The organism is Olleya sp. HaHaR_3_96 (assembly GCF_019278545.1).
GTDB lineage: Bacteria > Bacteroidota > Bacteroidia > Flavobacteriales > Flavobacteriaceae > Olleya.
Genome location: NZ_CP058987.1, coordinates 473,870 through 589,212 on the forward strand (window position 1 = coordinate 473,870; position 115,343 = coordinate 589,212).

The window sequence follows — 115,343 nt, forward strand, 5'->3', positions numbered from 1 at the left end:
GCTATCCCATTTGCTGGTGGTGTTGCATCTGAAACATTTGGACTAATTCTTTCACAACCTATCACTAAAAGAAGAGAAGAATGGATGCAAGCTGTCGTTGATAAACTTAATTATCTCGAAGAAACATCTGAATCATTTAAGATTGAGAATTTAAAAGAAAATGATGAGTTTGTCACCTTTTTAATAGAGGCTAGTCAAATAGCATTTAAAACTCATCAGAACGAAAAGCTTAACTATCTACAAAATTCAATTGGAAATTATTTTGGTAATCAACTTGAATTTGACAAAAAACATTCTTTTTTAAGAATAATTGACGAACTCACTCCTACTCATTTTATTATATTAAAATATATTTCTGTGAATGAAAATTTTATCGCTGGAAGTATAAAAGCCTATGAATTCCTATTAGAACATTATTTAAAAAATAATCCTGAAATAGACAAATACTATTTTCGTAAATGTGTAAGAGATTTGGAAAATGCTTCTCTGATAAAAATTAGTAAAGATTTTCAAGATTACATAGGAGGTGGTGGATTCGCAACTGATGAAAGATCTCCTTCTATAAAATTGTTGGACTTTGGTTCTGAACTAATTAATTATATCATAAAACAAAAATAACTACTGCCAACACCGTATAAAAATAATTCCGGTTTAGTGCTTAAACAAAGGCAATTACGTGTTTGCCTGCATCTGATTTTCCTTCGGAAAATCCTCGCATACAAACCCGCAACTATCCTTATACATCAACGTTAGCTGTTATTAAAAAAAATATGAACTTATTAAAAATCTCAATCATTTTACTGTTATTTATAAGTTGTTCTTCTAAGAAAAAAGAAAATGAAGCACAATCTGAAAAATTGAAAAATGAACAATTATCTATTAAGAATACGACCATTACTAAAAAAGATAGTATTGTCATACAGAACCTTATAAGAAAAGTTTATAAATGGAATAAAAGTAATAAACGTAATTATTTTAACATTGGAATTGAGGACAATGATTTTTCAGTTGTTAGCTGGAGCCCTGAAGGAGAAAAAGCAATTAAGTACATAGGAATTGACTGGAATGAATTTGATTCTATTAAAAATGATTTAGAGAAAACCGATTACTTCTCAAAGGGCTTCATTGATAATTACAGAGAAATTTTAAAGAACATAGACAATAAGGTTAAGAATGGAAAGTATGAATGGTACAAAGGTTATCTTCCTCCATTTGGAACGGGGGCTAATGAATGGTGTCATTGCCAAGACTATCCTGATGAATATTGGAATACTATGATAATTAACACTATTGAATTAAAAAATGATTCTGTTAATTTAACTTGGGATTTTGGGAAAGACATTAAATGGAATTGGATAAATGATTATAAAACAGGTTATCCTTTAACTGTGATTAAGGAATCTGAAAATTGGAAAATATCATATATGGATGGATTTGACAAAAAACATTATTAAACTCAAAAACAACAGCTAACAAGGTATAAAAAACATAGGACGTTTTTGCTAAACCGAAAGGTCTGTATTTATTTACAAAGTCCGCTAAATATAAAAATTGGCATTTATAGTAGAAAAAGATAAAAGCAAAATATTTATATTTAGCTAAGTAATAAACCGAAACGATAGTGCTTATCACCTGCCCTACGTTTCTTATATTAAACGTTAGCACAAATTAAACACAGAATTCTAAAAATTTACATTATGACAAAATTAAAACATTATCTTTTTTTAACAATTTTTATTTCAACAATCACTCTTTTATCTTCATGTGGCGCTATCGTTAAATCTAAGGCTAACAAAAATATTACAGAAGAAAAAGGAGCAATTCCACCTGATTTTGGGGAAGATAATTCAACCATTGTTTTTATCACTCACCATAGAAGTTACAATAAATATCTAAAAAAGAATGTAAAAAAAATATATAAAGGAAAATACGAATTCGCAACTGAAGAGGAATTTGAAACGCAAGATAAATATAATGATGTTCATAAATATAGATATATTTTTGACTATAGTTATCGCCCTGCTGGTTCCGTTTGGAAGTCCAATACAATAAATAGTGGAGATTTTAGTACAACGACTATTAGAAATAGACCAGCATTATATAATGTTAAAAAATTCTCTGTTGTAGATAGAAAAAAGGAAAAAATCTATAAAAGTAATATGACCTCAAGTTTTTGGAGTAAACTACAAAAAGTATATCTTAAAAAACTGAATGAAAAACGAATGGAAAATTAAAAAACTTGTGCTAATCGAGTAGACGGCTCCGACTAAAATAGCCGGAGTGCGCCTCTCACACCACCGTACGTAAGCAACTACGTTGATCCTTTCGTCTCTATTGCCACCAGCAATAGCGCTCAGGAACGTATACGGCGGTTCACCAAATTGAAGTTTGCGTATTATTAATATAATCCAACAAAGGCTTATACCCTTTTCGTTTAAGCCTAGAAGTTGTGATAGTAGTCTTTAAAATAGGACTTTGAGCTACTGCCCAGCCTCCCATTCTGGTTCTACTCCAATTATAAGCTTGTCCAATCTCTACTCCTAATTGAATCCTGTTTTGCGCTTGCGTTCTAGTGTCTTCAAATTTTGATTCCAGCATACCAAACAGACTTCCTTCCAGTGTTTGAGTCTAATTAATTAAAACCAATCGTCACTTAAAGCATTAATTTCATTTTTAGATTGCTCTAATAAACTATCGACCTTATCCGCATATTGTTGCAAACCAAACGCAGTAATATTTTTAGATGGAATACCCATTAATCCAAAGCAAGCGTTTAATAAAGGTGTTGCAAAATTCATGCTTTTTAATGGCTCGATATTAAAATCACTTCCGCTAGTCATTAACACTAAAGCTTGTTTATTTTCGCATAGTCCTTTTGGTCCCATTTCGGTTTGTGTAAAAGTAACGCCTGCCTGGATCACAACATCTACCCATCCTTTAACTGTAGCAGGAACAGACATATTAAATATTGGGCTGGCGATAACAATAAAATCAGCCTCTAAAACCTGAGCCACCATTGTATCATTGTTTGCTAATAATAACTGCTCTTGATCCGTTAATGTAACACCACCAAAATTACGTTTAACATACAAGTTTAATCTGTCTTCCAGTAGTAAATCCGGTGTGTTTTTGGCTAAATTTAGTTCCGTAATTTCTGTTTTACTTTTGTTATTTTCAATAAAATAATCTACAAGTTTTTTTGTGTTAGAGTTTTCTCTAGGCGTATAACTTACAACTAATGTCTTTGTCATCTATTTTGTTTTTAAAATTGAATGAATACTACACTTCAATTTTTATTATTTTCAAAAGTAGGCTATATTTGGTATACTTTATATACCACTATACTAAAGTATACCGCTATACTTTAGTATAGTAACACCGTTACAAGCACATAACATGAAAACAATAAAAAACGACACAACCAGTTATACGCCCACAGAATGTAAAACATTTATCCTACCTGTACGTGATGTGATTGATATTATTGGCGGAAAATGGAGACTACCTATTATTATTGCGCTGTCTTTTAAAAACCATAGATTTAAAGAATTAGAACGCCAAATAGAAGGCATTACTCCTAGAATGTTGTCTAAAGAACTAAAAGATTTAGAAATTAACGGTTTAGTAAACAGAACTGTTTTTAACACCACTCCCGTTGCTGTGGAATACAGCCTAACAGAATACGGTAAATCGTTAGATAAAGTTATCGAAACCATTCGAGACTGGGGTATTACACATCGTGAAAAAATTAAAAATAGCTAATAGTACTGGTTCTACTTTAAACAAAAAAAAACGCCAACCTCACAGTTGGCGTTTTTTTTTGTATATAAAAGTATACTCTAGTCTAAAGCAGGAATACGCAATACTTGTCCAACATAAATTTTGTCTGGATCTGTAAGCATTGGCTTATTAGCTTCAAAAATTTCTGGATACTTCATAGCATTACCATAATATTTTTTAGCAATCTTACCCAAAGTGTCTCCGTTTATCACGGCATGAAACTGCGCTTCTGGTATAACTACTGCTGCTACTGCCACCGTCATTTTATCGTCCACTGTTGCAATACCATCGCTATTACCTACTAAAAGCACCACTTTTTCTTTAGTTGCTTGATCTGCCGCTTCACCAGAAATGGTTGCCGCATCAGCATCTATAAATATAGTTAATCCCTCTACCACTAAATCTAAATCTCTTGCTGTTTCTTCTAGTTTCCTGGCAGCTAATGCTTCTATTTTAACTTCAGCTGCAGCTGCTTCTGCGACTTCTTCTTTATCTGTTTGTCCTATCCCAAAAACTTTTGCTCCTGCGTTTTTAATAAATGAAAATAATCCCATAATTGTGTTTATTAGTTTAATTGTTACTTAATAATTATAAAGTTAAAACATTAGTTACCCAACGCCAACTTATAGCAACAGCTCTTATGCTAAGTCTTTGTTAAAACACCTGTAGCAACCTTGTTTTAACTAAAAATAAAAAACCGTTTAAAGCATATGCCTTAAACGGTTTTTACAAACTAATTAACTAACTTTTTATGTTCTAGAACTGTCTCTAGCATTATCCTTTTTCTCTGTATGCTGTACACGCTTTTTAAGCCCAGATGCTTTAGATCTATTGGTTTCTGTACCAACCCTTAAATATTCGATATAACCTCTTCCTGTAAACTCGTATACTGTTCCAGAACTTGGGTGATATAACTTTATACGTTGATCGTTAAGTATACTTAACTCAAATTGTTCGTTATCAAAATAATCGTAATCTAAAACCAATGTTTTTAAATACATGTTTCCACTTACGTTTCCTACACCATACAATCCTGTATAATCCCAATATAAATTGTTTGGATTAATACCATTTGCATCTTGACTGCTTCGGAACGTATTATCATTTCCTCCAGATAAAAATTGCAAGTAGTTTTCGTTATCAAACTCATTTAAAGCTCCAAAATTACTAGTGTATGTTTTTTCCCAAGCTTCATATTCTTGTAAAAAATATTGGATGTTATCGTAAAACACAAAGTCATAATCAAAATTACTACGTTGGTAACCATGTAAAAAATACGAGGTATCTGTAAATGGGTTGTATAATTCTATAGTATTATTGTCTATTTGATAAACATCAAAACTATCATTTCCATCAATATCATGATCCACATCTAAGATATTGTCATAGGCGTTATAATACCCAATTGCGATTCCATAACCGTTACCCTGACTACCAATCCCTACTAAGTTATTATTCGCGTAAAGCGTCCCATTTCTAAAAGAGACTGTAAATGCGATTTGTAAAAAAGGAGACTCGCCATAACCGATAGTTTCCTCAACCGCAACATACCACAACTCGTTAGAGTTTAATACTTGGTTAATGTTTATCGGAATTGGGTCATTATAGCCATTATAGTCATCAACTACAACTTCTGTATAACAAGACGTAAATAATGTTGCTATTAAAGCAAAACCTGTAAGTAGTTTTATAGTCTTCATAATCTGTCGTTTTAAGGATTGATATTTAAGTCTATTTCAAAAGCTGTGCCAAAAACGATATAACATTGATAAATCATTAACATATAACACTAAAATTTTCCGTATTTTTGATATTGATATAACCCCATTTTATGAGTCAACAATTAAAATACGCTGTTTTTGGATCCGGAAGTTGGGCCACTGCAATTGTAAAAATGCTTTGCGAAAACTTGGACGAAGTCGGATGGTACATGCGTAGCGTTTACACCAAAGAGCATTTATTAAAAGAGCAACATAATCCTAGTTATTTAAGTTCTGTCGAGTTTCATTTAGAGCAATTAAAACTAAGTAACGATATTAACGAAATGGCTGAATATGCCGATGTGCTAATTTTTGTAGTCCCATCCGCATTTATACATTCTGAATTACAAAAACTAACCGTAGATATTACCAATAAAACAGTGGTCTCTGCAGTAAAAGGTATTCTTCCAGAAACAGGAATGCTTTTAGGAGAATATTTTCACGACAGCTATAAAATACCTTTCGAGAACATTGCGGTTATCGCAGGACCATGTCACGCAGAAGAGGTGGCGTTAGAGCGTTTATCGTACTTAACCATATCTTGTGCCGATCAGAAAAAAGCACAAGCTATTGCAGATGTATTGTCAAGCGATTATATAAAAACTAAAACTAGCGATGATGTTATTGGTACAGAATATGCCGTAATGCTTAAAAACATTTATGCTATTGCTGCCGGAATTGCACACGGTTTGGGCTACGGAGATAACTTCCAAAGTGTATTAATGAGTAACGCGATCCGAGAAATGAAGCGTTTTATTAAAAAAATGCACAAAATGAAACGTAACATAAATAACTCCGCTTACTTAGGCGATTTATTAGTTACCGGATACTCTACCTTTTCTAGAAACCGTTTATTTGGAAACATGATTGGTAAAGGGTACACTGTAAAATCTGCACAAATGGAAATGAGTATGGTAGCAGAAGGCTATTACGCCACTAAAAGTGCTCATTTATTAAACGAGAAAAACAAAAAGAAAACACGTTTACCAATAGTCGATGCTGTTTATGCTGTACTATACGAAGGTAAAGACGCCAAAAAGGTGTTTCAGAAATTAACAGATAAATTAGATTAAAAAAAGTCCCTTTATATAAATTATATAAAGGGACTTTTTAATTTTCACATCTATTTGGGCGTTACCTAAAGGTCGCGCTTTACGTTGCAATCTTTTTAATCGTGCCTCATAAAAAGGATTTACACTACAATCGCTAACGCAACTACCAGCCAAAGGTTTTTAACACAATAGTGTAACAAACCTACTATTAAGTTATCCTTATTAAAAGCCATAATTTAACTTTTATTATAACCGTAAATAGTATGAAATTTAAAGCCATCCTTTTAATCATTTTTATAAGTATACTAAGCTGTAAATCCAATAAAGAAGAAAAACTAGACCCTTTTAAAAAAATCACAAAACTAGTAGACACCTACGCTAACCAAACTTTAGAGAAAAACAACATTAACTCTTTAGCGTTTGCTATTTATAAAGACGGAAAACTATATAAAAACTATTATGGCGAAATTGATAAAGGTGCAAACAACAGACCAGACGACAATACATTATATGAAATAGCATCTATAACCAAAGTATTTGCAGGCTCTTTAGCAGCAAAAGCGGTTTTAGAAAAAAAGATTAACCTTAATGATGATATTAGAAAACACCTAAAAGGAGATTATGCTAATTTAGAATTTGAAGGCACACCAATAACCATCAAAAATCTGCTTACACACACCATAGGTTTAAAAAACAAAACACCAAAAAGACTAAAAGAAGTAACAGACAGTGTAAATAATGGTTATTTTAAAAACAAACCATTTTCTTATAACATTAATCACCTTTTAGAAGAACTTAAAACTGTAACAGTAAATAAAAAACCAGGCACCGTTTACGCTTACAGCTCTGTTGGACCAGAACTTGTTGCTTATATTTTAGAACAAGTGTACCAAAAACCATATCCTGTTTTATTGCAAGATTTTTTAGACCAATTAGGCATGAAAAACACCTATTTACTAGGTTCTAATTTTGATGAAAACCGAATAGTAAACAGCTATAAAAATGGCAAATTGGCTCCATTAGACAAAAACCCCTTACTTGGTGGAGCAGCTGGACTTATTTCAACACTACCAGATTTAATTACGTTTATGAAGTTTCAACTAGAAAGCGATAACCCTATTGTTAAAGAGTCTGTTAAACAGCTTTTTGAAGACAATGACGATAATCTAGTTGGATACCTATGGGAGGGTTTAGGTGTTGGAGAAGAAGAAGGTTTTTACTATTCTAAAACAGGAACATCAAATGGTACACAAAGCGGACTTTTATTATGTCCAGATAGCGATTATGGTATAATTTTAATTATGAATAGCAACTCTGATGCTGCTTTAAATAATTGGGAAAATTTATTTTTTAGTACAGAAAACGAACTCATTAAATACCCCAAATTAAACAGCGTTGCCTTTTTTGAAAACACTTTATTGTATGATACCAATAATGGCATTAAGCAATTAAGACAACAACTTAGAGATACGACTAATTACTATACAAATAATGATAATTTAAATGCCATAGCATACCAACTTCTTAATAATAAAAAGACCGAAGATGCTCTAAAAATATTTAACCTTCAACTAGAAATGTTTCCAGAGCATTTTAATTCTTACGATAGTTTGGGTGAATTCTATTTTACAACCAAAGATTACACTAAAGCATTAGGTAATTACAAAAAATCTTTAGAGTTTAATCCAGACAATGAAAACGCTAAAATCTTTATTCAAAAAATAGAAGCAATAACTGGCAAGTAAAGGAGCTACTTGACCAAAACACCTTTTGCTTCCATTAAAGGTACAGCCTGCAAAGCGTTTAAGTTAATCGTGTTTTTTCTGAAGGTATAGGTTTTATCAAACATAGCATTACCTTCAAAAAAGGTCACTTTAAACTGATTATTTAATGCAAACAAATCTTCCTGCATCAATTCGATCTTAGCATAACTCTTTTTAGGTAGTTTGTCTAGTTTTTTTCTAAAAATAGAAGTCATTTTATCATCAGAATACCCGCTAGTTACAATTAAAACCATTTCTAAATCAACCTCTTTATCGTTAATAATATAAGCGTTCCAATCTTGTGTTTTATAAAGGTCATTATACTCGTTAACAACAGCAATATAAACGTTTTCTACTTTAGGGATGTCAATGTCTTTTTTCATAAAAATATAATAAACTTGAACGAACAAGTCCTGCAAAAATATAGATTAGTACTAAGGATTATGTAACATTCGGTAAGTTTTTATTACATATATTAGCACTAAATTAATAACCAATGACCTTTTTTAGACCTTTTTTACTTTTATCCTTTTTATCAATAGCCCTTTTTTCTTGTGTAGATGATGCTTCAAAAGCCCACACAGCAGCAGCTGAGGAAGATATTCCTGACTGTAAAATAATGATTATTCTTGGTGATGACAGAAGTGGCTCATCACAAAGTATTCAAAAATTAGACAAAGCAGATTACGAAGCTGTAATAAATATTATTACCGAAAATGGTAATGGGTATTTTGCATCAACCATTATTGGGAATCCAGCGCCAAACTCTAAAGAGATTTTTAGATTAAAAGTAAGCGCCTTAAAACCTTATGAAAACATCTTAACGTCAGACAACCCAACACTGACGGAGCAAGCAAAACAAAAAAAGCATAACGAAAAGATTAAAGCTAAAAACGAAAAGATTAAAAAGAAAAATCAATCCCGTGTAAACACTTTTTTATCTAAAACGTTAACATCTTCCATTTTAACTTACGAACCTTATAAAGGGAATGACATTACTAATATCGATTTAGCCTTTAACCACATTAATAAGCTTTTAAAAGAACCTAACATGGATGACTACGACAAGATAATCGTCGTATTATTTACAGATGGTGTTAATGAGCCTGTTAGATCTGGTAAAATTGAAGCGATTGAAAACACTTTAGAACTTACTGATAATGCAGAATTGTATTTAGTAGGTTGGAAAGACACTTCCGTATTTGGAGGTGCCGAGATTAATGAATTTGAGGGTAAAGAAGGCTTTTTTAGCTACCTTGAAGATTTTGAATGTTTATAATAAACCACACATAACCAATTATGATTGTTAACTGGAATCAACCATCTACAGACGAGTCTGAGAATTTATACACCATCTCTGACGAAGTCGCATCAAGAGCAAACTCTGCCTCAAAACGCGCAAGAGATACTTTTGAAATTTTAAAACCTGAAGAGAAAAAACTAAGCCAATGGGACAAAATAATGTCCAATGCTTATGTTGTGCCTTTCACTATTTCGTTTATTGTAATTTGTATTTTAGAATACTACTTTAGTCGCGAAATTTATCGTGACATCTTACCTCAAGCGCCTTGGGTTATTGGGATTGGAATTATATTTATATCGATAGTTATTGCCGAGCTTTTAGTAGGGATGCTAAGTTCTCATACTAGAAACAGACGTTTTTTTGAGGATAAAAAGATAAGCGCAAATGCCTCTACACCAGATTCTGATATTGTTAGAGGCGTATACAAACATGCTAGAGGTCAATTTATCTTTGGTGTTGTTTTATTTATTGCTATTGGAGGTGCCATTTTCTATTTTTCTAAAGAGCGTGTTGCCAGAGAAATTGCTGCCGGAATTAGAGAATCTGCTTTTGGAATTCAAGATATCTTACCAGTCTTATTTTATGTTTTAGAAGTATTAGCTGGACTGTTTGTCTTTTACTTATTCAAACGTTCTGTAGTGGCTTACAAAAACTATAGCAACAGAAAAAAATACAGTAAAGAGGTTGAAATTGCTAGATTACACACCAGCGAATCTTGTAAATATTTTGACAATGCTGAGAAAAAAGGATACAATACCTTTTTAGACGATGTGAGTAGCAACTTACACTTAGGCTTTTACAGAAACAAACATCAAAACACAAATCAGCAACATTTAAATTATGTTAATGAGCCTGAGATTGAAGAACAGTTTTTTAAAGCTAAGTTTTTAAATGTCAATGGACATCCGGCTCAAGTGACTATTGATGTCTTAACAGAATACAAGTTTAAAGAAAGTAAAACTAGCGATTCTAGTGGTTTAATAGAGTTGAGCATTCATGCTTACCCTCAGGACCAAATTAAGCAGTTTAGAATTACTTATTTTAATACCAACGACGAGAAAGTTATAGAAGATATTTCTGGAAATTACTCTCTAAACAATGAGGTGCCTTACGAGATTATTTTAAAGTAAATCACAACAAAATAAATCCAATAAAAAGCCCATTTGACTAGTCAAATGGGTTTTTACTATTTTAAGAATTTAGACTAATTAATAATTAAAGTGTAATCAATATCATCTACAGAAAGTATTGTATTAAACACATCCTTATCTTTTCCGCTAACTAATGCCTTCAGCTCTTTAATTTCCTGCCGATTAAACATTAGCACTAAATTATCTTGTAAGGTTGGAATTGGTATTTTACGTTTAACATTAGCACAAGCATATTTATGCTCCCAATAATCCGCTTCCACAAATAAGATATACGTTTTAAATTGCTCATATTCCTTAGGCGTAAATTCGAAATAAATATTATTAAATTCAAGATGAAATTGCTGACACCCTTTACAGAAATTTAATTCGCCTTTAGAGGTTTTAGATATTGATTTTATATTGTTGCACATAATGATATATTTAGAATCAATAACAGTCTTTTTTTATTTGATTATTGGCCTCAAAAAAGGACAATGGTTGCTGCAGTTTAGATGCTGTGATGTGCTGTAACACTTCTAGAACCTTATTTTGCATAGCTATAGAGCCACAAATAAATATAACACCGTTGTCTTTTAAAACCTGAGCTATTACATCTTGGTTACTAGCAACGACATCCTGAACATAAATTTTATCTTGTTGCTCTTGCGACAATGCAAGATGAAAACTAGATAGCGTTTTGTGTTTTAAACTGTTATCAATATGGTTTTTATATAGTTGTAAAGACTGTTTTGTACGCCCGCCCCAAAACAAATGTTTAGTTATTGGATTAGACTGACTTATCATACCCAGAAAAGGACCGATTCCCGTTCCATTAGCAATTAAAACAGCACTTTTATTTGTTTTAGATTCAGGTAAATTAAAAGACGGATTACTTTTAATCACCGCTTTTACCTGATCTCCTTTTTGCAAAGCACTAAAATAATTAGAGCAAATGCCGTGTTCGTGTTTTTTTACACTAATTATTATCTGATTGTTTATTTCTGCAATAGAATATAAGCGTTCGACACCATCTACTTTTGGAACCATTGACAATAAATCTCCGGAAGTAAATCTTACTTTTTTACTAGGTTTTAGTGTTACTAAAAAAGTGTTATCTATATTTAATACTGAGACATCCAACACTTTAAATGGTTGTTCTTTTCTTGGTTTACTAATCGTTTTAATAGTTGAAATATCTAAATTTAAACCAATTACAGATTGCCATTGCAACACCCAATCTTTAAAACGGTCTTCCGATTGATTATGGATTTTAAACAACTCTAAATTGGGTTGAAATTTTGAATCTAACTGTAAACTCGCATCTACGATTTGTGCGTACTTGCAATACTCCTTATATTGTAAAGATCCAAATCCAACCACCGCGTAATTAAGTATTTGTTCTTGCTGCACACTTTTTAAAAGTGACACAAACTGTTTTGCATTTATTGGCGCTTCTCCTTCTCCATAAGTAGAAGTAAACACCACTAATTGTTTGGCTTGCTTGTATGTTGAATAACTGTTTAAGTCTGCAATAAAAACCGTTTGCCCATTAGCTAATAATGCTTTAAAAAAAGATGTTGCCAAACCATATGTACTGCCCGTTTCCGATCCCACAAGAATGATATACTCGGCTTTATCCTTAGTAAACTTGTTTTTTGGTAAGACCGTTTTTTTTCTTCTATCTATAGTCATTTTAAAACCTGAATAGATAAAAAATAGAATATTTAAACACGCCATTAACAATACTATCGACCACCAAATACTCCCTTTACCAGTATGTAATAGCAAACTTAAATCTGATAAAAAAGTAACCATTGGATAATCAATCTGACTTAACACTACACCAGAATACTGATGTACAATAAGTTCTTTCTCTTTCAATTTTAAAGTAAAATAATCTTCTTCATCTTCCGAGAAAGGAAATTCTAAAGCAACAACCTCATCTAACATTACCGTACTAAACAGATGGCTACCAGGCTGCTTTTCAGCGAAAGCGGTCGTATTAAAATCAACCGAATGCGAAGGTTTGTTTTCTGTAATAACATCAAACTTTAACAGTGATAAATACACCCCTGTCAACGTAATAATTATAATAGGAATTAAGGATAACCGACCTAAAACAACATGCCAATATTGCGAGAAATCTTCTTTAATAATCTTAGCAAAAAAACGAGTAATACCGCTTTGACGTTTAATGATTAAAATAAAACCCGAAAAAGCAATTAGAAACAATAAAAAAGACCCTAAACCAACAAAAAAACGCCCCATCCCCTTTAAAAATAAGGAACGATGCAAATTTGTTGTGAATTTAAAAAAGTTTGAAATCTCTGGTTTCTCTCCTAAAAAAGCGGCTGTTTTCGGATTAAAATAACCATTTAAAGACTGACCTGCTTTAGTAATAACAGAAGCAGACACAAATTGATTTGCGTCTACTTCTATAGTTATAATCTCCGGGTATTGTGTTTTAAATGTCGCAACAGTTTGTTTTAAATCAAGTTGCTCTAACCCTTCTATTTTATAGGATTGTATCTGCTCTGATATAGGCTGAAATGCTAGTACAATACCTGTTATTGTTGCTAGAAATACAAAGACAAAAGAAGCTATAGCTAATGTTAGGTGACTATACCTCCAAATAGAAATGGTCATAAATAAATTTTAATTTGGCATTAAACGCACGTAACGTATAAATCCGGTCCCTTCTGTTTTACTTTTTACGCTTTCTGATGTTAGTACAAACTCTACATCTTTAGTGTAATATTCTTGATCCTCTACTGCAGATTCAAAGCGAATACTATAGCCTGCATCAATTTTAGAATCTTCAATTTGAATGACACTTATAGCGCGTTCTCCTCCAGAAATAGTAGCGCCAGTTAAAGCGTCAATATCGGCTCTTACTTTACCTTGAAATTTCCACCATTCTGTGATGTCATGATACCACTCTTCATCATCACCTTGGACGTATAACGTTTTTTCGTAGTCGCCATCAGGATTAATTAATGAAATAGCGACATAAGCGCCTTCTCCGCTGTAATTAGTCATCTGCATCATACATTTATACTTGGATGACGTTCTAAGGCTTGTAAAAGAAAACAAACTGATACAAAGGACTGCTAGGCTAAAAATTAGTTTACTGTTTTTCATTTAAGGTTTTATTTTAAAAAATCTAAAGCGACTTGATTACTCATTAAAATTTCGTTTTCTGATGCTAAATCAAAAACACTCTCATCAAAGCTAGTTTTTATTGTTTTATCTGCTCCGATTGACAATAAATATCTAATAATTGTAGTATTAGTCCCTTTCATTGCTGCTAAATGTAAAGCTGTGTAACCTTCTTTGTTAACCGTATTTACATCAACATCAAATTGATTGATTTGTTTTAAAAAGTCAATATCGTTTTTATCTAAAGCGACATGAAGTAACGTATTTCCATTGTTTTGAGGTGTTGCAAAATCAAACCCATTACTTTCTAAAAGTTGTAATTTAGTTTTGAAATTTACTTCTTTTTTAGGGTTGTATGATTCTACTAGATAATACGCTAAATTATTACCATTACTATCAACATTAGCTGTCTTTGCGCCTTTCTCTAATAATAATTTTACAACCTCATGACTATTATTTTGAATCGCTAACATTAATGCAGACTGTCCTTTTTTATTGGTATAGTCAATAGCTTTTACTTTTTCTAAAAGTGCTGTAACAATTTTAACATCATTACCTCGTGCTGCATTTAAAAATGGTGTGTTTCCATTTTTATCTGCGTCGTTTACAGCATTACCTTTTTCAATAAAATAATTAATAACCTCTAAGTCTTTATTTCTAGAAGCGACATTATGTAATGGTGTAATACCCTCTGCTGTTTTAGTTTTTGGGTTTAAACCAACACTTTCTAAGTAGTTGTAAACCTCTAATCCATTCGTTTTACCTCTAGTCCCCTGACTCGCGAATATAAACGCTTGATCGGTTCCTTTTTTACCTTCTTTGATTAGTCCTTTAAGCAATTCTAAATTACCAGTTTTAGCCACATAATTAAAAATTCCGTTGCCGTTATTATCAACGCTTTTATCACTTAGACCTTTATAAATAAAATAGCCCGTTAACCTAATATCATTAGGTGCTGCCAATAATAAAGCATTAGCACCATCATGATTAACATCGTTTTTTAAGTCAGCGCCATTTGCAATACAAATGTCATACACTTTAGTATTGGTTTGTCCTGCATTTGCAGCAAAATTTAAAGCGGTTAAACCGTGATCATCCAAAATATCTGTCTTAGCACCTTTGCTAATTAAGTATTCCATTATTTTATCATTACCAGCATACGCTGCCCAAAAAATATACGTACGCCCATCATGCGTTAATTTGTTAACATCATTCCCTTTTAAAGACACTAGATACTCTAACACCTCATTTGGTGCCGACTGCAAAATAGCATACACAACAGGATCAAAATTATTATCATTTAACTCGGATGGATTATTGCCGGCATCAATTTGTGCTTTAACCGCATCGATAGTTATTGTCGGATTCCAAAACCCTCTACTTAAAAACACATTATCTTGTGCACTGACTGATATACTTAATAGAAGTATACAAACTGTAATTATTTTTTTCATTTATTCTCTCTTTTACTTTTTAATAAAACGTTCAATTATAGGATCTATTTGCTCTGATGTCGAGTAATTTTCGTCATCAAATAAATATTTAAATAATACTTTATTATCCACTTTTGCTTCTAAAGTTAAATCTTGATGTCTTGCAAAAACAGACGCCCATTTAGTACGGACTTTAGCCCATTTTTCTTGTCCTTCTTTCCACCAGTCTTGCGCCGCTTGACACTTATTGTCATCAACCTTAACATACGTATTATATCCTTTCTCTTTGGCTAAAATAACATCTTCTTCTCCATTTTCTCTAATAATTTTCTCATTGTCTTGATCATGTACCCAACCGTAGTCTGTTGTTTGGTGTCTATTACCTCTTAAGGTGATGTTATAATCACTTCTTTTAGTATATTCTCGTCTTGGTAAAGGTGCTGTTGTTGTATTTTCCCAAAAGCTTTTACCATCGACATGTACCCAAGTTGCAGACCCTTCGTAACGCGGACTATCATCCACCTGATATACTTTTTGCGTCCATTGGTTTTTTACCTCTTTTTTTGGTTTTGACACATACGTCCATTGGTTGTCGCCATTAAACATATAAAAATCTGTGTTTTCAAACAACCAATCTTGTCGCCAATGCTTTACAATATAAGGTGATTCAGGAGTTCCCACTTGTAATAAATGCTGAATTACAATTTTATCATCACTATCCTCTACCAATTGCGCCCATTCCAAACCTGAAGCAATCTTAGTTTCTGATGGCTTATACAAGGAATCTTTGCTATAGTTAAACGTCTCTGTAAAATTGAACGTCACCTCGTAACAACCACACATGTTTTTTATGGCGTTTTGGTCTTGTTTCTTCTTGTTTTGTGCATGTAACGATACAGCAAATGTTAAAAGTAATACTGGTAAAACTACTAATTGTTTCATTTGTAATGATTTGGTTTTTTATTAAAAATAATACTGTTCTTATTTAGACTGAGTTAAAATAACATCTATATTTGCAACAAATTTAATCAAGAATGATTCTAAATAAAAACTATTTAACGGTTTATTTTATATTTTTTTGTGTGGTAATACTTTCGGCACAAGAAAAGACTAAAGACTCCACTAATATTGAAGTTTTAGAAGAAGTTATTATTACTGGAGAAAGTAATGTTATGTCTTTGAGTAAAAAACTATTTACAGTTAATACCATAAAGAGAAAAGACATTGAAAATGTAGCAGGAAACACATTAGCAGATGTACTATTTAATAACTTAAATATTTCCATTAACCCTGATGCATCAAGCGGCAAATCTACAGTTAGTTTATTTGGGTTAGATGGTCAATATGTAAAAATATTGATTGACGGAATACCAATTGTAAGTGATAATGGTGTTGGTAACAACATAGATATTACACAAATAAATTTAGATGATGTGGAACGCGTTGAGATTGTTGAAGGCTCAATGGGTGTTTTATATGGTGATAATGCAGTTGCTGGAGTTATCAATATTATTACAAAAAGAGGGTTAAAAGATAATGGTTGGGAGCTTCAACTAGCATTACAAGAAGAATCTGTAGGTAACGAATTTGATTTTTTTAATAAAGGAAGACATATTCAAAATTTTAAAATAACTAATCAAGTTAACGACAAATTATCCTATTCAATTGGTACCTCTAGAAACGATTTTTCAGGTTTTTACAATGATTATAAAGGCCAAAATTATGTAAACGTACAAGATGGAGCTGTTGTTAATGATGGTTTACGTGGTACAGAATGGAATCCTAAAGATCAAATTACAACCTCTTTAAACGTTGATTTAGATTTAGGTAAGCATAATTTCTTTTACAAATTACAGTATTTTAATGAAGATTTAGAAATCTATAACAGATCTGTTAATGGACGTTATGAAGACGGGCGACTTAACCCAACAGCTTTAGATAAAAACTACAGAACTAATAGATGGGTAAGTAATTTAAACGCATCTGGTAGCTTAATTGGTGACACCAAATATAATTTATCACTATCCTATCAAAATCAAAAACGAAATTATAAGGAATATGTCTATAATATTTTAGACCAAAAAACAGAATCTATACAGACCGATGCTGTTAACCAATCAAGTAACATTTGGTACTCCAAAGCTTTTGTAAATAATATTATACCAAATTCTGAAGTCTTTAATTTCCAATTAGGATATGAGTTTACCAACCAATCTGGATATGATGCCATTGCTACAGGAAACTACTCTAGTGATGTAGTAAAAAATACGATAACAAATTATGAGTTATTTAGTATCACAGAGTTTAATGTAAACAAAAAATTATCTATAAATCCTGGAATTAGATTTACACATAGTTCACAGTTTAATAATCATCTTATTTGGTCATTATCTTCAACATATGATTTTACAGAAAAACTAAAATTAAAAGCTGTTGTTGGCTCTGCTTATAGAGCTCCTAATTTTGAAGAACTTTTCTTTTATTTTGTAGACTCTAACCATAATGTAAGAGGAAATCCTAATCTACAACCTGAAGATGGACTATCAGTTTTTGTTAATCTAAAAGATAACTATAAAATTAATGAAGACGCTTATTTAAAAGCAGGGTTTAATACTTTTTATATTGAATTAAATGATGCTATTGCTAGCGTAACTTCAGAGGATGATGACGGCAGTGTCTTATTTACACAAGATAATATAGATTACAGTAAACGTTTAGGATTTACTTTAGACAATAATTTTATTTATAAAAACTGGAATATTGGACTTGGAGCCACATATCTCGGGACAACTAACGCAATAAATAAGTCACTTAACAACACATCTGATTATCTATGGGCTTTAAATCTTCAAACCTCTATTAATTATAAAATTGAAAAGTGGAATACTAATATTTCTAGCCAACTTAAATACAACGGTAAAACGCAAGGTATTTTTAATGACACTAATGGTGAATTATTTATTGGTGAAACTGATGCATATACCTGGTTAAATCTATCACTAAAAACAAATATAACGCCTAAATTATCTACAACATTAGGTGTAAGAAACCTTTTGGATGTTGTCGACATTAATACAGGTGTTTCAGCAGGAGCCCATTCTTCCTCCTCCTCAACCTCTAGATTGATTGGTAACGGTCGGTCATTTTTTTTAAAACTAACCTATAATTTAAACATTAATACAAATAAAAAATGAAAAACAAATTTTTAACATTAATAGTCTGCTTAACTGCTTTAGCTTTTACAAACTGTAGTAGTGATGATGATATCACAAATCCTACAACAACAACTCCAACTCCCGCTTCTTCAGGTGGTATAATAGACCCAACAGTTGGTGGTTTTAACCAACCAAATCGTGTCTATTTTGATTTAAGTACAGGTGAAGAAGTAGCGGTACAGCGTGACACTTGGGAACTAGCTGTTTATAATGGATCAGAAAACAGAGTGTACCTTAATAATTCATTATTAGTATCTGCTGCTGAGTTAAGCGGTATTACAGATATTACATCTGTAACAGAAACTACAGAATTAAGCGCACCTTTGACTTTAAACACAATAGACCAAACTTACTCACCTATAACAGCAACTGTCACTACAGTTGAAGAACTAATTGAAGGGTTACCTGTAAACTATTTTCAATATGGTAACCTTGAAGAAGGGATTTCTTTTACGGATAGTAAAGAAGGAGAATTGACAGGGACTGCCTTTGGAGAAATTTCAACAACAGATAGCGAAAACAATGTTTATATCGTAAACTTAGGTAACCAAATACCTACTGAAGATAATGGTGGATTAAATCATATTGGAGATGCTAGAGGTTTTATGAAAGTAAGAATCCTAAGCGACGGAAATACTTATACTATTCAATACGCAGAATTAAGTAATACAACAGATTTTTCTGAAATTACTGTAACAAAAGATAGTAATTACAACTTGACTGCTGTAAGCTTAACTAATGGCCAAATAATAGATACAGAGCCAGTGTCTTCTAACTGGGATTTAGACTTAGGTGGAGTATTTTCATATTATGGATCACAAGGATTTGACGCAGGATTAACTTATTCTGATTACACATTACATAATACATTAAGTGGTGTAGGCTTATACCAAATAGATGTAGAAGATGACACAACACCAACCTATACTAATTTTTCATCTAGTGATATTAACGAAGTAAATTTAGTATTTGATAATCGTGCGCATATAGGAAGTGGTTGGAGAAATGTTGATTATTTAACAGGTGAAACCTCTGTTACTGCAAACAGATATTACATAATAAAAGATACTGATGCTAACTACTATAAATTAAGATTTACAGCTGTTGAAAGTGAAACTGGAGAAAGAGGTAATCCTCAATTTCAGTATGAATTACTGGAAGAATAAATCCTTAAAAATACTATTCCCTATTTTTTAATTAGTCTGTCTCAAAAAAGCCTTAACAATAAATGTTAAGGCTTTTTTTTTATTGTGCTATTCCATATATCGGTTAGTGTAATCACTACTAACTATTCCCTTTAAATTATAAATCACTAAGTGTTTAAACAAGTCTTCTTCAGTATATAATTCGAATAAATTAGTCGACTTAAACAATAAATTATCCACTCTAAAAAAGTAAATTTTCACTACTAACTCTATATTGACTTCCGCCTTAATACTACCTTCAACTTTAGCTTGCGTTAAAAGTTTAAACACTATTGTATTAGACAGGTCTTCTATAAAGCTATCAAACAATTGACTCGCTTTTGGGTAGTACTTCTCCAATCCAAATAAAAAAGAGGGCTTAAAGTATTTTAAATACTCAAACCCTCTACGGTAAATTAATATAACACAAAAAACAGGATCTTTACCATTGCTATTAACAATCCCATCTATATCCTCTCTAAACTCCTTTAATAAACTGTCAAGACTAGCAGTGACCAGATCTTCCTTGTTTTTAAAAAAAGAATAGATTGTTTTTTTTGATATCCCAAGCGCACTTGCCAACTCATCTAAAGTCACATGTTTACTACCACATTGCGTAAACTTAGTAATAGCATGTTTTAGCAACTCCGCTTTGGTAATCATTACTTTCTATTTTATCTCCATCCACCACCAAGTGCTTCATATAAATCTACGATAGACACTAATTGTTGTAATCGGCTATCAATTATATTAAGCTCAGCACTTAAGGCACTTTGCCTTGCAGTTAACAAGTCTAAATACGTTGCGTAACCATTTTTAAGCAACTCTTCAGAGTTTGATTCTGCAGTACGTAATGCTTCCACTTCATTTTCTCTAAATTCAAATTTCTTGATTTCAGACTCATAAGAAAACAATGCATTGGACACTTCACTTCCTGCAATTAACAAGGTCTTTTTAAACTGAAGCAATGCTTGTTCTTGTTGTGCAATAGCCACTTCTTTTTGTGTTTTTAAAGCCCTTTTATTAAATAATGGTTGCGTTAATCCGCCCACTATATTTGCAAAGATTGAGTTTGCATTAAATAATTTATCTATCTCTAAACTTTGTAATCCACCTGAAGCCGTTAATTTTAAAGAAGGATATAAATTACTTTTAGCAACATTAGTCAACTCAAAAGATTGAATCAAATTATACTCTGCAGACATCACATCTGGTCGGTTACTTAATAGTGTTGCAGGAACACCAAGTTTAAGTTGCTCGTCAATTTTCTGAATATCTAAATTGCTTCTTTCAAAATGTTGTGCCGATTTACCAAGTAAAATACTTAACGTATTTTCTGTTTTAAAAATAGCTGTTTCAATATCTACCTGCAACGCTTGCGCACTATTGTATTGCGCCACATTTTGATCTACTGCAACTTGTGTTACTTGTCCCGCGTCTTTCAAAGCTTTAATGGTTTCGACACTTGTTTTTCTAGTCGCAATAGTTTCTTTAGTTACTTCCAATTGCGCATCTAAGGCTAATAAGTTGTAGTACGTATTTGCTATGCTTGAAATCAATTGCGTTTTAACCGCTTGATGTCCCGCTACACTTTGTAAATAAGCGGCTTGGGTTGCTCTTTTATTACTACGTATTTTACCCCAAATATCTGCTTCCCAAGATAAATTTGCAGTAACGTCAAACTGATCTGTAGACGTATCTGTTAAAAACGATCCAAATTGCGTGTTTTTAGACAACTCTTGATGTGTCCAATTAGTCCCAACACTTACTGATGGCAAATACCCAGCTTTACCTTGCTTTGCATAGGCTTGTGCAGCTACCATTTGTTGTATTGCAATACGCACATCCATGTTATTTTGTAAACCTTCCGCTATATACTGTTGTAAATATTGGTCCGTAAATAAGGTTTTCCAAGAGACATCTGCAATAGACACGCTATCTGATGGTAAATTATCTGTTCTGTAAAGCGTTTCACTTACCGGTAACTCTGGTCTTACATAATCTTGTGCAACAAAACAACTTTGTAATGTTAGCGCAACGACTACTATTAGTGCTCCTTTACTAAAATTTTTATGTTTTATATTAACTTTCATTGTTCTTAGTCTTGAATAGTTTGTACTGCTGGTTTACTTGACATTTTTTCTTGTAACCACTGAAATAATATAAATAAGATAGGAATAACGAAGACTCCTAATAAGGTTCCGATAAGCAAGCCTCCAACAGCCCCTGTACCAATAGACCTGTTTCCTTCAGATCCTACACCCTTAGCTAATACCAATGGCATTAAACCAAGAATAAAGGCAAACGACGTCATTAAAATAGGACGTAATCTAGATTTTGCTCCGTCTATAGCTGCCTCGACAATGCTTTCTCCTTTTCGTCTTTTCTGCAATGCTATTTCCACAATAAGTATGGCATTTTTGGCGAGTAGACCAATAAGCATAATTAGAGAGATTTGGAAATAGATATTATTTTCCAAGCCTAAAAACTTAGTACTTATATAAGCTCCAAATACTCCAAATGGTAATGATAAAATCACAGCAAATGGTAATAAATAACTTTCGTATTGTGCACTTAATAAGAAGTAGACAAATAGAATACTTAAACCAAAAATGAATAAGGTTTGATTACCGGCACTTACTTCTTCTCTAGTTAAACCAGAATAAGCAACCGTATAATTATTTGGTAATTTTGCAACTTCCTCTTCAATAACTCTAATAGCATCACCTGTACTAAACCCGTCGTTTGTAGCACCTGTTATAGACGTAGAATTAAACAAGTTAAAACGTGTTACCGATTGCGGACCATAAACACGCTCTAATTTTACAAACTGTGTAATTGGTGTCATCTCTCCAGAATCTGTACGCACGTACATACTATTTAAATCGTCTACATCTGCTCTGTCATCTGGTAAAGCTTGAATATAAACCCTAAATTGTTTCCCAAATCGAGAAAAATCTGAAGCATAAATCCCACCAATATACCCTTGTAAAGTCGAGAAGATACTGTTAATAGGTACTCCTTTTTCTTTTGCTAGAGGTACATTAACTTCCATTTCATACTGCGGATAGTTTGTACTAAAAGACGATTGTGCATATTTGACTTCTGGATGTGCCATTAACGCCATCGCGAAATCTTTATTTGCTTGATCTAAGTCTTTAAACTCGCCACCAAATTTATCTAATAAATTCACCTCGAAACCAGCTGAGTTACCAAAACCACGAATACTTGGAGGTGAGAAGAAAATAATATTAGCCTCTTTTATACCTGCAGCCACTCCAAACAACTTACCAGTAATGGCTTGTACAGAAGTTGAAACATCTTCACGATCTGCCCAATCTGCCAATTTTATAATACCAAAACCATAATTACTACCCGTACCATTAATTAAACTTCGCCCCTTAATAAAGTTAACAGCAACAATCCCTTCAATATCTTTTATTTTAACATATAAATCTCTAGAAACAGCATCCGTTCTATCTAAAGAAGACCCTTCTGGTAGTGCAATGTTTGCAAAAATAATACCTCTATCTTCATTTGGTACAAATCCTGTAGGTGTTGTATTAGATGCCCAATAAATTCCTGCAACAGCTAAAACTAATAATAAAGGAGATACCCACTTTACTTTGTATAAAAAATGAAGTGATTGACCGTATCGCTGTATTGTAGCATTAAATCCACGATTAAAAAGCGTATAAAAACGTTTTAATGGGCCTTTACTTTTTAATTCTTCATCATCTTTATGCCCTTTTAATAATAACGCACATAATGCTGGACTTAAAGTTAATGCGTTTACTGCCGAAATTAAAATAGCAATAATTAAAGTCACTCCAAATTGCTCGTAAAACACCCCTGTAGGACCAGTCACAAACGTTACTGGAATAAATACCGCTGCCATTACCAAAGTAATAGATATAATGGCTCCAGAAATTTCGTTCATCGCCACTAATGTCGCTTTTTTAGGATCCTTTTCTCCTTCATCCAACTTAGCATGCACCGCTTCTACAACTACAATAGCATCATCTACTACAATACCAATAGCGAGGACTAGTGCGAATAGCGTTAGTAAGTTAATGGAGTATCCAAAAACATTCAAGAAAAAGAACGTTCCAATAATAGACACCGGAACCGCAATTGCTGGAATTAATGTAGACCTAAAATCTTGCAAAAAGATAAATACTACTAGGAATACTAATAAAAAGGCTTCTAATAAAGTACTAATTACCTTTTCGATAGACGCATTTAAAAACAAACTGGTATCATAAGGCACAAAAACATCTAGACCTTCTGGAAGGTCTTTTTTAACGGACTCTAAAGTAACCTTAATGTTTTCAATAATTTCTCTTGCATTGGATCCTTTAGTTTGAAAAATACCCATAAATACAGCAGGATTACCCATACTGATGGCATTTGCTGCATAAGATTGCGCATCCAATTCTATAGTTGCCACATCGTTTAGACGAAGAAACTCACCATCTCCTAAAGCCTTAATAACAATATCTGCATATTGTTGTTCGTATTTAAAACGTCCGCTATATGTTAGTGTGTATGAAAATGCTTCACCATTATTCTGACCTAAAGACCCTGCTGCCGCTTCTAAGTTTTGTTCAGCCAAAGCTGCTGTAATGTCTGAAGGTATTAAACCATAGGTTGCTAGTTTTTCAGGCTTCAACCAAATACGCATAGCATAATCTTGTTGAGAGAATAAACTAACATCTCCAACACCACTAATACGCTGCATGGCAGGTACCACGTTTATTTTTAAGTAATTCTGAATAAATGTCGCATCGTAATTTTCATTTTCAGAATACATAGAGATAAACATTAAAGCACTTGTTTCTTGCTTTTGTGTTATTACTCCAGTTTGAAGTACTTCTTGAGGTAATAAAGCACTTGCTCTTGATACACGGTTTTGAACGTTAACCGCCGCAATATCCGCATCTACATCTTGATCAAAATATACTGTGATTTCTGCTGTACCTGTATTAGATGCTGTAGAGGTGATATAACTCATCCCTTCCACACCATTAATTTGCTCTTCTATAGGAATAATCACACTCTCTAAAACCGTTTCTGCATTAGCACCAGCATAGGACGCCGTCACCTTAATTGTTGGTGGCGCAATATCTGGATATTCTTCTATTGGTAAACTAGAAATACTAATAAAACCAAGTACAACTATAATAATAGATATAACGGTTGAAAGCACTGGTCTTTCAATAAATGTTTTTAACATAACTAAATAAGTTTATGGTTTTTAATTTTTAAATAAGACCTCTATTGGTTTTATAGCGTCATCAAAAGATTTGTCTTCTGGCGTAATAGCCATTCCACTTCTTAATTTCCCTACACCAGACACAATTAGTTTATCACCCACTTTAAGTCCAGATTCTACAACGTATAGATTACCAACAGCACCTTGTACTTTTATGATAGTCGCTTTTGCCTTATTGTCTTTATCTACAACAAAGACAACGATATCCTTTTGTTGTTCAAATGTTGCTGATTGTGGTACCACAACAGCATCTTTATATTCTATTGGAAATCTAATTTTACCACTGTTACCATTGGTTAAAATTTCGTTTGGATTATCAAAAGCAGCTCTAATCTTTATAGTCCCTGTATTTTCATTTATTTGACCTGTACTAGTTTGAATACGCCCTTTTTCAGAATAAATTTTCCCATTAGCTAAAACCAAGCTTAAATCTGGAGAATTCTTTATACGCTCTGCTTTAGTTGTTCCTTCAGATCTTTGTAAAAGATCTATATACTGCGCTTCGTTAAAACTAAAAAAGGCATATACTTGTTTAATATCACTAACTGTTGTTAATGGTGTTGCATCAGTAGGACTTATTAAAGCACCTTCTCTAAAATTAATAGCACCAACGTAACCATTTACAGGACTTTTAATAGTAGCATAACCAATACTTGCAGACACACTACTATAATTAGCTTGTGCTTGTTTTAAATTAGCTTTTGCTGTTTCCAACTGTACAGGACTAATTATATTTTTTGCTACAAGAGGCACTAATTTATCAACCTCAACTTGTGCCACATTAATACGTGCCTTTGCTGCGCCTGCATCTTGACTTAAAGACTGTGTTTCTAACTTAAATAACACTTGTCCTTTTCGTACTTTTTGACCTTCGTCCACTAATACTTTTTGAATATACCCAGAAGCTTTTGCTCTTACATCACTATTTACTACACCTTCTATATTTGCTGGGTATTCTTGATAACCTGTTACTGTTTTTGTTTGCATTGTAACCACAGGAAAAGCAGCTGGTGGTGCCTGAGCTGCAACAGCAGCAGGACTATCTTGCTTACCTCCACAACTTAAAATGACTAAAAAGGCACTTAGCGCTAGTAACGTTACTATTTTATTATGTTTCATTTTTTACTTAGTTTAAATATCGAATTGATTGTCTGTAATTTTTGTTCTTAAATCTTTAATAGAAGCACTAGCTCCATCTATAAATTTGATATAATCATCATGAAAGTTTAAATCAAACTTCTCTTCTTCATTACTGATTTTTTGGTTGTTTATCGTTTCTTTATACTCTTTAATCTCTACATGTATTTGACGTTCTTCATCCCAATGATTTACCATTTTATCAATGTGTTGAATTATGGTATCTTTTTTAATTATAAAATACTTTTTACGGTCTCCTGTTTTTGTGAAGTATTGAATCTTGTTTAAATCCTGTAAATGATTTAAATGTGTAGAGATTGTACTTTTACTAGCACACAATACGGTTACCATATCTTCAAATGTGGCTCCTTTTTTACCAGTAAGAATTATATAAGCCAATATACGAGCAGCAACAGGCGCTAATTGCTCTCTGTTTTCTAAATGCACGCCTAGTTTTTCCACTAACGCCATTTTTTCTTTGCAGATCTCTTCTTTCATTTCTAAACAATTTAATTTCTGAAATTTTGAACATAGCATCTGTTAAAACTATATTCTCTGCAAATCTATAGCTTAGTTCGGAACTAACCGAACTAACCGAAGTTAAAATGTTGTTAAATAAAAAAGCCAACTGTTAACAGTTGGCTTTTAAAGTATATAATATTGAGAATTAGACTATAAGGCTGATTTAAATTGCTCTAAAAATCTAACATCATTTTCGCTTAACAAACGTATATCACTAATTTGATGCAATAACATTGCTATACGATCAATACCTACACCAAAAGCAAATCCAGAGTATTCTTCTGCATCTATACCGCAATTAGTTAAGACATTTGGATCTACCATACCACAACCTCCAATCTCTAACCAACCTGTTCCTTTGGTAATTTTGTGATCAGTTTCTGTTTCTAATCCCCAATACACATCTATCTCCGCGCTTGGCTCTGTAAACGGGAAGTATGACGGACGTAATCTAATTTTAGATTTACCGAAAAGCTCTGTTGTAAAATATTGTAAAGTTTGTTTTAAATCTGCAAAACTCACATCTTTATCGATATACAACCCTTCCACTTGATGGAAAAAGCAATGTGAACGCGCCGATATGGCTTCGTTACGATACACCCGTCCCGGTGATATTGTACGTATGGGCGGTTGATTATTTTCCATATAACGTACTTGCACAGAACTAGTGTGCGTACGTAATAAGATATCTGGATTGGTTTGCACAAAAAAGGTATCCTGCATGTCTCTTGCTGGATGGTATTCTGGTAAGTTAAGTGCTGTAAAGTTGTGCCAGTCATCTTCTATTTCTGGACCTTCGCTGACATTAAATCCAATGTTAGAAAAGATATCGATGATTTGATTTTTTACGATAGATATTGGGTGACGTGACCCAATAGTTATTGGCTCTCCTGGTCTTGATAAATCCCCACTTACACCAGCGTCTTCTGTGTTACTTTCAAATTCTTCTTTTAAAGCATTCACTTTATCTTGAGCTGTATTTTTAAGAGTATTAATAATCTGGCCAAATTCTTTTTTTTGGTCGTTAGCCACATTTTTAAGCTCTCCATAGAATTCTTTCAACAATCCTTTGGACCCTAAATATTTTATACGAAACGCTTCAACCTCTTCTTTGGTTTGTGCTTTAAAGGCGTCTGCTTCTGCTATAAGTTCTTTTATCTTATCTATCATAATCTTCTAAATGATTGGCAAATTTATGAATTTTATCGTGATTTGCGTTAGCGATGGAGGCATTTGTTGAAGCTCTTTTATTTGCCAAAAAGCAAATTAAAAGCGACTGCCGATAGCGCGCCCCTTGTGGTAACGCCCAAAATTTACTTAATATATTCGGTTTCCAGAAAGTAATTAACGATCGCTTCTTTCATTAAAACACTTTGTTCTCCTGCTTTTAAGTTTGGTAACTCGCCTATCGTTTTATAGTGTGGCCAGCCATCTTCATCAGCAAACTCAAACTCGTAATACCCATAAGGCACTAACAATTTACAGATCGCAATGTGCATTAAATCTAGTTTGTGATCCTTTTTAAATGTACGTTCCAACTGTCCCAATTCTTGTACACCAATTAAATAAATTATTGCATCTAAGTCTAGTGTGTCTCCGTCTGCAAATTGGTTAGATAGCTTAGTCACTATCTCCTGCCATCTCTCTTTTAACTGTTCGTCTCTTGCCATAATAATTTTAAAGTCGCAAAGTTAATTTATATTTGCCTAAAATCTAACTTTATGGCTGTAATTGATATTGTTTTAGGTGCTTTACTATTATTTGGTTTAGTTCGCGGATTGTTTAAAGGACTTTTTGTCGAGCTAGCATCGATTGTGGCCTTAATTGCGGGTGTTTATGGTGCCATCCATTTTAGCTATTTTCTTGCCGAATTTTTGATGGACAAAACCTCTTGGAACGAGAAAACAATAAACACGACTGCCTTCGCTATAACTTTTGTGATTATTATTCTAGTAATTAGTTTAGCAGGAAAAGCATTGACAAAGTTAGCCGATTTTGCCTCTTTAGGAATTTTAAACAAACTATTAGGCGCTTTGTTTGGCGCACTGAAAATAGGACTTATTTTAAGTGTTTTATTGATTGTTTTTGATAAAATGAATAATGCCATCCCGTTTGTTCAGGATGAGGATATTGCCGATTCTATCTTATATGCCCCCGTAAAATCTTTGGCACCATTAGTTTTTCCAAGTATTATTAAATCTGATGATGACAATGAAGAAAACGAAGACAATCAAATTATTGATCCTGCTGAACCTACTGACGAGCCTGAAGCTTAAGGATTAATCTAAGTGATAGATTTCCATAATATCTTCTAAATAATGCTCAAAATCTATTTTTAAGTCTATTAGCTTACCGGTGTGCACATCAAATACCCAACCGTGCACTTTTAAACCCCGGTCCCTATATGCTTTTTGTACAGCTGCAGTTTTGAGCAAGTTTACACATTGCTCCTTGACGTTAAGTTCCACCAAACGGTCGTACTTTTTCTCTTCGTCTTTAATAGCGTTTAGCTCATCTTTATGTATGCGGTACACATCACGGATATTACGCAACCAAGAATTTAAAATCCCTAAATCTGCAGATTGCATAGCTGCTTTAACACCTCCACAAGCATAGTGCCCACAAACCACAACATGGTTTACTTTAAGATGTACTACTGCATATTCCACAACGGACATTGCACTTAAGTCATTACCCGAAACCATGTTTGCGATGTTACGATGTACAAACACTTCACCTGGACCTAAACCCATTAAATCTTCGGCAGTTACACGACTATCACTGCAGCCTATGTAAAGTAATTCTGGACTTTGTCCTTTTCCTAAGTTTTCAAAATAGTCTTTGTCTATGGATAGCTTTGCTTTGACAAATTTTTCATTGTTATCAAACACCCTTTTTATATCCATCAAATTATTATTTAAAATTGATCTTTTACGTTGTTTTTAATCCATTGTAAACACGAATTAAAATCTTTAAAAATGTGCTCCTTTGGAATTAAATCAGGAATGATATCAATACGCTCCATCATATACCTAGGTTGCTTTAGTAAGTTTACAAATAATACATTAATACTTTGTTTTCTTAAATCTACTAAGACATCTTCCATTGCATACAAACCGGATTGATCCATATACTGCATACGTCCCAATCTAATAACAACGGTTCTTGCTGTGCTTGGAATTTGCTTTGCTAGTTGCTGAAAATCTGAAGTAGAACCAAAAAACAATGGGCCTTTTATATGTTTGATAAATACCTCTTCTTTTAAAATTGAAGGAAAGTCAATCTCATCCGACCATGCTTCTTCTTTTAATGGTTTTACATCGGAACGCTGCGCCGTTAAATCTCCTATTTTTTTCATGAATAACAGCGAGGCTATCACCAATCCAATACCTACTGCGTATATTAAATCCCATGTACTAGATAAGACCAACACGACTAACATAATAAGCACTTCTGAACTAAGCTTAATTGGTCCAATTTTCATGTCTTTTGGTAATGCAGGAATGGCCTTTAAACCTTTGTAATCCATTACACCAATACCAACCGTTAGTAAAATACCTGCCAAAACAGCAGCCGGGATTTTTGAAGCAACAGGACCAAGAGCTAACAAAACAAACAATAACATAACCCCTGCAATCATACCTGATAATCGTGTTCTTCCTCCTGCATTAATGTTGACAACGGTTCTAATAGTCGCTCCCGCTCCTGGAATACCTCCAAAAAGAGAAGCTATACTATTACCAATCCCTTGTCCTATTAATTCTTTATTTGGGTTGTGTTTTGTTTTAGTCATGTTATCCGCAACAACACTAGTTAATAAGGAATCTATGGCCCCTAAAAGCGCTAAAGTAATAGCCGTAAATATATAGGGCGTAATACTTTTTAAGCTAAATCCAGTAATGACTTCAAAATGGAGTTCTGGCAATCCTGATGGAATTTCTTCAATTGCACGATAGTCTAAATCAAAACCATACGCTACACCAGATACGACAACTAACGCCACTAATGCACTTGGTATTTTAGTGGTTATTCTTTTAAACCCATAAACTATAAAAATGGTAGATAATGCTAAAGCTAACTCCAGCCAATTAATATTTTGTATTGCTCTTGGTAATATTTTTAATGTTCCTAATACTCCTGAAGTTTCCGTTTTCGCTAATGTTTTAGACTCTTTATCAATAGCTTCTGGTTGCAACTCTCCTGCTCTTTTAATGGTTTCTTTAAAATCTTCTAAAACCAAAATGCCCTCACCAGCTTCTTCTTTCAATATGTTTTGCAAAATCAACTCTTCCGCTTGTGGTTTAAACTGATTAACATATTCTGTATCTTCTTTGGGGTAATACCCAATGGAAGGTAATATCTGAGTGACTAATATAATAATACCAATAGCTGTCATAAAACCTGAAACTACAGGGTAGGGTATGTATTTAATGTACTTACCAAAACCTAAGGCTCCCAACCCGATTTGAACTAATCCAGCTAATAAAAATACAGAGAGAATATACGGTAATGCTTTAGCAACATCACCATCATTAGTTGCAATAATACCAGCAATAACAACCATACTTACAGCTGTCATTGGAGCTGTTGGGCCAGAAATTTGCGTTGGTGTACCTCCAAAAAAGGCTGCAAAAAAACTAATAAAAATAGCGCCATACAAACCAGCACTAGGTCCTAAACCTGACGAAACTCCAAACGCTAAAGCTAATGGCAAAGCAACAATACCTGCTGTTATACCTCCAAATGCGTCTCCCTTAAAATTGGCGAAAAACTTCTTCATAGTTCTAAAATTGATTTATACTAAATTAACATTTTTTCTTAACAATAACAGTTTAGATTCGTGTATTGCTTCCTAATTAACAGTAAATTATGAGTGTAATCTCCTCTAAAAATTAACAAATGCTATGATGTTAATTTGGTCCCTGTTAGCCGTTTCAAAAAACTGATTCATATACCCTAATTCTAATCGTAATTGTTTTGAAAACTGATACCCTAAACCGCCATACACTCTGTTTCTATCAAATATTGACGTTTTAGTGTTTAAAAAAATCTCATTATAAGCTGAAAGATACAATGGATTATTACCATCTGCATTATTCTGCAGTGGAATTTTCAAGCCTAAAAAATACCTAAAACGCATCTTAAAGTCAGCGTCCACAAAACGTTGCTCAAATCTATAACGATGACTCAAACTTAGTTTACCTAGTTTTTGTTTTGTAGTAAATTGTTGAAAAATTCGATGTTCATTTACCGAAACTTTCTCGTCCGTATTACCGACATAGTTTTCCGAGAGAATGTAACCATAACCTAATAACAAGTTATTATTGTTTTCGGTTAAATTATAACCTAAACCTGTTCTTAATAATAATTGCTCTAAATCACCAATAGCATCATAGTTCCTGTATTGGACTTCATTATGAATGTTCCAACCATTTTTAAGTTCTTTACTACCAATGTATATCAGCCAGTTTCCTAAACTGCTATCTTGGCTTAGTCCATAAAAAGGCAACACCAGCGATATTGCTAGTGTTGCGATTATATTTTTCTTTTTTAAAGTCCTTTTTCCCATCAATTTATTAAACTTAATAAAACGTTACTGCTCCTGTATTGACATCATACATCGCACCAACAATTTTAATTTCGCCACTCTTTTCCATTTCTGTTAAAATTGGACTTTCAGCATGAATACGATCTATAGTTAACTCGACATTTTTCTTAGATACCTCATCGACAAAAGTTAAATTTTTAGACGTACGTAAACTTTCATCTTTAGGTTCTGATACTGCATTTACAGCAGGAGTGATTTTTTGGATTAACTTAGTAAGATTACCCATTTCTACGTGATCACAAGCCCCTTTAATGGCTCCACAACTTGTGTGACCTAAAACAACAATAACCTTTGTCCCCGCCAATTTACTAGCAAATTCCATACTCCCTAAGATGTCTTCGTTTACAAAATTACCTGCAATACGCACACTAAAAACATCACCTAAGCCTTGATCAAAAACTAATTCTGCAGAGACACGAGAGTCTATACAGCTTAATATTGTTGCAAATGGGAATTGCCCCTCGCTAGTATCGTTGACTTGCTCTAAAAGATTACGATTTGCTTTTAAATTATTTTGAAATCTTCCATTACCTTCTACTAAAAACTGTATTGCCTTATCAGGTGTTAATGTCGCCTGAGTTTCTTTTGTATGTGCTTTCATCTGTTTTTTATTTTTTATTTGAAAACTACCTAGGTAGCATCGTTGTGTTTTTTCCTGTTAGTAATAACGAAACATTAAGTTTGCTTATCACTTTTTTTATACTTGTATTAGATTTATCATGTTTTGAATTATCAAAACACATTAAATTGATATTACTTTTTAACGCATATTTTGAAACATTATCTACTGCCTTAGTCCCTTTCTGAAAAACATATTCTACAGTTTTATTATTCAAACTATTTTCAGTTTCTGTCAGATTAGTTACAATTTTAAATGCTTTTATCGGCTGACTCGTTTTATTGACAAAGCCTTCTATAAAATCGGTACTTACACTTTTATCGGTAGTGTTTAAAACACCCAACGTAACATCCTCATTTGGTTGTAAAGCATGCTGTTCTGCAGCAATCATTATTGTCCCATTATATTTTTTCAAAACAAAATCGGTGATATTATCACCCATAAAATTGAGTGTTTTAGATTTTCGTCGCCCTAAAACTATCATATCTGGCTGATAGGCATCAATATACGCTTCAATTTCGTATTTTATATTACCAATTGCAACCTGGTAGTTAACATTTTGCTTAAATTCTTCCTGAATGGGCTTAATTAAGCCTTCAATCTTCTTGTTAGTCGCAATATGATCTTCATTAATTGCTCGAATTGCAGACAACTGACTTTCTCTTTCGACAATATCAGTAGGTTTTTTAACATGAAATAATGTAATGTCTCCATCCATCATTTTAGCTAAACTTACCGTGCTTTTTAATTCTAAGGCTGCGGACTTATTTAAATCTGAAAGCACCAATATTTTATATCTATTGTTTTTCATGATTTTAAGTTTAGGCGGACACTGGTCTTAGTTTGAAAAACTCGATAAAACTATCTGGATTCTCTACAATACCACGTTCTGAAGTTAACTGAATATTGATGTTACGTTCTTTAGCTTTAAAAGCGAAATCATCTAAAATTTCGATTATATCATTATCTAAATATCGTGTTTTTCTAACATCTAATTCTAAAGACGTGTCTCTTGGTAAGCTATCAAGTTCTTTTAAAATGGCTCCTTTATTAAAGAAAGTAACCTCTTCAGCAAAAGTCATTTTTATTTTATGCATACCATTACTTTTATCTTCGATATGTAAAAAGTGAGAGTTTTGGTAACTCTTAATTAATATAACAACAATACCAACTAATAACCCTAAACCAATTCCCCATAACAAATCAATAAAAACAATACCTAAAACGGTAATCACAAATGGCACAAATTGTTTCCATCCCATATCATACATTTTTTTGAACAATCCTGGTTTTGCTAACTTGTATCCTACAATTAAAAGGATTGCTGCTAAAACTGATAATGGAATCATGTTTAATAATTTTGGTATTAAAACAACCGAAATTAACAATAAGAACCCATGAAAAATAGCCGATAATTTGCTACGTCCTCCAGATTGAATATTAGCAGAACTACGAACAATTACTTGTGTAATTGGTAACCCTCCAATTAAACCAGAAATAATATTCCCTGTTCCTTGTGCTAATAATTCTCTATTAGTAGGTGTTACATTTTTATCTGGATCTATCTTATCCGTTGCCTCAACACATAGTAAGGTTTCTAAACTTGCTACTAAGGCAATCGTAAACGCGACAATCCATACCTCAGGATTTGTAATTGCACTAAAATCAGGAAATCTAAACTGACTTAAAAACGAATCTAAACTCTCTGGAATTGGTACGCTTACTAAATGTGTTTGTGCAATACCTAAATTAGTTCCTTTTGTCATAGCAAAATAAACGATACCTATAACTACAGCCACTAAAGGCCCCTGTATTATTTGAAAAAATTTACCTTTCTTAGATAATACCTTATCCCATAATAATAAGATAGCTAAACCAATAAGACCAACAATCAATGATCCCATAGTAATATGATCAGTAATATTTAAAATGGCTGAAAATGTGTTTTCTCCCGATAACTCAACAAAACTATCAGCCCCTTCAGGTTCTGAATCGTATCCAAAAAAGTGAGGAATTTGTTTTAGAATAATTATAATTCCAATACCGGTTAACATTCCTTTAATTACTGAAGACGGGAAATAATACCCAATAACACCGGCTTTTAAAATTCCAAATACGATTTGAATCACTCCTCCTAAGACAACTGCAACCAAAAAGTTTTCATAACCCCCCAGTGATACAATTGCTGTTAATACTATTGCTGCCAATCCTGCTGCAGGACCACTAACACCTATTTTAGAACCACTTAAAGCTCCTACTACAACCCCTCCTATAATACCAGAAATTACTCCTGAAAAAAGTGGAGCACCACTGGCTAGAGCAATACCTAAACATAAAGGTAATGCTACAAAAAACACGACTATACTCGCTGGTAAGTCATTTTTTAATGTTTTAAACATGTATAAATTCATTTGCACCACTGCGGAAACGCAATGGTTATTTTAATAATTTTTGTGTGGACAGACTTGTCCTATTTTTTAAAAATTATAAAATGAATTCGGGAGGTGGAAATAATAAATTCTGATGTGGTTTTGGGTAATTTTTGAAGTAATACCCTAAATTATCCGTCTTTTTTGAAGTTTCAACAAAACCATCCTCTAGGTTTTCTAAAACAAAAGATAGATTTAAGTTTGTTTGTTCTTCTTCTTCCTCTTCAGATAAGCTATAAAATACAGAAACATCTACAGAATCGTCCATAACAACAATTATAGATGGTGCTGTAATTAGCGCCAAAAATAATACTGTAAAAAGGATAGAGACTACTTTTCTGTGCATTTTTTTACTTTGAGAAAAGCAAATATATAACTTAAGACACAGTTAAGTGTTAAGGAATAACTAAAAATTATTTAACATTTTAATGTCCTTTGCATTAATCCAGCCGATTTTCCCGTCTAAAAGTTTAATTTTTCGCCAGTCATTTATAGTATCTAAGACCAAAACCTTAGCCCCTTCATGCAAGACAAAAGCGTCCTTACCATCCGAGTTAGGATCGGTTTTGACTTCACTTTTTTGTGCAAATACAATTGCAGGATTATCTTTATTATCTAAAGCCTGTTTCTGAAATGCTAAGCCTACACTAGATAACGACAAAAACAAAAACACAAAACTTAAAATAAAAGACACCCGTTTACTTTGCGTCCCATGTGTAAAGTAATACACTAAAAACAAGACAATAAACAAAACCATCATTACTATAGCTAATCGTGCCCAATTATCAAACGTCAAGGCATTAGTTACTTTGTTAAAAAACCGAGACAAACCTAATTGTGGGACCGCTTGAATCGCATCCACGGTCATCTTTTTAGCATATGCTCTATTATTTAAGATGTCTTTATCTTCCGGTTTAAGCTGTAATGCTTTTTCATAATAATAAATACTTGGCGCAATATTATTTAACTTGTAATGTGCATTTGCAAGATTGTAATACACCTCTGCCGAATGTTGTTTGGTCTCTAAAATCGATTCATATTTAGCAATGGCTTCATCAAACTTAGCATCATTGTATAATGCGTTAGCTTGCTCAAAAACAGTTTCGTTTTGCGCTGTTAAGCTTCCAAAGAAAAAAAAGAGTATGTAAATTATGTGCTTCATTATTATAGGTTTCCGCTTAAGCGAAACTAAAAAATACAGGTTATGTAATTTGTTTATCAATTAGATTAATTGTTGTTGCCGACTTCTCATAATCTTGCTGCATGGTTACAGTCGTAATAGGCGTATAACGTGCTAGGTCACAATTTTCAAGTATAGCTTCAAAATCTGTAATCACAGCTTCTTCAACACCTCTTTCCGTTAACAGGCTGGTTATTTTATCCTTACTTAAATCAGATGTCTCTATACTTAATCGTCCTTTTAAGTAATTATGTAATGCTTTTTCCAATGCGATATAAAAAGCTTCTTTTTGACCTAATGCTTTTTTAGCTGCACTCAAATACTTTTTAGCTAGTCGGTCTGCTTTTCTCTTTCTGTTACCAGAAACATCCGCCTCTCTTTCTTCGCGTTTTCTTCTATACAATAGCGCTAAAGGAATAGCTAATAAAGGTCCTAATAAGCTAGTCCAAAAAACTGTTGAATTTAAAAACACTTCTTTTTCTACCTGGTTAAAACTAGTGTCTGTTTTTATAGATGCAAACTGATTTTCGTCTAAAACTCCACCCTGCTCTCCATTACTTGTTACTGGCAAATTATTATCCGCTTCTGCATAAATCGGTCCCTCTATAACATTAATAACAATGTCCTTAGACGTTATTTCTTTATACGTTTCTGTCTTTAAATCAAAGTAAGAAAAACTTACTGGTGGTATTGGAAACTTACCTTTATACTGTGGTACAATAGTATACGTATCCGAAATCTGACCAAGCATTCCTACTGCATTTGTTCTGACATTTTCTAAATGTTCAGGATCGTAAACTTCCAGTGTACTAGGTGTTGTTAATTTTGGTAATTGAAATAGCTTAAGATTTCCTTTACCCGATACTTCTATTTTAGCCTGTAAAGATTCTGTTGCATTCAAGCTATTTTTTGAAGTCGATACATTAAACTGAAAATCTCCGACAGCTCCCTTAAAATTAGCAGGCTTACCAGCTTCCGGTAATGCTTTTACATTTATAGTTCTAGTATTAGCAGAAATTGTTCTGTGCACTTGATTAGACACTTGTCTACCATAAATATCACGCCTATTAGTTGGCACATCCACTGTAATATCTAAACTTAAAGGCTCTATCACTAAAGCACCCGTTTTTTGTGGATATAATACTGTTTTTCTTAAAGTTACAAAACGATACTCTTCACCCTTGTAGGTCCCATTTTGTATTCTAACACCTCTATCATCTATGCTTTGACTCCAAAACCCATTAAACTTAGGACTTTCAAGCTCTCTATAATTACTAATCCCCGTTCTTGGTGCGACATACAATTTATAAACAACCGTAATAGGCTCGTTTAAATAAGGACTACTTTTTGAAACTTCTGTAACTAAATGAATATTTTCCTGTACAATATAATCGGGATCATTAGGGTTTTCTGGTTTCTCTTGCGCTTCTGTAACCTTTATTGTTATTGCTGTGGTTTGAAAATCAACGCCATCAATCTCTATTTTAGCTGGAGCAATTGTAAACGTCCCCATCTTCTTTGGTGCTAAAAAATAACTGTAAATTTTTGTGAATTTACGTCGCTTCCCATCCCAAGAATTACTGACAGACTGATTAGGCCCACCAACGACAATAAAATCCGAAAAACTTGGAGGCGCAAAGTTATCTCCATCCCTATTCATCTGAAAGTCGATTCGTAAGCGTTCGTTTAAAGCCAATCTTTTCTTACTTACTTTTGCTTGAAAAGTAACCGCGTCATCATCCTGCGCCATTACTAATGTAGTGGTGCATGTCAAAAAAAGAGCTACTATGTATTTTAATACTTTCATTATCTATTTAACAACATTTACAGAAACCTTGTTTGATTTTATTCTTATTGTTTTAGGAACTCTTAAATATCTCCCAAAAATATCTTTTTTACCTGTGGGAACATCAACAACGACATCAAGAATTACAGGTTTAACTTTAATTTCACCTTTCCCTTCTGGCTTTAATATCGCTTGTCTATAGACTATCGAGCGATATACACTCCCTCTAAATTCCGTTTGCTCCACTGTAAACTGTTTTTTATGCTCCGATTTAATAATACAGTGTTTATAAACTGGTTTTCTAATCTCAGAAAAACTAGACATTTCAAAATTTTCAGGAAAATAAATACGATGCATAACAGTAAGTGAATCTAATTCATTCAAACTATTTTTAGACACCTCAGTTACAATAAAAACCTTATTTTTAATTGCGCTTTTCGCTTTTTTATTAGCCCTATGAAGACTCCGTTTTTTAGTCACGCTAATATGCATAGGTTCAGTCTGCAATTGTGTTCCACTAACCTCTATTGTCGCATTACCTATTAATTGCTCTTCACCAATCACTTTAGGCTTAAGAGAATACTTATATGTTTTTGAAAAAACCTTTACACCTTTTTCCCAAATAATACTTACAGATTGATTTGGTCCCTGATTAATAGTAAAGTTTTCAAATTTTGGAGGAATAAATGTGTCTACTTCTTTATTAAAAACAAACTCTATTTCTAAAACTTCATTTATGGCTATTTTTTTCTTATTTACTTTAGCAACAAATCGCAATGAATCTTCATTTTGAGAAAAAACAAAAGGAGTATAAAGTCCAATCAAAAGAACTACTATGTATTTTAATACTTTCATTATAACTACCAATCTTTCTCTGTCTGCTGTTTAGCTCCTTTTACCTTTTCTGCATTTATTTTCTCTTGAACCTTTTGTTCTTGATTATTCATCGCTTCTAACAAGTTTTTAATTTGCTGAGGCGACATTTGACCTGGTTGTGGTTGCTTCTCTTCATTTTTCTGATCACCTTCCTTTGGATCATTTTCTTTTTCATCCTTAGGCTCTCCCTCTTCATCCTTATCCTGATCACCTTCTTTCTTATCCTTATCACCTTGATCTTCCTGATCTTTCTTATCCTCGTCCTCTTTTTTATCCTCGTCTTTCTTTTCGTCTTTGTCTTTATTGTTATCGCCTTCTTTATCGTCGTCTTGAGGATTATCATCCTCCTGTTGTTTTGCACACTCTTTAGCTATTGCAAAATTATATCTAGTCTCATTATCCGATGGGTCATTTCTAAGCGCACTTTTATAAGCCTCCACAGCTTCTTTACACTTTTTTTCTTCCATTAAAATATTACCTATATTATGAAAGGCTTTATGTTTATCAGACTTATTTACAGCATTTTTTGCCGCTTGTTGATTGCGGTACAATGCTTCTCCAAAATTACCTTTTTTAAAGTACTGGTGTCCTAAATTATAAGCACCTGCGACTTCTGTCGGCTTTATAGATAATGCTTTACGGTATTCCATTTCTGCTTCAGCAAAAGCATCACTATTTGCCAAATCATTAGCTTCTGCCACAAAACCTTGTGCTTTCAACTTTTGTTTTAGTGCTGCTTTATCCTCTTCTTGCTCCTGCGCAACAACAGTTATTGATAAAAACAGCAATATGTAGGTTAAAATATTTTTCATTTAAATTTTATAACTTGTAAATATACTAAAGGCTTTTAATGGTTGATGTTAAGGGTTTTATAAATTCTCGTTAAATAGATTTAATTTTTTCAACCAAGCTGTTTTTCTTTCTAATAAGAAAATATCGATTAAAAACAATAAAATCGCTAATCCTAAAAACCACTGAAATCTACTCTCAAAATTCGCTACTTGTTTAGCCTCAAATTCTTTTTTATCCATTTTATTTAAAATGTCGGTCATTTGACTCACCACTTTATCTGTATTTGCACCATTAATATAAACCCCATTCGCCTGATCAGCAATATTCTTTAAGGTTTCTTCATTAAGCTTTGTGATAACAGTCTCGCCTTGTTTATCCTTTTTATAACCAACCAATGCGCCTTTTATCCTTAACGGTATTGGCCCTCCTTTAACCTCTCCAACACCTATTGTAAATATTTTGATACCTTCTTTACTCGCTTCTTCTGCCACTTGCGTAGCTGCTTCGCTATGATCTTCTCCATCAGATATTATAATTAACACACGATTGGTTTGCTCGTCGTCGTCATAATACGTTTTTGCTAAATTAATAGCCTCGTTTATTGCAGTTCCTTGGGAAGACAGCATATCTGTATTCATATTCTGCAAAAACATTTTTGCTGCAGCATAATCTGTTGTGATTGGCAACTGCGGAAATGCTTTTCCTGCATAAGCAATAATCCCTACACGATCACTCCCTAAGTCGTCTATAATCCTAGAGACTAACTGTTGTGCTTTTTTAAGTCTATTTGGCTTAATATCTTCTGCCAACATACTTTTAGAGACATCCACTGCAAAGACAATATCTACACCTTCACGCTTTACGGTTTCTAAACTAGTCCCTACTTTTGGATTGACTAACGCTAAAGACAAACTAGCAAAAGCCAAACACAATACGACTAATTTTAACACCGATTTGAACACCGATTGGTTTGGGCTTAAACGCTTTAATAATGCTTTATTAGCAAACTTTTTTTGTGTGCGTTTTTTCCAAAATTGTAACAGCAAAAAGAAGACTACTAACACTGGAATAACCAGTAGTGTCCAAAACCATATTTTTTCTTCTATTTGAAACATTTTTCTTAATATTCTATTTTAATCATAGTAAGTAACACTTACTTTGACACGATAATTATTGATTTACATGTCGCTTTCGCGGAAAGCATGCCTGTTACACAAAACTCCTAAACAATGTTATTCTTATCAAAAACTCTAATAACAATAGCAATCCTGCAATCCAAACAAATGGTCTAAAAAGCTCTTGATAGGTTGTGTATTTAATTTCTTCAATTTCAGTTTTCTCTAACTTATTAATCTCAGCATAAATCTGTTCTAGCTTTTTATTATTATTTGCTCTAAAATATTTACCTCCTGTAACTTTAGCAATATCCTTAAGCAAATCTTCGTCAATCTCTACCTGAACGCGTTCATATTGAAATTTCCCATTTGGCAAAATTGCAACTGGCGACAAAGCCATACCATTAGTACCTAAACCAATCGTATACACCTTAATTTTAAACTCGACAGCCAACTCACTAGCAATTTTCGGGTTTAAAACGCCAGAATTATTAACCCCATCCGTTAACAAAATAATGACTTTACTTTCTGCTTTACTCTCCTTTAATCTATTTACAGAGGTCGCTAAACCCATACCTATTGCAGTACCACCTTCTATAATGGTATTGTATTTAATATCATCTAACGAGTTTAATACAATAGATTTATCACTAGTTATTGGTGTTTTAGTATAACTCTCTCCAGCATATTCTACTAATCCAATACGGTCATTTGGTCTCCCTTTAATAAACTTAGCTGCGACATTTTTTAAAGCTTCTAAACGATTAGGGCTTAAATCCTTTGCCAACATACTTGCAGACACATCAATAGCCATTACAATATCAATACCTCTTGTGGTTTTTGTTTTTGTATTAGTTTCTGAGGTACGTGGTCTAGCTAATGCTACTATTAAAACCCCTAAAGCCAACAAACGCAAACCAAACAAAACATGCTTAAATTTTGGTAATACAGAGTTACTAACCTTAAACCCTTTAAGACTTGATATTTTTAATTCTGCATTTTGCTGTTGGTTTTTAAAAACATACCAAACGACAGCTAATGGCAATGCTAAAAGTAACCAAAAGAATTCTTTATTTAAAAATGTAATTCCGTCAAACATTAGTTTTCTTTTTCTTTAAGTTCTACAGACGCTATAATACGTTCCACCACTTGATCTAGGTAAATATCATCTTTTAAATAGGTGATTATTATTTGTTGCATCACCTGCTCATTAGCAAAACTTAGTATTACAAATTGACCTTTAACATAATCCTCTTTAGAGTCATCCGAAGGATACTCTAAAGTTCCAGAGGTTTTAACACCTTCTGCTCCATTAGGCGTTTTAAATTTATCTTTATTAGCTATTATGTTTCTTCCACCTTCGGCCTCAATTGCTTTTAAATTTGCTTCAATTGCCTGTAATAAGTTATCTTCTGCTGACGGCCCTTTTTCGCCTGTAGGCGCATCAGAAAAAGTGGTTGTTACAGTACCAACTGTAAACTTACTTTCTAGCTCATAACCAAATGCAGACACTTTTATCTGCTCTTTTAACTCATCCGGAACAGGCATTTCCTGTCTTTTTAAAACCTCTGGAGTAGAGATTGTAATTGGAGGAAAACCATAATCACTATCAACCCAACCGCCTTCTAAAAGTTGCTTAGTATCTTTTTGAAACACCGTATCCACCACATATCCAAAACCATATCTATAACTAAAAGCAGCAAAGGTCAAACCTAGCATAAACACTATTGCAGCAACAGTGACCCATACTTTTTGCCTAAAATCTTTACGATCTTGTGCTTTTTTATATTCTAAATCTAATAGCTTTTCTTCCTCTGTAGCCTCTGGTAACGCTTCTTTAACCTGATCAATCTCCTGATCAATCACCGTTCTATCAATTTTAGCTAATGCTACATCGGGAGCAGATTTAGCAAATTTCACTAAATCGGCACGTTTTAAAACAGTTTCTAGTTTTCGGATGTCCTCTTTAGATAATTCTATCTGACTACCATCACTTAAGACTTCCAATCTTGTTATTAACTCGTCTGTTGTACTTTCTAAGGCTCTATCATACACCTTTTCGTCTAAATAAGTACGTATCGCTAATGTTAACTCCGAGTAATAATCTTTATAATTATCCTGAGACAAATAATTACTTTCATCCAACTTCTGTAATGCCAATTTTGCTCTATCATAAGGTGGCAACAAGGCTATTTGCTCTTCTTCTGTTAGTGGTTTTTTACGCCAAACAAACCAATAAATCAAAAAACCAACTAAAGCTAAAACGATTAAACCTATTACCACATAAATCCACCAACTACTAGCTGGTTTATCAACCTGTAACATGGGTTTAATATCATATAAATTTTGCTTAGTAGTATCTACTGCAATATTGCTAATATCGACTAATAACGAATCGGTCAAATATTGCTTTCCTGCAATAATTACTTTTTGTTTTGGAATAACATAATGTCCAGAATCGAACTGTGTTAATCCATATTTTTTTATTAATTTATATTTAGCATTTTGCTTGGTTGTATCCGTTTTGTACGACTCAATCATCTCTAAAGGCATAAAACTTTGCCCAACAGGAAACACGACACTATTTACAGTATCCGTTTCTACTTCTATCTTATAAGTAATTTGTGCTCCAATTTGTATGGAAGTCGAATCAATTGACGTTTTTACTTGACCAAAAGAACTTGAAGGCAGAAGTAAAAGGGCAATCGCCACAAGACAAAATCCTATCGCTTTGATTGTATTTACTTTATTAAAATGTATTTCTTTTTTCACTTGTAGCTAATTAATTATCCTCTTGTTTTAAAATAGCCTAATAGCTTCTTTACATAACTCTCATCTGTCCTGCAAGCAATACTTCCTGCTCCAGATTTGGCAAAACTATTTTTATAATAGCTTACTTTTTCGTTGTAAAATTTAGCATAGTTTGTTCTAACTGTTTTAGAGTTAGTATTAACCAACATCAGCTCTCCCGTTTCTTCGTCCTGCATTTGTACCATTCCTAAATTCGGGATACTTTCTTCATGCCTATCAAAAACCCGTATTCCGGTAATATCATGTTTTCCTGCTGCTATTTTAAGCGTTTGCTGATAGTCATCAGCAATAAAATCACTCATCATAAAAACAATAGCTTTCTTTTTCATGACACCACGTAAAAACTTCAAAGCTTCGACAATATTAGTCGCTTTGCTTTTAGGCTCAAACTCGATTAACTCCCTGATAATTCTCAATACATGAGAACGTCCTTTTTTAGGTGGGATAAATAATTCGACTTGATCGGAAAATAAAATTAAACCAATCTTATCATTATTTTGTGTTGCTGAAAATGCTAAGGTCGCCGCAATCTCTGTTACAATTTCGTTTTTAAATTGTTTTTCGGTTCCAAAAAATTCTGACCCCGAAACATCCACCATAAGCATCATCGTTAATTCGCGTTCTTCTTCAAAAACTTTGATATGCGGTTGATTAGTACGTGCGGTAACATTCCAATCGATGTTTCTTACATCATCTCCAAATTGATATTGTCTCACTTCAGAAAATGTCATACCACGACCTTTGAAGGTAGAATGGTATTCTCCCCCAAAAATATGATCAGACAAGCGACGTGTCTTAATCTCAATTTTACGTACTTTTTTTAGTAGCTCTTTAGTATCCATTTTTTTAAGTATGCCGTGTGCAGTCTTCAGTTAACAGTCAAAAAATAATTAGTATTCAAATTAGCTAATGCCTAATAACACTAATTACTGCCAACTCATCTATGGTACTTCAATTTCGTTTACAATCTTATTTATAATATCCTCGGAAGTTACATTTTCCGCTTCTGCTTCATACGTAATTCCAATTCTGTGACGTAATACATCGTGTACTACTGCACGTACATCTTCTGGTATTACATAACCACGACGCTTAATAAACGCATAACATTTAGCTGCAGTTGCCAAGTTAATACTACCACGAGGCGACGCTCCAAAAGAAATTAATGGTTTTAAATCTGCTAGTTTATATTTTTCCGGATAACGTGTTGCAAAAATGATATCTAAGATATATTTTTCAATCTTCTCATCCATGTACACTTCCCTAACCGACTCTTGCGCTCTTAATATTTGAGCAACAGAAACAACTGGATTAACTTTTTCCCAGCTCCCTTTTAAATTAGCACGCATAATTAGCTGCTCGTCTGCTTGCTTTGGGTAATCTATAACCGTTTTCAGCATAAATCTATCGACTTGTGCTTCTGGTAATGTATATGTTCCTTCTTGCTCTACTGGGTTTTGAGTGGCCATTACTAAAAAAGGCTTATCCAACTTAAAGGTTTCATCACCAATAGTCACTTGCTTTTCTTGCATCGCTTCTAATAATGCAGATTGCACTTTTGCCGGCGCTCTGTTAATCTCATCTGCTAAAACAAAATTAGCAAATATTGGCCCTTTTTTAATTGAGAAATCATTCTCTTTCATATTAAAAATCAACGTCCCTACAACATCAGATGGTAGTAAATCTGGTGTAAATTGTATACGACTAAAACTAGCATCAATGGCTTGAGACAAGGTATTAATGGCTAACGTTTTTGCTAAACCAGGCACTCCTTCTAACAAGATATGCCCTTGTCCTAAAAGACCAATTAGTAATCGTTCGACCATATGTTTTTGACCAACAATTACTTTATTCATTTCAAGCATCAGTAAATCTACAAATGCGCTTTCCTTTTCAATTTTCTCGTTAATCGACTTGATATCAATTGTACTTGTTTGTTCCATTATGTATTGTTTTTTAAGAAAATGAACCGTTATTTAAATTCAAGTGGTGCAAATTGTTAAATTTTTAGCTGTAATCGTGTTAATAATTGGTTAAAAATAGGGTGTTTGATGCACTTTTAAGAGTATTTTATGGTTTACTTTTATTGCACAATTTATTCTATGACAGAAAACAAGTATTCTAAAGTTATTGCTGGAGCTATGACTTGGGGAAAATGGGGCAAGCAATTGAACCAAAAAGACATGATATCACTAATGAATCATTGTATTGATAATCAAATAACTACATTTGATCATGCGGATATTTATGGTGACTACACCACTGAGATTGATTTTGGAAACGCTTTCGCGGAATCCAATATAGACCGACAAAATATTCAGTTAATTTCTAAATGTGGTATTCAATACATTGGACAAACACGACCAGAAAACAAGGTCAAACACTATAATTATAGTAAGGATTATATTATTTGGTCTACAGAACAATCACTAAAAAAACTAAAAACAGACTATCTAGATCTATTATTATTACACAGACCAAGTCCATTAATGCAATCAGAAGAGATTGCAGAGGCGATTTCTAGTTTAAAACAACAAGGAAAAATTAAAGACTTTGGTGTGTCTAATTTTACGGCATCGCAAAGTGCGCTGTTATCCAAATACATTCCTATTTCTGTTAATCAAATAGAGTTTTCTTTAACGCAACATACTGCAATGCACGACGGTACTTTGGATCTAATGCAATTAAATAATACACAATCTATGTGTTGGTCTCCTTTAGGAAGCACTTTTAGAGAAGATACTGAACAAACCAGACGTATACATAAACAGCTAGGGCGTTTATTACAAAAATACAATGCCACAGAAGACCAATTATTATTAGCATGGATTTTAAAACACCCTGCCAATATATTACCAGTTGTAGGCACCACAAACACAAAAAGATTAAGTGGCGCTATCGCAGCGACAAATATCACATTAGAATTAGAAGACTGGTTTTCAATATTAGTTGCTAGCCAAGGACATAAAGTACCATAAAACAATACAAACATGAGTAATACTAAAACAGCATTAATTACCGGTGCAACCAGTGGAATAGGTCGTGCAACAGCACATGAGTTTGCCAAACATGGTATTAACCTTATCCTTTGCGGGCGTCGCCAAGAACGTTTAGACACTATAGAAAAAGCATTATCAAAACAAACCAATGTGCATACTCTAAATTTTGATGTTCGCGATAAAAAAGCGGTCTTTACTGCTATCGATTCAGTTCCTGAAAATTTTAAACAAATAGATATTTTAATAAACAATGCCGGAAACGCACATGGATTAGACCCAATACAGGATGGTAATTTAGACGATTGGGATGCCATGTTAGACATAAACGTAAAAGGGTTATTATATGTTAGCAAAGCTATTATACCACAAATGACAGCGCGTCAATCAGGACATATTATTAATATTGGATCTTCAGCAGGAAAAGAAGTCTACCCAAAAGGCAACGTGTATTGCGCCAGTAAACACGCAGTCGTTGCTGTCACCGAGGGCATGCGCATTGACCTCAACCCTTTCGGAATTAAAGTGACTGCCATAAACCCAGGTTTAGTGGAGACTGAGTTCTCTCAAGTCCGTTTTAAAGGAGACGCCAAAGCAGACAACGTTTATAAAGGTTACAAAGCACTACAACCAGAAGACCTAGCAGACGTTATTTACTTTGCAGTATCACGTCCAGCACATGTAAATATCGCTGATGTACTACTATTTTGTACCGCACAAGCTAGTTCTACTATCGTAAAAAAGGACTAACACAATGATTGATTGGCTTAAATCCGAATGGCTTAAACTAACTAAAAACTATTGCGATAGTCCTTTAGCTGAATCACTTTGGAAAGACATTGAATTGCACTACACTACAAAAGACAGGCACTATCATAATCTTTCTCATATTTTTACTATGCTGAAGCAATTGGATCAGATTCAAACAAAAATTGAAGATTTAGATAGTTTACGTTTTGCTATTTGGTATCACGACATTATATACAAATCAACAAAAAAAGATAATGAAGAAAAAAGTGCTCTTTTTGCTCTAAAAAGACTCAAAAGGGTAAATTTTAAACCAGAAAGAGCACAATCAGTAGAGCATTTAATATTATCTACTAAAAAACATAATATACTAGTAACACAGAATAATGATAATGCTGTGCTTTTGGATTTAGATTTATCTATTCTTGGCACCGATTGGAATACTTATAAAAAGTATATTTCAAATATTAGAAAAGAGTATAAAATATACCCTGATTTTATGTACAATCCCGGTCGTAAAAAAGTGTTACATCACTTTTTAGAAAGAGAAAACTTATATTTTACAGAACACTATAAAAAACAATACGAACAACAAGCTAGAGAAAATCTAAGTCGCGAGATAAAACTACTTTAAAATATAACACCTAGATATAAGTCATGATTAATAAACGCTTACTTATCAAAAACCTACTCGCACATAACGACGAGAATAGTTTTTACGATAAAAAGCGAAAAATTGACATTAGTCAAAAAGAAGGTAAAGCTAAATTTTTAAAACACGTTTGCGCATTATCAAACTCCAATCCAAAAAACAATTCGTTTATAGTTATTGGCGTGGAAGATGAAGACAATCAAATTATTGGTGTTGATTTTTTTGACGATTCTAAAATTCAAAACCTCATCAACGCGTATTTTACTAACCCACCGATAGTACAATACGAGAACATCCCTTTTCCGCATTTACCAGACCATAAAGTTGTTGGACTTGTTACCATTCGTCCAAAAGAAGGCTTGACTTCTCTCAGAAAAAATATCTGGAAATATTATGGAGGCTCAGTCTTTTTTAGAGATGGAAGCATTAGCATGCCTAAGGTTTTTAAAAGCGAAATAACAGACGTTAATTCTAAGATTGTTGAAGCCATAGAAAATCATGCACAAAATAATATTGAATACACTTTAGATGGCGTTTTTGATTTTATGAAAAAAAGACAAGACTACAATCCAAAATACATTGTTTTCAAAGAGTATTTTGTGTTGTGTTGGTCAGGTGAAAAAAAGCAAGTTAGAGATGAAACGTTTTATTCTAGAGTAGATATTGAATTAATTAATGAGCAAGTGCGTTTGTTTTTTTCAACTTTAGATGAAGTATCTATCACCTTTAACGAAAATTCTTTTACTATAATTGAATATTTACAGCTCGGACTTCAAAAGTCTTATAAATATTATCCACTAGAAAAAACAATAATTAGTTTTAACGATAACGCTAGTTATAACATAGTCTCAACCTTAATTTTTAATGCGCCTCAATTTGATAAAAAGATACTACATCACATTTATAACTCTAATAATGCAATACTAGAAAAATTAAAAAACGAACAATTATTAAATAATAACGAATTAAAAGATCTAAACAACCTCCCTGATACGTATCTTATATGTTATCTGAATTTATTTCATGAAGCGTTAGACAAATTAAACGAGGCTAAACCTTATTTAAAACCCTTTCCTGAAATATACAGAAAGTATAAAGACGTTTTGCGTATTTTACGAAAAGTTAAATACAATTAAACTTAAAGTTGTTAGTTAAGATGTAAAATTCGACCAACAACTATAAACAGTTAATTAACAAGGCACTTATAATAGGGGAAACTTTTAATTAACTTCAAAAACCTTAATTCTCCCGACAAAGATTCGGCATTGAATAAGGTTTTATATTACTTAAAAAGCCAATAATTACAATTGTAACTATTGGCTTTTTTGTTGTTTTAATAGTAATTATTACCGACCACCATCTAATAGATCTTGCCAGTCATTTAGCTCTTTCCATAAGCCATTAGCTGCTAAATCGGCTTGTTTTGGCCACGTTCCTGGCTTATGCAATTCAAAACGTTTACCGCCACTTTTTAAAACCTCTTCACATTTTTCCACGCTACAATTTGCAAGCGCTGCCCAAGTCGTAACATCATGATTATGAAACAACTCTTTAATTTTAGGTCCAATCCCCTCTACAACAGTCAAGTCGTCTTGCTTGATTGTTTTTCCAAAGACAGCCTTAGCTGCAGCCGCATCAAAAGCAATTACTGGAGCAACAGGCTGACTCGGCACCACTGGCTCAATTGACGCAACAGGCGTAACACTTGAAACCTCATGTGACTTAATAGCCGCACCAGTTACTGCTCCCGCAGTAAAAGAAGACGCTGTATTACCTGCTCCCGAAAAACGCGATACAGATTCCTTACTTGCTTTACAAGCCGCCAAATCTGTTTCCAGTTTGCCTATTCGACTTTTATAGACATCCAAGTCTACAGTACTATTAGTATTGCTTCCTCCAAATAATCGCCCTAAAAGATAGCCTAAAATAGCACATATTACACCCACCAATAATGGGATTAACCAGCAAGGGATACTACTAAATATATTTAATGATAAATTCATGATTTTTATTTTTGTTAGTTAATGGTTACGACGACTCTTCTATTTTTTGCACGACCTTCCGCTGTTGCATTATCTGCAATTGGAGCGTCTGGTCCTTTAGAAGTACTATTGATTTTATTGGCTGCAATACCATTTTCTATTAAATAATTTTTAGCAAAGTCTGCTCTTTCCTGTCCTAACCTTACATTATTTATCTGATCTCCGGTATTATCAGTATAACCTGTCACATTAAGCATAGCGCCATCAACCTTGTCTGTATATTTAACCATATCAGCCACTTTTTGACGTTGTACTGCCGTTAAATTAATTGAAGCTTGAGCCGTATTAAAATATAAAATCAATGGATCTGCTTTAATAGCATCTCCCAACTCCTGTAACGCATCTGCTTCACTATTATCCGATTCTACTATTGTAGTAATACTATAGCTTAAAGGCCCATGCAAAACACCATTACTATCTGCAGTAAAATTATCATCCAATACCCCAAAGGTATTTATCTTTTTAGAAGACATTCCTTTTGAGATTAATTGATTTTTAATAGTATTAGCTCTTGCCAACCCTAGATTAGGAAAGGCCGAAACATTTGTTTCTTCACTTCTATAATGACCTGTAACATTAATAGTCTTACTTGGATCTGCATCTAAATAATCTACAAGTTGTGTCAATCCATTGTCTACCTCTGTTGATAGAGGTTCTATATAGTGATAGTCTGATGTTTTGAAATTAATATTATCATTAATATCAAAACTTAAATTACCATTAGCATCACTTACTGCAAATGCATTCATGGTAGCATCTAATTTTGCGGGAACATCATCCTTGTTTTCTATTGTATCTGTTTTAGAATCGGCCTCTGCATCTGCAGTACCAGCACAACAATTACAACACAAAAACCAGTACAGAATTGTACCTAGAATAATAGTCAGCAAAATACCTAGAAGATAACCGGTTTTTTTACTCATTATGGTTTGGTTTTTAAGTTAATGACTATCAAGTTATTAAAAAATTAAAAACCTTTTAACATTTATTAACACTAAATAGAATTTTGAACTAAAAAATCGACGAAGTACACAATAAATAAGTTTAAAGCACAAAAAAAGCCACATATTTCGATATGGCTTTAGTTCCGCGACAGCGAAAAATGATTTATAAATCAAACTTAATACCTTGAGCTAAAGGTAATTCATCTGAATAATTTACTGTATTTGTTTGTCTTCTCATGTATACTTTCCAAGCATCAGATCCAGACTCACGTCCACCACCTGTTTCTTTTTCTCCTCCAAAAGCACCACCAATTTCAGCTCCAGAAGTTCCGATGTTTACATTTGCAATTCCACAATCTGATCCCGCAAATGATAAAAACTTTTCAGCTTCCTTCAATTCGTTAGTCATAATTGCAGATGATAATCCTTGTGCAACACCGTTTTGAGCAGCAATTGCATTTTCTACATCACCTGAATATTTAATTAAATATAATACTGGCGCAAATGTTTCCGATTGTACGATTTCAAAATCGTTTTTAGCTTCAATAATAGCTGGCTTAACATAACATCCAGACTCATAACCTTCACCTTCTAAAACACCACCTTCCACTAGCACTTTACCACCTTCAGCTTTTGCTTTTTCAATAGCAGCTAAATAAGTATTTACAGAATCTTTATCTATTAACGGTCCAATATGGTTTTTCTCATCCAATGGATTTCCAATAGTTAATTGTCCGTAAGCACCAACAATTGCATCTCTTACTTTATCGTAAACTGATTCGTGAATAATTAGTCTTCTAGTAGATGTACAACGTTGTCCACAAGTACCAACAGCACCAAATACAGCGCCAGGAACTACAACTTTTAAATCTGCAGTTGGCGTAATAATAATAGCATTGTTTCCTCCTAACTCTAATAACGATTTTCCAAAACGTTCCGCTACTGTTGCTCCAACAATACGTCCCATTCTAGTAGACCCTGTTGCAGATATTAATGGAATTCTGTGATCAGTTGTCATAAACTCACCCACTTTGTAGTCACCATTGATAATAGCAGAAATACCTTCTGGCAAGTTATTTTCTTTTAAAACTGATGCAATAATATTTTGACAAGCTACCGAGCAAAGCGGTGCTTTTTCTGATCCCTTCCAGATACATACATCACCACAAACCCAAGCTAAAGCTGTATTCCAAGCCCAAACCGCTACAGGGAAGTTAAATGCTGAGATTATTCCAACAACACCTAAAGAGTGCCACTGCTCTCGCATGACATGACCTGGACGTTCTGAAGGGATTGTTTGTCCATTTAGTTGTCTTGATAACCCGACTGCGAAGTCACAGATATCTATCATTTCTTGTACTTCTCCATAACCTTCTTGTAAAGATTTACCCATCTCATAAGAGACTAACTTTCCTAAAGGTTCTTTTAATGCTCTTAATTTATTTCCAAATTGTCTTACAATCTCTCCTCTTTGTGGTGCAGGCATTGCTCTAAATCCAACAAAAGCTTCCGTTGCTTTATTGATTACTTTTTCGTAATCGGCTTTAGTCGTTGTTGATACTTTACCTATTAATTTACCATCTGTTGGCGAGTAAGACTCAATTAACTCTCCACTTCCAAAGTTATTTAAACCTGTAGATGTTCCTTCATTTATATCTTTTAACCCTAATTGTTTTAAGGCTTCTTTTATTCCGAAATCAGCTGAAACTGCTTGCATATTATAATGATTTTTAAGAATTATTTAATTTTTAGCCAATATACTACTATTTCATCGATTTTTTAGCAGTTTTTAAGGCTTAAAACTCATTAACTATTTAGCTCCAAAATTAGATTGATTTTCTCAATAAATTTCTTAATTTTACTGACTAAAGTTAAATTTTACCATAACTTTAACAACCAGTAACATACTAAAAATCAAAAACTAAACGTATTTAATTTAACAAGTATCTTCTTGTTAAACTTTTCATCTTACAATATCTAACCGTATGCAATTAAAATCGCTATTTACCCTTTTGCTTATTTTTTCCCTAGCTGTTTCCTGTAAACAAAAACAAACAGAAACAGATAACCTCTTTAAATTCAGGGACTATATAAGCTATACTACTTCTGGTCGTGTGTCTGTTGCAGACAATGTCAGGGTAAATCTATCCGAAGCTGTTAAAGGTTGGGAAGCCGATCAAGTATTAGACAAAAGTGTATTTAACATTTCGCCTTACGTGGAAGGGAAAGCTATTGTTATTAATAGCCATTCTATAAATTTTATTCCTGATGAAACGTTAGAACCAGACACAGAGTATACCGTAACTATTGGTCTAGGTGAAATATATAGCGATATCCCAAAAGAATTTAAAGATTACACGTTTCAGTTTAAAACAATCACCCCTAATTTTAATATTGAAACCAACGATTTACAATCTTACTCAAAAGAATGGCAATATTTACTAGGAGTTGCCAAAGCATCTGATGTTATTACATTACAACAAGCTAAGCAACTAATAACAGCCTCTCAAAAAGGTAAAAACTTAAATATCGTTTGGAATGAAAAAAGCCAGCCTTCAAAATATTTCGAATTTAAAATAGACAGCATTAACCGTTTGCTTGAAAATTCTGAAATTTTGATAAAATGGAATGGAAAAGCAATTAAAGCTGATAATTCTGGAGAAAACACGTTTGCTATCCCAGGAAAAAATAATTTTAAGATTCTATCTGTAAATGTGGTGCAATCGCCAGAACAGTATTTATCAATCAACTTTTCTGACCCCATTAAAAAGCAACAAAATTTTGATGGATTAGTCACTATTCAAAATAGTAAAAATCCTAAATTTATTGTTAATGGAAATGTTTTAAAAGCCTATCCTGAATCTAAAATCACTGGTAACGTTCAAGTTGATGTTTTTCAAGGTATAAAAAACACAGATGGTTATAAATTAAAAACACGGTTTAGTGAGACTATAGCTTTTGAAGATGTTAAACCACAAATTAAATTGGTTAACAGTGGTGTGATTTTACCAAATTCAGAACAACTAAATTTTAATTTTGAAGCTGTAAATTTAAGTGCGGTTGATGTTAAAATTATTAAGATTTTTGAAGACAACATCCTTCAGTTTTTACAAGACAATAGTCTAGAAAGTAATAACTCTAATGAAATAAGACGTGTTGGTAGACGGATTGCCAAACATACCATAACACTTATTGATGACCCAATACAAAACGATGGAAAATGGAAAACGTATAGTATTGATCTTTCAAAATATATCAATGCTGATCCTGGTTCTATTTATCGCGTAGAATTAGATTACAAAAAAGAATATTCTTTATATGATTGTGATGCTAATGCAAGTGTCTCGAGCAACGAAGACGATGACGATTACTACTATGACGACGAGTATTATTACAACGATTATTATGGCGATGGTGATTACACATACACTAATACAGAAGATGAAGATTTAAAAGAAGAGGAATATTGGGACAATATCACTTATAGTTATCGCAATAATAATTATAATTGGAGAGAACGTAACAACCCGTGTAATGATGCGTATTACAATGCTAATAAAGTCATTTCTCAAAATTTAATAGCGTCTAACCTAGGTGCTATTGTTAAAAAAGGATCTGGTAACACCTACCATTTTGCTATTTCCAATATTCTAACCACCAACCCCGAATCAGGGGCTAAAATAACCTTGTATAATTTCCAACAACAAGAGTTAGCAACAACCAATTCTGGTACCGATGGATTGGCAAAACTTAAAACAGATAAACTAGCTGCATTTGCAATTATCACTAAAGAAAAGCATAACACTTTCGTGAAACTACGCGACGGAAACTCACTTTCACTTAGTAAATTTGATGTCTCAGGAGCCACTTTGCAACGCGGCCTTAAAGGCTACATTTATACTGAAAGAGGGGTTTGGAGACCAGGAGACTCTATCCACTTAACCTTTATGTTAAATGATATTGCTAATGCGCTTCCAAAAGGGCATCCTGTAAAATTAGAAGTGACAGACGCAAACGGCAAACTAGCTTTTAAAAACATAGTTAATAATAGCGTTAATAATTTCTACCAATTTACAATACCAACTGCAACCGAAGACAAAACAGGTAATTGGAATGCAAAGATTAGTGTTGGTGGGGCTAATTTTTATAAAGGTCTTAAAATTGAAACGGTAAAACCAAATCGTTTGAAAATTAAAATAGATTTTGATGATAAAGTTCTTAAATCTAATGCTCCTTTAAATGGAAAACTTTCGGTTAACTGGCTACATGGTGCACCTGCTAAAAATGTAAAAGCAGAAATTAAAGCAAAATTTAGCACCTCTTATTCTGGCTTCAAAAACTACGAAGATTACCAGTTTAGAGATCCTTCCAAGCAATTTAGCACTGAAGAAGTTACCATTTTTGAAGGTAATGTTGATGCAGAAGGTTTGGCAGACATCACTAAAAACTTAAACATTGGACAAGATGCTCCAGGTATGTTAAACGCACAATTTTTAGTGCGCGCTTTTGAAAACGGGGGAGACTTTTCTATGGATGCTTTTACTATGCCTTACGCACCTTACAATTCTTTTGTAGGATTAAAATCTCCTAAAGCAAAAGCATATGGCTCCTTTTTTACTGATGAGAATCACACCTTTGATGTAGTAACGCTAGACGACCAAGGGAAGCCAATCAAACGTAAGAATCTTGAAGTAAAAGTGTACAAAATAGAATGGCGTTGGTGGTGGAACTCGTCTTACGACAATCTCTCTCAATACACATCTAGCTCGTATCACAAACCTTTTTTAGATAGCAAGGTAACCACGAGCACAAAAGGGAAAGCGTCCTTTAATATTAGAGTCCCAGACAACGATGGTGGTCGTTACTATATCACAGTTAAAGACCTTGTTTCTGGACATATGACCGGTCGTACCGCTTACTTCTACAAAAACTGGTGGCAACGCCAACCCTCTGGAGACAAAGAAGCAGCTAAAATGTTAGTCTTTGCGGCAGACAAAGAAAATTATAATGTTGGAGAAACAGCTAAAATCACATTCCCTTCAGGAACAGAAGGTCGCGCTTTAGTTAGTATAGAAAATGGCTCTGAAGTCCTACAAACTAAATGGGTAAAAACATCAAAAGGAGAAACAACCGTTGATATCCCTATTACAAAAAATATGGCTCCAAATGTGTTTGTTAATATATCTTTATTGCAACCACATGCTTCTACTGCCAATGACTTACCATTACGTTTATTTGGTGTTATTCCGTTATTAGTAGAAGATCCAAACACCAAGTTAGAACCAGAAATTAGAATGCCAAGTGTTTTAAAACCTGAAGAAGAATTTGAAGTTTTTGTATCAGAAAAAAACAAAAAAGCCATGACGTATACCATTGCCATGGTAGAAGAAGGCTTATTAGACCTTACTAGATTTAAAACTCCAAATGCATGGCATTCTTTTTATGCAAGAGAAGCATTAGGTGTTAAAACTTGGGATGTTTTTGATGATGTTGTTGGTGCCTATAGTGGAAGTATCGAGCAAGTATTTGCTATTGGTGGAGATGGAAGTGCCGAAGATGGTAAAAACAAAAAAGCGAATAGATTTAAACCTGTGGTTACCTTTTTAGGTCCTTTTAAACTAGAAGCTGGCGGAAGAAAAACGCACAAAATAAAAATGCCAAATTATGTTGGTTCCGTAAGAACAATGGTTGTTGCTGGTAACAATAAAACCGAAGCTTATGGTAGTACAGACAAATCTGTACAGGTAAAAAAACCTTTAATGGTATTAGCTACGTTGCCTCGAAAATTAAGTCCCGGGGAAAAAGTAACACTTCCTGTTACTGTTTTTGCTATGGAACCTAATGTAAAAAATGTTTCCATTAAACTAAAATTAAGCAAAGGCATCACTGTCGTTGGAGACAAAACCAAATCATTATCTTTTCCACGTCCAGATGAGCAAATGGCCTACTTTGAACTAGATGTCAGCAAAGCAAAAGGTATTAATACAGTTGAAGTTATAGCTACAGGAAATGGCGAATCTTCAACGTATAAAGTAGAAATAGATGTCGAAAATGTTAATCCGATTTCATCTAAAAGTTTGGATGCAACATTAGAGGCTAATTCATCTAAAACAATAGATTTCTCAACCTTCGGTGTTACTGGAACCAATAGTGCTAGTGTGGAGTTTTCCACTTTGCCTCCTATGGATTTTACTAGACGTTTACAATATCTAGTGCAGTATCCTCATGGTTGTGTAGAGCAAACAACATCAAGTGTGTTTCCACAATTATTCTTACAAGATATATTTGATCTTCCCTTTAACCAAAAGCAAGAAATCCAGTCTAACATAGAAAATGGAATCAAACGTTTAGGGCATTTTCAAAGACCAAATGGAGGGATGAGTTATTGGATTGGAGAAAATAGCGCTAACGACTGGGGAACTAGTTATGCGGGACATTTCTTAATAGAAGCAGAGAAAAAAGGCTTTGTTTTACCATTGACTTTTAAAAGTAATTGGATAAAATATCAAAAACAAGCAGCTCAAAATTGGAGACCAAGTTACAGAACCTATAATTCTGATTTAGCACAAGCGTATAGATTATACACTTTAGCATTAGCTGGAAGCGCAGATTTAGGAGCAATGAACCGCTTACGCGAATTTTCTGAAATTTCTAACGAAGCCAAATGGCGTTTAGCCGCTGCTTATGCTTTAGCCGGACAATCTGAAGCTAGTAATCAAGTCTCAAGTACTGCAAATATTAATTTCCAACCCCCAAAATATAATTATTACACATATGGGTCTGTCGATAGAAACAGAGCTATGGCTTTAGAAACCATGATTCTGACTAAAGACAAACGTATCAAAGACTTATCGGAAACCATTGCTAAAGACCTATCTAGTCAACGCTGGATGAGTACACAAACAACAGCATACAGTTTATTAGCCATGGCTAAAATGGTAAATGCTAATGGTGGAAAAGCAATGAAATTAAATTATACTGTAAATGGTAAAACCGAAACGTTAGATACTAAAAATGCTATTGCGCAGCGTCCTCTAGTAATTTCTGATGGGAACAATAGTATTACCATAAAAAACAACAAACAAAACTTAGTGTACGTGCGTGTTTTAAATTCAGGAAAACTACCATTAGGACAAGAATTAGCAGAGCAAAGAGGTTTAACGGCTAACGTCGTCTATAAAGACTTAAAAGGGAATAGCATTGCTATATCTAAGCTACAACAAGGACAAGATTTTGTTGCTACAGTACAAGTTACGAATACTAAAGATTACAATGTAAATGATATCGCGTTGACACAAATTTTCCCATCAGGTTGGGAAATTGTAAACACACGATTTACGGCGTTTGGTGCTTCCACAACTAGTCAAGCTAGGTTTACTGATATTAGAGATGACCGTGTAAATTTCTATTTTGATTTAGGCCCAAAGAAAACCAACACATTTAATGTCATGCTTAATGCGTCGTATTTAGGGACCTATTACTTACCAGGCTTACAAGCAGAAGCGATGTATGACAATAAATTTTTAGTAAGAAACAAAGGACAATGGATAGAAGTTGAGAAATAATGTATTCCCACGACAGTGGGAAAACACTATTTTAAATAACTAATCGACTTCTAAAGTGTTTATGCATAGGATAATTAATTTTATTAAAAAAAATAGGATAAAATCGATAGTTCTTTTTGTGCTATTAGTTGCCTATATTTTCTGTTTACCTAAGCAACTCTTTAAAGATCCGACAGCCACTGTTATTACAAGTAACACCTCTATTTTACTTGGTGCTCAAATAGCAAAAGATGGGCAGTGGCGTTTTCCGGAAAGTGATAGTATTCCCGAAAAGTTTAAAACTTGCATTATCGCTTTTGAAGATGAGTACTTTTACAAACACCCTGGTTTCAACCCTATTTCTATTTTTAAAGCTATAAAACAAAACATAAGTTCGGGCAAAGTCAAACGAGGCGGGAGCACCATAACACAGCAAGTTATTAGACTTTCAAGAAAAGGACAATCTAGAACCTATATTGAAAAGCTAAAAGAAATGATTTTAGCGACCCGGTTAGAATTAAAGTATAGTAAAGAAAAAATATTAGCACTCTATGCCAGTCATGCCCCTTTCGGTGGAAATGTTATCGGGATTGATGCTGCTTCATGGCGTTATTTTAATAGAAATGCCAATGATTTATCTTGGGCTGAAAGTGCAACACTTGCCGTATTACCTAATGCGCCTAGTTTAATTTATCCTGGTAAAAATCAAAAGCGATTGTTTGAAAAACGAAACCGCTTATTAAAAAAACTGTTAGACAATCAAACGATAGACCAACTGACTTACAACTTATCAATTGCAGAAGGTTTACCACAAAAACCTTATGCTCTACCTCAAATTGCTCCTCATTTATTACAAACCATCTCTAAAACAAATAAAGGAGAGCGCATTCAAACGACAATTAACAAACAACTTCAAGAACAAGTAAATACCATTGTTTCCAATCATTATAACACCTTAAAGCAAAACGAAATATATAATATCTCTGTCTTAGTTTTAGATGTTAAAACACGACAAGTATTATCCTATGTCGGCAATGCACCAACAGATAAAAAACACCAAAACAGTGTTGATATTGTAACCAAACCCCGCAGTACTGGTAGTATTTTGAAGCCTTTTTTATACGCCGCCATGTTAGATGCAGGAGACATTTTACCAAATACGCTAGTTGCAGATATCCCGACACAATTCGGTAATTATACACCACAAAACTTTAATAAAGAATTTGATGGTGCTGTCCCTGCAAAACGAGCATTATCTAGATCATTAAATGTCCCAGCAGTTAGAATGCTTCAGGAGTTTGGGCTAGATCGCTTTCATCATTATTTGAAAGCTTTAAATTTAAAAGACATTACTTATAACGCTAATCATTATGGTCTATCTCTAATTTTAGGTGGTGCCGAAAGTAACCTTTGGGATTTATGCAAAAGTTATGCTGCTTTCTCGTCTACCATCAATCATTTTAATGATACGTCTAGCGAATATTTTTCAAACGAGTTTTGTGAGCCAACATATTTTGCCTCAAAAACGATTGATTTTGGCACAAAATCTACAGAAAAAACACTGTTTGATGCCGCTTCCATATACCTGACATACCAAAGTTTAAAAGAAGTTAACAGACCCGAAGGCGATGATAACTGGGAGTTTTTCGATAATTCTAAACAAATCGCTTGGAAAACAGGCACCAGTTATGGTTTTAGAGACGCTTGGGCTATTGGTAGCACAAAGGATTATGTTGTTGGTGTTTGGGTTGGTAATGCGGATGGAGAAGGTCGTCCCGGCTTAGTTGGTGTTCAGGCTGCCGCACCTATATTATTTGATGTCTTTCACTTATTACCAAACAGTCCATGGTTTAAAAAACCATTGGATGAAATGCAGGACATTGAGGTCTGCTCAATTAGCGGTTACAGAGCCTCTCTTAACTGCCGAGAAACAGAACTTCAATTTGTTCAGAAAAGTGGCTTAAAAACCAGACCTTGCCCCTATCATAAATTGATTCATTTAGATAACACTAATACGTTTCAAGTTAATACGTCTTGTGAAGACCTAAATGCTATTTCGACACAATCTTGGTTTATACTACCACCTTTAGTGGAATACTACTACAAAAAAAAGAATCCTTTTTACAAATCCTTACCTCCATTTAGACCTGATTGTTTAGGCGAAAACGCCATTACTATGCAATTTATTTACCCAAAAAATGCGAGCACTATTTTTCTACCCAAGGATTTTAATGAAACCGTTAATGAACTAATCTTAAAAGTAGCACACTCCAAAAAAAACAGCACCTTATATTGGTATATAGACAAAACCTACATCGGACAAACCACCGATATTCATGACATGGCCATTCTACCAGAAATTGGAGAACATTGGATTGTTGTAGTAGATAACTTTGGGAACGAGTTGAAACGAAAAGTCACAATCTCTAAATAACTTAAAACTCCATTTTTTATTCGACCCAAAGCGTATACGGATGTTCACTTAATTGAGAATTATAATACTTAGTAATCCCTGTGACCTCTGTTCCTAACCAATTGGGTTTTGTATAATCTTCTGTTTCGGAGTTCAATTCGACTTCAGCCACTACCAAACCTTCGTTTTCTCCAAAAAACTCATCTATTTCAAAAGTATGGTTATCGACTTTGACTTCGTAACGTATTTTATCTATGACTCCTTTTTTACAAAGTTCTAAAAGTTGTTCTGCCTCTTGCTTCGGGATCTTTTTCTCCCATTCAAAACGAGACAAACCATTTTTAGAAGATTCTCCTTTTATAGTCAAGTAGCCGTCCGCGCCTTTTATCCGCACTCTTACCGTTCGTTTTTTATCCGTACTTAAAAATCCTTGAACAATTCGGGTCTGTTTAAAAGCTTCCGCTTTAAAACCATCTGATTTGACTAAAAATTTACGTTCTATTTCTATCATGATTAATTGAGGTTATCGCTATATTTTCAGTTAAAAAATGAAAACACCCGAACTGACGTTAGTAATAATGCCTAAATTTACAAGATGCAAAACGATTTACCAATAAGAAAAATTATTCATGTGGATATGGATGCCTTTTATGCGTCTGTAGCCGAAATGGATAATCCCGAACTTAGAGGTAAAGCTATTGCTGTTGGAGGTGGCGGCCCGCGTGGTGTTATTAGTGCTGCTAGCTATGAAGCTAGGAAATTTGGAGTAAAAAGCGCCATGTCTGGTCAATTAGCCATAAAGCTATGTCCCCATTTAATTTTTGTTAAAACTGATTTTGAACGTTATAAAGACATCTCTAATCGTATCAGAAAAATATTTTACGATTATACAGATTTGGTTGAACCGTTATCTTTGGATGAAGCCTATTTAGACGTTACGGAAAACAAAAAAGGACATCCTAGCGCCTCCATGCTTGCTGAAGAGATTAGAACACGCATTTTTAACGAGGTTGGTTTAACTGCGTCTGCTGGTATTAGTATAAATAAATTTGTTGCTAAAGTTGCTAGTGATTACAATAAACCTAATGGTCAAAAAGTAGTTAATCCTGAAGAAGTTTTAGATTTTTTAGAAGCGTTAGATATAAGAAAATTTTATGGTATAGGTAAAGTCACTGCCGAAAAAATGTACCAAAAAGGCATCTATACTGGAAAAGATCTAAAATCAAAATCTATTGAATTTTTGGAAACCAATTTTGGTAAATCAGGTATATCGTATTATTATATTGTTAGAGGCATCCACAATAGTGAAGTCAAACCAAACCGTATTAGAAAAAGTTTGGCTGCTGAGCGTACCTTTAATGAAAACTTATCTTCTGAAGTGTTTATGTTAGAAAAACTACAGCTTATTGCTGAAGAAGTTGCCAAACGTTTAAGTAAAAGTAAAGTCGCAGGAAAAACAATAACTTTAAAAATAAAGTATAGCGACTTTACACTACAAACGCGAAGCAAAACACTTCCTTATTTTGTATCAAATGCAGAGATCATATTAGAGACAGCAAAGGATTTATTATATCAAGAAAAGATGAGTAACTCCGTCCGCTTATTAGGGATTTCTTTATCTAATTTAAATACCATAAAAAAACCAAAAATAATACAAACGGACAAAGCTATTAGTGTCCAATTACGTTTTGGGTTTTAAGCAACAGACAAAATACGCTCTAAAGGAATAATAGTAGATGTTTTTAAAATGACATATTTTTCTGTCACGCCCCAGATGGTAGTGTTTACTCTTTTTAAACCTTCATTATCCGCAAATAAGATACGCACTTTCTCATGCTCTATATTACCTAAAACCATAGCTCTAGTTAACGTTAAACAACGCTCTGCTTTTTCTGTCTTGGAGATTAATAATTCTTCTTTTGGAAACGTTAAAAACTTTATTTGTTCTTTTTCTATTGTTTCGATCGTTAGGTTTTTCATTAGGTCTATTATTTAGGGTTTAGTAGATTAAATTACACAATCATTACTTAACAAACTAAATAATTTATGTTTTTGATACTATTTTAACACTTTCTGTAAGTATTTTAAAACAAAAAACCAGTTATATCTCTATAACTGGTTTTGATAACTGTACCATACTTTTGCTCGCGTTAGCGATTGTAATGGCATCCTTTTTTGACCGCGCTTAGGCGCAAAAAAGATATAATGAAAAGCGCGACCCTTGTGGTAACGCCCAAATTGCTTTAGAAATTACAACTTTCGATTTCTGTGACTCTAAGCGTATTTACCATTCCCTTGTCTTGAATTGGCATGGCTGCTAAACTAATTAACATATCACCAACTTCTAAGAATCCTTTTTTACAAGCTATTGCATTAACGTCTTCTATGGTTTCGTCTGTGCTAACAAACTTATCGTAATAAAAAGAAGTAACACCCCACAGTAAACTTAACTGCGTTAAAATACGCTTATTTGAAGTAAATACTAAGATATGCGTACTTGGTCTCCACGCCGAAATTTGGAAGGCAGTATACCCACTATTTGTTAATGTCGAAATTGCTTTGGCGTTAATATCGTTAGCCATATGCGCTGCGTGATAACAAATAGATTTTGTGATGTAACGCTTAGTACGAATATGTGGTGGTGATTGTGGAACTTTAATTAAGTCTGAATCTTCCACACTTCTAATAATATTTGCCATTTGACGGATCACTTGTACCGGATATTGTCCGACACTAGTTTCTCCAGATAACATTACTGCATCTGCACCATCCATAACACTATTGGCCACATCGTTAACTTCTGCACGCGTTGGTGTTAGACTAGTAATCATAGTTTCCATCATTTGGGTTGCTATAATTACCGGAATTCTGGCACGTTTTGCACGAAGTACTAATTGCTTTTGTACTAATGGTACTTCTTCTGCAGGAATCTCTACTCCTAGATCGCCACGCGCAACCATTAATCCATCACAATAAGCAACAATTTTATCGATGTTCTCTACTGCTTCTGGCTTTTCAATTTTTGCGATAATTGGAATTTTGTGATCGCTATGTTTTTTAATTAACTCTTCTAACTGCATTAAGTCTTCCGCATGACGCACAAAAGATAAAGCCATCCAGTCTACTCCTAATTTACAAGCAAAAATAGCATCTTCGACATCTTTTTCTGTCAATGCTGGTTGAGAGATATTAGTGTTTGGTAAATTAACTCCTTTTTTAGATTTAAGTGGTCCACCTTGTATAACCTTAGCTTTTACTTCAGATTTTTGATCTGTTGAAACTACTTCAAAAATTAATTTTCCATCGTCTAAAAGGATACGTTCTCCTGGTTTTGCATCTTGAGGAAAACGATCGTATGTCATATACACACGTTCTTTAGTTCCTTCAAAACGTTCTCCAGTTGCAAAGATAATTTCGTCTCCTGCATTAACAATAACCTCTCCCTTCATTACTCCAACACGTAATTTAGGACCTTGTAAATCCCCAAGAATTGAAGCATTGTAACCAAACTCGTCGTTTAGCTCTCTTATCATTTGTACACGTTCTTCAACGTCTTTGTAGTCCGCGTGAGAAAAATTAATTCTAAAAACGTTAGCACCTTCGTCTAACATTGCCTTTAAAACTTCTTTACTACTAGTTGCAGGCCCTAAGGTTGCAACAATTTTAGTCTTTTTTTTGTTTAGCATTAGTTGAATATTAAGTTCTCTTTAGATTTTAAGCCCTCTACATCTATACTGTAAGCGGTAGACACTTGAGGAATCTTGAGAATATTATTTAAAATGATTTTTTCTTTATTTAGAAACTCGGTCTCAACTTTAAGAATATAATTTACCTTCTTAAATTCTGGTAACAAATAAAAATTAGTGACTCCCGATGTGTCTTCTCCAAATAATGAATTTGACTGTTGTTGTACATTATTATATTGTACTTTACAGCTATTAGCTACTAAATGGTAAGTCGTTAATTGCTTTTCATCAAACCACTCAAAAATAGCATAACTAGTATTTAAGCTTGGATCGGTAACATCTTCCTTTGCTCTTTTAAGAGAAATATCCAATGTTTGATTAATTAAAAAAGCTAATCTATAATCTTCTATTACGCAGTGAATTCCTATTAATGCGTAATGCTCTTCTTCTAAAAAGTCATCTAAAGAGAGTTTTCGAACAGCCATTTTAATTATAAAATTAAATGTAAATATAGTATTTAAACACTTAGTGCCATCTTATTTTACGTAATCTTAACAACAAAATATCACGAAAACGTTGTAGTAAACCCTTAAAAAATAAGATTTTAAGACAATGCGCTTTTTAAATAAACCCAGCCTTAGAGATTTGAGATTGTAGTGCAAAAAAAGCACGTTTAGACGCTTTTTCTTCTGCTTTCTTTTTAGAAGTGGCTCTAGCTTTAGCTATGACTTTTTTATCAATAGATAATTTGACAGAAAAATGTTTGACATCATCATTACCAGTATCCTCATAGACATTGTAATCAAAAATCTTTTTTTCCTTTTGACACCATTCTATTAATAAACTTTTATAACTAATGACCTTACCTTCTAGAGTTTCGATATCAACGTAAGGACCGATAACGCGTTTTTGTATAAATTTTTCAACATATTTATAACCTTTATCTAAATAAATGGCTCCAATAAGCGCTTCAAATAAATTACCATGGATATTATCTCCAAATTGTCCTTTAGGTATTTTGCTTTCTACTAAATTAATTAGACCTAAGTCTTTTCCTAATTCGTTTAAATGCTCTCTACTTACAATTTTAGAGCGCATTTTAGTTAAATAGCCTTCATCTCCTCCTGGAACTTCCAAATAAAGATGATTTGCGATGACTGAACTCAGCATTGCATCGCCTAAAAATTCTAAGCGTTCGTAATTAATGATGTTCCCTTTTTCATCTTTGATGTTCATTGAACGATGCGTAAAGGCGGTCTGGTAATACCTTAAAGTTTTAGGCTTAAATTTTAAAATTTTAGAAATAGCCATAAAAAAATTCCCATCTTGATTAGATTGGGAATTAAATATGTTACGAATTCTTTTCATTCAGAAACTTAATCTAGTTTTTTAAACAATACACAAGCATTGTGACCTCCAAATCCAAAAGTATTGCTCATAGCAACGTTAATCTCTCTTTTTTGTGGTGTATTAAGTGTTAAGTTTAATTCAGAATCTATATTCGGATCTGCTGTCGTATGATTTATTGTTGGTGGCACGATACTATGTTGCATTGCTAAAATGGCAGCAATAGACTCAATAGCTCCGGCAGCACCTAACAAGTGACCAGTCATTGACTTAGTAGAATTTATATTGATGTTTTTAGCATGATCGCCAAAAACTTCTTTGATTGCTTTTAACTCCGCAACATCACCTAATGGTGTAGATGTCCCGTGTGTATTGATGTGATCTACATCTTCTGGTTTTAAACCAGCATTTTCTAAACAGTTTTTCATAACTGCTATCACCCCAATTCCTTCTGGATGTGGTGCTGTCATATGATAAGCATCAGAAGACATTCCGCCTCCTAAAACCTCTGCATATATTTTTGCTCCTCTTGCTTTTGCGTGCTCATATTCTTCAAGAACAATTGCTCCTGCTCCCTCTCCTAAAACAAAACCATCACGAGTTACATCAAAAGGTCTTGATGCCGTTTGTGGGCTTTCGTTTCTAGTTGACAAAGCATGCATAGCATTAAATCCTCCCATTCCTGCAATAGTAACCGCAGCTTCACTACCTCCTGTTACAATAACATCACACTGTCCTAAACGGATATAGTTTAAGGCATCAATCATTGCATTAGCAGAAGATGCACAAGCAGATACTGTTGTGTAATTTGGACCCATAAAACCATTCTTTATAGAAATGTTTCCGGGTGCAATGTCTGCAATCATTTTAGGAATAAAAAAGGGATTAAATCTCGGTGTACCATCACCCGCAGCGAAGTTTAAAACTTCGTTTTGAAATGTTTCTAGTCCACCAATACCTGCTCCCCAAATAACGCCAACTCTTAGTTTGTTAACGGTATCTAAATCTAGTTTAGAGTCCGCAATAGCCTCATCAGATGCGACCATTGCGTACTGCGTAAACCTGTCCATTTTTCGGGCCTCTTTTCTGTCAAGAAAATCAGTAGCCACGAAGTTTTTTAACTCGCAAGCAAAGTTTGTCTTGAACTTTTCAGCATCAAAATATGTAATAGGTGCTGCACCACTTTTACCACTAATTAGACCAGTCCAATACTCGTCTATAGTGTTTCCAATTGGTGTCAACGCTCCTAATCCTGTAACTACTACTCGCTTAAGTTCCATAAATATTGTGCTTATTTAGCAGCTTCAATATAAGATACAGCCTGACCTACTGTTGCAATGTTCTCTGCTTGGTCATCTGGAATCTGGATATCGAATTCTTTTTCAAATTCCATGATTAATTCTACAGTATCTAATGAATCTGCTCCTAAGTCGTTCGTGAAGCTAGCTTCAGTTACAACTTCGTTTTCATCAACACCTAATTTGTCTACGATAATCGCTTTTACTCTTGATGCAATGTCTGACATAATTTTAATTTTTTTAGTTTTAATTAAGGGGCAAAAATAAAAAACTTTATTTTAAAACACACGTTTACTTTAAAAATGTGCTACGAATTTAATTATTTAAATTGAAGAATTTCAATTTTAGCCCGTAATTGTTAATAATTATTGCTTTTTTTGTTTGAAGAATTTAACATTGAAAATAGAAAATGAAACGTGTAGTAATTTTTGCGTCCGGTAGCGGAAGTAATGCTGAAAATTTAATAAGGTTTTTTCAAAATAGAGACAATGCGTCTGTTATTCAGGTATTAACTAACAATCCCCATGCCAAAGTGCTAGAGCGTTGTAAAAAACTAAAAGTTAGTGCCTTATCCTTCAACAAAACAGCACTAACTGATACTGATGACGTCCTAAACATTCTTAAATCAAACCAACCAGATCTAATTGTTCTTGCTGGTTTTTTATGGAAATTTCCTGAAAAGATATTAAAAGCGTTCCCTAACAAAGTTATAAATGTGCATCCTGCTTTATTACCAAAATTTGGAGGAAAGGGCATGTACGGCATGCACGTGCATGAGTCTGTTGTCGCTAATAAAGAAAATGAAACAGGTATAACAATTCATTATGTAAACGAACATTATGATGAAGGCGCCATCATTTTTCAAGCAAAATGTGAGGTTTTAGCTTCAGATACCGCCTTGGACGTCGCAGAAAAGATTCATGAATTGGAAATGGAGCACTTCCCATTAATAGTCGATAAATTATTAAATTAGCATACCTAATCCTGTTATAAGGACTTTACATATATAGCAAAGTAGAGTTTCACCATCTCAGAAAAGATAAAACAATATGATTTTCGCTTAAGCGGAAATAAAAGAAATGGGTAAAAAAAAGAAAAAATACTACACCGTTTGGCAAGGACACCACAAAGGCGTTTTTGAATCTTGGAATGATTGCAAAGCGCAAATCAAAGATTATCAAGGTGCCCAATACAAATCATTTACCACCTTTGATGCTGCCAAAGAAGCTTTAAAAGGCAACTACTTTGACTATATTGGAAAAAAGAAAGGATTTACTAGCGAGTTAAGTCATGAACAACTTAAAAAAATTGGTCGTCCTAATTACAATTCTATATCCGTGGATGCAGCCTCTTCCGGTAATCCTGGAATAATGGAATATCGTGGTGTAGAAACAAAATCTAAAAAACAACTATTTAAACAAGGCCCTTTTGCTGAAGGCACCAATAATATTGGCGAATTTTTAGCTTTAGTGCATGGTTTAAGTTTTTTAAAAAAGCACAATAGCGACTTACTTATCTACACAGACTCTAAAACGGCTATGAGTTGGGTCCGCAAAAAAACATGTAATTCTAAACTAGAACGTAACGCAAAAAACAAACCGGTCTACGATTTGGTTGACCGTGCCGTTAATTGGTTAAAAGAAAACGATTATAAAACCACTATCGTTAAATGGGAAACCAAAGCTTGGGGAGAAATACCTGCAGATTTTGGTCGTAAATAATTAGCGTTTCTTTCAATAGATTCCACTTTTTTACAGAATATATTTTACGTAAGTTTGCACTAAATTTTAAAGCCATTTATGAGCAAGTTAGTAATAGTAGGTACAGTAGCATTTGACGCTATAGAAACCCCTTTTGGTAAAACCGATAAAATTCTAGGTGGAGCAGCAACTTATATAGGGTTGTCGGCTTCAAACTTTAACGTAGATCAAGCAGCAGTATCTGTTGTAGGTGGAGATTTTCCTCAGGAATATTTAGACCTTTTGACAGATAGAAATGTAAATATCGAAGGTGTCGAAATTGTAAAAGACGGTAAAACGTTTTTTTGGAGTGGAAAATATCATAATGATATGAACTCTCGTGACACGTTAGCTACGGAATTAAATGTATTAGAACATTTTAATCCTGTAGTTCCTCAAAATTATCGTGATGCAGAGATAGTGATGTTAGGTAATTTACACCCTTTAGTGCAACAAGGTGTTTTAGACCAAATGACTAAAAAGCCAAAATTAGCTATTTTAGACACTATGAATTTCTGGATGGACATCGCCTTAGATGATTTAATTTCAGTAATTAAAAATGTAGACGTTATTACTATTAATGATGAAGAAGCAAGACAATTAACTGGAGAATACAGTTTAGTCGTTGCTGCTAGAAAGATTCATGAAATGGGACCAAAATATGTAGTTATTAAAAAAGGAGAGCACGGTGCTTTACTTTTCCATGATGACCACATGTTTTACGCACCTGCTTTACCATTAGAAGAAGTCTTTGATCCAACAGGAGCTGGAGATACTTTTGCTGGTGGATTTGCTGGATATTTAGCAAGCAGTGGAGATATTAGTTTCGAAAACATGAAAAATGCAGTAATCTACGGATCTACTTTAGCCTCTTTTTGTGTCGAGAAATTTGGAACAGAACGCATGGTAACCTTGAAAAAAGAGGAAGTCAACAAACGTTTGCTGGAATTTAAGAAACTGACACAGTTCGATATAGAATTAACATAAACTAACGCGCTCATAATTATGAGCGCGTTTTTTATTTTTATTATTTTAATAAAAACAACTCACAACACAACAACAATGAGTGATGCTTTAAAACACGAGTGCGGAATTGCACTTATTAGATTACGTAAACCTTTAGAATTTTACAAAGAGAAATATGGTAGTGCATTTTATGGTGTAAATAAAATGTATTTAATGATGGAAAAGCAACACAATCGCGGTCAAGATGGTGCTGGTTTTGCAAGTATTAAAATGGACACATTGCCAGGAGAACGTTATATTAGTCGTGTACGCTCAATCGCGCAACAACCTATACAGGATATTTTTGCTCAAATTAATGACCGTATTAATAAAGAATTAGCAGATCACCCAGAATACCAAGATAGCGTTGCCCTTCAAAAAAAGCATATCCCTTATATTGGAGAGCTATTATTAGGTCACGTACGTTATGGAACTTTTGGTAAAAACAGCGTAGAAAGTGTACATCCTTTTTTAAGACAAAATAACTGGATGCACCGTAACCTGATTTTAGCAGGTAACTTTAACATGACTAATGTTAAGGAGCTTTTTCAAAGTTTAGTTGATCTTGGACAACATCCAAAAGAATATACGGACACCATTACTATAATGGAAAAAATAGGTCACTTTTTAGATGATGCTGTAAGCAAAATTTATAAAGAACTTAAAAACGAAGGTTATGGTAAGCATGAGTGCTCTCCTTTAATAGCTGAACGTTTAAAAATTGCTAAAATATTAAGACGCGCTGCAAAAAACTGGGATGGTGGTTATGCTATGGCAGGTTTAATTGGACATGGAGATGCTTTTGTACTGCGTGATCCAGCAGGAATACGCCCAGTGTACTATTACACTGATGACGAGATTGTTGTTGTCGCTTCAGAGCGTCCAGTAATACAAACCGTATTCAATGTAGAATTTGATGATGTCAAGGAATTAACGCCAGGCCATGCTTTAATCTCTAAAAAATCTGGTGCAGTTTCAATAAAAAAAATATTAGAACCTTTAGAACGCAAATCATGTAGTTTTGAGCGTATTTACTTTTCTAGAGGAAGTGATGCCGAAATATATCAAGAACGTAAAATGTTGGGTCGCTTATTAATGCCGAAAGTTTTAAAGGCAATTGATAATGATACAGAAAATTCTGTATTTTCATATATACCAAATACAGCAGAAACGTCTTTTTACGGGATGATTGAAACTGTAGAAGAGCATTTAAACGAAAAGAAAACAAAAGCTATTTTAAACGGTAACGGAAAGTTATCTGCAGATCAAGTGACTTCTATTTTAAAAGAAAGACCTCGTATCGAAAAAATAGCTATAAAGGATGTCAAACTTAGAACCTTTATTACGGAAGATAGTAGTCGTGACGACTTAGTTGCACACGTTTACGATGTCACTTACGGTGTTATCAAACCAACGGATAACCTGGTTATTATTGACGATAGTATTGTACGTGGCACAACCTTAAAAAAGAGTATTATTAAAATGATGGACAGATTACATCCTAAAAAGATTGTAATAGTATCCTCAGCACCACAAATACGTTTTCCTGATTGCTATGGTATTGATATGGCTAATCTAGAAACTTTAGTTGCTTTTAATGCTGCTTTAGCCTTACTTAAAGAAAATGGTAAGTACGACTTAGTAGAAGAAGTTTACCACAGATGTAAAGCACAAGAAGGACTATTAGATAAAGATGTTAAGAATTTTGTAAACGAAATATATGATCAGTTTACGACAGAACAGATTTCGGCTAAAATATCTGAGCTCTTAACGGACGAATCAGTAAAAGCTGAAGTGGAAATTATTTTTCAACCAGTATCTAACCTGCATAAAGCTATTCCTGACCATTTAGGAGATTGGTATTTTACAGGTAATTACCCGACTGCTGGAGGAAACAGAGTGGTTAACAGAGCATTTATTAATTTTTATGAGGGCAATAAAGAACGCGCCTATTAAACCTAATTTATTAGCTTTTTTCTTACACTCAGACGTTTAAGCGAATATATTTACATTTTGACCCTGTTTTACAATAATTGAATTTATTTGTCGTTATATTTGAGCTTACCATAACATAAGTAGGTTAAGTTCATGGTAGATTTGGGGCAAAAAAGGAGAACACTTGTTCTCCTTTTTTATTTTACAAAATTTAAAACAGATCTTTTAGAGCATAAAAAAAAGCAGATTCATAAAAATGAATCTGCTTTTATATTTTATAAACGTTTTAAAAGCTTATTTAGCTTCTGCATAACGTCTTTCAACTTCATTCCAGTTAATTACATTAAAGAAAGCATCAATATAATCAGGTCTTCTGTTTTGGTAGTTTAAGTAATAAGCATGCTCCCAAACATCTAATCCTAAGATTGGAGTTCCTTCGCAAGTTACACCTGGCATTAATGGATTATCTTGGTTTGGAGTAGAACATACTTCAACCTTTCCACCTTTATGCACACATAACCAAGCCCAACCTGAACCAAATTGTGTTGCTGCTGCTTTACTAAAAGCATCTTTAAAAGCTTCAAAAGAGCCATAAGCTGCTTCAATAGCATCTTTTAAATCTCCAGACAAACGTCCTTTTCCTTCTGGATTCATAACTTCCCAAAACAATGAGTGGTTATAAAAACCTCCACCGTTATTTCTAACAGCCATATTTTTCATATCCAAGTTAGCAAGAATATCTTCGATAGATTTTCCTTCTAAATCAGTTCCTTCTATAGCAGCATTTAATTTAGTTGTATAACCGTTATGGTGCTTAGTGTAGTGTATCTCCATTGTACGTGCATCGATATTAGGTTCTAATGCATCATACGCGTATTTTAATTTTGGTAATTCAAATGCCATGATTGTATGTTTTTAAATATTAATATTCAATTTTATCAAAAATAAACATTAAAGCTTTCAATCGAAAATATTTAGGGACTCTATTAATTCTATTTAATAATATTTTAACACCAGAAACTAATTATTACAGATTGTTTTGAAATTAATTTAACAACCATAATATTGTTATTATCTTGTCTAAAATTAAAAAATAAATGTCCAAAACAACTCCTTTTAAAGTTTACGATGCCTCCGCAGGAAGTGGAAAAACCTTTGCATTAGTTAAGGAGTATTTAAAATTATTATTTACCGCCACTTACAACGATGGCTTTAAACAAATACTAGCCATAACCTTTACCAATAAAGCAGTTGGCGAAATGAAAACTAGAATTTTAGACACCTTAAAACAGTTTTCTGAGCCTGAGATTAGAGCAGACACAAATGGGATGTTTAAAGCCATTACAGAAGAGCTGGCATTGCAACCAAAAGATGTCCATCAAAAAGCCATTGTTTTACTAAATACAATCATGCATAATTATGCTGCTTTTGACATCTCTACTATTGATGGTTTTAATCACAAATTAATTAGGACGTTTGCACACGATTTAAAAATTCCGATAAATTTTGAAGTCGAGCTAGACACACCTTCTTTACTAAGTCAAGCTGTAGATAGTTTAATTGCTAAAGCAGGAACAGATAAAAAGCTAACCAAGGTGTTAATAGATTTTGCTTTAGAAAAAGCAGATGATGATAAGAGTTGGGATGTCTCTAGAGACTTTAATACCATTGCTAAACTTTTAATTAACGATAACGATTTACCACATTTAGAGAGTATAAAGCATAAAACGTTAGAAGATTTTAGCGGCCTGAAGTCGCAACTTATTAAACAAATTGCTAATCAAGAAGTACTAATTGCAGAATTAGCTAATAATCTATTATCTGTGTTTGAAGCCAATGGATTAGACCAAAAAAGCTTTTCTAGAGGAACATTATTTAATCATTTTGTAAAGATTTCTAATTTAGAATTTTATAAAATTTACGACAATCAATTAGCAAATAACATAGCAGAAGGCAAACTCTACACAAAAACATTAGATTCCGCGAAAGCGCAAGCAATAGATCAACTTTTACCACAAATAGAAACCGTTTATCACAAAATAAAGGCGACCGTTTTAGATGTCAAATTCTTAAGAGCGGTGTACAAAAATGTAACACCATTATCTGTCCTAAATGCTATTAATAAAGAGTTAACACTAATAAAAGAAGACGAAAACAAATTACTAATATCAGAATTTAACACCTTAATTAGTAAAGAAATTAAAAACCAACCGACGCCTTTTATATATGAACGCTTGGGCGAAAAGTTTAGACATTATTTTATTGACGAGTTTCAGGACACATCGCAAATGCAATGGGAAAACTTGATTCCGTTGATAGAAAACACGCTTACTGGACAGAATCTAAAAGGAGAACAAGGAACCGCAATGTTAGTAGGTGATGCTAAACAAGCCATTTACAGATGGCGAGGTGGGAAAGCAGAACAGTTTATTGGTCTAACAAAAGAAGACAATCCTTTTCCTGTCGAAAAAGAAGTAGTAAGACTAGAATATAATTACAGGAGTTATAAAAATGTTATTGAATTTAATAATCAGTTTTTTGAGTATTTATCAAAAACCAGCTTTAGCAGCCCTGACTATTCCGACTTATATAATAAAGCCAAACAAAAACCGGTTATTAAGCATGAAGGTTATGTCAATCTGAATTTTCTAGACATACAAAGCACGGATGACATAAACCAACTATACCCTGAAACTGTCTTTGAAACTATAAACCAGTGTTTAGAAAACAACTACAACCTTAAAGACATCTGTATATTAGTTAGAAAGAAAAAAGAAGGTGTTGCCATAGCCGAGTATTTAAGCGATAAAGGCGTACGCATTACATCCTCAGAAACTATGCTTATCAACAACTCTGAAGATGTTAGACTGGTTGTCAATATTTTTAGATTATTAGTTAACCCTAACAATCTTGAAGTTAAAATTAAAGTCTTAGATTATATTGCTAGTCTTAATGCTATTGAAGATAAACATCAGTTTTTTAAAACTCATTTAAACTTACCGCTACAAGCGTTTTTTGAAAGCTTTAAGTTATTTGATATTGATTGTGACCCAACACAATTAGTTCAGCTGTCTTTATACGATTTAACAGAAAGTATAGAGAGAGGGTTTAACCTGACCAAAAACTCGAATGCCTATATCCAGTATTTTTTAGATATCATTTTAGAGTTTTCTCAAAAGAAGATTTCGGACATTCCTGGATTTTTGGACTATTACGATACTAAAAAAGACAGTTTAAATATCGTGTCGCCAAGTAATCAAAATGCCATTCAGATTATGACGATTCATAAATCAAAAGGGCTGGAATTTCCGGTAGTAATTTTCCCGTATGCACAATTAGAAATTTATAGAGAAATGGAACCTAAAGAATGGTTTCCGTTAGACCAAAGCCAATTTAATGGCTTTTCAAAAACATTGATCAACTTTAACAAAGACTTTGAAGACTTCGGAGACACAGGGAAATCAATCTATTTAAAACACAGATCGGAACAAGAATTAGATAATATGAATTTGTTATATGTAGCCTTAACACGTCCGATCGAACAACTTTATGTGATTTCTAAAAAAGAAAACCAAACCAAAGCAGGTGTTAAATTTGACAGTTACTCTGGGCTATTAATGAATTACCTCATGCAACAAGGGGTATGGAATGACAATCAATTAGAATATAGCTTTGGACAACAAAAACGCGAAGTAATACCTGAAGAAAAACCGGAAACAACTCAGGAAACCGAACAATTTATTAGTGTTGCCAAACAAGATCATGATATTAAAATTATCACTAAATCGGGATACCTGTGGGATACAGAGCAGGAAAATGCAATTGAAAAAGGTAATTTAATCCACGATATTATGGCAGAAATCAAAACACAAGAAGAGGTTACCGCCGTAATTGAAGATTATATAAATTCCGGAATTATAAATAAAGAACAATCCTTATTACTTAAAGACACTATTAACAGTATTATAAATCACCCTGAGCTTAAGGAGTATTATAGTAACGATTACACGATATACAATGAACGTGATATCATCTCTAAATCTGGAGCAATAATAAGACCCGACCGGTTTGTGATAAAAGATAACGACGTTATCATACTGGACTACAAAACAGGGTTACCTGATCCTAAATACCAGGAACAATTAGAAAACTATTCGGATATATTAAAAGAAATGAATTACTCCGTCAGTAAAAAAATATTAATTTATATTAACGATGATATTAAAATCAAAACGTATTAATCAAAAAAGAATAATTTTTCAACCAATCACTTAAGGTAAAACATTATTAAATTTGCAAAACTAAAATAGAACGTATGTACAGCGATATAAAACAACATTTACAAAAAGAAATTCAAGACATCAAAGACAATGGTCTCTTTAAAGAAGAACGCATAATCACTTCCGCTCAAGGGGCAGAAATAACATTAGACACCGGAGAACGCGTTTTAAATTTTTGCGCGAATAACTATCTAGGACTATCCTCTCACCCAGAAGTTATCAAGGCAGCACAAGACACAATGGACACACACGGATTTGGGATGTCTTCTGTCCGTTTTATTTGTGGAACTCAGGATATACACAAAACATTAGAGCAAAAAATATCTGATTTTTATGGTACTGAAGATACTATACTATACGCTGCAGCTTTTGATGCTAACGGTGGTGTATTTGAACCTTTATTAGGAAAAGAAGATGCTATTATATCAGATTCTTTAAACCACGCCTCTATTATAGATGGTGTTAGATTATGTAAAGCAGCTCGCTATCGTTATAAAAATAATGATATGGCAGATTTAGAGCAACAATTAATTGATGCTAATAAAAATGGAGCTCGTTTTAAAATCGTAGTAACTGACGGTGTGTTTTCAATGGACGGCCTTGTAGCGCCATTAGACCAAATAACAGTCTTAGCAGAAAAATATGATGCAATGATTATGATTGACGAGTGTCACTCTGCAGGATTCATAGGAGAAACAGGTCGTGGGACTTTAGAAGAAAAAGGAGTAATGGGTAAAATTGACATTATTACCGGAACTTTAGGAAAAGCACTTGGAGGTGCAATGGGTGGTTATACAACAGGTAAAAAAGAAATAATAGAAGTACTACGTCAACGTTCTAGACCCTATTTATTTTCAAATTCTTTAGCCCCTGCTATTGTTGGTGCTTCCATTAAGGTTTTTGATATGTTATCTAATGACAATTCATTACGTGACACATTAGAAGAGAATACCAAATTTTTCAAAAAAGGCATGAAAGACGCTGGATTTGACATTATAGACGGAGACTCAGCAATTGTACCCGTAATGCTATATGACGCAAAACTATCACAAACCATGGCAAATATGCTTTTAAAAGAAGGTATTTATGTTATTGGGTTCTTTTTTCCTGTAGTCCCAAGAGACAAAGCAAGAATACGTGTGCAACTTTCTGCAGCACATAGCAAAGAACATTTAGAAAAAGCCATCGCAGCCTTTATAAAAGTGGGTAAAGCACTGGAAATTATCTAGAAACACTTTATTAATACTTAACAAAAGCATTAATTATTCAATATTTTTATATATTTGTCTTTGTTAATAATATATAACAACTTATTTTTGCTTTTAATTAACACTTAAAAATTAAATTTTTGAATATGAAAAATCTTAGCAGATTATTGTTCACAATGTTACTACTTACAAGTATGGGTAACGTTATGGCTCAAAATGAAAACAACCCGTGGGCTATCAACTTCGGAATCAACGCAGTAGATGTGTATCCAGTAGGAGAAGACATGCCTCAAGGTGATTACTTTGATGAGTTTTTTAATGCTGACGACCATTGGAGTATCTTACCTTCTTTGTCTACTATTTCTGTATCTAAGTATGTTGGAGATAACTTTTCTGTACAAGCAGGAGGTTCTATCAACAGACTTAAAAAGTGGGGACAAAGTGCATCAAACCCTAGTTTACCAGTTAGCGATTTAGCTTATTACGCTATTGATGGTAACGTAAGATACCACTTAGGAGAGATTCTTGGTTCAAAAAAATTAGATCCAGCTATCGGAATTGGTGGGGGTTACACTTGGATTGAAGAAGGAACTTATAACACGTTCTCTACAGCTGCAGGTTCTAACAACAATGTTGGAGCTGGAACAGTTAATGCTTCATTAGGATTAACTTACTGGTTTTCTGACAACATAGGTTTATTTGTTGAATCAAAATACAAGCATTCTTTCGAAGATTACTTAACTAAGCATTTCCAACATTCTGCAGGTCTTTCTATCAGATTTGGTGGAACTGATACTGATGGTGATGGTGTATATGATAAAGATGATGCATGTCCTGATGTACCAGGTTTAGAAGCTTTCAACGGTTGTCCTGATACTGATGGTGACGGAATCGAAGATTCTAAAGATACTTGTCCTGAAGAAGCTGGTTTAGCTGAATTTAACGGATGTCCTGATTCTGACGGTGATGGTGTTTCTGATAACAACGATAATTGTCCACTAGTAAAAGGATTAAAAACGTTAAGTGGTTGTCCTGATGCTGATGGTGATGGTGTTGCTGATGCTGAAGATAAATGTCCAAGTGAAGCTGGTCCTGCTGCAAATGGAGGATGTCCTTGGCCAGATACTGACGGTGATGGTGTATTAGACAAAGATGATAACTGTCCTAAAGAAGTAGGTACTGTTGCAAACAACGGTTGTCCTGAAGCTGTTATCCCAACTCAAGTTGTATTAGACAAATTAAATAGTTATGCTAAAACAATCTTATTTGATACAGGTAAATCTAGCTTTAAATCAGAAACTTTTTCTGTATTACAGTCTATTACTGCTATCTTAAAAGAATATCCTGAAGCTAACTTTACAATTGAAGGTCATACTGATAGTGTTGGAAGCAAAACTTCTAACCAAAGTTTATCTGATTCTAGAGCTAACGCTGTAATGGCTTACTTAATCGAAAACGGAATTAATTCTGAAAGATTAAATGCTTACGGATTTGGTGAAGATTACCCAATCGATAGTAACAAAACTAAGGCTGGTAGATATAACAACAGACGTGTTGAAGTTAAACTTAGAAAATAAGTTTAATCCAAAACATTAAATTTTATAGAAAAACGCTTCGGTTTCCCGAAGCGTTTTTTATTTTTATATAATGACAAACTTTATTCAAGACGTACTAGTAGACCTGAAAAATAAACAAGCTGATTTCAGCGAACTTATTTTTATTTTACCCAGCAGAAGAGCCGGAGTCTTTTTGAGACGTGAACTAAGTTTGATTTTAGATCAAACACTATTTGCTCCTAAAATTATTAGTATAGAATCTTTTGTAGAAGAACTATCTGAGTTAAAATCAGTATCAAATACAGAACTACTATTTCAATTTTACAATACCTATATTCAATTAACACCAAAACCTGAAAGAGAGGATTTTGATACCTTTTCAAAATGGGCTCAGATAATTTTACAGGATTTTAATGAGATTGACCGATATCTAATTCCCCAATCAAAGATATTCGACTATCTAAAAGCAATACAAGATTTAGAACATTGGTCACTAGAACCAAATAAAACAGAAGTAGTCACTAACTACCTAAAGTTCTGGAATAAGCTACCTATCTATTATAAAAACTTCATACAAAATTTAATAGATAACAAACAAGGCTACCAAGGCTTACTTTATAGAGAAGCCTATAATAACATTAAAAAATACATTGGCAGCACCAATCAACAGCATGTCTTTTTAGGTTTTAATGCCTTAAATGCTGCCGAAGAAAATATAATTCAAGATTTACTCCGCGAAGATTTAGCCGCGATCTACTGGGACACCGATCAATCCTTTCTAGATAACAAAATACATGATGCGGGCTTATTTATAAGACAACATCAAAACAATTGGGAACATTTTAAAACCAGTCCCTTTAATTGGAAAAACAACCATTACAAGAGTCCGAAAAATATTTCTGTCTTTGGCGTGCCTAAAAATATTGGTCAAGCCAAAGCTATTGGCTCTATATTACAAGATTTATCAAAAAATGATCCCTCACTAAAAAAAACAGCTGTAGTATTAGGCGATGAGAACTTACTTATTCCTGTATTAAATTCTATCCCAGAATCAGTACAGACTTTAAACATCACCATGGGGTTTCCGTTAAAATCTATCCCATTAGCGTCTCTGTTTGAACACCTTTTTAACGTACAGAAAAAAAACAATATAACTTATTACTATAAAGATGTAATAAGCATACTAACACATCAGTTTATCCAACCACTGTTTAAAAATGGAAGCGCTATTGACTTGGTGGAGCTAATAAACAAAAACAATTTAGTTTATTTAACTGAGGCTGATTTAAAAGCCATTTGTAAAACAGAAGCTGAGCTTTTATCCTTACTCTTTAGTAATTGGAATAACGATGCAAATACGGGTTTAAATAACTGCTTTAAGCTTATTTCGACTATAAAAGAATACTTATCAGAGGACAAGAAGCAAAATCAACTAGGATTAGAATATCTGTTTAGATTTAATACGTTATTTAATGAGGTCTTACGTCTAAACGAAGCCTATAAACACATAAAGGACATCAAAGGGCTGTATAGTATATTTAAAGAACTATTAAGCTCTGAAACCTTAGATTTTCAAGGAGAGCCACTACAAGGGTTACAAATCATGGGAATGTTAGAGTCTAGAGTACTCGATTTTGAAACCATAATAATCTCTAATGTCAATGAAGGCATATTACCATCAGGTAAATCAAACAACTCATTCATACCGTTTGATGTTAAAATAGAAAATAAACTACCTACCTACAAAGAAAAGGATGCGGTTTACACCTACCATTTTTATCACTTATTACAACGCGCTAAAAATGTATATGTACTTTACAATACAGAAATAGACACATTAGTAGGAGGAGAAAAAAGTAGATTTATAAATCAGTTGGAGTTAGAAAACATCCATAACATAAATCACAAAATACTAACGCCAAAAGTGCCTAGTTATAAAAAAGAACTCGCTATAATTACTAAAACAGAAAGTGCGATTTCACAGTTAAAAGAAATAGCGCGCAAGGGATTTTCACCGTCATCATTAACTAGTTATGTTAGAAATCCAATAGATTTTTACTACCAAAAACTATTAGGCATATCAGACCTAGAAGAAGTAGAAGAAACCATTGCGGCAAATACTTTAGGAACCGTAGTACACAACACCTTAGAAAAATTATACATACCCTACAAGCAGCAACTACTAACTGTAGATATCGTAAAAAGCCTAATCCCTCAGATAGATAAAAATATTACTCTCTTTTTCAAAGAAGAGTACAAAGAAGGTGATATGACCAAAGGTAAGAACCTTATTGTTTTTGAGATTGCAAAACGCTACGTCCTTAACTTTTTAAACCTTGAAATTGCCGATTTAAAAAAAGGGAATTCTATCAAAATAATTGACCTAGAAGCCGAAACAAACAATGTTGCTATCAAAATTGATGGCTTAGATTTCCCTATTCAATTAAGAGGAACAGTTGATAGAATTGACGAGTTTAACGGTGTGACTAGAATTATAGATTATAAAACAGGTAAAGTAGACCAATCTAAAGTTTCCATAGTAGATTGGGAAGACTTAACTTCAGATTACGACAAATACAGTAAATCATTTCAAGTATTAATGTACGCCTACATGCTTCAACAAAAGAAAATCACAGATCTACCATTAGAAGCCGGTATAATTTCATTTAAAAATTTAAGTGAAGGCTTACTAAAATTCACTAAAAAAGATCAAGTTAGAGGTGGAAACAAAGACACTTTAATTACGGAAGAAACGCTGGCCGAATTTGAAATTCAGCTTAAAAAACTAATCTTAGAAATATTTGATCCAACTATAGATTTTATCGAAAAAGAATTATAATGATTAAAAAAAACCTAGTATTAGACAGAAAAAACCAAAAGCCCATTGTTTTTGATGTGTTTTATAACACAACAAAGACACCCAAACCGTTAGTTGTTTTCTGTCACGGCTATAAAGGTTTTAAAGATTGGGGCGCCTGGGATCAAGTAGCACAACAATTTAAAAATGCCGATTTGTTTTTCGTTAAATTTAACTTCTCTCATAATGGCGGAACAGTTAAACAACCTATAGATTTCCCAGATTTAGAAGCTTTTGCAGAAAATAATTACAGCAAAGAACTACAAGACCTTGATGACTTAATTAACTTTTTACTTAGTCAGAATAATAACTATTTACCAGAAATAGACATTAATAATATCACGCTAATTGGACACTCAAGAGGTGGAGGAATAGCAACTATAAAAGCCTCAGAAGATTCTAGAATAACCAAATTAGTAACTTGGGCTAGTGTTTGCGCCTTTGGAAAACGTACATCAACTACAGGGGATTTAGAGAAATGGCAAATTGATGGTGTAAAATATGTTTTAAACGGAAGAACAAAGCAACAAATGCCACATAACTACCAGTTCTATTTAGATTACAAAACCAACGAAGAAAGACTAAACATAGAAAACTGCTGTAAAAAAATAAAAGTTCCACATTTAATAATTCATGCTAAAGATGACCCATCGGTTCAATTTGAAGAAGCTATAAATCTTAATAAATGGAACCCAAATAGTAATTTATTAAAATTAGAAAATAGTAATCATGTCTTTGATGGTAAACATCCATGGACTCAAAACACATTACCTGAAGCACTTCAGACGGTAACAACTTTCACCACAAATTTTATTAAAAAAAGTGGAGCATAAGGGAGTCGAACCCTTGACCTCTTGGCTGCCAGCCAAACGCTCTAGCCAACTGAGCTAATGCCCCAAATGTTATTTTAATCCACTAAGAACTAATACAGGAAAATTAGAGACATAAAACTCCTTTTTAAGAATACTATTTTTCTCCCACATTTTTGTAAAAAAACCTCTTTTACGTCTTACAACACACAACATGTCTGGATTAAACTCTTTATAATGTTCTAAAACCCCCTGAAATGTCGTTGCATTCTCAGTCTCCTTAATAGACGTTAGTTCTGATTTCAAATCGTCTCCAATCTTAAAATCTTTCTGAGCATGAAAAGGCGTTTTAACCAATAACAAGTTTAATGTGGCGTTAAAATGGTTTTTTAAATTAATTAATGGTTCTAATGCATCCGTTTTATTTATTACTGCCGACTTAAGAGCAAATAAAATAGAATTAATGGGCTTATAAACAAAACCCTCAGGAACAATCAATGCAGGAATATTAGTTTGCTTTATAATTTTACCCGACGTCTTCCCTAAGTAAACATCCTTTTTTTTGGAGTTTACTCTTGGTTCCAATAAAATTAAATCAATATCTAAATCTCTAGACACCAAATCTATTGTATCTACCAATTTACCTTTAAAGGTTTTTATAATAACTTCGACATTTTTGGTGTTTACTTTAGATACATGATTATTTAAAAAATCCAAACTTTCACGCTCCAAAATCTCATCTACTTTAATCATTGTACCAGACATAGTGTATACATTATAAATCTGTATCACATAAACCTTTGCCCCAAAAGCCCCTGCAAAATCTACTGCGTATTGCAAATGACTTTGTGCGTTTTTTGAAGACCCAACAGGAACTAAAATAGATTTCATATAAAGTAAATTTAGAAACCAAAAATACAGATTTTTATTCACAAAAACTTCCATTATCTTTTACGACCTTTACAAAAACAATACTAAGATCTATTTTGAGTACTTCTATTAGTTTAAAACATATAAATAAACTAGCAATCCCAGCCTTAATAGCAGGAATATCAGAACCCATTCTATCTTTAACAGACGCTGCAGTCGTTGGAAATGTGCAAACTAACCCAACAGAATCTTTAGCCGCAATTGGAATAGTCACGACTTTTTTATCGATGCTCATTTGGGTTTTAGGACAAACACGCAGTGCTATCTCGTCAATAATATCTCAACATGTTGGCGCTAATAGTTTAGATAAAGTTAAAGATTTACCCGCGCAAGCCATATTTCTAATTACCTCATTAAGTTTAGTTATTATTGCAACCACCTACCCATTTGCTTCTCAAATATTTACACTTTATAACGCCTCTGATTTAATTTTAGATTATAGCATCGATTATTATAAAATCAGAGTCTTTGGATTTCCGTTTACCTTATTTGTAATTGCTGTATTTGGAACCTTCAGAGGACTCCAAAACACATACTACCCTATGATAATTGCGATTATAGGAGCAGGCCTAAACGTAATTTTAGATTTTGCTTTTGTTTATGGTATCGAAGGAATAATACTCCCGATGCACATTAAAGGCGCAGCATACGCCAGTGTCACTGCACAAATAATAATGGCTATTATAGCCGCTTACTTATTATTAACCAAAACCGCTATTCCACTTCGTATTACACTCCCTTTAAATAAACAGATTGGTAATTTTACTATCATGATTTTAAACCTTTTTGTTCGTACTTTAGCTTTAAACATCACTTTATATTTTGCAACCAAATACGCAACAGGTTATGGTAAAAATTACATCGCAGCCTACACTATCGCCATAAATTTATGGTTTTTAGGCGCATTTATAATCGATGGATATGCCAGTGCTGGAAACATATTATCTGGAAAATTATTAGGCAATAAAAACTACAAAGCGCTACTTAAACTTAGTGAAAGACTAATAAAATACGGTGTAGCCTTAGGGGTATTAATAGCTATCCTTGGCGGCATATTTTATTATCCCATCGGACACATTTTTACGCAAAAACCCGAAGTTTTAAAAGAATTTTATAAAGTTTTCTGGATTGTTTTAGCCATGCAACCTCTATGTGCCATCGCTTTTATCTTTGACGGTATGTTTAAAGGTTTAGGAAAAATGAAAGACCTTCGCAACCTATTACTACTATCCACTCTTTTTGTCTTTTTACCTGTACTTTTTATCGCAGACCATTTTAATCTTAAACTATACGGCATATTTATAGCCTTCACCTTTTGGATTATAGCGCGTGGTTTTCCGTTAATTATAAAATTTAGAAAACAATTTTCACCTCTTGCACAAAACAATTAACTTTACTCCCTAATACTATCTTATGTTTTTAAGCTTACTACAAGTCACAATAGAAGAAAAACTTAAAAGTGCACCCGATGAAAATTACCAAATAGGCATACTAATAGGGACTTATTTTCCTGTACTTGTTTTAATAATCTTAGCCACATTACTTTACTTATATAATAAAAACAGAAATAAAGATCAATAAAATTATGAGCAATTTACTTTTCCCCCTATTAGCATTATTTGTAATACTAGCATACTTCTACAACAAGTTTCGTAACCGCAGATAATTAGCGCGTTTTTAGCCAACCAGTAATACTTAATCTTTTAGTATTTACTGGTTTGACTTCGTGTTCTAAAATTTGACTCTCAAAAATCACCACACGACCGGGAAAAGGATACACCACTTTTTCTACCTCTTGTCCATTATTATCTAAATACAATACCAATTCGCCACCATTTTCTGGTTGCCAATCTTCGTGATTTAAATAACACACAAAAGACAGCTTACGTCTATCGTCATTTTTAAAGGTATCTAAATGGCGTTTATAAAACGTCGCTTTAGGGTAAATAGCATAATGAAACTCCTTATGTAAAATTCCCAAAAAACACGTTTTATTTAAATACCCAACTAGGTCATTAATCTTTTTAAAAAACAACGATTCGGCGTAGTTAGATTTAGCTTCATCAATCCATAAAATCACGTCACCTCTAATAGTTTTAACAATCAGCTCATCAAATTTATTACCAATAGCAGCCTTCTTAAAAGCATCCTCCTCATGTTTATCAAGAATAGAAGTTCTTAACACATCAACCTCTTCAACAGAGAAAAAATCGTCAACAATGGCGTATTTCTGTTTCCCTATGTCATTTATGATTTGCTCATAAAGCGGATTTTCAACAAAATCTAAAGCTTCAAAAAGCTGACTCATAGTCTATTTATATTTAAAAAAGTGAGCAAATGTAACCTATTAACCGTTCGCTTTTACAAATTCAATATCTTTGCAAACTAAATACTTGGTTAATGAGCAATATTCGTATTACAAAACAATTCACTTTTGAGACAGGACACGCACTTTATGGTTATGACGGCAAGTGTAAAAATGTACACGGACACAGTTACAAATTAGATGTTACCGTAATCGGAACACCAATCTCTGACTCCGATAACGCAAAATTCGGGATGGTTATAGATTTTACTGATCTTAAAAAAATAGTAAAAGAAGAAATTGTAGACGTCTTTGATCACGCCACAGTATTTAATAAAAACACACCACATGTCCACCTAGCCAAAGAACTAAAAGACAGAGATCACAATGTGTTATTGGTAGATTATCAACCCACCAGCGAAATGATGGTTATCGATTTTGCACAAAAAATAAAAAACCGCTTACCAAACGGCATCAAATTACACTCCTTAAAACTATCCGAAACCGCAACCAGTTATGCCCAATGGTATGCTAGCGATAATGGATAAATAATTAGGGCGTTACCACAAGGGTCGCGCTTTCACTACTCGCTCTCTGCGAGGAGCTCAGACAGACCGTTCTATCACTAACGCACACACTTGCAAACGATAGGCATTATCAAGAAATAGTTATCTTTACAGTATGCAAATTCCAAAAGGAAAAAAAATATATTTCGCCTCAGACAATCATTTAGGCGCACCAACAAAAGCACTGTCTTTACCACGCGAAAAAAAGTTTGTCGCCTGGTTAGACATGGTAAAAGAAGATGCTGCTGCTATTTTCTTACTAGGAGATATGTTTGATTTTTGGATGGAATACAAACGTGTGATACCAAAAGGGTTTACAAGAACATTAGGTAAACTAGCCGAAATTAGTGACTCCGGAATCCCAATCTATTACTTTGTAGGTAACCATGATTTATGGATGGATGGCTACTTTGAAGAAGAATTAAACATTCCGGTATACCACAAACCAAAAGAATTCACCTTTAACAATAAAACCTTTTTTATAGGACATGGAGATGGTTTAGGACCAGAAGACAAAGGGTATAAACGTATGAAAAAAGTGTTTACCAATCCTGTTGCTAAATGGTTATTCCAACGTTTATTGCACCCAGATTTCGCCTTGCGTTTAGGACAATATATGTCCGTTAAAAACAAAATGATTTCTGGAGACGATGATGCTAAGTTTTTAGGAGACGATAAAGAGTGGTTAGTACAATACTGCAAACGCAAATTAGAAACCAAACACCGCGATTACTTTGTCTTTGGACACAGACACCTACCATTAAACATAGACTTAAGTAATAACGCTAAATACGTTAATCTAGGCGACTGGATTCACTACTTTACTTATGGCGTTTTTGATGGCGAAAATATGGAATTAAAAGAATACAATTAAATAGATACAAAATCAATATTTTCAATTAAAAATAGCGGATTTAATCTAGTAAAGCCTCTAAAGTTAATTGATCAATATTGCCATCCGCAAATAAGTTAGCTTTAGTTTCAAAATCTAAAATTGCTTTTTCTGTTATAGATTTATACACACCATCCAAAGGTATATCGTAACCTTTTTTTACCAACAATTTTTGCACCTCATAAATAAAAGCACTTTTCTCCCCAGACCGTAAGTAAGCCTTAGGTAATTCTGATAATAATCTGTCTCGAAATTTAACGGCTTTTAATTGTTTATTATAGGCTTCTTGTGTTAAGCCTGTATTTTCAAAAAGCTGAACGCCTTTATTAGAGAACCCTTTATCTTTAAGTCGTTTTGACTGTTCTAATTTAACTTCATAGAATTTAACCTTAGCCATTTTATTAGCATAACGATCAACAGCTAGCACTGTTTCTGCTTCCTCATTTTCGGGACTAATAACATCAATACCATTAGCACTCCATTGCATAGTAATATAAGCATTCAAACTTTGAACAGCATCATGGTAACCAAACACAACCTCTTGATCATAATAATCAATATCAATCATTTGACTGACGTTATAATTTGTGTTTTCAGGATTAAAACGTTGATACGTTTTGTATTGATTGTATGCAAAAATTGCAATGATAATTACAATTATAGCGATAAGTAATTTTTTCATTTAGAGATGTTGTTTAAAGGAACAACAAAGATAATCTAAAAACAAATAGGTCTACTCCTCTTCTTTTTCATGATCCTCAATATCCTTAGTTAAATCTAAGTTTCTTAAGGTTTTATTTTTTGCTCCAATAGCAGCGACAGTCAACAATGTCATGACACCTCCAAAAATCACAGCTCTAGCAGCACCACCTAAATATTTGGCAGCAATACCGCTTTCAAAAGCACCAAGTTCATTAGACGACCCAACAAACATACTGTTTACAGAGGCTACACGACCACGCATATGATCAGGCGTTTTTAATTGTAATATGGTTTGACGTATGACCATGGACACGCCATCTGTTACTCCAGAAAAGAACAAGGCTAAGACGCTAACCCAGAACAGTTCTGACATTCCAAAAATGATAATACAAATTCCAAAACCAAAAATGGAAATTAATAACTTTTTACCTGCATTTTTACTAACCGGCAAGTAGGTTGTAATAAACATAGTTAATATACTACCAATAGATATTGACGCATTTAAAACACCAAAGCCCTTTGGCCCAACATGTAAAATATCTTGAGCAAAAACAGATAATAAAGCAACTGCACCACCAAATAATACAGCAATCATATCTAAAGACAAAGCCCCTAAAATAGCTTTATTACTAAACACAAACTTAAGTCCAACCTTTAAACTCTCCTTTACAGACTCACCAATATTAGGGTTTAAAATAGGCTTCTTTTCTATCTGAAATGTAATAACAAAAGCCAAAGCCACTAATACAAACACAATACATAATGTACTAGCCACACCAATCCAACCTATAAAAAAACCTCCAAATAAAGCTCCTAAAACGGTTGCTGCTTTCCAAGTACTACTACTCCAGGTCGCCGCATTAGGATAGATTTTTTTGGGAACCAATAAAGCTATTAAAGAGAAAATAGTAGGCCCAAAAAACGATCGTAAAAAACCTCCAAAAAAGACCAAAGCATAAATACAGTATAAAATAGTATTGGTTTCCCAATGACCAACAACCGTATCCCAAGTCAATAAAAACAAGCCCAAACTAATTAAAGAAAACGCTGCGATACATAATGCTAACAGATTTCGTTTTTCTCTTTGGTCTACAATATGACCCGCAAATAAAGCCATACTAAAAGCAGGAATAATTTCCATTAACCCAATTAATCCTAAATACAAGGGGTCTTTAGTTAAGGTATACACTTCCCACTCAATAACAATAAACTGCATGGACCAACCAAAAACTAAGGCAAATCTTAATAATAAAAAGATATTAAACTCTCTTATTCTTAATGCTGCGTATGGATCATTTTTAGCCATATTACTCTTTTAAATCTCTTAATTTTAATTGCAAAGACACATTGCCTTGCCAATGATTTTCGTCTACAGAATAGACCGCTTTAAAACGTTTTCTATCTTTTATAAGGTTTAATTTATCGCCTAAATTAAAACCAATACACACAAATTTTTCTCTGCCAGATTGTGTCACTGTGCATCTAATATGCTTATCATCCTCTCCAACACATTTTCCGTAACCTGTATCTTTTAAATCTTCCGACATAAAAATAGGTGTCATGTTCCCAGGTCCAAAAGGCGCAAACTGTTTAACAATACGCCAAAATTTATCGTCAATAGCACTCAACTCTAAAGTCGTATCAATTCTAATTTCTGGTGTTAGTAAATTTTTATCTATGGTTTTAGAAACTTCGTCTTCAAACGCCTGCTTAAAGGCTTCGTAGTTTTCTTCTTTAAGTGTTAAACCTGCAGCATACATATGCCCTCCAAACTGTTCGATATGCTCACTACAAGCCTCTAAAGCATTATAGACATCAAACCCAGAAACTGATCTTGCAGAGGCTGCTAATTTATCCCCACTTTTAGTAAACACCAATGTTGGTCTGTAATACGTCTCTATTAATCTTGAGGCTACAATACCAATAACCCCTTTGTGCCAATCTTCTTGATACACTACAGAGGTTAGTCTTTGTTCTTCTTTATTTTTTATTATTTGTGCTAACGCTTCAACCGTAATGGTTTTATCCGTTTCGCGTCGGTCTGTATTAAATTCTTCTATTTCTTCAGCATAAGTAACCGCTGTATCAAAATCAACTTCAGTTAATAAGTCAACCGCATATTGTCCATGTTTCATTCGTCCTGCAGCATTAATACGAGGCGCAATAGTAAACACAACATCTGTAATAGTTAATGTGTCTTTTTTAAGCTGATTGATAATCGCTCTAAATCCAGCTCTCGACTTTTGATTCACCACTTTTAATCCGTGGTATGCCAAAATCCTATTTTCTCCTGTAATGGGAACAATATCAGCACCAATTGCAGTGGCTACTAAATCTAAATATGGCAGTAAATCATCAATAGTTTGACCATCTTTTCCTGCTAAGGCTTGGATTAATTTAAATCCAACACCACAACCACATAACTCTTTATAAGGGTAATTACAATCGGCTTGCTTAGGGTCTAAAACAGCAACCGCATCTGGTACAACTGCTCCTGGTCTGTGGTGATCACAAATTATAAAATCTATGTTTTTTTCTTTCGCATAAACGACTTTATCTACCGCCTTTACTCCACAATCTAATGCTATAATAAGACCAAAATCATTGTCTTCCGCAAAGTCAATTCCTTTAAAAGAGACCCCGTAACCTTCGCCATACCTATCAGGAATATAAGTCGCAACTAAGGGTGTTTTTGTTTTTAAATACGATGACATTAATGCGACAGAAGTCGTGCCATCGACATCATAATCGCCATATACCAATATATTTTCATCATTAGCAATAGCGTGCTCTATCCTCACCACAGCCTTATCCATATCCTTCATTAAATACGGATCATGCAAATGGTCTAAGCTAGGTCTAAAAAAAGATTTAGCATCCTCAAAATTTTCAATACCTCGCTGCACTAAAAGAGATGCAATGGGTGCATCAATTTGCAAACTATCTGCTAAAGATTTAACAGTTTCAGGATTAGGTTTTGGTTTTAAGGTCCAGCGCATGTAATGAATTTAGAATAAAAATTAGACTCTTTTCTAAGTAAATACGATTACTTATTATGAAAATGCACATTAGTTTTAACTTCCGCAAATCGTCTAAACATCTCCATAACACCACAGTATTTTTCAACTGATAATTGTACTGCTCTATTTATTTTTTCTTCGTTTAAACCGTCACCAGTAAAATGATAATCTAAAATTACGGTATGATAATATTTAGGATGCTCGTCAGTTAACAAACCTTCAACTTCCATTTTTAAATCATAGCTATTAATTTTCATTTTATCTAAAATAGACACAACGTCTAATCCAGAACAACCCGCTAAGGATGACAACATTAAGGCTTTAGGAGACAATCCTTCACGCGCTTTACCTTCTACATCTGTATCCATTAAAACATGGTGACCACTTGGGTTATCAGAATCGAATAACATGTTTCCTTTCCAATTGGTTGTAATTTTATGCGACATAATTGAATATTTTTTCGTTTATTGATATCAATCAAAAATACTACTTAAAAACAAAAAACAATGCCTTTAATAACACCTTTAACAGCAGATCACGATTTAGAAACTAAAGAACTGGCAACATTCTTTAACGAGACCCTTGGATTTTGTCCAAATTCGGTTTTAACCATGCAACGTAGACCTGCTATTAGCAAAGCCTTTATCAATTTAAACAAAGCGGTTATGGCTAATGAAGGTCGTGTAACCTCAGCTTTAAAACGAATGATTGCATGGGTAAGCAGTAATGCTACAGGTTGTCGTTATTGTCAAGCACATGCCATTAGAGCTGCAGAACGTTATGGCGCAGAACAAGAGCAATTAGATAATATCTGGGAATACAGAACACACCCTGCTTTTAATGATGCAGAACGTGCTGCTTTAGATTTTAGTTTAGCTGCTAGTCAAGTACCAAATGCTGTTGATGGCGAAATCAAAAGACGTTTACACGACCATTGGGATGAAGGAGAAATTGTAGAAATGCTTGGTGTAATCTCGTTATTTGGATACCTAAACAGATGGAATGATAGTATGGGAACAACCTTAGAAGAAGATGCTATTGATAGTGGAAACCAATACTTAGGCAAACACGGTTTTGAAGTTGGAAAACACGTATAATTAAAGTTTATTTATAATTATTATATATCAAAAACCTTACTAGAAATAGTGAGGTTTTTTTATTGCAGACACTATAAATGACTAAATTTTATCTTTTTAGACTGTATCATTTTATCTTCAAAAGCAATAGTAGTACTACTAATTGTTGCTAAAACAGAATCTTTTTGGATAGTATTATTAGAGACTACATCATAATAGAGTTTCATTTTTTTAATAGAATCTGAAACTTTAATAATATCACCTTGTAGTTGTATGTTTTTAATCACAACATCACCACTTAAAGTTAGAGAGCTGCTAATACTATCATTTGTATAATCCTTTAATTGGGAGCTTATTGTTTCTGAAAATTCTGGATGCGTTTCTTTTAAGCTAATTAAATCATACAGCTCTTGTAATTTTTGAGAACTCAGTTCCTGATACTCAAAGGTGTTTAAATCAACAACATCCTTTTTACTTAAAAGCGCTTCACTAGTAACAACCTCATCGGCCCTCATGCTTTCTGGACTAGCTTTTTCTCTACGGTTACTGCATGACACTACTAACAGAATACTAAAAACGTAAATTATTCTTCTCATTTTACAATAAATTTTAGAGTTACAATCTTTCCGTTTTTAATCTCTTTAGCCAATATTTCTGTACGTTTTAAACTTTTAGTAGGAATGGTAAGCATGCGTATAAATTCGTCTTTAGAATACAACTCTATATCCATGTTGTTTTTAAATAAGCGGTAAATCTTAGCTTCTTGAGCGATTAACATAGTTAACTCTTCAATATGTTGTTTCCAATCTTTTACATTGCCATTTGCGTAATAATGTATCATTAAAGCATAATCATCTGGCGCAACCTTTACTATTTGATTCGCGTTAGAATTTATATGTCTTACAATCGTATCCGTTTTATGATATGGTGATTGCACCACAAACCGCATAACCTCTTGCGGTGTTTTAAATGAAAAACATCCTAGACTATCCGTTTTATAATAGATTGGAGATTGGTTGTCCTGCAATACAATAATATCTAAAGGAATAGAGGTGATATTTTCGTTTTTTATGGCATCAATAAAACAAAACTCAAATGTGTTTTCTGTTTTAAAATTATAGACAATACCAATTATAGGAAGCAATACTAATAGCCATAATTTTGAAACCTTTTTCTTTTGCTTAATATCTAGACCGTGTTCTATTGTTTTATGATTCGCCTTAAAAGTATTCCAATTGGTATGACCAACATAGTTACTTAATAAATTTAAGACATCTATTCTTGGTAACTTTTCTGAAGTGTTTTTTATATATGTATAAAACCATTTCTCGCTAACCTTACCTTTTACCTTATTAAATAAATCGTCCTGAAAAACAACAATCTCTTCACCTTTCCAATCTTTAATAGGCGTAGATGTACTATTATTTTCCAAAAAAGCAGTTTCTACAGCGCTCTTTAGCAGATTAAAAAAGTGATTTTCTTTAGATTTCAATTCAATATAACTTATTAAAAATAAACGCTTTAGGCTTTGTAAATCCATTTACAAGGGTTTTACAAGTCCTTTTCAAAAGATAACAACCTACTGTTTATAGGTTTGCTTATATAATTCTTAAAAATATAAAATTATGAAAGCAATGCTCTTAAAAAATAGATTTAAAATTTTAGTAATTACATTATGTACATTTTGTTATGCGTGCAACAATAACTCGTATAAGGAATCTTTAACTACTGAAACAGTAGATATCTCTGATGATTTTCAAATAGCAGAATCAGACAAAACAGTTAACAGCTATAAAATAGATCAAAGTAACATTCCTTTAGATCTAAAAATTATTAAATCCGCAACTGCCCGTTATAAAGTAAAAAATGTAAAAGAAGCCACATCAAAAATTAAAGCTATTGCGCAAAAAAACGGAGCATATATTTCTGATTTAAGATTCCAGAATGATCTTTATAAAAAAGAGAATAGATTCACAATAAAAGTCCCTCAAAAACACTTTGATACCGTCATGGATTCCGTCAATATCATTGTTGATTTTGTCGAATATGAAAACATCACCACTAAAGATGTTACAGAGGAATATATTGACATAGAAACACGATTAAAAACTAAAATTGAAGTTAAGACACGTTACGAAACTATTTTACGCACAAATGCAAAAACAGTTGAAGATATTTTAAAGACAGAAGACAAACTACGAATTATACAAGAAGAAATAGAAGCTGCTCAAGGACGCTTAAAGTACCTAACTAACAAAGTGGCTTTTAGTACCATTCAAATAGATTTATACGAATCTGTAGATTATAAAGAAACGCCAGAAAGTTACACTAAAACATTTTGGAACAGCGCCAAAGAAGGCCTCTCTAATGGCTGGTATTTTATTGAATCTTTTATAATTATCCTTATCAACATTTGGCCTTTATTACTTATCGGAATCATTTCCTTTTTTATAGTCAAGAAACGTTTCAAAAAATAAGATAAAACGATAGCCAAAACCTTACTAGAGATAGTGAGGTTTTTTTATTTTAAAATTTGCTTTACAACCTTCTGTAATTCTGGAACGATAGACAATTCAAACCAAGGGTTTTTACTTCGCCAAAAACGATTGGTAGGTGATGGATGTGGCACAGGAAAGTACTTTGGTAAGTAGGTTTTATAGTCCCCAACGGTTTCTGTCAACGTGCGTTTTGCTCTATCTTTTAAATAATACTTTTGCGCATAGGCACCGATAAGTATCACCAACTCCACTTTTGGCATCTGTTTAAGTAGTACATCATGCCACTCTGGAGCACATTCTTTTCTTGGTGGTAAATCGCCTGTTTTACCTTTGCCAGGATAACAAAACCCCATAGGTATAATGGCAAAATTTTTAGTGTCATAAAAATCAGCATCCCTTACCCCTAACCATTGCCTTAGCTTTTTACCGCTTTGATCGTCCCAAGGGATCCCTGAATTATGGACTTTAGTCCCTGGCGCTTGACCAATGATTATAATTTTAGAGTCTACATGAGCTGTTATCACTGGACGTGGACCTAATGGCAAGTGAGCTTTACAAATAGTACATTGCGATATGTTGTCTAGAAGCTTCTCCACTAATTATTACAGAACTCTATTTTTTGGTTAATGGTTTTTGATTAAAATGCAACCCTTCAAAACCTGTTATCATAAAGTTTCTGATATTTTGATGACCTGTTCCGTTGGGGTGGTTTAAAACCTCATCAAAATAATACTGCCCAAAACAGGCCAAGGTTTCGGTTTTAGATAAAGCTTCTGTTTTTGCAAAAGCAAACACTTTACATGATCCCGAATTTTCTCCTTCAGCATTTTGCACCAAACCATTTGTAAAAGCTGTTGGTGTAAAATCAAAATACGTGTCCACTACTTGCATCGTTTCCGCGAAAGCGATTGTATTTGGTGTGTTTTTTAATTTAAATTTAAACGCTGTTATAGTCATCGTTATGTTATGTTCTGATTTTATTTACTTTTTCCGCCTACCACAATTACAATTTCACCTTTAGGTGGCTTATTAGTGTAATGTTCTAAAACTTCTTTAGCGGTACCGCGAATCGTTTCTTCGTATAATTTAGTTAATTCTCTAGAAACAGAGACGGGTCTATCTTCTCCAAAATACTCGCAGAAATGACCTAAGGTTTTGATTAACTTATGCGGGCTTTCGTAAAAGATAATGGTTCTAGTCTCTTCGGCTAATAATTTTAATCTTGTTTGGCGTCCTTTTTTTACTGGTAAAAAGCCTTCAAAAATAAACTTATCATTTGGAAAACCACTATTTACTAATGCGGGTACAAACGCAGTTGCTCCCGGAAGGCAATCTACTTCAATACCATGTTCTATACACGCTCTAGTTAATAAAAATCCTGGATCAGAAATAGCTGGCGTACCCGCATCACTTATTAGAGCAATGCTTACTCCTGCTTTCAATTTTTGTACCAAATTATCCACCGTTTTATGCTCATTATGCATATGGTGGCTTTGCATTTGCGTACCGATCTCGTAATGTTTTAATAATTTCCCTGAGGTACGTGTATCTTCTGCTAAAATTAAATCGACGTCCTTTAAAACTTCAATAGCTCTAAATGTCATGTCTTTAAGGTTTCCAATTGGCGTTGGAATTATGTATAATTTACTCATTTTTCTATCAATTAGAACCCAAGTTTAAAATCTTTTAAATTAGTCCAAGCTCTATTATTACGTTACAAATTTACAATTGCTATACACTTAAAAGCCCCTTATCATTAAATAACTAATTTATTTTTTTGACGCACATCTTTACCTAAAAAGTAAGAGATCAATACTAAAAAAACAGCATAAAAGGATAAGCCAAAAAGGCCTTGACCAGCATTATAGTGAGCAACCGTAGCTAATATGACATCAAAGAAGAAACCTGCATAAGCCCATTCTGTCAACCAAGTGCTTTTACGCCATAAAATCATGACCACTCCAAGCACTTTTATAATAGCCAAAGGAATAACGATATAACCAGGATAACTTAAGCTTTTAAAATAGCCTTGTGCCATTTCAGTATTAAAAAAATACATTTGGGCAGAATACAAAAATATAGCGCAAACCAAAATAGTTGTAATCCAATATAATATGTTCTTTATAGATGTTTGTTTCATGTCATTATTTTAACGTTTTACAATTATTTAAGCTACTCAAATCTTGCTCCAATAATTTCCATAAAACGGATTTCGTACTCTTCTTTTCCTTCCCAATTACTATACTCAGGTTTCACAACATTTTTAATTAAATTAGTTGCCTCCGCTAACGAAGACGATGTATTTAATTGTGACAACACTCTATTATAATCATCAGCCTCTCCACCAAACAAGTGTTTAATAAATGCTAACTTATCATTAAGTCCAATATTTAATCCCGATTTTAATTTGTCATTCAAACTCTTTTTCTCATTAGCTTCAGACATTGACACAGGTTCAAAAACAGGAATATCATCAAATCCAGCCGTTATATTTTCAAAATCATTTTTACTATAATCTTGCTCAGGAATAACAGAAGCAATCAACTCATCTACCTGATGTGTTTCATCCGGCATTTGAGCAACGATATCCTTGATTTTCTCCATTAACGGCTCCATAATACCGTCATCCTCATCATCATCAAGATTAATATACGTTTTATTATCTACTTCAATATTATCACTTACTTTATTATTAAAAGCAGAGTCTAACATATCAAAAAATGAAGAATCATTACCTATGGTTGGCAAAGCATCGTCCAAATTTTCGCTTGCAAACTTTAAAACCGTTAGCTTTTCATACAAAGCTGCAACTTCTGCATGCATTTGGTTAACATCCTCTTTACCACCTAGCTTTAGAATCCTATGGGCTATACTCATTAATTCTGATTCTAATTTCTTCTTCATGGTTTTATTTTTTTTTATAATTTTTGAATTTATTGCAAGTTAGCCTTTTGATTTTTAATAAATTTGACCCACCTTTATATAAAACGTAAACACATTACGTTTTAGCGCTAAATTTACAAAATGTTTCTCGAAAATACAGTAAATCAAAAAGAACAATTTGGATGGATTGAAGTCATCTGTGGATCAATGTTTTCTGGTAAAACAGAAGAGTTAATCCGTAGGCTTAAACGTGCCCAATTTGCTAAACAAAAAGTTGAAATCTTTAAACCAGCTATTGACACACGTTATGACGAGGAGATGGTTGTCTCTCACGATTCTAACGAAATCAGATCGACTCCCGTTCCCGCAGCTGCAAATATTCCAATATTAGCAGACGGCTGTGATGTGGTTGGTATTGACGAAGCACAATTTTTTGATGATGAGATTGTCAGAGTTTGTAACGACTTAGCAAACAAAGGTATTCGTGTTATTGTTGCTGGATTAGATATGGACTTTAAAGGAAACCCTTTTGGGCCAATGCCTAATCTAATGGCGACTGCCGAGTATGTCACAAAAGTACATGCAGTATGCACCAGAACAGGAAATTTAGCACAATATAGTTTCAGAAAATCTGCAAACGATAATCTTGTATTATTGGGTGAAACAGAAGAATATGAGCCATTAAGCAGAGCTGCATATTACAAAGCTACCCTACGCGAAAAAATTAAAGACATTAAAGTGCAGGATGCCGAAGAAGTTGATCAAAAACTGAATACAAGTAATGATCAATAAGGCTCAAGAAACCGTTTTAGAAATAGATTTAAATGCGCTAAAACATAATTTTGAGTATTTAAAATCTAAACTCTCCGGAAACACAAAATTTCTAGCTGTCGTAAAAGCATTTGCTTACGGTAGTGATGCTGAAGAAGTTGCAAAATATCTTGAAACATTAGATATAGATTACTTTGCAGTCGCTTATACTTATGAGGGGGTTGCACTGCGTGATGCAGGTGTAACCACTCCTATTTTAGTATTGCACCCACTACCCGTTAGTTTTGATACAATTATAGAACGTTGCTTGGAGCCAAGTTTATACTCCCAACGTCTACTAAATCTTTTTATCGCTTGCGCTGAAATACATAAGCAACACAACTACCCTGTTCATTTAAAATTTAATACAGGCCTAAATAGACTAGGTTTTGTAGAAGATGATATTCCTGAAATTGTAGAAAAACTATCTAAATCCGAAGCCCTAAAAGTACAAAGTCTGTTTTCTCACTTAGCAGAAAGCGAAGAACTGGAACATCCGGATTTTACCTTAAAGCAAATAGAATGCTTCAATACGATTTATAAAAAAGTATATACTTACTTAGACTACAAACCAGTCCTTCATTTATGTAATACCTCCGGATTATTAAATTATCCTGAAGCACATTTTGATATGGTCAGAAGCGGTATAGGATTATACGGTTTTGGAAACGACCCAAAATTTAATAAACACCTACAACCAATAGCCTCTTTAAAAACTATTATCTCTCAAATTCATCATTTAAAAAAAGGAGAGAGCTTAGGATACAACAGAGGTTACATCACTAAAAAAGACACCATAACAGCGACATTACCAATTGGTCATGCTGATGGTATTAAAAGGCAATATGGCAATGGTCATGGCTTTGTAACCATAAACAACCAAAAAGCGTACATACTAGGAAACGTTTGTATGGACATGATTATGGTAGACGTCACCAATATTGACTGTCAAGAAGGTGATGAAGTCATTATTTTTGACCCAAATCATACCGCAGAGGCTTTAGCTGAAAATGTAAACTCTATCTCATACGAGTTGTTGACCGCTGTATCTCAACGGATAAAACGTGTAATTTATCGATAATCTAATAGTCGTTAGTCCTTATTTTTCTGTTTTTTGTTAAAATTTTAACTAAATTAGAGGTAATTAATATTAACTAACATTTAAAATAGACAGATTATGCTTAAAGAATTTAAGAATTTTATTATGACAGGTAACGTAATTGATTTTGCAGTTGCTGTAATTATGGCCGGAGCTCTTGGAGCAGTTATAAACGGTTTCGTTTCTAAAATAGCTATGCCTCTTATAGGTTTAGTCACTGGAGGAGCAAGTTTCTCTGACCAGTTTTGGACTCCTGGAGATCAAGTATTTGCTACTGTTGCTGCCGCTAAGGAAGCAGGTGTTGCTGCTGTAGAATATGGTGCGTGGATTGATACAATCATAAGCTTACTTGTTGTTGGTTTTGTAATGTTCTTAATTGTTAAAGCATATAACAAAACTAAAAAACCAGTTGAGGCTGCTGCACCTGCAGGACCTTCTGATAACCAATTATTAATGGAAATCAGAGACGCTTTAAAAAAGTAATCTAAATTCTGTTATTATCATCAAAAACCGATTTTAAATTTAAAATCGGTTTTTTTATGCCAAATTTTTACGAAAAAATTAATACTTTTTATATTAGTTCTTTACTCAAATACGCTAATTTTATCACTTAATTTAATTTGTATTTAAAATGAAAATAGCTTTAGTTGGAGCAACCGGAATGGTTGGAGAAGTCATGCGTAAAGTATTAGAAGAAAGACAATTTCCTATTTCAGAATTTATTCCTGTAGCATCAGAACGCTCTGTAGGTAAATCAATCTCATTTAACGGTAAAGATTACACCATTGTAAGCTTACAAGATGCTGTAAATTCAAAACCGGATATTGCGTTATTTTCCGCTGGAGGAAACACCTCATTAGAATGGGCTCCTAAATTTGCAGAAGTTGGCACCACGGTTATCGACAATTCTTCTGCATGGAGAATGGATCAAAACAAAAAATTAGTCGTGCCAGAAATTAATGCAGATCAATTAACCAAAGACGATAAAATTATAGCTAACCCAAATTGCTCTACCATCCAAATGGTAATGTGTCTGGCACCGCTTCATAAAAAATACAAAATCAAACGTATTGTAGTATCCACCTATCAATCTATTTCTGGAACGGGTGTAAAAGCTGTGCAACAACTAGAAAATGAGTTAGCTGGAATTAAAGGAGAAATGGCGTATCCTTATCCAATATTTAAAAATGCAATTCCACATTGTGATGTCTTTGAGGACAACGGTTACACAAAAGAAGAATTAAAATTAGTTAACGAAACTCAAAAAATATTAAATGACAAAACTATCGCTGTAACTGCAACCGCCGTAAGAATACCAACTGCCGGAGGGCATAGTGAATCTGTAAATATTGCTTTTGAAAACGACTTTGATCTAGCAGAAGTAAGACAATTACTAAGTCAAACAGAAGGGGTTATTGTCCAAGACAATACAGATGTTAACACCTACCCAATGCCTTTATATGCTAATGGTAAAGACGACGTTTTTGTTGGTCGTATAAGACGTGATTTATCTCAAGCAAATTCTATTAACATGTGGATCGTTAGTGATAATTTACGTAAAGGAGCAGCTACAAATACAGTACAAATAGCAGAATATTTAGTCAAAAACAAATTAGTTTAACATACAAATAAGAGCTTACTGTCACCTAATACAGTCCAAGCTTAAAATCTTAAAAGTGCTTGTTTATAATAAACAAGCACTTTTTTGTTTAAATTTATAGTCGTAACCAAAAACCTATTTAACATGAAAAAGATAGCACTCTGCCTATTAACCCTTACCATAATTATGTCGTGTAAAGAAGAAGAAAAACAACCGCGTAAAAAAATTACTCTAGAATACCCAACCACAACCAAAGTAGACACTGTGACAAACTATTTTGGAACAGAAGTAAAAGACCCATACAGATGGCTAGAAGATGATAAAAGTCCGGAAACTGAAGCCTGGGTCAAAGCGGAAAACAAAACAACTTACAGTTATTTAGATAACATCCCATATCGAGACCAATTAAAGCAACGTCTTGAAAAACTATGGAATTACGAAAAAATAGGTGCTCCTTTTATAGAAGGAGACCACACTTACTTTTATAAAAATGACGGATTACAAAATCAATATGTAATCTACAGATATAAAACAGGAGAAGACCCAAGTACTGCAACCGTATTTTTAGATCCGAACACTTTTAAAGAAGATGGCACAATCTCGCTTGGTGGTACCAGTTTTTCAAAAAATGGAAAAATTTTAGCTTATGCAATTTCAGAAGGCGGAAGTGACTGGCGTAAAATTTTAGTTATGGATACGGAATCTAAAACAATAGTAGAAGATACTTTAGTAGACATAAAATTTAGCGGCATGTCATGGTACAAAAACGAAGGATTTTACTACTCAAGTTATGACAAGCCTAAAGGAAGTGAGCTATCTGCAAAAACGGACCAACATAAAGTATACTATCACAAGTTAGGGACACCACAAAAACAAGATCAATTAATTTATGGTGGTACACCTGAAGAAAAACACCGATATATTTACGGCAGTGTTACCGAAGATAATCGGTATTTAATTATCTCTCCAAGAGTATCTACTTCCGGAAACAAACTATTAATTAAAGATTTAAGCGAACCAAATAGCGATTTTAAGACTATTTTAAATCACACAGATAGTGATACTTATATTATCGAAAATGAGGACAGCAAATTATATATTGTTACCAACCTTAACGCTCCAAACCAAAAAATAGTTACGGTAGATGCTTCAAACCCTAGCCCAGAAAATTGGATAGATTTTATACCAGAAACTAAAAATGTATTGAGCCCTTCTACTGCTGGAGGTTATTTCTTTACAGAATATATGGTTGATGCCGTCTCTAAAGTCATGCAATATGATTACACCGGTAAATTAATAAGAGAGGTTAAATTACCTGGTGTTGGAAGTGCTGGTGGTTTTGGTGCAAAAAAGGAAGAAAAAGAATTGTACTATTCCTTCACAAACTATGTTACGCCAGGAAGTATTTATAAATATGATATTGAAAACGGAACATCGGAGCTATTCCGCAAACCGAACATTGATTTTAATCCAGAAAATTACGAAAGCAAGCAAATATTCTACAATTCAAAAGATGGTACAAAAGTACCTATGATTATTACACATAAAAAAGGACTAGAACTTAATGGAGAAAACCCAACTATACTTTACGGATATGGAGGATTTAACGTTAGTCTAACACCTAGTTTTAGTATCGCTAACGCTGTGTGGATGGAGCAAGGAGGGATATACGCCGTACCTAATTTACGTGGTGGTGGAGAATACGGAAAAGCTTGGCATGATGCAGGAACACAGTTAAAGAAACAGAATGTATTTGACGATTTTATTGCTGCTGCAGAATATCTTATTGACAATAAATATACCTCATCAGACTTTTTAGCAATAAGAGGAGGCTCAAACGGAGGCTTATTAGTTGGTGCCACAATGACACAACGTCCCGACTTAATGAAGGTTGCATTACCAGCAGTTGGAGTTTTAGACATGCTACGTTATCATACCTTTACAGCAGGAGCAGGTTGGGCTTATGACTACGGAACAGCAGAAGATAACAAAGAAATGTTTGACTATCTAAAAAAATACTCACCAGTACACAATGTAAAAGACGGTATTCAATATCCAGCAACGATGGTAACCACGGGAGATCATGATGACAGAGTTGTACCTGCGCATAGTTTTAAATTTGCTGCAGAATTACAAGCTAAACAAACAGGAGAGAACCCTGTATTAATAAGAATTGAAACAGATGCAGGACATGGCGCAGGAACACCTGTTAGCAAAACCATAGAACAATATGCAGACATTTATGGATTCACACTATTCAATATGGGCTTTGATGTTCTACCTACTGAAATAGAAGGTTTTAAAGATTAAAAATCATTACTTCAAAAAAAAAAGGTGACTAACATTTTCTATTAGTCGCCTTTTTTTATATTTGCCAAAACCTAAACTAACCGAAATTTTAAAAACTAATGAAAAAAACAATCCTAATTGTATGCGTAGCTCTTACAGGACTAATAATGAATGCCCAAAAAGCGGATGTTAAAACTCACGATATTAAAGTCACTTTTGAACAACCAGAAATACTAAAGGACACAAAAACATATAGTTATACTATTCAAGATGATGGCAAATATTGGAACTACACGCCTACTGATAGTAACCCAACAATAGCATCTAATACAGAAGGTATAAATCTAAGCGGATTAGAACGTGTTGAAGACAATGCCGACTTACAAGTAATTGTAGGTTTTTTAGGAAATCAATTATCAAAAAGTCCAGGTTTGCTTGTTTTACACGGATCCTACCACATCATCGTTTTAAATAAAGACAATAAAATACTTTTAACTATAGACGACACAGTAACCAATAATGTTTCAGCAGCTGATAGTAAATACACTAACAAAAGTAAAAATGCAATAAAAGCATTAATTGTTACTGACTACGTAGAAAAATTACTTAAAGAATATGAACATCTATTTTCTGGGAGTGCTGATTTAAAAATTCCTTTTGGAACATTCAAAAAAACAAAGGGCGGTCCTGCAGAAAGCTTTAACACTAGCTCACAACCCCTAATAGACTCTATTATAGATAACAGTAATGATATTGCTACAATAGACAAAGCTATTGCTTTATGGACAACGCAATTAGATGTTGATTTTGGTAAAAAAGTCAAAGACAAGATAAAAAACAGAGTAATTTATGCTAATTTAACCTCTGCTAGTTTATTAAAAAAAGACTTAGAAGCTGCTAAAACTTATCTTGAAATTGTTAAGAAAAACACTGGCTTTTTTGATACTTGGACTTCAAATTACAAGCCGATACTAAATCGTTTTGAAAGCTCAAAATCTTTACAAAGTTCAGATAGCTTACAAACTTTAAATTTAAGAACTTTAAATTTAACGCCAAAAAGCGCCTACCTAATAACAATACCTGCAGGACAATACACTTACAAATCTAAAGACCCTATAAACTACTCGAAAATAGAAATTCAAAATTTTGTTCCAAATATTAAATCTGGTATGGCATCGTTAGATTCTAAAGTAAAACCAGAAATTTACATTTACGAAAATGATATCAAAACATTACGTCATTTTGGAGACGGAAAAAACACAATAATAACCAATGATGGAGAAGAAATTATCTTCAAAGTCTACAAAGGAGAATACAAACCCTGCGTAAAACAAGAGGACGGCACCTACAAAATGTATAACAGCAATATTGTTATCGAATAGTTATAAAACCAACTTTATATTAAAGAGTCGCTCTAAATCAGAGCGACTTTTTTATTAATCTACTTTTCTTCTTAAAGAACACTTAAAAAACAATCTTTATTTTGGTGGTAATAATCAATTACTCTAGTTTTGCACCCGTAAATGAACAAAATAGTCACTAAATATTTATCGTTAATAACACTCTTGTTGTTAACAGCAGTCACTAACGCATATGCACATACTGCAATTGACGTGGACTATACTTTAGTTGACAATCATGACATTAAAGCTTCAATTGACATTCATTTAAACAATACTTCTCATTTTTCTATTCAACAAAATGAAGCAATCGAATTGTTTTTCGATTACACAGAAGCCGAAGAAGCAGAAAACGAAGACGCTGTTAGTCGCACGACTATTAACTCTTTCAGCAGTTATATCTCGTCACTGTTTCATGCCCAATTATTAAGTGATTTATCCTCTAAACTTCAAAAAGAGGTCAACAGTTTCACCTATAAAGTTTGTCAACCTGCGACAAAACTTCACGTTAAATTAGAAGTCTTTATAATCTGATTTCTCTTTCTTTTTTATAGACCAGCTCTTATTGGTTTATTATTTATTTCACAAACATAATATAACACAAACAGCCCATCTTATGCCTTCTTGGCTTTGATTTGCTACAATCACATTTTATTTTACCAATTTATTTTAAATAAAAAATTATGAAAAAAATCTTCATTTTCATGGGTTTATTCGCGTGTCTATTTCATACAAGTTGCCAAACTAAAAAAGAAGAAAAGAAAGAACACGTTGCTTTTCTTGTTACCAATCCTATTAAAAAAGACACCACTATAACTAAAGATTACGTCAGTCAAATTCACTCCATTCGACATATAGAAATTAGAGCTTTAGAGAGAGGTTACCTAAAACACATCTCTGTAGACGAAGGGCAACATGTTAAAAAAGGACAAGCCATGTTCCAAATAATGCCAAATATTTATCAAGCAGAATTACAGAAGGCTAAAGCCGAATCTAATGCTGCCGAAATTGAGTTACAAAACACGAAACTATTGGCGGATGGTAATGTCGTTTCTCAAAATGAATTAGCGATGGCAAATGCCAATCTAGATAAAGCTAATGCTGAAGTAACTTTAGCACAAACCCATTTAGGTTTTACTAGAATCACAGCGCCTTTTGATGGTATCATGGACCATTTAGAAGCAAGAGAAGGGAGTCTTTTAGATGAAGGTGAACTACTTACAACATTGTCTGACAATAGTCAAATGTGGGTCTATTTTAATGTTCCAGAAGCAGAATACCTAGACTATATTACTAGCGCCGATAAAGACACTAAAAAAGAAGTCGGCTTACTAATGGCCAACAACAAACAATTCAACCAAAAAGGAATTGTTGAAACTATTGAAGGAGAGTTTAACAGCGAAACAGGAAATATTGCTTTTAGAGCAACATTTCCAAATCCAGATCGCATCCTAAGACATGGCGAAACAGGTAGCGTATTAATGGCAGTGCCTTTTAAAGACGTTATTATTATTCCTCAAAAAGCAACGTTCCAAGTCTTAGATAAAACTTATGTTTTTATAGTAGACCAAGACCATATCGTAAAACAAAAAGAAATTACTATTGGCGCAGAGCTACCACATCTATTTATTGTTAGCAAAGGACTATCCGAAAACGATACCATCTTACTTGAAGGTATCAGAATGGTTAAAAACAATGAAGAAATAGAAACCACGTTTTTAGAGCCAAACAAAGTAATGTCTGAGTTAGACTTATACGCTGAATAATTTTAGAATTTAATCTACAAAAGACATGTTTAAACAATTTATAAAAAGACCCGTTCTGGCTATTGTCATTTCGGTGATCATTCTATTTATAGGTGGACTTGCCATCAAGCAACTTCCTATATCTCAGTTCCCACAAATAGCACCAACAACGGTAAATATCTTTATCGCTTATCCTGGTTCTAGTTCAGAAGTATTAGTTAATTCGACATTAATTCCATTAGAAACAGCCATTAATGGTGTGCAAGATATGCGTTATATCGCGTCCGATGCAACCAGTGCTGGAGAAGCAACCATTCGTGTTATTTTTGAACCAGGCACAGATCCAAACGAAGCTGTTGTCCGAGTAAAAACACGTGTAGATCAAGTGATGCCACTATTACCAGAATTGGTACAACGTGAAGGGGTTATCATATCCCCAGTCCAACCTAGTATGTTAATGTACGTTAACTTATCTAGCACGGATAAAAACAACGACGAAAAATTTTTATATAACTACGCTTACACTAAAGTTATACCCGAAATCCAACGTATTAAGGGGATTGCAAGTGCTCAAATTTTAGGAAGTAGAAAATATGCCATGAGAGTTTGGCTAAAACCAGACCGTATGCGCGCGTATAATATTTCTGCAGAAGAAGTATTAGAAGCCATGGAAGAGCAAAGTATTTTAGCCAGACCTGGGCGACTAGGACGTAGTTCTGGTATGACTGCACAATCCTTAGAATATGTACTAACTTATGAAGACCGCTATAACGAACCTGAGCAATACGAAGAAATTATAATTCGTGCTAATAAAGAAGGTGAAATCATTCAATTAAAAGATATTGCAGATGTCAATCTAGGAAGTGAGTTTTTTGATATTTACTCCAACTTAGATGGAAAACCTTCTGCTTCAATAGTATTAAAACAAACGTTTGGAAGTAACGGTAGCGATGTAATAGATGCTGTAAAAGAAAAACTAGCAGAGTTAGAAGTAGAATTACCTCCAAACGTAGATTTTCAAATTAGTTATGATGTGTCTAACTTTTTAGATGCGTCTATAGAACAAGTATTACACACCCTTAGAGATGCTTTTATCTTAGTAGCTATTGTAGTATTTCTATTTTTAGGTGATTGGCGTTCTACATTAATCCCGATTATAGCCGTACCTGTATCTTTAATTGGAGCCTTTTTTGTAATGCAATTATTTGGATTGTCCATCAACTTAATAACATTGTTTGCCTTAGTACTAGCTATTGGTATTGTCGTCGATAATGCTATTGTCGTTGTGGAAGCCGTCCATGTTAAAATGGAAGAAGAACATCTCACTCCCTACAAAGCATCGTATGAAGTGTTAGGTGAAATTGGAGGAGCTATTGTCGCTATTACTTTGGTGATGGTTTCTGTTTTTATTCCTATTTCATTTATGACAGGACCTGTTGGTGTTTTCTATCGTCAATTCTCTATTACTATGGCCGGCGCTATTGTAATTTCAGCAATTGTTGCATTAACATTAACACCTGTATTATGTGCGATGTTACTTAAAAACAATCATGGAAAAATTAAAAAATCGCCAATAGATAAATTCATCAACTGGTTTAATAATGGTTTTGAAAAACTAACTGGAAGGTATGTTAAAATACTTAATAAAATTGTAGCAAGACGCGTGATAACCTTTGGGATATTAGCCGCTTTTTGTGTCGGTATTTATTTTACCAACAAAGTATTACCAGCAGGATTTATACCTAATGAGGATCAAGGTATGATTTACGCTATTATTCAAACACCACCCGGCGCAACGTTAGAACGCACGAATGAAGTCGCTAAAAAACTTCAAAAAATATGTAAAGAAACAGAAGGTGTAGAATCAGTATCCTCTTTAGCCGGTTACGAGATCATGACGGAAGGTCGTGGATCTAATGCCGGAACCTGTTTAATTAATCTTAAATCTTGGTCGGACCGTGAACACACCGTTCACGAAATCATGGAAGAACTAGAGGAAGAGACTAAAGACTTAGGTGCGGTTATCGAGTATTTTGAACCACCTGCTGTTCCTGGGTTTGGATCTTCTGGAGGGTTTGCCATGCGTCTATTAGACAAAACGAATTCAACAGATTATCATCATTTTGAAGAGATTAACAACAACTTTATAGAAGCTTTATCTAAACGTAAAGAGCTAACAGGTCTGTTCACATTCTTCTCTGCAAACTACCCACAATATCAATTAAAAATAAACAACAAGATTGCCATGCAAAAAGGGGTAACCATTAGCAAAGCAATGGAAAACTTGAATATTTTAATTGGTAGTACTTACGAGCAAGGGTTTATTCGCTTTGGTAGATTCTTTAAAGTTTACACACAAGCAGGACCAGAATATAGACGCTTACCATCCGATCTTGAAAAGCTTTTTGTTAAAAATGAAGAAGGAGAAATGGTACCATATTCTGCATTTATGACCATCACTAAAAAACTAGGACCTAATGAGATTACAAGATACAATCTTTACAACTCAGCATCCATTAGAGGCTTACCAGCTTCAGGATTTACAAGTGGTGATGCCATTAATGCCATTAAGGACGTTGCCGCTAAAGAACTTCCTAGAGGTTATGATATTGCTTGGGAAGGACTATCTTATGATGAAGCAAGTAGAGGTAACGAATCCACTTATATTTTTATAGTCGTACTAATATTTGTCTACTTTGTTTTAGCTGCACAATATGAAAGCTTCTTATTACCCTTTGCAGTAATACTATCACTACCCGTCGGTGTTTTCGGCTCATTTTTCCTATTAAAAGCTATGGGATTAGCTAACGATGTTTATGCGCAAATTGGAGTCATCATGTTGGTCGGATTACTTGGTAAAAACGCGGTACTAATTGTAGAGTTTGCAGTCCAAAAACAACGGGAAGGAGCTACAATTCTGGAGGCAGCTATTGAAGGTTCTAGAGCCAGATTCAGACCTATTTTAATGACGTCCTTTGCCTTTATCGCTGGGTTAATTCCATTAATAGTAGCATCTGGAGCAGGTGCGATTGCTAATAAAACCATTGGTAGTTCTGCTTTAGGAGGAATGCTTATTGGAACCCTTGGTGGGGTATTAGTCATTCCTGGATTATATTACATTTTTGCTAAAATGGCTGAAGGAAAAAGTCTTATTAAGGATGAATCCCATGAGCCATTATCTGAAGAGTTTATTAGAAATAGTGAATCTGCGGGTAAACAAACCAAAGAAAATACGGAACAAATAAGTAAACTGAAAAGTCTATTTAAAAAACTAAGTAAAAGAAACAAAGATGAATAATATAAAAAAACATATAAAGATTAGAACACTCTATTTGATAAGTGTTTTAGCCCTAGTATCATTGTATTCTTGTGTACCCACTAAAAATGTTAGAGAAGAAAACAAGACCGTTCCTGAGCAGTACAAAAGTCAAACTGAAGACACGACCAATACTGCCAACATACAATGGAAAGATTTTTTCAAAGACCCTAATTTAGTCGCTTTAATAGACACTGCATTAGTTAACAATCAAGAGTTAAACATGATGCTGCAACAAGTAGATATGGCAAAAAACGAGATACAAGCCAAAAAAGGTGAGTACCTCCCATTTGTTAATGCTTTCGCTGGAGCTGAAGTTGAAAAAGTAGGAGAATATACTAGAAATGGTGCAGTTGAAAAACATCTAGACATTCGTGAAGGTGAAGAATTTCCAGAACCATTAACTAATTTTTCAGCAGGACTTACAGCTTCTTGGGAACTGGATGTTTGGAAAAAACTTAGAAACGAAAAAAAAGCCGCAGTTTTAGAATATTTAGCTTCAGTTGAAGGTAAGCATTTTATGGTAACACAATTGGTAACCGAAATTGCAAGTTCATATTACGAGCTGATGGCACTAGACAATCAATTGGGAATTATCGAACAAAATTTAGAGATTCAACAACAAGCTTTAAAAATGGTAAAACTTCAAAAAGAAGCCGCCAGAGCAACATTGCTAGCTGTAAGACGTTTTGAAGCCGATGTTTATAAAAACCAGAGTAACAAGTTTCTAGTTCAGCAAAAAATAGTTGAAACCGAAAATTTAATTAACTTTTTGGTTGGTCGTTATCCACAAACGATAACTAGAAGCTCCAATAATTTTATAACCACTACGGTAGATGCCATGTCTTTTGGAATCCCTGCTCAGTTATTAGCTAATCGCCCAGATATTAGACAAGCAGAATACGAGTTATCTGCCTCTAAACTAAATGTAAGTGTTGCAAAAGCTAATTTTTATCCTTCTATTGGTCTTAAAGCCGGTGTAGGTTTAGAAGCTTTTAAGCCTAAATATTTAACAAGCACTCCAGAATCTTTATTATACAATCTCGTCGGAGATGTGGTAGGCCCTTTAATTAACAGAAATGCGATTAAAGCAGAGTATAAAAATGCAAATGACAGACAATTGCAAGCCGTTTTTGAATACGAAAAAACCATTTTAAATGCGTTTATGGAAGTCCAAAACCAACTATTTAATGTAGATAATCTTAAAAAAAGTTATGAGCTTAAAGAAGACCAAGTACAAGCACTTACAGAATCTATAGAATTATCTCTTAGATTGTTTAGATCTGCAAGAGCTGAATATACAGAAGTATTACTTACGCAACGAGAAGCTTTAGATTCTAAAATTGAAATTATAGAAACTAAAAGGGATCAATTATTAGCTAACGTAAAACTATACCAAGCTTTAGGTGGCGGTTGGAATTAAACCATAGCATTTTTTTTTCAAAATTTAAAACCGCTCAAGTCATTGAGCGGTTTTTTTAGTTATTTTTGTTTTATGCTGGACGTTAAAAACCTTACCTTTTCTTATAATAAAACACCTGTTTTAAAAGATATTTATTTCACTGCTAATCAAGGTGAAAATGTTGCCATTATTGGCGAAAGTGGCTCAGGAAAAAGCACCTTGCTAAATCTTATTTTTGGCGAATCCGACTTAAATCAAGGCCAGATTTTCTGGAGAGACAACGAAATTTTAGGCCCTAAATACAATTTAGTTGTCGGTTACGAATTCATGAAATACGTCTCTCAAGAATTTGACTTGATGCCTTTTATAACCGTTGAAGAAAATATAGGCAAACACCTGTCTAATTTTTTTCCAGAAGAAAAAAAAGAACGCACCGCAGAACTTCTAGAAGTCGTAGAGCTTACAGAGCTTGCTAAAACCAAAGTAAAAACTTTAAGTGGTGGACAAAAACAACGTGTCGCATTAGCTCGTGCGTTAGCAAAACAGCCCGAAATTATTTTATTGGACGAGCCTTTTAGTCATATTGACAACTTCCAAAAACAATCGCTTAGACGTAATGTGTATCGATATTTAAAAGATAAAAACATTACATGTATTGTTGCAACACACGACAGAGAAGATGTTTTAGGTTTTGCAGACAGAATGATTGTTTTGTATGACAACAAAATTGTTGTTAATGATAGCCCAGAAAATTTATTCAAAAACCCAGAAGCACCATTAATAGCCTCGTTTTTTGGTGAGTTTAATATAATTAATGACGCTATAATTTATGCGCATCAATTAAAAATGGTATCACATTCTGAGCTTAAAGCGACTGTAATACATTCTTATTTTAAAGGACACTACTACTTAATTGAAGCGTTATTAGATGACGATATTGTGTTTTTTGAAAACAAAATTTTATTAGAAAAAAATCAAACCGTTTATCTTCAAAAACAACTATAGATCTTCACGTTCGGCATACTGCAATTCATTAGGTAATTCCACTGAAGAAAACTCCAAATGCAATACACGACGTCTTTTTTGCACCGTTGTTTGAGAAGAGGCATGCAATAATAAAGGTTTTATTAACTGCACACCGCCAGCAGCAACTTCACTGACAAAGGGAATTGAATTATTAGAAATAAGTTGTATTTCTTCATCATTTAAACGTTTATTGTGTGACCCCGGAATCACTTTTAAAGCCCCATTTTTAATTGTCGTATCATCCAAATGAATACGCATCGCGAAAGTGTTTTTAGAAATATTTTCAGGTGGACAAACACTAATGACTCCTTTTTTATTAGTCCATGACTTAAACCCCTCAATTTCTACTTTTTCAGAAACATTTATAGGTACATCTTGATGCCAGCTAACATACCAATTGTCCTTTGGTGATTTATCAAAATAAATAGCTTTAGTTAAAAACACGTTTTTACTGATTGAGTTAATCAGTTTCTTACAATTCTTATTAAATAAAATATCTTTTAATTCTGGCACCTTTTTTAAGACTTCACGCATTCCAAAAGCCTGCTCACCATGCGTTTTTATATAAGTATCCAACCTCGCTTTTAGTTTTCTAATATCTCTTTTTGAATACACATGATTTAAAATTCCAAAACCTTTATACTCTAATCGTTTTGCAACTGTGCGTAGATTCTTATCATTAATTTCTGTCTCGTAAGCATCCACAGCATCATACAAACGTTCTTTTATATTTCGCTTTAAACGTTCTGGAGCAATTACTTTTACGCCTTCGCCTAGACCTAAAATTTCTTTTTCGAGCTCAAAATTAAGCTGCACGTCCAAAGCTATTGTTACACCATAATTATCACGACTCACTTCTCTCTGAGAATGATGAAAAGGTTTCGTTAACACGTAAGGCGCGTGTCTATGATTAACGTACAGCAACACAGCATCAGGTTCTAAATGTGGACTTACAGAAACCCCAATAACATCCTTATAATATGTTTCGGAATTAAATGTTGCATCAAAGACAAAACTATTTTCACTTTTATTTAAGGCAATTATCCGGTCTAAAGCTAAATTCATTACCCCTTCATTTTTGTTTCGTTTACCTATAACAAACCAGCGGTTTCTAAATTCTTTTAGCAAATACGGATGAAACACAAAGGTGTTTTCTTGTCTAGCCTTAAAGGATTGGTAAGTAATATCTATCGCTTCTTTCTTCAAAATAAACTGATAGAGTTTATCTAAATATTTTAAGCCTTTTAAATTGTCATTTTTTTCGAAATCTATTAATGACTTCTCATGTGTTTTTTGAGTATACACATGGTCTTCTAGTTTTTGAACCATGCTACCCAATTCATCAAAATGAGAAAAACCTTGAAACTGTTTTAAAAAAGAAACCGCTTCCGACAACTTAGTTAAGTCTTGATTAGAAATCGGACTATTTGTAATACTATACTCTTCAGTTTCATATTTATAATACTTCCTATTGTAAACTACAATTGGTGCATTATAACCCAATTTGTCGCTACGCATCATTTGCAAGTCCAATTGCACTGTACGTTTACTAACATCTACATCTTTACCTTCATAGTCATACAAGGCATCAGAAACCGCTTCAATTAAATCATTAAGCGTCCATTGCTTAAAATTGTTTTGAAGACATTTATCAATAGTTTTATATCTAATTAATGCGTTTTTGTTTACTGCCATTTTCTAAAATATTTCTTGTAATTTATAAGAAAATATCTAGTACGCAAAAAGATTGCGTATCAAAGCTTATTCTTTGTATCAAATAATAAACAATGGAAGCTTTAAAATTAAAAATATTCGACGTTTTAACTAAGAAAATAGCTGTTTCAGAATTTGAAAATTGGCTGTATGATTCAGAAGAAATTATAGAAAACATTGAGTTGAATACAATTTATTTTGATGCAATTTCAATTAACTACAAAGGTAAAAACTGGAGTACAGATTTAAATAATATAGCCTTAAATTATTTAGGTGAAACCTATAACGAAATAATAGAAATAAATAAATTATGTTCAGCCATAATTGAGTCTGAGGCTTTTCCAGAAACTCACAATCTTTTAAGCGATTTACAAAGAAATTTTGATTTTGATAAAGACTACTCTGTATTATGGAAATTATATATTTTGAAAGATTATTTTGATTTGGTAGCCGAAGGTGTTTACCAAATAGGCACATTTAAAAAAGAAGCAGACTATTATTCAAAAAAAGCCTTAGAAATAATTCTAAAAAATGAAAAAATAAACGAAATCAAAACTAAATTAGAAATAATTTTAGAAGATTTTAAACCATAAATCAAAAATTCCTTGCTTTTTTCAAAAAAATATAATACTTCGTATTATGCAAGCTGATTTTCAAAAAAAGAAAAATAAATTTTGTAAAGTCGAAAAATAATCTAAATATTTGCACTCAGGAAATAGCAATTCCAAACAAATACTAAAAATCAATTATTAACAAAACACGAAGCTATGTATATATTCATATCAAATCAAAATCGTCCAAAAGGTATTCTGCCTTTTATGATGCTTCGTGAGTATTTTAGTTAATACAACTTTTCAAATTATAAATGAAAAACCCGAAGCAATTTAAAAACTGTTTCGGGTTTTTTATTTCCAGTCCAACCAGTTAACATTTAATTTTATTACTGAAGAAAATAATGTTTTTTTTTCTTTATGTAAAGAAGAAAAATAAAACATAACCTTAGTTATGGTTTCTTTTTATCCTGAAAGAGAAAGGAAAAAAGGGTGTTTTATAGTGATTAAATTAAGTATTAACTAGTGTAAAG

Annotated in this window: 102 protein-coding genes and 1 tRNA gene (1 of these 103 cut by a window edge); 44 read left to right on the forward strand and 59 right to left on the reverse strand. The window is 33.4% G+C overall.

Features of this window, described 5'->3' with window-relative positions:
- The 3 genes from H0I26_RS01970 to H0I26_RS01980 all read left to right on the forward strand — a co-directional run.
- Positions 1-618, forward strand: the 3' portion of a protein-coding gene (locus H0I26_RS01970) for a hypothetical protein (RefSeq protein WP_218700790.1). 72 nt of this gene lie to the left of the window's left edge; the window shows 618 of its 690 coding nt (coding positions 73-690); its start codon lies beyond the left edge, outside the window; the stop codon is at positions 616-618.
- 152 nt (positions 619-770) lie between these two features.
- Entirely contained in the window at positions 771-1,454 is a 684-nt protein-coding gene (locus tag H0I26_RS01975; RefSeq protein WP_218700791.1) for a hypothetical protein, read from the forward strand.
- 243 nt (positions 1,455-1,697) lie between these two features.
- A complete protein-coding gene (locus H0I26_RS01980; protein ID WP_218700792.1) occupies positions 1,698-2,234 on the forward strand; it encodes a hypothetical protein in 537 nt (178 codons plus the stop codon).
- 139 nt (positions 2,235-2,373) lie between these two features.
- Here H0I26_RS01980 and H0I26_RS01985 read toward each other — a convergent pair whose 3' ends face one another.
- Together H0I26_RS01985 and H0I26_RS01990 are read right to left on the reverse strand one after the other, a co-directional pair.
- Positions 2,374-2,598 carry a hypothetical protein gene (locus tag H0I26_RS01985; RefSeq protein WP_218700793.1) on the reverse strand — a complete coding sequence of 75 codons (225 nt, stop codon included), beginning with the start codon at positions 2,596-2,598 and terminating at the stop codon, positions 2,374-2,376.
- Between the two features lie 38 nt (positions 2,599-2,636).
- Positions 2,637-3,251 (reverse strand): FMN-dependent NADH-azoreductase, encoded by a 615-nt coding sequence (locus H0I26_RS01990; RefSeq protein WP_218700794.1) that lies wholly within the window; start codon positions 3,249-3,251, stop codon positions 2,637-2,639.
- A 145-nt stretch (positions 3,252-3,396) separates the two neighbouring features.
- Between H0I26_RS01990 and H0I26_RS01995 the strand changes: the two genes are divergently transcribed.
- The gene (locus tag H0I26_RS01995) at positions 3,397-3,762 is read left to right on the forward strand and encodes a winged helix-turn-helix transcriptional regulator (protein ID WP_218700795.1); all 366 of its coding nucleotides are present in this window, start codon (positions 3,397-3,399) and stop codon (positions 3,760-3,762) included.
- A gap of 77 nt (positions 3,763-3,839) precedes the next feature.
- Here H0I26_RS01995 and lysM read toward each other — a convergent pair whose 3' ends face one another.
- Both lysM and H0I26_RS02005 read right to left on the reverse strand, forming a co-directional pair.
- A complete protein-coding gene (lysM, locus tag H0I26_RS02000) occupies positions 3,840-4,334 on the reverse strand; it encodes a peptidoglycan-binding protein LysM (protein ID WP_136583142.1) in 495 nt (164 codons plus the stop codon).
- Positions 4,335-4,529: 195 nt separating this feature from the next.
- Positions 4,530-5,480, reverse strand: a complete 951-nt coding sequence (locus tag H0I26_RS02005; RefSeq protein WP_218700796.1) for a nicotinic acid mononucleotide adenyltransferase — start codon at positions 5,478-5,480, stop codon at positions 4,530-4,532.
- Between the two features lie 131 nt (positions 5,481-5,611).
- On the opposite strand from H0I26_RS02005, the gene H0I26_RS02010 reads away from it, so the two are divergent.
- Positions 5,612-6,613 carry an NAD(P)H-dependent glycerol-3-phosphate dehydrogenase gene (locus H0I26_RS02010; RefSeq protein ID WP_101015592.1) on the forward strand — a complete coding sequence of 334 codons (1,002 nt, stop codon included), beginning with the start codon at positions 5,612-5,614 and terminating at the stop codon, positions 6,611-6,613.
- Between the two features lie 242 nt (positions 6,614-6,855).
- Complete coding sequence (locus tag H0I26_RS02015; RefSeq protein ID WP_218700797.1) at positions 6,856-8,337, forward strand: serine hydrolase domain-containing protein; 1,482 nt, start codon at positions 6,856-6,858, stop codon at positions 8,335-8,337.
- 5 nt (positions 8,338-8,342) lie between these two features.
- Here the strand turns inward: H0I26_RS02015 and H0I26_RS02020 are convergent, their stop codons facing one another.
- Positions 8,343-8,738: a hypothetical protein gene (locus tag H0I26_RS02020; RefSeq protein WP_218700798.1), complete on the reverse strand. Its 396-nt coding sequence runs from the start codon at positions 8,736-8,738 to the stop codon at positions 8,343-8,345.
- A 113-nt stretch (positions 8,739-8,851) separates the two neighbouring features.
- Between H0I26_RS02020 and H0I26_RS02025 the strand changes: the two genes are divergently transcribed.
- Together H0I26_RS02025 and H0I26_RS02030 are read left to right on the forward strand one after the other, a co-directional pair.
- Positions 8,852-9,634 carry a hypothetical protein gene (locus tag H0I26_RS02025; RefSeq protein WP_218700799.1) on the forward strand — a complete coding sequence of 261 codons (783 nt, stop codon included), beginning with the start codon at positions 8,852-8,854 and terminating at the stop codon, positions 9,632-9,634.
- 20 nt (positions 9,635-9,654) lie between these two features.
- Positions 9,655-10,788: a hypothetical protein gene (locus H0I26_RS02030; RefSeq protein WP_101015596.1), complete on the forward strand. Its 1,134-nt coding sequence runs from the start codon at positions 9,655-9,657 to the stop codon at positions 10,786-10,788.
- A gap of 74 nt (positions 10,789-10,862) precedes the next feature.
- Here the strand turns inward: H0I26_RS02030 and H0I26_RS02035 are convergent, their stop codons facing one another.
- The 5 genes from H0I26_RS02035 to H0I26_RS02055 are packed head-to-tail and all read right to left on the reverse strand — an operon-like array spanning position 10,863 to position 16,322.
- Complete coding sequence (locus H0I26_RS02035; protein ID WP_101015597.1) at positions 10,863-11,219, reverse strand: DUF6686 family protein; 357 nt, start codon at positions 11,217-11,219, stop codon at positions 10,863-10,865.
- A gap of 16 nt (positions 11,220-11,235) precedes the next feature.
- Positions 11,236-13,434 carry a PepSY domain-containing protein gene (locus H0I26_RS02040; RefSeq protein ID WP_218700800.1) on the reverse strand — a complete coding sequence of 733 codons (2,199 nt, stop codon included), beginning with the start codon at positions 13,432-13,434 and terminating at the stop codon, positions 11,236-11,238.
- A 9-nt stretch (positions 13,435-13,443) separates the two neighbouring features.
- Positions 13,444-13,929 carry a DUF2271 domain-containing protein gene (locus H0I26_RS02045; RefSeq protein ID WP_218700801.1) on the reverse strand — a complete coding sequence of 162 codons (486 nt, stop codon included), beginning with the start codon at positions 13,927-13,929 and terminating at the stop codon, positions 13,444-13,446.
- An 8-nt stretch (positions 13,930-13,937) separates the two neighbouring features.
- Positions 13,938-15,401, reverse strand: a complete 1,464-nt coding sequence (locus H0I26_RS02050) for an ankyrin repeat domain-containing protein (RefSeq protein ID WP_218700802.1) — start codon at positions 15,399-15,401, stop codon at positions 13,938-13,940.
- Between the two features lie 12 nt (positions 15,402-15,413).
- Entirely contained in the window at positions 15,414-16,322 is a 909-nt protein-coding gene (locus H0I26_RS02055; protein ID WP_218700803.1) for a DUF6607 family protein, read from the reverse strand.
- Between the two features lie 92 nt (positions 16,323-16,414).
- Here H0I26_RS02055 and H0I26_RS02060 point away from each other — a divergent pair, with 92 nt between their 5' ends.
- Complete coding sequence (locus H0I26_RS02060; protein ID WP_218700804.1) at positions 16,415-18,574, forward strand: TonB-dependent receptor plug domain-containing protein; 2,160 nt, start codon at positions 16,415-16,417, stop codon at positions 18,572-18,574.
- The gene (locus tag H0I26_RS02065) at positions 18,571-19,761 is read left to right on the forward strand and encodes an HmuY family protein (protein WP_218700805.1); all 1,191 of its coding nucleotides are present in this window, start codon (positions 18,571-18,573) and stop codon (positions 19,759-19,761) included. The genes H0I26_RS02060 and H0I26_RS02065 overlap by 4 nt, the downstream gene beginning before the upstream one ends.
- Before the next feature lie 87 nt (positions 19,762-19,848).
- Here the strand turns inward: H0I26_RS02065 and H0I26_RS02070 are convergent, their stop codons facing one another.
- From H0I26_RS02070 to H0I26_RS02100, 7 genes are all read right to left on the reverse strand, one after another.
- On the reverse strand, positions 19,849-20,442 hold the full coding sequence (locus tag H0I26_RS02070) for a TetR/AcrR family transcriptional regulator (RefSeq protein WP_101015604.1): 594 nt from the start codon (positions 20,440-20,442) through the stop codon (positions 19,849-19,851).
- Between the two features lie 11 nt (positions 20,443-20,453).
- On the reverse strand, positions 20,454-21,872 hold the full coding sequence (locus tag H0I26_RS02075) for an efflux transporter outer membrane subunit (RefSeq protein WP_218700806.1): 1,419 nt from the start codon (positions 21,870-21,872) through the stop codon (positions 20,454-20,456).
- A gap of 5 nt (positions 21,873-21,877) precedes the next feature.
- Entirely contained in the window at positions 21,878-25,015 is a 3,138-nt protein-coding gene (locus tag H0I26_RS02080) for an efflux RND transporter permease subunit (RefSeq protein ID WP_218700807.1), read from the reverse strand.
- Positions 25,016-25,036: 21 nt separating this feature from the next.
- On the reverse strand, positions 25,037-26,173 hold the full coding sequence (locus H0I26_RS02085) for an efflux RND transporter periplasmic adaptor subunit (protein ID WP_218700808.1): 1,137 nt from the start codon (positions 26,171-26,173) through the stop codon (positions 25,037-25,039).
- Positions 26,174-26,185: 12 nt separating this feature from the next.
- Positions 26,186-26,689 carry a GbsR/MarR family transcriptional regulator gene (locus tag H0I26_RS02090; protein ID WP_218700809.1) on the reverse strand — a complete coding sequence of 168 codons (504 nt, stop codon included), beginning with the start codon at positions 26,687-26,689 and terminating at the stop codon, positions 26,186-26,188.
- A gap of 174 nt (positions 26,690-26,863) precedes the next feature.
- Positions 26,864-27,883, reverse strand: coding sequence for a phenylalanine--tRNA ligase subunit alpha (pheS, locus tag H0I26_RS02095; protein WP_218700810.1), 1,020 nt, complete (start codon positions 27,881-27,883; stop codon positions 26,864-26,866).
- A 143-nt stretch (positions 27,884-28,026) separates the two neighbouring features.
- On the reverse strand, positions 28,027-28,383 hold the full coding sequence (locus tag H0I26_RS02100; RefSeq protein WP_090836828.1) for a hypothetical protein: 357 nt from the start codon (positions 28,381-28,383) through the stop codon (positions 28,027-28,029).
- A gap of 51 nt (positions 28,384-28,434) precedes the next feature.
- Between H0I26_RS02100 and H0I26_RS02105 the strand changes: the two genes are divergently transcribed.
- Positions 28,435-28,989: a CvpA family protein gene (locus tag H0I26_RS02105; protein WP_218700811.1), complete on the forward strand. Its 555-nt coding sequence runs from the start codon at positions 28,435-28,437 to the stop codon at positions 28,987-28,989.
- A gap of 3 nt (positions 28,990-28,992) precedes the next feature.
- Here H0I26_RS02105 and H0I26_RS02110 read toward each other — a convergent pair whose 3' ends face one another.
- From H0I26_RS02110 to H0I26_RS02185, 16 genes are all read right to left on the reverse strand, one after another.
- On the reverse strand, positions 28,993-29,619 hold the full coding sequence (locus H0I26_RS02110) for a carbonic anhydrase (RefSeq protein ID WP_218700812.1): 627 nt from the start codon (positions 29,617-29,619) through the stop codon (positions 28,993-28,995).
- Between the two features lie 11 nt (positions 29,620-29,630).
- The gene (locus tag H0I26_RS02115; protein ID WP_218700813.1) at positions 29,631-31,493 is read right to left on the reverse strand and encodes a SulP family inorganic anion transporter; all 1,863 of its coding nucleotides are present in this window, start codon (positions 31,491-31,493) and stop codon (positions 29,631-29,633) included.
- A gap of 105 nt (positions 31,494-31,598) precedes the next feature.
- Positions 31,599-32,282, reverse strand: coding sequence for a DUF2490 domain-containing protein (locus H0I26_RS02120; protein WP_218700814.1), 684 nt, complete (start codon positions 32,280-32,282; stop codon positions 31,599-31,601).
- A 13-nt stretch (positions 32,283-32,295) separates the two neighbouring features.
- On the reverse strand, positions 32,296-32,922 hold the full coding sequence (locus H0I26_RS02125) for a carbonic anhydrase family protein (protein WP_218700815.1): 627 nt from the start codon (positions 32,920-32,922) through the stop codon (positions 32,296-32,298).
- A 25-nt stretch (positions 32,923-32,947) separates the two neighbouring features.
- The gene (locus H0I26_RS02130) at positions 32,948-33,751 is read right to left on the reverse strand and encodes a universal stress protein (RefSeq protein WP_218700816.1); all 804 of its coding nucleotides are present in this window, start codon (positions 33,749-33,751) and stop codon (positions 32,948-32,950) included.
- Positions 33,752-33,761: 10 nt separating this feature from the next.
- On the reverse strand, positions 33,762-35,339 hold the full coding sequence (locus H0I26_RS02135; RefSeq protein ID WP_218700817.1) for a SulP family inorganic anion transporter: 1,578 nt from the start codon (positions 35,337-35,339) through the stop codon (positions 33,762-33,764).
- Between the two features lie 85 nt (positions 35,340-35,424).
- Positions 35,425-35,715, reverse strand: a complete 291-nt coding sequence (locus H0I26_RS02140) for a hypothetical protein (RefSeq protein ID WP_101015617.1) — start codon at positions 35,713-35,715, stop codon at positions 35,425-35,427.
- A 60-nt stretch (positions 35,716-35,775) separates the two neighbouring features.
- Positions 35,776-36,531: a tetratricopeptide repeat protein gene (locus H0I26_RS02145; protein ID WP_218700818.1), complete on the reverse strand. Its 756-nt coding sequence runs from the start codon at positions 36,529-36,531 to the stop codon at positions 35,776-35,778.
- 40 nt (positions 36,532-36,571) lie between these two features.
- A complete protein-coding gene (locus H0I26_RS02150; RefSeq protein ID WP_218700819.1) occupies positions 36,572-38,356 on the reverse strand; it encodes a BatD family protein in 1,785 nt (594 codons plus the stop codon).
- Positions 38,357-38,359: 3 nt separating this feature from the next.
- A complete protein-coding gene (locus H0I26_RS02155; protein WP_218700820.1) occupies positions 38,360-39,190 on the reverse strand; it encodes a BatD family protein in 831 nt (276 codons plus the stop codon).
- Positions 39,191-39,195: 5 nt separating this feature from the next.
- Entirely contained in the window at positions 39,196-40,023 is an 828-nt protein-coding gene (locus H0I26_RS02160; protein WP_218700821.1) for a tetratricopeptide repeat protein, read from the reverse strand.
- 57 nt (positions 40,024-40,080) lie between these two features.
- The gene (locus H0I26_RS02165) at positions 40,081-41,118 is read right to left on the reverse strand and encodes a vWA domain-containing protein (protein WP_218700822.1); all 1,038 of its coding nucleotides are present in this window, start codon (positions 41,116-41,118) and stop codon (positions 40,081-40,083) included.
- A 94-nt stretch (positions 41,119-41,212) separates the two neighbouring features.
- Entirely contained in the window at positions 41,213-42,217 is a 1,005-nt protein-coding gene (locus tag H0I26_RS02170; RefSeq protein WP_218700823.1) for a vWA domain-containing protein, read from the reverse strand.
- Positions 42,217-43,890: a FeoB-associated Cys-rich membrane protein gene (locus H0I26_RS02175; protein ID WP_256935235.1), complete on the reverse strand. Its 1,674-nt coding sequence runs from the start codon at positions 43,888-43,890 to the stop codon at positions 42,217-42,219. The genes H0I26_RS02170 and H0I26_RS02175 overlap by 1 nt, the downstream gene beginning before the upstream one ends.
- 14 nt (positions 43,891-43,904) lie before the next feature.
- Positions 43,905-44,771 (reverse strand): DUF58 domain-containing protein, encoded by an 867-nt coding sequence (locus H0I26_RS02180; protein ID WP_218700824.1) that lies wholly within the window; start codon positions 44,769-44,771, stop codon positions 43,905-43,907.
- A 99-nt stretch (positions 44,772-44,870) separates the two neighbouring features.
- Positions 44,871-45,872 carry an AAA family ATPase gene (locus tag H0I26_RS02185; RefSeq protein WP_136583109.1) on the reverse strand — a complete coding sequence of 334 codons (1,002 nt, stop codon included), beginning with the start codon at positions 45,870-45,872 and terminating at the stop codon, positions 44,871-44,873.
- A gap of 159 nt (positions 45,873-46,031) precedes the next feature.
- Between H0I26_RS02185 and H0I26_RS02190 the strand changes: the two genes are divergently transcribed.
- Genes H0I26_RS02190 through H0I26_RS02205 form a run of 4 tightly spaced genes read left to right on the forward strand, consistent with a single transcriptional unit; the run spans position 46,032 to position 49,460 of the window.
- On the forward strand, positions 46,032-46,907 hold the full coding sequence (locus tag H0I26_RS02190) for an aldo/keto reductase family oxidoreductase (RefSeq protein WP_218700825.1): 876 nt from the start codon (positions 46,032-46,034) through the stop codon (positions 46,905-46,907).
- Positions 46,908-46,919: 12 nt separating this feature from the next.
- Complete coding sequence (locus H0I26_RS02195) at positions 46,920-47,675, forward strand: SDR family NAD(P)-dependent oxidoreductase (protein ID WP_218700826.1); 756 nt, start codon at positions 46,920-46,922, stop codon at positions 47,673-47,675.
- A 4-nt stretch (positions 47,676-47,679) separates the two neighbouring features.
- Positions 47,680-48,306, forward strand: a complete 627-nt coding sequence (locus H0I26_RS02200; RefSeq protein ID WP_256935236.1) for a hypothetical protein — start codon at positions 47,680-47,682, stop codon at positions 48,304-48,306.
- A gap of 23 nt (positions 48,307-48,329) precedes the next feature.
- Positions 48,330-49,460: an ATP-binding protein gene (locus tag H0I26_RS02205; protein WP_218700827.1), complete on the forward strand. Its 1,131-nt coding sequence runs from the start codon at positions 48,330-48,332 to the stop codon at positions 49,458-49,460.
- Between the two features lie 210 nt (positions 49,461-49,670).
- Here H0I26_RS02205 and H0I26_RS02210 read toward each other — a convergent pair whose 3' ends face one another.
- The 3 genes from H0I26_RS02210 to H0I26_RS02220 all read right to left on the reverse strand — a co-directional run bounded on the left by H0I26_RS02210 (position 49,671) and on the right by H0I26_RS02220 (position 53,027).
- Positions 49,671-50,327, reverse strand: coding sequence for a hypothetical protein (locus H0I26_RS02210; RefSeq protein ID WP_218700828.1), 657 nt, complete (start codon positions 50,325-50,327; stop codon positions 49,671-49,673).
- A 14-nt stretch (positions 50,328-50,341) separates the two neighbouring features.
- Positions 50,342-51,289: an OmpA family protein gene (locus H0I26_RS02215; RefSeq protein ID WP_218700829.1), complete on the reverse strand. Its 948-nt coding sequence runs from the start codon at positions 51,287-51,289 to the stop codon at positions 50,342-50,344.
- 184 nt (positions 51,290-51,473) lie between these two features.
- The gene (locus H0I26_RS02220) at positions 51,474-53,027 is read right to left on the reverse strand and encodes an aldehyde dehydrogenase family protein (RefSeq protein WP_101015631.1); all 1,554 of its coding nucleotides are present in this window, start codon (positions 53,025-53,027) and stop codon (positions 51,474-51,476) included.
- A gap of 268 nt (positions 53,028-53,295) precedes the next feature.
- Here H0I26_RS02220 and H0I26_RS02225 point away from each other — a divergent pair, with 268 nt between their 5' ends.
- Both H0I26_RS02225 and pbpC read left to right on the forward strand, forming a co-directional pair.
- Complete coding sequence (locus H0I26_RS02225; protein ID WP_218700830.1) at positions 53,296-58,875, forward strand: Ig-like domain-containing alpha-2-macroglobulin family protein; 5,580 nt, start codon at positions 53,296-53,298, stop codon at positions 58,873-58,875.
- A 61-nt stretch (positions 58,876-58,936) separates the two neighbouring features.
- The gene (pbpC, locus tag H0I26_RS02230; protein WP_101015633.1) at positions 58,937-61,288 is read left to right on the forward strand and encodes a penicillin-binding protein 1C; all 2,352 of its coding nucleotides are present in this window, start codon (positions 58,937-58,939) and stop codon (positions 61,286-61,288) included.
- 16 nt (positions 61,289-61,304) lie between these two features.
- Here the strand turns inward: pbpC and H0I26_RS02235 are convergent, their stop codons facing one another.
- Positions 61,305-61,778 carry a CYTH domain-containing protein gene (locus tag H0I26_RS02235; protein ID WP_218700831.1) on the reverse strand — a complete coding sequence of 158 codons (474 nt, stop codon included), beginning with the start codon at positions 61,776-61,778 and terminating at the stop codon, positions 61,305-61,307.
- 84 nt (positions 61,779-61,862) lie between these two features.
- Here H0I26_RS02235 and dinB point away from each other — a divergent pair, with 84 nt between their 5' ends.
- Positions 61,863-62,966: a DNA polymerase IV gene (dinB, locus tag H0I26_RS02240; protein WP_218700832.1), complete on the forward strand. Its 1,104-nt coding sequence runs from the start codon at positions 61,863-61,865 to the stop codon at positions 62,964-62,966.
- Here the strand turns inward: dinB and H0I26_RS02245 are convergent.
- From H0I26_RS02245 to H0I26_RS02270, 6 genes are all read right to left on the reverse strand, one after another.
- A complete protein-coding gene (locus tag H0I26_RS02245) occupies positions 62,963-63,247 on the reverse strand; it encodes a hypothetical protein (protein ID WP_218700833.1) in 285 nt (94 codons plus the stop codon). The two genes, dinB and H0I26_RS02245, sit on opposite strands and share 4 nt — an antisense overlap.
- A gap of 263 nt (positions 63,248-63,510) precedes the next feature.
- Complete coding sequence (gene pyk, locus H0I26_RS02250) at positions 63,511-64,953, reverse strand: pyruvate kinase (protein WP_101015637.1); 1,443 nt, start codon at positions 64,951-64,953, stop codon at positions 63,511-63,513.
- Positions 64,953-65,438 carry an IPExxxVDY family protein gene (locus H0I26_RS02255; RefSeq protein WP_218700834.1) on the reverse strand — a complete coding sequence of 162 codons (486 nt, stop codon included), beginning with the start codon at positions 65,436-65,438 and terminating at the stop codon, positions 64,953-64,955. The genes pyk and H0I26_RS02255 overlap by 1 nt, the downstream gene beginning before the upstream one ends.
- Positions 65,439-65,574: 136 nt before the next feature.
- Positions 65,575-66,321, reverse strand: coding sequence for a ribonuclease III (rnc, locus tag H0I26_RS02260; protein WP_101015639.1), 747 nt, complete (start codon positions 66,319-66,321; stop codon positions 65,575-65,577).
- Between the two features lie 8 nt (positions 66,322-66,329).
- Positions 66,330-67,580, reverse strand: a complete 1,251-nt coding sequence (gene fabF, locus H0I26_RS02265) for a beta-ketoacyl-ACP synthase II (RefSeq protein ID WP_101015640.1) — start codon at positions 67,578-67,580, stop codon at positions 66,330-66,332.
- A gap of 11 nt (positions 67,581-67,591) precedes the next feature.
- Positions 67,592-67,825: an acyl carrier protein gene (locus tag H0I26_RS02270; RefSeq protein WP_013869581.1), complete on the reverse strand. Its 234-nt coding sequence runs from the start codon at positions 67,823-67,825 to the stop codon at positions 67,592-67,594.
- A gap of 182 nt (positions 67,826-68,007) precedes the next feature.
- Here H0I26_RS02270 and H0I26_RS02275 point away from each other — a divergent pair, with 182 nt between their 5' ends.
- The 4 genes from H0I26_RS02275 to H0I26_RS02290 all read left to right on the forward strand — a co-directional run bounded on the left by H0I26_RS02275 (position 68,008) and on the right by H0I26_RS02290 (position 72,298).
- Positions 68,008-68,571 (forward strand): phosphoribosylglycinamide formyltransferase, encoded by a 564-nt coding sequence (locus tag H0I26_RS02275; protein ID WP_101015641.1) that lies wholly within the window; start codon positions 68,008-68,010, stop codon positions 68,569-68,571.
- Between the two features lie 106 nt (positions 68,572-68,677).
- Complete coding sequence (locus H0I26_RS02280) at positions 68,678-69,319, forward strand: viroplasmin family protein (RefSeq protein ID WP_218700835.1); 642 nt, start codon at positions 68,678-68,680, stop codon at positions 69,317-69,319.
- 78 nt (positions 69,320-69,397) lie between these two features.
- Complete coding sequence (locus tag H0I26_RS02285; RefSeq protein ID WP_218700836.1) at positions 69,398-70,324, forward strand: PfkB family carbohydrate kinase; 927 nt, start codon at positions 69,398-69,400, stop codon at positions 70,322-70,324.
- 75 nt (positions 70,325-70,399) lie between these two features.
- On the forward strand, positions 70,400-72,298 hold the full coding sequence (locus tag H0I26_RS02290) for an amidophosphoribosyltransferase (RefSeq protein ID WP_218702015.1): 1,899 nt from the start codon (positions 70,400-70,402) through the stop codon (positions 72,296-72,298).
- 273 nt (positions 72,299-72,571) lie between these two features.
- On the opposite strand, the gene H0I26_RS02295 is transcribed toward H0I26_RS02290, so the two are convergent.
- Positions 72,572-73,180, reverse strand: coding sequence for a superoxide dismutase (locus H0I26_RS02295; RefSeq protein ID WP_101015649.1), 609 nt, complete (start codon positions 73,178-73,180; stop codon positions 72,572-72,574).
- A gap of 194 nt (positions 73,181-73,374) precedes the next feature.
- On the opposite strand from H0I26_RS02295, the gene H0I26_RS02300 reads away from it, so the two are divergent.
- From H0I26_RS02300 to H0I26_RS02320, 5 genes are all read left to right on the forward strand, one after another.
- Positions 73,375-76,518 carry a UvrD-helicase domain-containing protein gene (locus H0I26_RS02300; protein ID WP_218700837.1) on the forward strand — a complete coding sequence of 1,048 codons (3,144 nt, stop codon included), beginning with the start codon at positions 73,375-73,377 and terminating at the stop codon, positions 76,516-76,518.
- A 74-nt stretch (positions 76,519-76,592) separates the two neighbouring features.
- Positions 76,593-77,786 carry a glycine C-acetyltransferase gene (gene kbl, locus H0I26_RS02305; protein WP_218700838.1) on the forward strand — a complete coding sequence of 398 codons (1,194 nt, stop codon included), beginning with the start codon at positions 76,593-76,595 and terminating at the stop codon, positions 77,784-77,786.
- A gap of 125 nt (positions 77,787-77,911) precedes the next feature.
- The gene (locus H0I26_RS02310) at positions 77,912-79,342 is read left to right on the forward strand and encodes an OmpA family protein (RefSeq protein WP_218700839.1); all 1,431 of its coding nucleotides are present in this window, start codon (positions 77,912-77,914) and stop codon (positions 79,340-79,342) included.
- A 70-nt stretch (positions 79,343-79,412) separates the two neighbouring features.
- Positions 79,413-82,160, forward strand: a complete 2,748-nt coding sequence (locus H0I26_RS02315) for a PD-(D/E)XK nuclease family protein (RefSeq protein WP_218700840.1) — start codon at positions 79,413-79,415, stop codon at positions 82,158-82,160.
- Positions 82,160-83,011 carry an alpha/beta hydrolase family protein gene (locus tag H0I26_RS02320; protein WP_218700841.1) on the forward strand — a complete coding sequence of 284 codons (852 nt, stop codon included), beginning with the start codon at positions 82,160-82,162 and terminating at the stop codon, positions 83,009-83,011. Before H0I26_RS02315 ends, H0I26_RS02320 begins: the two co-directional genes overlap by 1 nt.
- Here the strand turns inward: H0I26_RS02320 and H0I26_RS02325 are convergent.
- Both H0I26_RS02325 and H0I26_RS02330 read right to left on the reverse strand, forming a co-directional pair.
- Positions 83,002-83,075, reverse strand: a tRNA-Ala gene (locus tag H0I26_RS02325). The genes H0I26_RS02320 and H0I26_RS02325 overlap by 10 nt on opposite strands.
- 5 nt (positions 83,076-83,080) lie before the next feature.
- Positions 83,081-83,878 (reverse strand): universal stress protein, encoded by a 798-nt coding sequence (locus tag H0I26_RS02330; RefSeq protein ID WP_218700842.1) that lies wholly within the window; start codon positions 83,876-83,878, stop codon positions 83,081-83,083.
- A gap of 95 nt (positions 83,879-83,973) precedes the next feature.
- Between H0I26_RS02330 and H0I26_RS02335 the strand changes: the two genes are divergently transcribed.
- Complete coding sequence (locus tag H0I26_RS02335) at positions 83,974-85,308, forward strand: MATE family efflux transporter (protein ID WP_218700843.1); 1,335 nt, start codon at positions 83,974-83,976, stop codon at positions 85,306-85,308.
- A gap of 275 nt (positions 85,309-85,583) precedes the next feature.
- Here the strand turns inward: H0I26_RS02335 and H0I26_RS02340 are convergent, their stop codons facing one another.
- The gene (locus tag H0I26_RS02340; protein WP_218700844.1) at positions 85,584-86,225 is read right to left on the reverse strand and encodes a 2OG-Fe(II) oxygenase; all 642 of its coding nucleotides are present in this window, start codon (positions 86,223-86,225) and stop codon (positions 85,584-85,586) included.
- A 92-nt stretch (positions 86,226-86,317) separates the two neighbouring features.
- Here H0I26_RS02340 and H0I26_RS02345 point away from each other — a divergent pair, with 92 nt between their 5' ends.
- Both H0I26_RS02345 and H0I26_RS02350 read left to right on the forward strand, forming a co-directional pair.
- Positions 86,318-86,770: a 6-pyruvoyl trahydropterin synthase family protein gene (locus H0I26_RS02345; protein ID WP_101015658.1), complete on the forward strand. Its 453-nt coding sequence runs from the start codon at positions 86,318-86,320 to the stop codon at positions 86,768-86,770.
- Between the two features lie 133 nt (positions 86,771-86,903).
- On the forward strand, positions 86,904-87,662 hold the full coding sequence (locus H0I26_RS02350) for a UDP-2,3-diacylglucosamine diphosphatase (protein WP_218700845.1): 759 nt from the start codon (positions 86,904-86,906) through the stop codon (positions 87,660-87,662).
- 40 nt (positions 87,663-87,702) lie between these two features.
- On the opposite strand, the gene H0I26_RS02355 is transcribed toward H0I26_RS02350, so the two are convergent.
- From H0I26_RS02355 to H0I26_RS02370, 4 genes are read right to left on the reverse strand one after another with little or no spacing between them, the layout of a single operon-like run.
- Positions 87,703-88,362 (reverse strand): peptidoglycan-binding domain-containing protein, encoded by a 660-nt coding sequence (locus H0I26_RS02355; protein ID WP_218700846.1) that lies wholly within the window; start codon positions 88,360-88,362, stop codon positions 87,703-87,705.
- 51 nt (positions 88,363-88,413) lie between these two features.
- Positions 88,414-89,688 carry an MFS transporter gene (locus H0I26_RS02360; RefSeq protein WP_218700847.1) on the reverse strand — a complete coding sequence of 425 codons (1,275 nt, stop codon included), beginning with the start codon at positions 89,686-89,688 and terminating at the stop codon, positions 88,414-88,416.
- A 1-nt stretch (position 89,689) separates the two neighbouring features.
- Entirely contained in the window at positions 89,690-91,381 is a 1,692-nt protein-coding gene (gene recJ / locus H0I26_RS02365; RefSeq protein ID WP_218700848.1) for a single-stranded-DNA-specific exonuclease RecJ, read from the reverse strand.
- 47 nt (positions 91,382-91,428) lie between these two features.
- Complete coding sequence (locus H0I26_RS02370) at positions 91,429-91,848, reverse strand: OsmC family protein (RefSeq protein WP_218700849.1); 420 nt, start codon at positions 91,846-91,848, stop codon at positions 91,429-91,431.
- A 60-nt stretch (positions 91,849-91,908) separates the two neighbouring features.
- Between H0I26_RS02370 and H0I26_RS02375 the strand changes: the two genes are divergently transcribed.
- Entirely contained in the window at positions 91,909-92,499 is a 591-nt protein-coding gene (locus tag H0I26_RS02375; protein ID WP_101015664.1) for a carboxymuconolactone decarboxylase family protein, read from the forward strand.
- Between the two features lie 71 nt (positions 92,500-92,570).
- On the opposite strand, the gene H0I26_RS02380 is transcribed toward H0I26_RS02375, so the two are convergent.
- Positions 92,571-93,074: a hypothetical protein gene (locus tag H0I26_RS02380; RefSeq protein ID WP_218700850.1), complete on the reverse strand. Its 504-nt coding sequence runs from the start codon at positions 93,072-93,074 to the stop codon at positions 92,571-92,573.
- Positions 93,071-94,018, reverse strand: a complete 948-nt coding sequence (locus H0I26_RS02385) for a hypothetical protein (RefSeq protein ID WP_218700851.1) — start codon at positions 94,016-94,018, stop codon at positions 93,071-93,073. Before H0I26_RS02385 ends, H0I26_RS02380 begins: the two co-directional genes overlap by 4 nt.
- 85 nt (positions 94,019-94,103) lie before the next feature.
- Between H0I26_RS02385 and H0I26_RS02390 the strand changes: the two genes are divergently transcribed.
- Complete coding sequence (locus tag H0I26_RS02390) at positions 94,104-94,955, forward strand: DUF4349 domain-containing protein (RefSeq protein ID WP_218700852.1); 852 nt, start codon at positions 94,104-94,106, stop codon at positions 94,953-94,955.
- A 44-nt stretch (positions 94,956-94,999) separates the two neighbouring features.
- Here the strand turns inward: H0I26_RS02390 and H0I26_RS02395 are convergent, their stop codons facing one another.
- The 5 genes from H0I26_RS02395 to H0I26_RS02415 form a co-directional block, all read right to left on the reverse strand.
- Complete coding sequence (locus H0I26_RS02395; RefSeq protein WP_218700853.1) at positions 95,000-95,572, reverse strand: uracil-DNA glycosylase family protein; 573 nt, start codon at positions 95,570-95,572, stop codon at positions 95,000-95,002.
- Between the two features lie 16 nt (positions 95,573-95,588).
- Complete coding sequence (locus H0I26_RS02400) at positions 95,589-95,933, reverse strand: HopJ type III effector protein (RefSeq protein ID WP_218700854.1); 345 nt, start codon at positions 95,931-95,933, stop codon at positions 95,589-95,591.
- 20 nt (positions 95,934-95,953) lie between these two features.
- The gene (gene rsmI / locus H0I26_RS02405) at positions 95,954-96,628 is read right to left on the reverse strand and encodes a 16S rRNA (cytidine(1402)-2'-O)-methyltransferase (RefSeq protein ID WP_218700855.1); all 675 of its coding nucleotides are present in this window, start codon (positions 96,626-96,628) and stop codon (positions 95,954-95,956) included.
- A 104-nt stretch (positions 96,629-96,732) separates the two neighbouring features.
- A complete protein-coding gene (locus tag H0I26_RS02410) occupies positions 96,733-97,116 on the reverse strand; it encodes a DoxX family protein (protein ID WP_218700856.1) in 384 nt (127 codons plus the stop codon).
- Between the two features lie 32 nt (positions 97,117-97,148).
- Positions 97,149-97,880, reverse strand: coding sequence for a hypothetical protein (locus tag H0I26_RS02415; protein ID WP_218700857.1), 732 nt, complete (start codon positions 97,878-97,880; stop codon positions 97,149-97,151).
- 120 nt (positions 97,881-98,000) lie between these two features.
- Between H0I26_RS02415 and H0I26_RS02420 the strand changes: the two genes are divergently transcribed.
- The 11 genes from H0I26_RS02420 to H0I26_RS02470 all read left to right on the forward strand — a co-directional run bounded on the left by H0I26_RS02420 (position 98,001) and on the right by H0I26_RS02470 (position 112,525).
- Positions 98,001-98,651 carry a thymidine kinase gene (locus tag H0I26_RS02420; RefSeq protein WP_101015673.1) on the forward strand — a complete coding sequence of 217 codons (651 nt, stop codon included), beginning with the start codon at positions 98,001-98,003 and terminating at the stop codon, positions 98,649-98,651.
- Positions 98,644-99,750: an alanine racemase gene (gene alr, locus H0I26_RS02425; RefSeq protein WP_218702016.1), complete on the forward strand. Its 1,107-nt coding sequence runs from the start codon at positions 98,644-98,646 to the stop codon at positions 99,748-99,750. Before H0I26_RS02420 ends, alr begins: the two co-directional genes overlap by 8 nt.
- A 96-nt stretch (positions 99,751-99,846) precedes the next feature.
- Complete coding sequence (gene mscL / locus H0I26_RS02430) at positions 99,847-100,251, forward strand: large conductance mechanosensitive channel protein MscL (RefSeq protein WP_101015674.1); 405 nt, start codon at positions 99,847-99,849, stop codon at positions 100,249-100,251.
- Between the two features lie 148 nt (positions 100,252-100,399).
- Positions 100,400-101,389: an aspartate-semialdehyde dehydrogenase gene (locus H0I26_RS02435; protein ID WP_101015675.1), complete on the forward strand. Its 990-nt coding sequence runs from the start codon at positions 100,400-100,402 to the stop codon at positions 101,387-101,389.
- A gap of 123 nt (positions 101,390-101,512) precedes the next feature.
- Complete coding sequence (locus H0I26_RS02440; RefSeq protein ID WP_218700858.1) at positions 101,513-103,678, forward strand: prolyl oligopeptidase family serine peptidase; 2,166 nt, start codon at positions 101,513-101,515, stop codon at positions 103,676-103,678.
- Positions 103,679-103,776: 98 nt separating this feature from the next.
- On the forward strand, positions 103,777-105,039 hold the full coding sequence (locus H0I26_RS02445) for a hypothetical protein (protein WP_218700859.1): 1,263 nt from the start codon (positions 103,777-103,779) through the stop codon (positions 105,037-105,039).
- A gap of 141 nt (positions 105,040-105,180) precedes the next feature.
- Entirely contained in the window at positions 105,181-105,591 is a 411-nt protein-coding gene (locus tag H0I26_RS02450) for a hypothetical protein (protein ID WP_218700860.1), read from the forward strand.
- Positions 105,592-105,740: 149 nt separating this feature from the next.
- Positions 105,741-106,823, forward strand: a complete 1,083-nt coding sequence (locus H0I26_RS02455) for an efflux RND transporter periplasmic adaptor subunit (RefSeq protein WP_218700861.1) — start codon at positions 105,741-105,743, stop codon at positions 106,821-106,823.
- Between the two features lie 25 nt (positions 106,824-106,848).
- Positions 106,849-110,100 carry an efflux RND transporter permease subunit gene (locus H0I26_RS02460; protein ID WP_218700862.1) on the forward strand — a complete coding sequence of 1,084 codons (3,252 nt, stop codon included), beginning with the start codon at positions 106,849-106,851 and terminating at the stop codon, positions 110,098-110,100.
- Positions 110,093-111,541 carry a TolC family protein gene (locus H0I26_RS02465; RefSeq protein WP_218700863.1) on the forward strand — a complete coding sequence of 483 codons (1,449 nt, stop codon included), beginning with the start codon at positions 110,093-110,095 and terminating at the stop codon, positions 111,539-111,541. Before H0I26_RS02460 ends, H0I26_RS02465 begins: the two co-directional genes overlap by 8 nt.
- 72 nt (positions 111,542-111,613) lie before the next feature.
- A complete protein-coding gene (locus H0I26_RS02470; protein WP_218700864.1) occupies positions 111,614-112,525 on the forward strand; it encodes an ABC transporter ATP-binding protein in 912 nt (303 codons plus the stop codon).
- Here the strand turns inward: H0I26_RS02470 and H0I26_RS02475 are convergent.
- A complete protein-coding gene (locus H0I26_RS02475) occupies positions 112,520-114,241 on the reverse strand; it encodes a WYL domain-containing protein (protein WP_218700865.1) in 1,722 nt (573 codons plus the stop codon). The two genes, H0I26_RS02470 and H0I26_RS02475, sit on opposite strands and share 6 nt — an antisense overlap.
- 92 nt (positions 114,242-114,333) lie before the next feature.
- Here H0I26_RS02475 and H0I26_RS02480 point away from each other — a divergent pair, with 92 nt between their 5' ends.
- Positions 114,334-114,852 (forward strand): hypothetical protein, encoded by a 519-nt coding sequence (locus H0I26_RS02480; RefSeq protein ID WP_218700866.1) that lies wholly within the window; start codon positions 114,334-114,336, stop codon positions 114,850-114,852.
- The last annotated feature ends 491 nt before the right edge of the window (positions 114,853-115,343 follow it).

What these genes read in the sequence shown, in the direction of transcription:
- H0I26_RS02355 (WP_218700846.1), bottom strand. Translation starts at nt 88,362, where the DNA reads ATGAAAAAATTACTTATCGCTATAATTGTAATTATCATTGCAATTTTT.
- H0I26_RS02310 (WP_218700839.1), top strand. Translation starts at nt 77,912, where the DNA reads ATGAAAAATCTTAGCAGATTATTGTTCACAATGTTACTACTTACAAGT.
- H0I26_RS02130 (WP_218700816.1), bottom strand. Translation starts at nt 33,751, where the DNA reads ATGAAAAACAATAGATATAAAATATTGGTGCTTTCAGATTTAAATAAG.
- H0I26_RS02455 (WP_218700861.1), top strand. Translation starts at nt 105,741, where the DNA reads ATGAAAAAAATCTTCATTTTCATGGGTTTATTCGCGTGTCTATTTCAT.
- H0I26_RS02280 (WP_218700835.1), top strand. Translation starts at nt 68,678, where the DNA reads ATGGGTAAAAAAAAGAAAAAATACTACACCGTTTGGCAAGGACACCAC.
- H0I26_RS02465 (WP_218700863.1), top strand. Translation starts at nt 110,093, where the DNA reads ATGAATAATATAAAAAAACATATAAAGATTAGAACACTCTATTTGATA.
- H0I26_RS01995 (WP_218700795.1), top strand. Translation starts at nt 3,397, where the DNA reads ATGAAAACAATAAAAAACGACACAACCAGTTATACGCCCACAGAATGT.
- H0I26_RS02070 (WP_101015604.1), bottom strand. Translation starts at nt 20,442, where the DNA reads ATGATTACCAAAGCGGAGTTGCTAAAACATGCTATTACTAAGTTTACG.
- H0I26_RS02390 (WP_218700852.1), top strand. Translation starts at nt 94,104, where the DNA reads ATGAAAGCAATGCTCTTAAAAAATAGATTTAAAATTTTAGTAATTACA.
- H0I26_RS02215 (WP_218700829.1), bottom strand. Translation starts at nt 51,289, where the DNA reads ATGAGTAAAAAAACCGGTTATCTTCTAGGTATTTTGCTGACTATTATT.
- H0I26_RS02200 (WP_256935236.1), top strand. Translation starts at nt 47,680, where the DNA reads ATGATTGATTGGCTTAAATCCGAATGGCTTAAACTAACTAAAAACTAT.
- H0I26_RS02320 (WP_218700841.1), top strand. Translation starts at nt 82,160, where the DNA reads ATGATTAAAAAAAACCTAGTATTAGACAGAAAAAACCAAAAGCCCATT.
- H0I26_RS02155 (WP_218700820.1), bottom strand. Translation starts at nt 39,190, where the DNA reads ATGAAAGTATTAAAATACATAGTAGTTCTTTTGATTGGACTTTATACT.
- H0I26_RS02160 (WP_218700821.1), bottom strand. Translation starts at nt 40,023, where the DNA reads ATGAAAAATATTTTAACCTACATATTGCTGTTTTTATCAATAACTGTT.
- H0I26_RS02055 (WP_218700803.1), bottom strand. Translation starts at nt 16,322, where the DNA reads ATGAAACAATTAGTAGTTTTACCAGTATTACTTTTAACATTTGCTGTA.
- H0I26_RS02295 (WP_101015649.1), bottom strand. Translation starts at nt 73,180, where the DNA reads ATGGCATTTGAATTACCAAAATTAAAATACGCGTATGATGCATTAGAA.
- H0I26_RS02205 (WP_218700827.1), top strand. Translation starts at nt 48,330, where the DNA reads ATGATTAATAAACGCTTACTTATCAAAAACCTACTCGCACATAACGAC.
- H0I26_RS02210 (WP_218700828.1), bottom strand. Translation starts at nt 50,327, where the DNA reads ATGAATTTATCATTAAATATATTTAGTAGTATCCCTTGCTGGTTAATC.
- pheS (WP_218700810.1), bottom strand. Translation starts at nt 27,883, where the DNA reads ATGATAGATAAGATAAAAGAACTTATAGCAGAAGCAGACGCCTTTAAA.
- H0I26_RS02090 (WP_218700809.1), bottom strand. Translation starts at nt 26,689, where the DNA reads ATGAAAGAAGAGATCTGCAAAGAAAAAATGGCGTTAGTGGAAAAACTA.
- H0I26_RS02110 (WP_218700812.1), bottom strand. Translation starts at nt 29,619, where the DNA reads ATGGATATAAAAAGGGTGTTTGATAACAATGAAAAATTTGTCAAAGCA.
- H0I26_RS02015 (WP_218700797.1), top strand. Translation starts at nt 6,856, where the DNA reads ATGAAATTTAAAGCCATCCTTTTAATCATTTTTATAAGTATACTAAGC.
- H0I26_RS02020 (WP_218700798.1), bottom strand. Translation starts at nt 8,738, where the DNA reads ATGAAAAAAGACATTGACATCCCTAAAGTAGAAAACGTTTATATTGCT.
- H0I26_RS02030 (WP_101015596.1), top strand. Translation starts at nt 9,655, where the DNA reads ATGATTGTTAACTGGAATCAACCATCTACAGACGAGTCTGAGAATTTA.
- H0I26_RS02410 (WP_218700856.1), bottom strand. Translation starts at nt 97,116, where the DNA reads ATGAAACAAACATCTATAAAGAACATATTATATTGGATTACAACTATT.
- H0I26_RS02420 (WP_101015673.1), top strand. Translation starts at nt 98,001, where the DNA reads ATGTTTCTCGAAAATACAGTAAATCAAAAAGAACAATTTGGATGGATT.
- H0I26_RS02345 (WP_101015658.1), top strand. Translation starts at nt 86,318, where the DNA reads ATGAGCAATATTCGTATTACAAAACAATTCACTTTTGAGACAGGACAC.
- H0I26_RS02115 (WP_218700813.1), bottom strand. Translation starts at nt 31,493, where the DNA reads ATGAAGAAGTTTTTCGCCAATTTTAAGGGAGACGCATTTGGAGGTATA.
- H0I26_RS01975 (WP_218700791.1), top strand. Translation starts at nt 771, where the DNA reads ATGAACTTATTAAAAATCTCAATCATTTTACTGTTATTTATAAGTTGT.
- H0I26_RS02085 (WP_218700808.1), bottom strand. Translation starts at nt 26,173, where the DNA reads ATGAAACATAATAAAATAGTAACGTTACTAGCGCTAAGTGCCTTTTTA.
- H0I26_RS02255 (WP_218700834.1), bottom strand. Translation starts at nt 65,438, where the DNA reads ATGGCTGTTCGAAAACTCTCTTTAGATGACTTTTTAGAAGAAGAGCAT.
- H0I26_RS02125 (WP_218700815.1), bottom strand. Translation starts at nt 32,922, where the DNA reads ATGAAAGCACATACAAAAGAAACTCAGGCGACATTAACACCTGATAAG.
- H0I26_RS02435 (WP_101015675.1), top strand. Translation starts at nt 100,400, where the DNA reads ATGAAAATAGCTTTAGTTGGAGCAACCGGAATGGTTGGAGAAGTCATG.
- H0I26_RS02220 (WP_101015631.1), bottom strand. Translation starts at nt 53,027, where the DNA reads ATGCAAGCAGTTTCAGCTGATTTCGGAATAAAAGAAGCCTTAAAACAA.
- dinB (WP_218700832.1), top strand. Translation starts at nt 61,863, where the DNA reads ATGCAAAACGATTTACCAATAAGAAAAATTATTCATGTGGATATGGAT.
- H0I26_RS02275 (WP_101015641.1), top strand. Translation starts at nt 68,008, where the DNA reads ATGAAACGTGTAGTAATTTTTGCGTCCGGTAGCGGAAGTAATGCTGAA.
- H0I26_RS02480 (WP_218700866.1), top strand. Translation starts at nt 114,334, where the DNA reads ATGGAAGCTTTAAAATTAAAAATATTCGACGTTTTAACTAAGAAAATA.
- H0I26_RS02270 (WP_013869581.1), bottom strand. Translation starts at nt 67,825, where the DNA reads ATGTCAGACATTGCATCAAGAGTAAAAGCGATTATCGTAGACAAATTA.
- H0I26_RS02025 (WP_218700799.1), top strand. Translation starts at nt 8,852, where the DNA reads ATGACCTTTTTTAGACCTTTTTTACTTTTATCCTTTTTATCAATAGCC.
- H0I26_RS02150 (WP_218700819.1), bottom strand. Translation starts at nt 38,356, where the DNA reads ATGAAAGTATTAAAATACATAGTAGCTCTTTTTTTGACATGCACCACT.
- H0I26_RS02370 (WP_218700849.1), bottom strand. Translation starts at nt 91,848, where the DNA reads ATGTCGCATAAAATTACAACCAATTGGAAAGGAAACATGTTATTCGAT.
- H0I26_RS02120 (WP_218700814.1), bottom strand. Translation starts at nt 32,282, where the DNA reads ATGGGAAAAAGGACTTTAAAAAAGAAAAATATAATCGCAACACTAGCA.
- H0I26_RS02285 (WP_218700836.1), top strand. Translation starts at nt 69,398, where the DNA reads ATGAGCAAGTTAGTAATAGTAGGTACAGTAGCATTTGACGCTATAGAA.
- H0I26_RS02375 (WP_101015664.1), top strand. Translation starts at nt 91,909, where the DNA reads ATGCCTTTAATAACACCTTTAACAGCAGATCACGATTTAGAAACTAAA.
- H0I26_RS02350 (WP_218700845.1), top strand. Translation starts at nt 86,904, where the DNA reads ATGCAAATTCCAAAAGGAAAAAAAATATATTTCGCCTCAGACAATCAT.
- mscL (WP_101015674.1), top strand. Translation starts at nt 99,847, where the DNA reads ATGCTTAAAGAATTTAAGAATTTTATTATGACAGGTAACGTAATTGAT.
- H0I26_RS02040 (WP_218700800.1), bottom strand. Translation starts at nt 13,434, where the DNA reads ATGACCATTTCTATTTGGAGGTATAGTCACCTAACATTAGCTATAGCT.
- H0I26_RS02415 (WP_218700857.1), bottom strand. Translation starts at nt 97,880, where the DNA reads ATGAAGAAGAAATTAGAATCAGAATTAATGAGTATAGCCCATAGGATT.
- H0I26_RS02440 (WP_218700858.1), top strand. Translation starts at nt 101,513, where the DNA reads ATGAAAAAGATAGCACTCTGCCTATTAACCCTTACCATAATTATGTCG.
- recJ (WP_218700848.1), bottom strand. Translation starts at nt 91,381, where the DNA reads ATGCGCTGGACCTTAAAACCAAAACCTAATCCTGAAACTGTTAAATCT.
- H0I26_RS02045 (WP_218700801.1), bottom strand. Translation starts at nt 13,929, where the DNA reads ATGAAAAACAGTAAACTAATTTTTAGCCTAGCAGTCCTTTGTATCAGT.
- H0I26_RS02245 (WP_218700833.1), bottom strand. Translation starts at nt 63,247, where the DNA reads ATGAAAAACCTAACGATCGAAACAATAGAAAAAGAACAAATAAAGTTT.
- H0I26_RS02380 (WP_218700850.1), bottom strand. Translation starts at nt 93,074, where the DNA reads ATGAGAAGAATAATTTACGTTTTTAGTATTCTGTTAGTAGTGTCATGC.
- H0I26_RS02360 (WP_218700847.1), bottom strand. Translation starts at nt 89,688, where the DNA reads ATGGCTAAAAATGATCCATACGCAGCATTAAGAATAAGAGAGTTTAAT.
- H0I26_RS02005 (WP_218700796.1), bottom strand. Translation starts at nt 5,480, where the DNA reads ATGAAGACTATAAAACTACTTACAGGTTTTGCTTTAATAGCAACATTA.
- H0I26_RS02100 (WP_090836828.1), bottom strand. Translation starts at nt 28,383, where the DNA reads ATGGCAAGAGACGAACAGTTAAAAGAGAGATGGCAGGAGATAGTGACT.
- H0I26_RS02330 (WP_218700842.1), bottom strand. Translation starts at nt 83,878, where the DNA reads ATGAAATCTATTTTAGTTCCTGTTGGGTCTTCAAAAAACGCACAAAGT.
- H0I26_RS02135 (WP_218700817.1), bottom strand. Translation starts at nt 35,339, where the DNA reads ATGTTTAAAACATTAAAAAATGACTTACCAGCGAGTATAGTCGTGTTT.
- H0I26_RS02170 (WP_218700823.1), bottom strand. Translation starts at nt 42,217, where the DNA reads ATGTTTGACGGAATTACATTTTTAAATAAAGAATTCTTTTGGTTACTT.
- H0I26_RS02190 (WP_218700825.1), top strand. Translation starts at nt 46,032, where the DNA reads ATGACAGAAAACAAGTATTCTAAAGTTATTGCTGGAGCTATGACTTGG.
- H0I26_RS02315 (WP_218700840.1), top strand. Translation starts at nt 79,413, where the DNA reads ATGACAAACTTTATTCAAGACGTACTAGTAGACCTGAAAAATAAACAA.
- H0I26_RS02065 (WP_218700805.1), top strand. Translation starts at nt 18,571, where the DNA reads ATGAAAAACAAATTTTTAACATTAATAGTCTGCTTAACTGCTTTAGCT.
- H0I26_RS02470 (WP_218700864.1), top strand. Translation starts at nt 111,614, where the DNA reads ATGCTGGACGTTAAAAACCTTACCTTTTCTTATAATAAAACACCTGTT.
- H0I26_RS02185 (WP_136583109.1), bottom strand. Translation starts at nt 45,872, where the DNA reads ATGGAACAAACAAGTACAATTGATATCAAGTCGATTAACGAGAAAATT.
- H0I26_RS02145 (WP_218700818.1), bottom strand. Translation starts at nt 36,531, where the DNA reads ATGAAGCACATAATTTACATACTCTTTTTTTTCTTTGGAAGCTTAACA.
- pbpC (WP_101015633.1), top strand. Translation starts at nt 58,937, where the DNA reads ATGCATAGGATAATTAATTTTATTAAAAAAAATAGGATAAAATCGATA.
- H0I26_RS02105 (WP_218700811.1), top strand. Translation starts at nt 28,435, where the DNA reads ATGGCTGTAATTGATATTGTTTTAGGTGCTTTACTATTATTTGGTTTA.
- H0I26_RS01990 (WP_218700794.1), bottom strand. Translation starts at nt 3,251, where the DNA reads ATGACAAAGACATTAGTTGTAAGTTATACGCCTAGAGAAAACTCTAAC.
- pyk (WP_101015637.1), bottom strand. Translation starts at nt 64,953, where the DNA reads ATGCTAAACAAAAAAAAGACTAAAATTGTTGCAACCTTAGGGCCTGCA.
- H0I26_RS02080 (WP_218700807.1), bottom strand. Translation starts at nt 25,015, where the DNA reads ATGTTAAAAACATTTATTGAAAGACCAGTGCTTTCAACCGTTATATCT.
- H0I26_RS02400 (WP_218700854.1), bottom strand. Translation starts at nt 95,933, where the DNA reads ATGACTATAACAGCGTTTAAATTTAAATTAAAAAACACACCAAATACA.
- H0I26_RS02450 (WP_218700860.1), top strand. Translation starts at nt 105,181, where the DNA reads ATGAACAAAATAGTCACTAAATATTTATCGTTAATAACACTCTTGTTG.
- H0I26_RS02300 (WP_218700837.1), top strand. Translation starts at nt 73,375, where the DNA reads ATGTCCAAAACAACTCCTTTTAAAGTTTACGATGCCTCCGCAGGAAGT.
- H0I26_RS02010 (WP_101015592.1), top strand. Translation starts at nt 5,612, where the DNA reads ATGAGTCAACAATTAAAATACGCTGTTTTTGGATCCGGAAGTTGGGCC.
- H0I26_RS02385 (WP_218700851.1), bottom strand. Translation starts at nt 94,018, where the DNA reads ATGGATTTACAAAGCCTAAAGCGTTTATTTTTAATAAGTTATATTGAA.
- H0I26_RS02445 (WP_218700859.1), top strand. Translation starts at nt 103,777, where the DNA reads ATGAAAAAAACAATCCTAATTGTATGCGTAGCTCTTACAGGACTAATA.
- H0I26_RS02340 (WP_218700844.1), bottom strand. Translation starts at nt 86,225, where the DNA reads ATGAGTCAGCTTTTTGAAGCTTTAGATTTTGTTGAAAATCCGCTTTAT.
- H0I26_RS02225 (WP_218700830.1), top strand. Translation starts at nt 53,296, where the DNA reads ATGCAATTAAAATCGCTATTTACCCTTTTGCTTATTTTTTCCCTAGCT.
- H0I26_RS02075 (WP_218700806.1), bottom strand. Translation starts at nt 21,872, where the DNA reads ATGAAAGTTAATATAAAACATAAAAATTTTAGTAAAGGAGCACTAATA.
- H0I26_RS02165 (WP_218700822.1), bottom strand. Translation starts at nt 41,118, where the DNA reads ATGTTTCAAATAGAAGAAAAAATATGGTTTTGGACACTACTGGTTATT.
- H0I26_RS01980 (WP_218700792.1), top strand. Translation starts at nt 1,698, where the DNA reads ATGACAAAATTAAAACATTATCTTTTTTTAACAATTTTTATTTCAACA.
- H0I26_RS02140 (WP_101015617.1), bottom strand. Translation starts at nt 35,715, where the DNA reads ATGCACAGAAAAGTAGTCTCTATCCTTTTTACAGTATTATTTTTGGCG.
- H0I26_RS02195 (WP_218700826.1), top strand. Translation starts at nt 46,920, where the DNA reads ATGAGTAATACTAAAACAGCATTAATTACCGGTGCAACCAGTGGAATA.
- kbl (WP_218700838.1), top strand. Translation starts at nt 76,593, where the DNA reads ATGTACAGCGATATAAAACAACATTTACAAAAAGAAATTCAAGACATC.
- fabF (WP_101015640.1), bottom strand. Translation starts at nt 67,580, where the DNA reads ATGGAACTTAAGCGAGTAGTAGTTACAGGATTAGGAGCGTTGACACCA.
- H0I26_RS02475 (WP_218700865.1), bottom strand. Translation starts at nt 114,241, where the DNA reads ATGGCAGTAAACAAAAACGCATTAATTAGATATAAAACTATTGATAAA.
- H0I26_RS02035 (WP_101015597.1), bottom strand. Translation starts at nt 11,219, where the DNA reads ATGTGCAACAATATAAAATCAATATCTAAAACCTCTAAAGGCGAATTA.
- H0I26_RS02060 (WP_218700804.1), top strand. Translation starts at nt 16,415, where the DNA reads ATGATTCTAAATAAAAACTATTTAACGGTTTATTTTATATTTTTTTGT.
- lysM (WP_136583142.1), bottom strand. Translation starts at nt 4,334, where the DNA reads ATGGGATTATTTTCATTTATTAAAAACGCAGGAGCAAAAGTTTTTGGG.
- H0I26_RS02235 (WP_218700831.1), bottom strand. Translation starts at nt 61,778, where the DNA reads ATGATAGAAATAGAACGTAAATTTTTAGTCAAATCAGATGGTTTTAAA.
- H0I26_RS02460 (WP_218700862.1), top strand. Translation starts at nt 106,849, where the DNA reads ATGTTTAAACAATTTATAAAAAGACCCGTTCTGGCTATTGTCATTTCG.
- rsmI (WP_218700855.1), bottom strand. Translation starts at nt 96,628, where the DNA reads ATGAGTAAATTATACATAATTCCAACGCCAATTGGAAACCTTAAAGAC.
- H0I26_RS02290 (WP_218702015.1), top strand. Translation starts at nt 70,400, where the DNA reads ATGAGTGATGCTTTAAAACACGAGTGCGGAATTGCACTTATTAGATTA.
- rnc (WP_101015639.1), bottom strand. Translation starts at nt 66,321, where the DNA reads ATGAAAAGAATTCGTAACATATTTAATTCCCAATCTAATCAAGATGGG.
- H0I26_RS01985 (WP_218700793.1), bottom strand. Translation starts at nt 2,598, where the DNA reads ATGCTGGAATCAAAATTTGAAGACACTAGAACGCAAGCGCAAAACAGG.
- H0I26_RS02050 (WP_218700802.1), bottom strand. Translation starts at nt 15,401, where the DNA reads ATGAAAAAAATAATTACAGTTTGTATACTTCTATTAAGTATATCAGTC.
- H0I26_RS02180 (WP_218700824.1), bottom strand. Translation starts at nt 44,771, where the DNA reads ATGGATACTAAAGAGCTACTAAAAAAAGTACGTAAAATTGAGATTAAG.